Here is a 113,632-nt window from a genome sequence, read left to right as displayed (position 1 = left end):
ATCAATGACGGTGAATTTTTCACGATCTTGGGACCTTCCGGCTGCGGTAAAACCACCGTATTGCGGCTGATTGCGGGGTTTGAGCAACCGAATGAGGGGCAAATCTTGCTGAATGGTGAAGATATTGCCGGAATTCCAGCAGAAAAGCGCCCGGTGAATACTGTTTTCCAGAGTTATGCACTGTTTCCGCATCTGACGGTATTCGATAACGTGGCATTTGGTCTGAAAATGGCAGGGGTGGATGCGCAAAATATCGCAGTGCGGGTTGCCGATGCCTTAGCAATTGTGCGTTTATCCGATTTTGCCAACCGTAAGCCGCACCAGCTTTCCGGTGGGCAGAAACAACGGGTGGCGATTGCACGTGCTGTGGTGAATCGACCGAAAATTTTGTTGCTGGATGAATCACTTAGCGCACTCGATTATAAGTTGCGCCAGCAAATGCAATTGGAGCTCAAGCAATTGCAACGCCAATTGGGCATCACCTTCGTCTACGTGACTCATGATCAGGAAGAAGCCCTGTCGATGTCTGACCGGATTGTGGTGATGCACAATGGACAAGCGCAACAGGTTGGCACACCCCGTGAAATTTACGAAGCGCCCCGTAACCTGTTTGTGGCGCAATTTATCGGTGAAATCAATGTATTCGATGGCGAAATTACCCGTGAGTTGGGTGAATACCAGTACCAGGCGCTGATTAACGGCGTGGAACGCGAAATCCGCTGTAATCACCGTTTTACCGCAGGCGATAAGGTGCATGTGATGTTGCGCCCGGAAGATTTGCGTATTGATTGCCGCCCTAATGCACTGGAGCGCAAGGGGTTTCCCGGCATTGTGTTGGAGCGTAATTATACCGGGCAAACCCTGAACTCGCATATTCGTCTGGAAAACGGGCAAACGGTCATGGCGCATGAATTTTTCGACGAAGATGACCCCGATTTCGATTACAGCATTAACCAAAAAGTCGGCGTGGACTGGGTTCCGGGCTGGGAGCATGTTATCCCTGCGGAAAGGGCGGGTAAGTCATGAATCTGTTGAATTTCCGGCGTTTTGCCATTGTGCTAACGCTGGTGTGGCTGGGGTTGTTTGTGCTGGTGCCGCACGTATTGGTGTTGTTGACCAGTGTGATGTCGCCTGATGCGCAGCATTTGGCGGTTTGGCCGCTGACTTTGAATTCGTGGGAACGTTTATTCGAGCCAGTGTATGCGGAAGTATTTTGGCGCAGTTTGTGGCTGTCGACCCTAACCACGGTAATTTGCTTAGTGTTGGGGTATCCGTTTGCTTATATTGTGGCGAAATTACCTAATGTTTGGCGTGGGGTATTGCTGTTTTTAATGATTGTGCCGTTTTGGACGAATAGTTTGATTCGTACTTATGCGATTAAGCTGATTCTGGGGAATAAGGGATTGGTGAATGCCGCGTTGTTGGGGACTGGAGTGGTGGATGAGCCACTGCAATTATTGTATACGCCGTTTGCGGTGGTGTTTGGTTTAGTATACGTGTTACTGCCGTTTATGGTGCTGCCGTTGGTATCGAGTTTCGATAAATTAGACAGTACGTTGCTGGAAGCTGCACAGGATTTAGGCGCGAGTTTTTGGGCGCGGTTTCGGCTGATTATTGTGCCGCTGACCATGCCGGGGATTATTGCGGGGAGTTTGATGGTGTTTTTGCCTGCCATGGGGATGTTTTACGTGGCAGATTTGTTGGGTGGGGCGAAGAATCTGCTGCTGGGTAATATTATTAAAAACCAGTTTTTGGTGGTGCGCGATTGGCCGTTTGGGGCGGCGTTTAGCGTGGCGTTGATTGTGATCATGGCGGGTTTGTTATGGTTATATTTCTTGGCTAACCGTCGAATTAATCGACAAGGGGGGTTGGATGATGAAAGCCTTTAAATGGAGCTTTATAATCGCCATCTTCGCTTACCTGTATTTACCCATCGGTATCTTGGTGATCAACTCCTTCAACGCCTCCAAATACGGCTACGAATGGAAAGGTTTTACTTTCGAGTGGTACGCCAAGCTCTGGGAAAATGAGGCACTTACCCAAGCTTTTTTGAATTCTTTACTAGTGGCAAGTCTGGCAGCAACCGCTGCAACACTCATTGGGACGCTGATGGCATTGGCCTTGCACCGCTACCGTTTTCCGCTGAAAGCCACCGCCAGTAGCTTACTGTTTATTGTGATGATGTCCCCCGACATCGTACTGGCAATCACGTTTCTGGTGATTTTTATCGCGCTTGGTATTCAATTGGGTTTTTGGTCATTGCTGATTGCACACATTACGTTTTGTCTACCCTTTGTGGTGATCACGGTGTATGCCCAACTCAAAGGTTTCGATAAATATTTACTGGAGGCGGCGCAAGATTTGGGGGCAAGCGAAAGTCGCATCTTCCGCCTGATTATTTTGCCGCTAGTATTTCCAGCGATTGTGGCTGGGTGGTTATTAAGCTTTACCCTGTCGCTTGATGATGTAATTATCAGTTCGTTTGTCACCGGCCCCAGCTTTGAAATTTTGCCGATTCGGGTGTTTTCAATGGTCAAGGTCGGTGTCTCGCCCGAAGTGAATGTGTTGGCAACGCTGTTGCTGGCGATTTCGCTGTTTTTGGTTACGCTTTCAACGTTACTGCTCAGGAGAAAACACTGACATGATCAAACTTCCTGCTTTGCTGGCTGCTGTATTAATGGCAATGTCCACGGCATTACACGCCGAAGAAAAACTCGTGGTGTACAACTGGGCAGAATATATCCCTGAAAGTACAGTTGCTGATTTTGAAAAGGAAACTGGCATCAAAGTCGAATATTCCACCTACGAAAATAACGAGGTGATGTATTCTAAAATCAAGCTGCAGAAGGGTAAGGGGTATGACATCGTAGTGCCTTCCGCCTATTTAGTGTCGAAAATGCGCCAAGAAGGTTTATTGCAGAAAATCGACAAAACCAAGCTCACGAACCTGAAAAACTTGTCGCCGGATTTGCTGGATAAGCCTTATGACCCCGGTAATGGATATAGCTTGCCGTATTTGTGGGGTAGCACAGGTATTGGCGTAAATAGCAAAGAAATTGACCCAAGTACGATCACTTCATGGGCAGATTTGTGGGATGAGAAGTGGCAAGGTAAGTTGCTGTTGACCGATGATGTGCGTGAAGTGTTTCACATGGCGCTGAAAAAGAACGGTTTTTCTACTAATTCCACCAACCCTGATGAAGTTAAGGTGGCTTATGAAGACTTGCAAAAGCTCATGCCGAATGTGTTGGTGTTTAATGCGGATGCGCCACGTGAGCCGTTTATGGCCGGTGATGTTAACCTTGGCATGATTTGGAGTGGTGAGGTAATTATGGCGCAGGCAGACAATCCCGATATCCATTACGTGTTTCCTAAAGAAGGTGCTGGTTTTTGGGTAGATAGCTTTGTGATTCCGGTTGGTGCGGAAAATGTGGAAAGTGCGCATAAATTCATCGACTACATGTTGCGCCCCGAAGTCGGGCAAAAAGTGGTAGAAGAGTTGGGTTACAGCACACCGAATGCTGCTGCTAAAGCCTTGCTGAGTGAGGAGCTGCAAAATAATCCTGTGATTTTCCCCTCGGCGGAGATCATGAAAACAGCCGAATTCCAGAACGACATTGGCGATGCCATGAAGCTGTATGACGGCTATTGGGAAAAACTGAAGACAGGTGAGTGATGATTTTGTAGGGTGGGTGGAGCGGGGCGCGATACCCACCTACATTTAATTCTCGACTGCTTTAAACGCTGCATCCAGTGTTTGCCAAGTGTTCACGAAATGGCAAAATAAATCTGCTGTCTTTTCAGCATCATACACGGCTGAATGCGCACAATCCGCATCCCAGCCCATACCGGCTGCTTGTGCAAGACGAGCTAAAACTGTCTGTCCATACATTACCGCGCCTAATGAAACGGTATCCAACGTACTGAATGGGTGAAACGGGTTGCGGGTCGCTTTAATCCGGTCAGAAGCAGCATGAACAAAGTTCAAATCAAACGGTGCGTTATGCCCGACCAAAATGGCACGGTTGCAACGGTTAATCTTCACTTCTTTACGGATCACCTTGAAGAATTCCTCCATTGCTTTTGGCTCTGGGACTGCCATGCGCAATGGGCTAAACGGCTTGATGCCATTCACTTCCAACGATTTGGGATCCATATTGGCATTGGGGAAAGGTTCGATATGCCAATTAAAGGTACGGTGGCGGGATAGTTCACCTTTTTCGTCGATGCGCAATACCACGGCTGCTAATTCTAGCAACGCATCCTTGCGGCAATCAAAGCCACCCGTTTCTACATCCACGACTACAGGGAGGAAGCCCCGGAAACGTCCGGCAATGGGGATTATATCTATATCATCTGTCATAACGAGAGCTTAACGGAACTGATCGAAAATGAATAGGAAAGATTTAAAAAAGTATTTGATACTTATAATTTGTTGAAAAATAAATTAATTATTTTTAGATAATATTTTTCTTCAAAAAAAAACCGTAGCATGTTATTGTTTGTGTCCATCTGGTAGCCGAATCCGCTCGGATGAGCCAGACTTACCGCTGGAAGAAAGAGGATTTACAATGGATAATTCCATACAAGACATTGATTCACAAGAAACTAAAGAATGGATTGAATCACTAGAGGCAGTTATTGAGGCCGAAGGTGTAGAGCGTGCGCACTTCCTGCTTGAAGAGTTAATCGCTAGTGCGCGGCAAAACGGTGCTAACCTGCCTTACTCCGCCAACACTGCCTACATCAACACCATCCCCCCCCATCAAGAGCACCACACCCCCGGAAAACCAGCGATTGAGGCGCGGTTACGCTCTTACATCCGTTGGAATGCGGCGGCAATGGTAGTGCGTGCTAATCGCGCAAGCCCGGAGTTAGGTGGGCATATTGCGACGTTCGCCTCCGCTGCCACGTTGTATGACGTAGGTATGAATCACTTTTGGCATGCACCCTCCCCGCAACACGGCGGTGATTTGCTATATATCCAAGGTCATGCTGCTCCGGGGATGTACGCCCGTTCCTTCCTCGAAGGCCGTTTTACTGAAGCCGATCTTGATGGTTTTCGGCAGGAAGTTGATGGCGGTGGCTTGTCATCGTATCCGCACCCGTGGTTGATGCCGGATTATTGGCAGTTCCCCACCGTTTCAATGGGTTTAGGGCCGATCAAGTCGATCTACCAAGCACGTTTCATGAAGTACCTGCAAGACCGTAAGTTGGCTGAAACTGCGAACCGTAAAGTCTGGGCATTCGTGGGTGACGGCGAAACCGACGAGCCAGAAACCCTTGGCGCAATCTCCTTAGGGGGACGTGAAAAACTCGATAATCTTGTTTGGGTAGTTAACTGCAACTTGCAACGTCTTGATGGCCCAGTACGCGGCAATGGCAAGATTGTGCAAGAACTGGAAGCGGTATTCCGTGGCGCAGGCTGGAACGTCATCAAAGTGCTGTGGGGTTCGTATTGGGATCCGCTGCTTGCCAAAGATAAGGACGGTTTGCTCAAAGCCCGCATGATGGAAGCAGTTGATGGCGAATATCAGAATTACAAATCCAAAGATGGTGCATACATTCGCGAACACTTCTTTGGCAAGTACCCCGAATTGAAAGAAATGGTTGCCAAGATGAGTGATGCTGACATCTGGAGATTGAACCGTGGCGGTCATGACCCGCACAAGGTTTACGCGGCTTACCATGCTGCGGTGAACCACACTGAGCAACCCACCGTCATTTTGGCTCATACTGTTAAAGGCTACGGTATGGGTTCAGCGGGCGAAGGCCAGAACCGTACCCACTCGCAGAAGAAGCTGAGTGGCGAAGAAATGATTGCTTACAAAAATCGTTTCAATATCCCCCTGAGCGATGCAGACGCGGCAGAAGCAAAATATTACCGCCCTGACCCAAATGGCGAAGAAATGCAGTACATGCTGGAGCGTCGCAAAGCCTTGGGTGGTTTCTTGCCGCAGCGCCAAACGCACGCAACCCCGCTGAAAGTGCCGGATATTTCGATTTTCCAAGCGCTGCTGGAAAGTACAGGCGAGCGTGAAATGTCTACCACAATGGTGTTTGTGCGCTTGCTGACTTTGTTGGCACGCGACAAAAACATGGGCAAAAACGTCGTACCCATTGTGCCGGACGAGGCGCGTACTTTCGGGATGGAAGGGATGTTCCGCCAGATGGGGATTTACTCTTCGGTGGGGCAGTTGTACGAGCCGCAGGATAAAGATCAGGTCATGTTCTACAAAGAGGACAAGACTGGGCAGATTCTGGAAGAGGGTATTAATGAAGCCGGTGCGTTTTCGTCATGGATTGCCGCAGCAACGGCATACAGCACCCACGGCGTAAACATGGTGCCGTTCTACATTTACTATTCGATGTTTGGTTTCCAACGCATTGGGGATTTGGCGTGGGCAGCAGGCGATTGCCGCGCACGTGGCTTTTTGATTGGTGGTACAGCGGGGCGTACTACTCTGGCGGGCGAAGGCTTGCAACATCAGGATGGGCATGGCTTGATTCAGGCGGCATTGATTCCAAATTGCATTTCTTACGACCCGACGTTCTCGTATGAATTGGCGGTTATCGTGCAAAACGGCTTGAAACGCATGTATCAGGATCAGGAGGATGTATACTACTACATCACTACCATGAACGAGAACTATACCCATCCTGCGATGCCTGCCGGTTGTGAAGATGGCATTGTCAAAGGCATGTACTTGTTCAGCGGTGGCGGCAAAAAGCGTAAAAAAGTGCAACTCATGGGTTCAGGCACAATCTTGCGCGAAGTGATTGCGGCAGCGGAGTTACTGGATAAGGATTGGGGCGTGGACGCGAATGTGTGGAGTGTGACCAGTTTCAACGAACTGGCGCGGGAAGCACGTGATTGTGACCGCTGGAATATGTTGCACCCGCTGGATGACGCGAAAGTGCCGTATATCACCCAAGCCTTGAAAGGCCAACGCGGCCCCGCGATTGCTGCCACCGACTACATCCGCCAATACCCTGACCAGATTCGTGCATGGCTGCCAATGCCGTTCACGGTGCTGGGGACAGACGGTTTTGGGCGTAGCGATACCCGTGCGCAATTGCGTAAACATTTTGAGGTGAACCGTCATTACATCGTGATTGCTGCATTGAAAGCGTTGGTGGATGAAAAATCCCTGCCCGCCGCTGATTTGGTGAAAGCGATGGAAAAATACGGCATCAACCCTGAAAAACCTAACCCACGTCTGGCATAAGGAGAGCAATCATGGCAATCCAGGAAGTTTTAGTGCCAGACATTGGCAGCTTTAAAGATGTTGAAATCATTGAAGTATTGGTGAGCGTTGGCGACACCATCGCGGTGGAAGACTCGTTGATCACAATTGAATCCGACAAATCGTCGATGGAAATTCCGTCGCCGGTTGCGGGGGTCATTAAAGAGCTGAAGGTGAAGGTGGGGGATCGGATTTCGGAAGGGAGTTTGATGGTGGTGGTGGAAGTTGGGGATGCGGTCGCTGCTGTTGCTGCACCCGTTATTGCTGCATCTGTCACGAAACCTGAAATCGCAGCACCTGCACCTGTTGTTGAATCTAAACCCGCAGCACCCGCACCTGCCACCCCAAAACTCGACTTCAGCAAAGCCTACGCCACGCCATCCGTGCGCAAGTTTGCCCGCGAACTCGGTGCAGACTTGAACAAGGTCAAAGGCTCTGGGCGCAAAGGACGCATTACCCAAGATGACGTGAAAGGCTTCATCAAGGATGTGATGAGCTTTGGCGGGATGCCATCAGCGGCAGCTTCCGGCAATACCTTGGGCGTTGCACCCATGCCGGACATTGATTTCAGCCAATGGGGTGCAGTCGAAACCGTACCGTTGTCGCGCATTAATAAGCTGACTGGCGAGTTCTTGCACCGTAACTGGGTACACATTCCGCACGTCACGCAGTTTGATCAAGCGGACATCACCGATCTGGAAGCGTTCCGCAAGCAGTTGAATGAGGAAAACGCCAAGTCGGGGATGAAAATTACCCCGCTAGTGTTCATTATGAAAGCGGTGGTAGCTGGCTTGAAGGCTTACCCACGCTTCAATTCCTCGCTGGATGCGAAGGGTGAAAACCTGATCCGTAAAAGCTATTACAACATTGGCGTGGCGGTGGATACGCCGGATGGCTTGGTTGTGCCGGTATTCCGTGATGTGGACAAAAAGTCGATCATGCAACTTTCCGAAGAGTTGAAAGAAATGTCGGCGAAAGCGCGTGATAAAAAGCTCAAACCCGCAGATATGCAGGGCGGTTGCTTCTCGATTTCCAGCCTCGGCGGGATTGGCGGCACGAAATTTACCCCAATTGTGAATGCGCCAGAAGTGGCGATTTTGGGGGTTTCCAAGTCCGATATTCAGCCGATTTGGAACGGTACGGAATTCGCGCCGCGCTTAATGTTGCCGCTGTCGCTGTCGTATGACCATCGCGTGATTGATGGCGCGGATGGCGCACGTTTCACCACTTACCTTGCCAAAATGCTGGGTGATATTCGGAGGTTGCTGGTATGAGCAAGATTATCGAAGTCAAAGTCCCCGACATTGGCAGCTTCAAAGACGTTGAAATCATTGAAGTCTTGGTCGATGCCGGTTTCCAGATTGAGGCGGAAGATTCGTTGATTACGATTGAGTCTGATAAATCGTCGATGGAAATTCCTAGTCCGCTGGCTGGCACGATTAAGCAGATGCTGGTGAAGGTGGGGGATCGGGTGTCGGAAGGGTCGGCGTTGCTGATGTTGGAAATTGAAGAGACCCTCACCCCAACCCCTCTCCCAGAGGTAGAGGGGCTAAAGAATGAAGAACCTTCTTTCTCTCCCTCTACCACCGATCTTGAAACCGAACTCGTTGTCCTAGGCTCTGGCCCCGGCGGGTACACCGCTGCGTTCCGCGCCGCTGATCTTGGCAAAAAAGTGGTGCTGATCGAGCGTTATCCCAACATTGGTGGCGTATGCCTCAACGTCGGTTGCATCCCCTCCAAAGCGTTGTTACACACAGCAGAAGTGATCAATGAGGCGAAAGAGTTTGCCAAGCATGGCGTGAAATTCGGCGAGCCGGACATCGACCTTGATGCCGTGCGAGCGCATAAAAGCGATGTGGTCGGCAAGCTGACGACGGGTCTGAAAGGCTTGGCGAAGCAGCGCAAAGTGCAAATCGTGCAAGGCTACGGACGTTTCACTTCACCCAATACTATCGAAGTGGAAGCAGCGGATGGCAGCAAGCAGATCGTGAAGTTTGCGAATTGCATCATTGCCGCCGGTTCGCGGGTCACGAAATTGCCGTTTATTCCGTGGGACGATCCACGGGTGATGGATTCCACCGACGCGCTGGAATTGCCGGAAATCCCCAAGCGGATGCTGGTGGTCGGTGGCGGGATTATCGGGTTGGAAATGGCGACGGTTTACCACGCGCTCGGTGCAAAAATTACCGTGGTGGAACTCTCACCCGGTCTGATGCCCGGTGCGGATCGTGACATTGTGAAACCCTTGCACAACCAGATTAAGGGGATGTACGAGAATATCTACCTGAATACCAAAGTCACGGCGATTACGCCGACGGCAGAGGGTTTGGTGTGTGCGTTTGAGGGCAAAGGTGCGCCTGCGACGGATACGTTTGACCGGGTGTTGGTGGCGATTGGGCGTTCGCCGAATGGTGGGCTGATTGACGCGGGTAAGGCGGGTGTGTTTGCGGATACACGCGGCTTTATTCCGGTGGATAATCAGATGCGTACCAATGTACCGCACATTTTTGCGATTGGCGACATTGTGGGGCAGCCGATGCTGGCGCACAAAGCCACGCACGAGGGCAAGGTCGCGGCGGAAGTGATTGCAGGGCATAAAGCCTATTTTGATGCGAAAACCATTCCGTCAGTCGCCTACACCAGCCCGGAAGTGGCGTGGATGGGCAAGACCGAAGAGCAGTGCAAGGCGGAAGGGATTGCGTATGAGAAAGGCGCGTTCCCCTGGGCGGCGAGTGGGCGGGCGTTGTCGATGGATGCCAGCAATGGGATTACCAAGGTGCTGTTTGATAAGGCAACCGGGCAACTGATTGGCGCGGGCATTGCGGGCAAGAATGCCGGTGAGCTGATTGCCGAGGCGGTGCTGGCGTTGGAAATGGGGGCGGATGCGCATGACATCGGCTTGACGATCCACCCGCATCCGACGCTTTCCGAGACGCTGAACTTTGCGGCGGAAGTGGCCGAGGGGACTTGCACGGATATTTACGCGCCGAAGAAGTAGGAAGACCCGTATCCCCCGCCCGAAAACAGTTTGACTCCTCACGTTAAGTGAGAAACTGGTTGGCGGCTCGTGTGAACAGCGAGCCGCTTTTTTTGTTAGTTGCTGTTCACGTCTGAACCAAAAAATAACTTGCCATCCTCGCTGAGTTCGCTATAATCTGCCTCCTTCGACGACAGGCGTATAGCTCAGTTGGTTAGAGCACCACCTTGACATGGTGGGGGTCGTTGGTTCGAGTCCAATTACGCCTACCAATTATACATAACGATTATAACCAAGTGACCCCTCGTATAGGCCACCACTGGAGTACAATATGCCTATTATTACTCTCCCTGACGCAAGTCAACGTTCTTACGATGCTCCCATTTCTGTACTTGCCGTTGCTGCCGATATTGGCGCAGGTTTGGCTAAAGCTACGCTTGCGGGCAAAGTAAACGATCAATTGGTTGATGCCAGCTATGTCATTGATCACGATGTTTCCCTGAGTATCATTACTGCGAAAGATGCTGAAGGTATGGATATTATCCGCCATTCTGCCGCGCATTTGATGGCTCAAGCGGTCAAACAATTATTCCCTGAAGTACAAGTTACCATCGGCCCCACGGTCGAAAATGGCTTTTACTACGATTTTGCCTCCCCACGCCCTTTCACGCCCGAAGATTTACAGGCGATTGATGCGCGGATGCAAGATTTAATCAAGCAAGACATCCCCGTTGAGCGCAGCACCCTGTCACGCGATGAGGCAGTGAGCTTCTTCCTGAACATGGGTGAAAAATACAAAGCGGAAATTATTGAAAGCATTCCTGCTGAACAAACGCTCTCCCTCTACCGCCAAGGCGATTTTATCGACTTGTGCCGTGGTCCTCACGTTCCTAGTACGGGCAAAATCCCCTCTGTCAAAGTGATGAAGGTGGCAGGTGCTTACTGGCGTGGCAATTCCAACAATGAAATGCTGCAACGCGTTTACGGCACGGCATGGGCAAACAAAAAAGATTTGCAAGCCTACCTGACGATGTTGGAAGAGGCTGAAAAGCGTGACCACCGTAAACTCGGTCGCCAATTGGATTTGTTCCATTTCGACGAACAAGCTCCCGGTGCAGTATTTTGGCATCCCAAAGGTTGGACAGTGTTCCAAGCTCTAATCGGTTATATGCGTCAACGCCAGCAACGCGCTGGCTACGTGGAAGTGAATACCCCGGATGTGATGGATCGCAGCCTGTGGGAAACCTCCGGTCACTGGTTCAATTACCGTGACAATATGTTCACTACCACGACTGAAGACGAGCGTGTTTTCGCCCTGAAGCCGATGAACTGCCCCGGTGGTATGTTGATGTTTTCACAGGGTTTGAAAAGCTACCGCGACCTGCCGTTGCGGATGGCGGAATTTGGGAAGGTGCACCGTTACGAACCGTCTGGTGCTTTGCACGGCTTGATGCGTGTGCGCCACTTCACGCAGGATGATGCCCATATCTTCTGTACCGAAGACCAAATGGCGCAAGAGTGCAAAGACGTGGTGGCGTTGGTGCTCGACATTTACAAAGAATTTGGCTTTGAAAATGTGCACATTAAACTCTCGACTCGCCCAGAAAACCGCATTGGTTCGGATGAAAGTTGGGATTTGCTGGAACACGCCCTCGGCAATGCACTCGATAGCATGAATTTGCCGTATACGCTGTTCCCCGGCGAAGGTGCATTTTACGGCCCTAAACTGGAATTCGTGTTGCGTGATGCTATCGGTCGTGATTGGCAGTGCGGCACTTTGCAAGTGGATATGAGCTTGCCAGAACGTTTTGACCTGACTTACGTGGCGGAAGACAATACCCGCAAACGTCCGGTCATGTTGCACCGTGCGCTGTTCGGTTCATTGGAACGCTTCACCGGCATTCTGATTGAGCATTACGAAGGGCGTTTCCCACTTTGGTTAGCACCAACGCAAGCTGTCGTGATGAATATCACGGACAAACAAGCCGATTTCGTGCAAGATGCTACCAAGCAATTGCTTGACGCAGGTATTCGCGCCGTATCAGACTTGAGAAATGAAAAAATTGGCTTTAAAATCCGTGAGCACACTATGCAGCGTGTCCCGTACCTGTTAGTAGTCGGGGATCGCGAAGTGGAAACACAATCTATGGCTATGCGCACACGTTCCGGTAAAGACTTAGGAACCTTCCCACTGGCGGAAGTCCAACGACGTCTGTCAGAGGAAATTGCGTCACGTCGCTTATCACTATCTGAGGATTAAACTTATCGCTCTCGAAAAAGAACACCGTATTAATGACGATATTAACGTTCCGAAAATTCGTCTGATTGATGCGGAAGGTGAAAATCAAGGTGTTGTCTCCCTGCGGGACGCTCTGGAAATGGCTTACGACGCCGAACTCGATCTGGTGGAAATCGTACCCAATGCGAAACCGCCGGTTTGCCGGATCATGGATTACGGTAAATTCCGTTTCGATGAAAGTAAGAAAGCGGCGATAGCCCGTAAAAACCAGAAACAGGTGCAGGTCAAGGAAATCAAAATGCGTCCGGCGACGGATGAAGGCGATTACCAGATCAAATTGCGTAAACTTAAAGAGTTTCTGGAAGAGGGCGATAAGGTTAAAGTCACCCTGCGCTTCAAAGGCCGTGAAATGGCTCACAAAGAGCTGGGGATGGATGTTCTCAAGCGTGTTGAGAAAGAGCTGGAAGAACTGGCGGTTGTCGAGCAATTCCCGCGTCTGGAAGGCCGTCAAATGGTCATGATGTTGGGCGCGAAGAAAAAAGCCTAAGCATAAAAATTGGGGGTATTCCCCAACACCATCCTGTTAAGGCAAGGCACTCTTGCAGGATGTTTTATCTACCTGATCGAAAAGGAGACCAAGATGCCTAAGATGAAAAGTAGCCGTGCTGCGGCTAAGCGTTTCAAGAAAACCGGCAGTGGCTTGTTTAAACGCAAGCAGTCACACCTGCGTCATATCTTGACTAAGAAATCCACCAAGCGTAAGCGTCATTTGCGTTCAGGCGACAACTTCGTTGTTGCAGCCGATCACGGCAATGTGCAAAAAATGCTGCCCTACGCATAATCAGGAGGATTTAAAACATGGCAAGAGTTAAACGTGGTGTAACGGCACATGCCCGTCACAAGAAAGTCCTCAAGCTGGCTAAAGGTTACTACGGTGCCCGCAGCCGGGTCTACCGGGTTGCGCATCAGGCGGTCATCAAGGCTGGTCAATACGCATTCCGCGACCGCCGTCAGAAAAAACGCCAGTTCCGCGCTTTGTGGATCGTGCGTATCAATGCTGGTGCACGGATGTTCGGTCTGTCTTACAGCCGTATGATGAATGGTTTGAAGAAAGCTAACATTAGTCTTGACCGTAAGGTTCTGGCTGATTTGGCAGTTCACGACATCACGGCGTTTGGTGCAGTCGCAGAAAAGGCAAAAGCTGCCCTAGCTGCTTAAGCTGCATTAAGATGCGCTGAAAAATACCCGTAAACGGGTGAGCAAGGCGGGGGAAGGTTGTTGCCTCTCCCCGCCTTTTGCTTTCTAATTCTCCCAAATACCGATAACCCCATACATTAAGGAAATCGTCGTGCAAAGTTTGCTGGAACTGATGGGCGAAGCCCACGAGCAGATTTCGCAAGCCGTCAGCCTCGCCGCGTTGGATCAGGTGCGTGTGCAGTATCTAGGCAAGACAGGTTTGTTGACTGAGCAACTCAAGCAATTGGGCAAGTTACCGCATGAAGAGCGTAAAACAGCGGGTGCGGAAATCAATACCGCCAAGCAAGCCTTGACCATTGCAATTGAAGACCGCAAGCAAAGCCTGCAAGCTGAAGCCTTGAGTGCGCGTTTGCAAGCGGAAAAGGTCGATGTCACTTTACCGGGGCGGCGCATGGATACCGGTAGCCTGCACCCTGTTACCCAGACTATTCAACGCATTAGCGAGATCTTCGCACAGTTGGGTTTCAGTTTGGCAGAAGGCCCTGAGATTGAAGACGATTTTCACAATTTTACTGCATTGAATATCCCGGAATCACATCCGGCGCGTGCCATGCACGACACATTTTATATGGATAGCGGCTTGCTGCTGCGTACCCATACCTCCTCCGTGCAAGTGCGTCACATGGAAAATAACCCGCCACCGCTGCGTATCATTTCGCCGGGTCGGGTGTACCGTTGTGACTCGGACATGACCCACAGCCCGATGTTCCACCAAGTGGAAGGTTTGATGGTGGATGAAGATGTCACTTTCGCGGATTTGAAAGGCATTCTCGAAGCCTTCTTTAAAGCCTTTTTTGAAGTGGATGAATTGCCGACGCGCTTCCGTGCCACGTTCTTCCCGTTTACTGAGCCATCCGCCGAAACCGATATTCAGTGTGTGCATTGCGGTGGTGACGGTTGCCGGGTGTGCAAAGGCACTGGCTGGCTGGAAGTCATGGGCTGTGGCATGGTGCATCCGAATGTGCTGAAAAACGTCGGCATCGACAGCGAAAAATATACCGGCTTTGCGTTTGGTTTCGGGGTCGAACGTTTGGCGATGTTACGCTATCAAATCAATGATTTGCGCGTGATGTTTGATAACGACGTGCGTTTCTTGAAACAGTTTAGCTAAGCGGAGTAACCTTATGAAAGTCAGTGAAAAATGGCTGCGTGAGTGGATTGATACCCCGCTGGCGCTGGATGCAATTGCCGACAAACTCACTATGTCTGGCTGTGAAGTGGAAGCGCGTGACCCAGTAGCTACCGCGTTCACCAATATCGTGGTGGGGCATGTTGTTGAACGTGAAAAACACCCTGATGCCGATAAACTCAGCGTCTGCAAAGTCGACAATGGGCGTGGCGAAATCCTGCAAATCGTTTGCGGTGCAAGCAATGTGCGTGCAGGCATTAAAGTGCCATTGGCGTTGATTGGCGCGGTATTGCCACTACCTGATGGTGCAGATTTAAAGATCAAAAAAGGCAAGCTGCGCGGTGTGGAATCGTTCGGCATGTTGTGTTCATCGACCGAGTTGGGCATGTCCGACAAGTCCGATGGCTTGTTGGAATTACCGGATGATGCGCCTGTGGGCATGGACATTCGCGAGTATTTGAAACTCGACGACGAAGTGATTGAGCTGGCAATTACTGCAAACCGTGGCGATTGCATGAGCATGATTGGTGTGGCACGTGAAACCTCCTTGGTGATGGATGTGCCACTCAACGTACCGGAAATTCCTGAGCAAACTGCCCAGCATACCGATACATTCCCAGTTGCACTACAAGCGACGGATGCTTGCCCACGTTATGTCGGACGTATCATCCGCAATATCAACCCGCAAGCCGCTACGCCGGTGTGGATGCAGGAAAAATTACGCAGGGCGGGTGTGCGCAGCATTTCTGCCACAGTTGACGTGACCAATTACGTATTGCTGGAACTCGGTCAGCCAATGCACGCTTTCGACCTTGATACGCTGCAAGGCGGCATTGTGGTGCGTTACGCCAATGCAGGCGAAACCCTGAAGCTGCTGGATGGGCAAACCGCGACATTGCGTAACGACACATTGGTGATTGCCGATGCCGCACAGCCGGTGGCGATGGCGGGCATTATGGGTGGTGAACCCACGTCGGTAACGTATGCTACCCGCAACGTGTTTCTGGAAAGTGCGCATTTCCGCCCTGCCAACATCATGGGTAAGGCGCGTAGTTACGGTTTGCAAACCGATTCTTCGGCACGTTTTGAGCGCGGTGTTGACCCCGATATGCCGGTTAAGGCAATGGAACGCGCAACACAGTTGATCGTGAGCATTTGCGGTGGCGAAGTCGGCACATTGGTGGATACGCTGGCTGATGCTAGTGTCTTGCAACGCAAGGCGATTTTGTTGCGTCCTGAACGTATTCGCCGTGTGTTGGGCGTGACGATGGATGCGGCAACGGTTGAAGGTGTGTTGGCACGTTTGAGTTGCACTTTTACCAGTAATGATGCAGGTTGGCAGGTGCAAGCACCGTTGGCGCGTTTCGATTTAAACATCGAAGAAGATTTAATCGAAGAGCTGGCGCGGGTACGGGGTTACGATTCGATTCCAGCCGAATTGCGTCCGCGTGCACCGCGTATTACCCAGCCGAGTGAAACCGCAGTTAGGCGGGAAACGTTGCGTCACACACTGGTGGCACGTGGCTATCAGGAAGCGGTTACTTTCAGCTTTGTTGACCCAAAAATGGAGCAAATCTTAGCACCTGCAACCGATAGCATTGCGTTAGCGAACCCGATTTCTGCCGATTTAGGTGTGATGCGCAGCACTTTGTGGTCAGGTTTATTGCGTGCGGTAACTTATAATGTGAATCGTCAGCAAAGTCGGGTACGTTTGTTCGAGATTGGTCCTGCGTTTGCACAAAGCGAAGATGGCAAGCCCGTGCAAAAAAATATGCTATCAGGAGTGTTAACCGGAAATCTTTACCCAGAACAGTGGGGGCAGGTGAACCGACCTGTCGATTTTTACGACTTGAAAGGGGATGTGGAAACATTGCTGGAGCAAGTTACCGGAACACGTTTCCATTTTGCACCTGTGGCTCATGCGGCATTGCACCCCGGTCAATCTGCCCAAATTATGACGGATACTGCTGTCGTAGGGTGGATGGGGATGTTACACCCGCAATTGGAGGAAAACTTGGGGCTTGGGCAACCTGTTTATCTCTTTGAGTTGGATATGAGTGTGTTGATGCAGCGCACTTTGCCAAAGTATCAAGCAATTTCCAAATTCCCAGCCATTCACCGTGATCTGGCATTGTTAGTTCGTGAAGATACATTAGCTGTAGCATTGGAAAATGCAGTTAAAAAGGCTGCGATTCCGCAATTAATATCTTATTATTTATTCGATATTTATGCAGGAAAAGGTATACCAGACGGTCAAAAAAGCGTTGCTTTAAGCTTGATTTTACAGGACTTTTCACGCACTCTTGAGGATGCGGAAATTAATCGAATCATCGATGCAGTGGTTGCTTCGCTTCAGAAAGATGTCGGTGCAGTATTGCGTTAAACAGGGAGAAAATGCATGACAATAACATTAACTAAAGCAGACATGGTTGAACACCTGTTTGATGAGTTGGGTTTGAATAAGCGTGAAGCCAAGGATTTGGTGGAGATGTTTTTTGAAGAAATCCGTGATGCGTTGGAAACAGGCAATCATGTGAAGCTATCAGGTTTTGGTAATTTCATGTTGCGTGATAAAACACAACGTCCTGGACGCAATCCGAAAACTGGGGAAGAAATTCCGGTAACAGCACGTCGTGTAGTAACTTTCCGTCCGGGGCAGAAGCTCAAGCAGCGGGTAGAGGAATATGGAAGTAGCGGCGCTTAGTGGTCAATTACCACCTATTCCAGGCAAGCGTTATTTCACGATTGGTGAGGTAAGTGATTTGTGTGGGGTAAAAACTCATGTGCTGCGCTATTGGGAGGGGGAGTTTCCTTCTCTTAAGCCGATGAAGCGACGGGGAAACCGCCGTTATTACCAGCGCGAAGACGTTTTACTAATTCGCCAAATTCGCACCTTATTGTATGAGCAAGGTTATACGATCAGCGGTGCACGTCAGAAATTATTGGAGGAGGCGCACACGCCACCACCTCCGTCACAACCGCTGGAGCCAATTGTTGTGAATGGCAATGATATTGCACCTTTGGTGGAAGAGTTGGAACGTATTCTGTTTCTCCTCAAGTATTGATTTTAGCTTGAGCTTATCCAACTATTACGGTAAGCTCACATCCCTTCAAGTCGGGGCGTAGCGCAGCCTGGTAGCGCACCACACTGGGGGTGTGGGGGTCGTAGGTTCAAATCCTATCGTCCCGACCAATACATTTCATGTTTATCATGATGACTCAAAAGCCCTTACAGGCGGCAATCTGTGAGGGCTTTTGTTGTGTTAGGTTGTATCACATTGGCAGGCGGGTTTACGTGGCAAAATTTCTTGTCGGAAAGCCACACTGTACGAGCCGTTAGTTTCTATTTGATTTGGGATAGCGACAACATGCCAGCCGTGCTATGTTCGACAGTGGTGATTTAAGGAAATATACCATGCCTGCGCAACCTGCTTATCTATTGAGCGAAGCGGAATACCTTCAGCACGAACGCCAAGCCGAGTTCAAAAGCGAATATTTGAACGGTGAAATGTACGCAATGGCGGGGGCAAGCCGTGAACATAACCAGATTTCTACCAATCTGGTGGTTTCATTGGGAGCGCAATTGCTGGAAAAACCTTGTGGGGTGTACTCCAGCGATATGAAAGTCAGGACACGCACCGACAAAACCAACAAATTCAGCTACCCCGATGTGGTCGTGACTTGCGGCGATGAGCAATTTGAGGATGAAAACAGCGATGTGTTGCTGAATCCGCTGGTGATTATCGAAGTCCTGTCTGCATCTACCGAAGCCTATGATCGTGGGTTGAAATTCTTCCATTACCAACTGATCCCGTCCTTGCAGGAATACTTATTGGTCGCGCAGGACTATTGCCGTGTGGAAAAATACCAGCGGCAGGCGGATAAGCAATGGGTCTATTCCGAGTTTCACGAGATGCCGGATGTGGTGGAAATCAGTACGCTGGAATGTCGGGTGAGGGTGGCGGATATTTATCGGCGGGTGTTGTAGGAGAATATTATGCCTTTAGCGCGTCAAATGTCGGGGCAATACCTTAGCGAGGCTGAGTATCTGGAGGGTGAAAAACTTGCCGCTGAACGTCACGAATACGTGGATGGGCAAACTTACCTGATGGCAGGTGCAAGCAAGAGGCACAATCGTATTGCTAGAAACTTCATTAATCGCATGGAGGACGCGGCAAACCGCAAAGGCTGCGAGGTGTTTTTCTCTGACGTAAAAGTACGGGTGGCCAAATACAAAACCTATTATTACCCTGATGTGGTGGTGAGTTGTTCGGCAGATGATGAGGCTGATGAATACTACTTGGAAAAGCCGTGTTTGATTGTAGAGGTTGCTTCTGATTCCACGATTCGTAAGGATTATATGGAAAAATCCTTAGCTTATCAGAGTCTTGCTTCCTTGCAAGCCTATCTGGTGGTTGCGCAGGATAAAGCGCAGGTGGATATGCTGGTGCGCTTGGCAGACGGTAGTTGGGGATTGCGGCAGTTCGATCGGTTGGATGATGAAATTACGCTGCCTTGTTTGGATATGGTGTTGAGTGTGGCGGATATTTATCGTCAGGTATTGGCAGAATGAAGCGGGTGATTGTTTATTCGGCTGCAAGCTGCTGGGGGTCAAGAGCCATCCGGCGCGGTTTCCTGCCAAGTTGCCGGAGTTTTTCATCAAGTTCCTGACCGAACCGGGGGATTTGGTGGTGGATATTTTCGGCGGGTCGAATACCACGGGGTCGGTGGCGGAAACGCTGGATCGGCAATGGCTCAGTTTCGAGTTGGAGCGGGAATACGTCGCCGCTTCGGTGCTGCGGTTTATGGATAGCCCTGCGGAGCAGGAGGTTCGTCGTGCCTACAATGCGATTTTGAACGGCAAAAGTGTTGATTTGGCGGGGTTGGCGGCGGAGCGGGTGGGGCAGCAGTTGTTGTTTGCGTGAATGTCTGTCTGTGCTATGTTCAGTACCATAATGGTTGCAGCAAAGGATAGTCATGCCCCGCTTGGATATTTACCACGAGACTGTCAAACATGCCTTGGTCAAGGATGGCTGGACGATCACGCATGATCCATACAAACTGACCATTGGCAAAAAACGCCTGTTTGCTGATCTTGGCGCGGAAATGCTCCTCAGTGCAGAAAAAGGTACGCGCCGGATTGTGGTTGAGATCAAGAGCTTTACGGGTGTATCCGATGTTAACGATTTGGAACAGGCTATTGGTCAATACGTCCTGTATAAACAAATCATGTTACAAACCGAACCTGATCGAGAATTGTTTCTGGCTGTCACCAAAAAAGTAGCGAATACCATTTTCTCTGTTGAAATTGGTCAGATATTACTGGATGGTAATATTGTTAAAGTTCTGGTATTTGATCCTGAAAGCGAGGTCATTACGCAATGGCTACCGAATTGAATTACCCTGAAATCATCAAAAAAATCCTGCTGGAATACCTCAAATACGATTCCGCAGATGATGTCATCAAATCCAGTGTTAGTTTTGATGATGAGCACGGCAATTACGTTTTATTGCAAGCGGGTTGGCGTGGGGATGATTATCTGCAAGGGGCAATTATCCATATCCAGTTGATTGATAGTAAAGTTTGGGTACAGTACGATGGTACGGAATATGGGATTGCCAATGAGTTGGTGGACGCGGGAATTTCTAAAGCGGATATTGTGTTGGGATTTCGGCATCCTTCGGTAAGGCAATATACGGGATTTGCTAGCATATGAATTTCTCAAAATTTAAGGCGGTCTTGTGTCATTAACTAGTCAACTAAAAGATAAAAATAGTCCCGTTCGCAGATTTTTTTCGGAGTTTGAGGATATTAATGGTGCAAAAGAGTGTCTCTCTTTATTACAGAGTGCATTGCCTATAAATCCATCATTACTTCCCGTGTCAGCATCTGTGTCGTCTTACGCTTATGTCGGAACAACAATGGATTATTTGATTCGCTATATGGGGTGTAATAATAGTCTGGATTTTGATAAAGCCATTGCTGGTAATATATTACATCGTAGAGGTTATGATCATCTGCATGAGGATTATTATGATAATCTGGATAACCTTTCTCTGTCGCAATACTTGAGAGGTTTATTTCGAATCGGGAAAAAGTATTTGGATGGTAGAGCGGCTACTGATTGCAAGGTGGTATATGCTGCAACAGCATTGTCAGTTATGGATGGTGTTTTGCGATCGGGTTTTCTGCCAAAATTATTTGCCACTTTCTACTTTGATGATAATAAAGATTTATTTTTTAAAGATAACCATATGGTTGAAGATCAAGTTGAGATAATGACAGGGTTAGTGCTTGATCAATATATTGAAAGTTTAGGTGGAGAAGCATATATACAAGACGTTTTATCTTTGGTTGATATTTTTTTTACGTTATAGAGATGATGTAAATGGTGATTTCTTTGGTGCAGAGTTAACTGTTGGTAATACGGTTCTTCGTAATTCTAGATTGGTTGGTGGTGCTGATTTTGATTGTATTTTTAAATGTAAAGGAAAATTAATTTTAACAGATGTAAAAACAACAATAAAACCATTAAAGCTGGAATATTTGCGACAAATTATTGGTTATGCTCTTCTTTATAATGAAGATCTAGATAGTTTTAAATTCACTGATATAGGTATTTATCATTCGCGATCTGGTTCGTTCCGATACTTATCTCTAGATGGTGTGGTTAAAAAAGCTCTGCCAAGTCTTAATTCAATTGTACAAGCAAGACAAGAATTTATTGGGTTTATTGAGAAAGATCGTCTAAAGAAATTAGAGGAGTTGAAGAAGGTTCAGGCTGAACAGGAAGCTTTGCGTGCAATAGAATTGGCAAAGAAAGAATCCTTGAAAGAAAAAAGAAAGATTGCACGACTTGCTAAAGCAGAAGCAATAAAAAATGGCACATATGAAATTGGAGAGCAAAAGCTAATAAGATTGAAAAAAGCAGAAGAAAAAAGAAAGATTGAGATTATAAAGCAAGAAAGAAAATTAGCTTCAAATGAAAAAAGAAAGATTGCACGACTTGCTAAAGCAGAGGTAATAAAAAATGGCACATATGAAATTGGAGAGCAAGAACTGATTTTGGCTAAAGAAAAATTACGTGTAATGGAGCAAGAACGAGCTTTGGCTAAATAAAAATTACGTCTTGGGCGTGAAAAAGCAAGTATTGCTCGAGCAAATAAGCGTCGTGAAAGTGAGAGACGCAGAAGAGAAAAAGCTGCTGCTATACGTTTAGCTCGTCGATTGAATCAGGATGCGGAAAATAGTAAATAGTTAAATTTGCCGAGTCTACATACTTATTGTTCTTGTGGAAGCGGGGGTAAACACGCATGTTTACCCCATGATAGATGTCAATCACAAGGCCCGAATCTTCTCCAACTGCCCCACCAACTGCCCCAACGCTGCCCGCTGTTCATCCGCCTGCTTGCGCGTCTGTTCCAGCACGGCTGCCGGAGCTTTGTCCGCAAACGCTGGATTATTCAGCCGACCTTCCAGCCCGCCGAGGTTCTTTTGCAGCTTCTCGATTTCCTTGCTCAGACGCGCAATTTCCGCGTCCTTGTCGATCAGCCCCGCCAGTGGGATGAGGATTTGCATCTCGCCGACCAGTGCCGTAGCCGATTCCGGCGCATCCGCTCCAGCTTCCAGCCACGTCACGTTGCCGACTTTCGCCAGCGTCCGCGCAAACGCTTCGCTGGTGGTGAACAGTGCCTTGTCGGTGTCGCTCCAGTTTTGCAGCAGCACATCCAGCACTTGCCCCGGCTTGATGTCCATCTCGGAACGGATGCGGCGGATGCCCATGATGAAGGCTTTCACCCATTCGATTTCCGCCAGTGCTGCCTGATCAACCAGTGCAGTATCGGCGACGGGGTAGGGTTGCAGCATGATGGAATCGCCGGACACGCCCGCCAAGCCCTTGATGTTCTGCCAGATTTCTTCGGTAATGAACGGCATGATCGGGTGCATCAGACGCAACGCCGCTTCCAGCACGCGCACCAAGGTACGGCGTGTGCCACGTTTGGCGGCTTGGTTGTCGTTGGCTTTGCCCAAAATCGGCTTGGTCAGCTCCAGATACCAGTCGCAGTATTCGTGCCAGGCAAATTCGTACATCGCTTTGGCGGCAAGGTCGAAGCGGTAGTTGTCGATGTGGTCGGCAACTTCAGCCTCGGTCTGTTGCAGCAAGGAAATGATCCAGCGATCCGCCGCCGACAATTCCACCGGCAAAGTATCATCCAGCCCGGTATCCTGCTCTTCGCACTGCATCAGCACGTAACGCGCCGCGTTCCACAGCTTGTTGCAGAAATTGCGGTAGCCTTCCAGCCGTTGCATGTCGAAACGGATGTCGCGCCCGGCGGTGGCGAACGAGGCAAACGTCATCCGCAGCGCATCCGTGCCGTGCGGGGTAATGCCGTCGGGGAATTGCTTGCGGGTGGCTTTGTCGATTTTCGCGGCGAGTTGCGGTTGCATCATGCCGCTGGTGCGTTTGGCAACCAGTGCTTCGAGGTCGATGCCGTCGATAATGTCGAGCGGGTCAAGCACGTTACCCTTGGATTTGGACATTTTCTGCCCGTCCGCATCCTTCACCAGCCCGTGGATGTACACGTCGCGGAACGGCACGTCGCCCATGAATTTCTTGCCGAACATGATCATCCGCGCCACCCAGAAGAAGATGATGTCGAAGCCGGTCATCAGCATCTGCGTGGGGTAGAAGGCTTTCAGGGCTTCGTCGTCCACATTCGGCCAGCCGAGCGTAGAAAACGGCCACAGCGCGGAGGAGAACCACGTATCCAACACGTCCTCATCCTGACGCAACGCGAGGTCGGCAGGCAGGTTGTATTTGCTGCGCACCTCAGCTTCGGAACGCGCCACGTAGACATTGCCCGCGTCGTCGTACCACGCTGGAATGCGATGCCCCCACCACAACTGGCGTGAAATGCACCAGTCGTCGAGGTTGTTCATCCAGTGATTGTAGGTGTTCACCCAGTTGCCCGGAATGAAGCGCACTTCGCCGCTCGCTACCACGTCAATCGCCGGTTGCGCAATCGCGGTTTTGCCGCCGGGTCGCCCGTCGTCCAGCGTTTCACGGGTCAAATCCACGTACCACTGATCCGTCAGGTACGGTTCAATGACTGTGCCAGAACGGTCGCCACGCGGCACCATCAGCTTGTGGTCTTCGATTTTATCCAGCAAGCCGAGCGCATCCATGTCCGCAACGATTTGCTTACGCGCCGCAAAGCGTTCCAGCCCTTGATACTTTTCCGGCGAAACCTCGTTGATGCAGGCATCAATGGTGAAAATATTGATCAGCGGCAGGTTGTGACGCTTGCCCACCTGATAGTCGTTGAAATCGTGCGCAGGGGTAATCTTCACGCAACCCGTGCCTTTTTCCGGGTCAGCGTAATCGTCGCCCACCACCGGAATCAAGCGGCCTACCAGCGGCAACACCACGTTTTTGCCGATCAAATGCTGGTAACGCTCGTCTTTCGGGTTTACTGCCACGGCGGAGTCACCCAGCATGGTTTCCGGGCGCGTGGTCGCAACAATCAGGAATTCGTCAGTGGCATTGCCCGCCGCATCCGCCAGCGGGTAGCGGAAGTGCCACATATTGCCGTTTTCTTCTTCGGACACGACTTCAAGGTCGGAAACAGCGGTGTGCAGCACGGTATCCCAGTTCACCAAGCGTTTGCCGCGATAGATCAAACCTTCTTCATGCAGGCGCACGAACACTTCACGCACGGCTTCCGACAAGCCTTCGTCCATCGTAAAGCGTTCGCGTGACCAGTCAGGGGTTGTGCCTAAACGGCGCAATTGGCGGTTGATGGTGTCGCCGGATTGCCCTTTCCACTCCCAGACTTTTTCGAGGAACTTCTCACGCCCCAGATCGTGGCGGGTCACACCTTGCGCCAGCAATTGGCGTTCCACCACCATTTGTGTAGCAATGCCTGCGTGGTCAGTGCCGGGTTGGTAGAGGGTTTTGTCGCCCTTCATGCGGTGGTAGCGGATCAGGGTGTCGATCACCATCTGGTTGAAACCGTGCCCCATGTGCAGCGTGCCGGTGACGTTCGGCGGCGGGATCATGATGCAATACGGCTTGCCCTCGCCTTTGGGGGCGAAATAGCCGCTTTGTTCCCAATGCTGATACCAGCGTTGTTCGATGTCTTGAGGTTGGTAGGTCTTGTCCATGTGCCGCTGCTTTTTTGAAGTCGGAAAAGAGCGGCATTATAGCGGGTTTTTACGGCGGCAACATCCCGGAGAGTTCGCGGATGAGGTCGTCGCGGGCTTTATCAATGTGTTTTTCTACCGAAGGGTCAATGCGGGAGCCGTGGGTTGGCGTCGCTGCTTGTTGATTGCCTTCTGAGCGGATGGCGTGCGCCCGTGCTAGACCGGAATATTCGTCTTGTCCGGTGGCGGATTTGAGTTCGTCGATGCGTTCTTTGAGGCGTTGCTCAAATACTTGACGGCGTTGCTGGCGAGCGTAGGGGTTTTTTACTTGCTCGACAATGGCGGCGTCGCCTGCGCGTACCAGATCAGTAACGACGGGAATACGAATGGTTTTGTCGAAGTCTTCGCGCATCATTATTCCGGGTTATTAAATCTTAAGTTGATGGTAGTCCAGATTATAGCCCCGGTCACGGTAAAACTGGTAGCGTTTACGACCAGCGTGTATTACGGGTTCTTCCTGATCTAAAATTTCGGCTAATCGCTCAAAACGTGAGAAAAATGCTGGTATTTCATTGGAAAGGTTGATAAGCAACCCACAATTTTCCATCGGCTCATGGTCATGACCGATCAAAATGCGCATATTTTGCTCTTTCGTCGGTGCAAGTGCATGGGGAATGAAGGCAAGTTCGTTAAATGTCCACAGTAATTCATCCAGTTTGCTACTGGTAGTCGGCGCATCGGTGTGAATGTAGGTGTGCAATTGTTGCTGGTGCGCTTTCATCACCACCTTGCAGGCGAGTAATAACCGCGCCTGCAAGCTGTTGGTTTTTCCGACGTAAAAATCTATCTTGGTCATGCGTTGGCGCGATTAATCAGCAATTGGCACAGCAACGGCACAGGGCGACCCGTTGCGCCTTTGGCTGCACCGCTTTTCCATGCTGTCCCTGCAATGTCGAGATGCGCCCATGGGTAACTTTCGGTGAAACGTGACAGGAAACAGGCTGCGGTGATTGTGCCGCCTGGTGGCCCGCCGATATTGGCGAGATCGGCAAAGTTGCTTTTGAGTTGGTCGTGGTATTTTTCACCCATCGGCAAGCGCCAAGCTTCGTCATTGGCTTGTTTGCCCGCTGCGAGCACTTCTTCAGCAAGTGCGTCGTTATTGCTTAATAAACCGCAGATGTGATGCCCCAATGCCGTGATACATGCGCCGGTTAGGGTGGCAATATCAACCACGGCAACGGGGTTGAAGCGTTCCACATACGTCAGTGCATCGCACAGCACCAAGCGACCTTCCGCGTCGGTGTTGAGGATTTCGATGGTTTTGCCTGACATGCTGGTTACGATGTCACCGGGTTTGCTGGCTTTGCTACCGGGCATGTTTTCGGCGGCGGCAATCACGCCAATGATGTTCATGGGCAATTGCATGGCGATACAGGCGGTTAATGTGCCGATTACACTGGCAGCACCGGTCATGTCGAATTTCATTTCATCCATCGCATTGCCGGGTTTGAGCGAAATACCGCCGGTGTCGAAAGTGATACCTTTGCCGACCAGTACGAATGGTGCATCACCCGAATTACCACCGTGGTATTGCAGGATGATCATTTTGCCGTCTTCTACACTGCCTTTGGATACTGATAGGAAGGAACCCATGCCAAGGGCTTCCATGTCGGCTTCTTCGAGCACGTTAATGTCGACTTTGTTGGAGGAGTTAGCCAATTCCTGTGCAATATCAGCGAGGTATGTGGGGGTGCACACATTGCCGGGGTTATTGGCGAGGTCACGGCTGATGCACATCCCTTCGGCGATGGCGTTGCCTTGCAACAGCGCAGTGGTGAATTCACCGGCAATCGTGTGCGCGACTGTCCAACCTTCTAACGTGGTGCGCGGGGCATCGTCTTTTTTGCTTTTGTAAGTATCGAAGGTGTATAGCGAGTCAGCAACCGCGATGACGGATTGGCGCACAGCGGCTTCAATGTATTCGCTGGCGATTTCGTCGGTTAGAAAGGAGACGGCATTATGAACTTTGGAATTTTTGAGCAGGTTGACAGCGGCTTGTGTCATTTGGGTTAAGGCTTCCGGCGTGAGTTTGTCTTTTTCGCCCATGCCGATGAGCAGCACCCGTTTGGCGGTGACGCCGGGCAGGTTGTAAAGCATACTGGTGCGGTTTTTATCGCCGGTAAAGTCGCCGAAATCCAAGTGTTGGCTGATCGCACCCGCGCTGGCAGCATCAATTTGCGCCGCCGCCGCCGAGAGTTTGGCGTGTTTATAAACACCTACCACGACGCAATCGGTGTGCAGTTCGGCGGCATTGGCGGAAGAATCAAAATGGTAGTTCATGCGTTATCCTTGTCATGGTGTTGCCTTTCATCGCAGTTTACACGACGTCTCCCAAATCACAATAAAGCGCGGGTATTGAGCGGTTTGCGCAACACATCGAAACGGGCAGGGTTAGCAAAGCGTGCACCGTCTGCACCTACGTGCGCGTTAAAACGGGCTTTGACGGTTTGGTACAGCGCATCATCCAATTGATGGTTGGTGTGAGTGACTTGAATAATGCGTTGATCGAATTCGTTGAAATCGGCGAAACGCGATTCGGTGTTGCAGAAAATTTGTTCCACCAGTTCCAACGTACCGGCAGTGACGGCATCACTCACGGCTTGGAAGGCGAGTTCGCGCACCACTTTTTCGTCATGGAACAGGCGTAAAATCTCATTGAAATCGCCCGCATACACGGGTTCGGAAATCCATGCCATGCCACCTGGCTTGAGCACACGGGCAATTTCTTGCAGGGCTTGCGCCATTAGCGTGGGGGGAACGTGGTGAAGCGATTTGAACATGAATACCAGGTCAATGCTGTTGTCGGGTGCATCAATGGCTTGTGCGCTGCCTGCCTTGAATTCGATATTGTGTATCCCTTCGACTTCGCTCAGGTAGCGTTGCTGTGCAAGGTTATGGGCGTGTTGGATTTGGTCGACCTCGGTGGCAATGATACGTGCCGTGGGGAAGCGTTCGGCAATGCGGCGTGTCATTTGGGCTTTGCCGCAACCGAGTTCCAGCACCCTGGCATTTTCCAGTGGCAGGTGTTGGGCGATTAAGTCGAGTTCGTTGCAATAGGTGGTAGCAGTCGGATTCTGGAGTTGCATGGTATTGTGTGGGTGGTTATTCATATGTGTATTTTGGCACGAATGCCTAGCGGTATGGCAAGATTCCTTAATTATCTATTTAGTCGCTCGTTATCATTAAAACAATCTTTTTTATAAAATAATGAGAACTGTTATTCTTAACACCAAGCAGCAAATGACAACAACGGAGGATCAGGCCATGGCTAAGACATTCACTTTCGCAATTTTGCACTTCAGCGTGGCTTTCACTGTGGCGTATGTATTAACCGGCAGCATAGTGATTGGTGGGGTGATGGCTTTAATTGAACCGGCGATTAATACGGTGGTTTTTTATTTTCACGAACGGGCTTGGCAAACGGTGGCGGCGCGTAAGGCAGCCTTGGCAGCATCAGCACCTCATGGGCATTACATGGCATGTTGAATGCAGCCGCGCTAACATGCGGGTTTTAGCCTAAAACATCACAGGAACACGATGAGTCATTGCCCTTGCGGATCAGCGCAAACCTATAACCAATGTTGCCGGATGTATCACGATGGCAAAACCGCACCCACGGCAGAAGCGTTGATGCGTTCGCGTTACAGTGCGTATGTGCTGCGTAATGGCGCGTATTTACATCGCAGTTGGCACAGCAGCACTCGCCCCAACAAAAAGAGTTTGTTGCAACTGCCGTCGACGGATTGGTTAGGGTTGGAAATTGTGCGCACCGAGCAGGGCGGGGAACAGGATACGCAGGGTATCGTTGAATTCATCGCCCGCTACCGTGAGGGAGAACAAGTCGGCGAGTTACATGAAACCAGCCGGTTTGTGAAGGAAGGCGGGAAGTGGTTTTACGTGGATGGGCTGGCTCCTCCATGAAAGGTTTGATGTTGGCTATTGAGTATTAGCTGTATGTGATATAAATTTGAGAATCATTTTCATATTTAGGTAGCCACAGCATGAGCTTAGCCCATACCTTGCCGCTTTCGCAGCTTGCGGAACAGACATCCGCTCATATTCATTCGGTTCAGACTGACAATCAGACGCGTATTCGTTTGTTAGGGATGGGGATTGGTACGGGGTCTCGCATTGAGGTTTTACGCAACCGCAAAGGGGATATGGTACTAGGCAACGGTAATAATCGTATTAGTTTAGGGCGTAGCATTACCCATAATATTCGCGTGCATGTAGAGGTTTCCTGTCATGTCTAAAGAATGCTGCAATGCACACGAACCACGCTGCCCAAAAGCAATGCTGCATCGCAAAATTGCGTTATTAGGCAATCCGAATGCAGGCAAAACCACGCTGTTTAATCTATTGACGGGGGCGCGTCAGCGCACGGGTAACTGGCCCGGCGTGACGGTTGAACGCAAAGAAGGTCAATGCCGTTTGCAGAATGAAGACTTGCAAGTGGTGGATTTGCCCGGTACGTACTCGCTGGATTTCAGTGATACTACGGCAGATGAGCAAGTTGCCCGCGAATTTGTGCAGCATAACCCCGATTACCTGTACCTCAATATCGTGGATGCGAGTACGTTAGAACGTGGTCTGTACTTGACCTTGCAGATGCGTGAATTGAACGTGCCGATGATCGTGTTGCTGAACATGATGGATGTGGCAGAACGGCGCGGCATGAAAATTGACCCGCAAGCCTTGCACGCACGTTTGGGTTGTCCGGTGATTCCGGTATCCTTGCGGCAGGATAAAGACTTGCATCCTATCCACCATGCTATTTGCCATTACCTGCCTAGCACTTCCAGCCTGCATTTTGAAATTCCTTACCACAGTAGTGTGGAAAACGTTCTGCAAGTCTTGCAGGATCAGCAGCCAGAACACGATCGGGTGAACGCTTTACTTGCCTTGCAAACTCAAAAGACCGATAGCACGATTCAGATGCTAACCCAGCAACTTGAAGCGGATACCCACGAAGATCTCGACTTTTTGCTGGCGGATGCGCGGTTTGATCTGGCGACGCGGATTGCACGCGATGTGGTGCATGAACGCGGTAAAATCAGCCGCACCCTGTCCGATAAGGTGGATCGCTGGGTGTTGGGCAGTTGGACGGGTATCCCGATTTTTTTGGCGATGATGTATTTGTTGTTCCTGTTCAGTATTAACTTGGGCGGGGCATTCATCGACTTTTTCGACCTTGGGGTGCAAGCCTTGGCGGTGGATGGGGTGCAGCATGTCCTCGGTAGTGTCAATACGCCGGAATGGTTGATTACCTTGCTTGCCGATGGGTTGGGTGGTGGTTTGCAAGTGGTGGCAACGTTTATCCCGATTATTGCGGCATTGTATTTGTTCCTGACCTTATTGGAAGAGTCGGGTTATATGGCGCGGGCAGCGTTTGTCATGGATCAGTTTATGCGCAACCTGGGTGTATCCGGCAAGGCGTTTGTGCCGCTGATTGTGGGGTTCGGTTGTAATGTTCCGGCGATCATGGCGACCCGTACCTTGGATAGCCAACGGGAACGAATTTTAACGGTGTTAATGGCTCCCTTTATGTCCTGTGGGGCGCGGTTAGCCGTTTATGCGCTGTTTGCAGCGGCTTTTTTCCAGAGTGGTGGGCAAAATATTGTATTTCTGCTGTATTTGGTGGGGATTGCGTTTGCCATTCTGACTGGCGTGATCATGCGTAAAACCCTGCTGCAAGGCGGGGCTGACCATTTTGTGATGGAAATGCCAACCTATCAGCTTCCCGGCTTGCGCAATATTCTGATTAATACTTGGAACAAGTTGAAAGGTTTCATCGTCGGGGCTGGCAAGTTGATCGTAATGGTGGTCATGGTGATCAACGTGATCAATAGCTTGGGTACGGATGGCAGTTTTGGCAATCAGAATACCGAAAAATCGGTGTTGAGTGTAGCCGCAAAAACCATCACGCCAGTATTTGCCCCGATGGGGATTCCGCAGGATAACTGGCCTGCTACGGTTGGTATTGTCAGTGGTTTGCTGGCGAAGGAAGTGGTGGTTGGTACGCTGGATTCGTTGTATGGGCAGATGGGTGAGGGAGAATCGCTTGCGGGGCAAGCGCCTACAGGGGATGAACCCACCGCGTTTGATTTGGGTGCGGGGTTGCTGGAGGCAGTGGCAACTATTCCGGCGAATTTGCGGGATGCATTGAGTAATTTGGGTGATCCGTTGGGTTTTGGTGCAGTGGGTGAGGAGCAAGATGTAGCTAATGCGACGTTTAGTGCCATGCAGCAGCATTTTGATGGCAAGGTGGGGGCTTTTGCTTACTTGTTATTTATTTTGATGTATTTTCCGTGTGTGGCGGCAACGGGGGCGATGTACCGTGAAGTGGGTTCGCGCTGGGCTGCATTGGGCGTGGCGTGGAGTACTGGGCTGGGGTATGGCGCGGCTGTGGTATTTTACCAAGTGGCAACACTTGGGCAGCATCCGTTGCAATCGTTGCTGTGGGTAGGGGCTATTTCGGGTGCGTTTGCGGTGGCAGTGTACACGTTTTATCGGGCAGGGAGGAATACTTATGTTGCTGGGGGAAATCCGCGACTACCTACAACAGCGGGGTAGTGCCAGTTTACAAGATGTAGCGACACATTTTGATATAGCACCGGATACGGCACAATTTGCGCTCGGCTATTGGCAAAAGAAAGGGAAAGTGCTGGAACAAGCAGCAGGGTGCGCTTCTGGTGGATGCGACGGTAACAATTGCGGTAGTAGTGGGGGCGGTCGGGTGTACACGTGGGCGAAGCGGGAAATCCCGCTCCGCTGGGTATCTCGCCCCGCTTAGGAGCAGCTAAAGGGTAATCAGTGTAGCGAGTTCTGTCATGGAATCAATGACGGCATCCGGGTGATAGTGGCGAATATCTTCGCCGTGATTGTAGCCGTAAGTCATGCAAATAATCTTGAAACCCGCCGCCCGTGCTGCTTTTACATCAGACTTGGAGTCGCCGATCATTACCGAATCTTCCGGCTTCACACCCAGTTTTTCGGCGGCGTGTAACAAGGGCATTGGGTGCGGCTTCTTTTCCGGCAAAGAATCACCGCTGACAATAATTTCAAAGCGGTCAACAATACCCAAATCGGTTAACAAGGGCAGAGTGAATTGTTCCGCTTTGTTGGTGACGCAGCCAATTTTCAAACCTTCACAGCTTTGCAGGAAATCCAGCCCTTCAACCACACCATCGTACAAACGGCTGCGCTTCGAGGTGTTTTCCGCATATAGTTCCATGAAAATCGGCATGGCGCGTGCAAACAATTCAGCGTCTGGGTAGCCATCGAGGTCATTGGTCAGGGCGCGTTCGGTCAAACGTTGCACGCCATTGCCCACCCACTGGCGCACGGCTGCTTCACCGCGTACTGGCATCTCCAGTTGTTTCATCATTTCATCGACGCAAAACGTCAGGTCGGGAACGCTGTCAACCAGCGTCCCGTCCACGTCGATCAATACCATTTTCGGTTTGAACATGTGGATTTAAACCTTTGCCGCTGCCAATTCTTTACGGAATTCAGCCAGAACAGTGTTGTAATGGTTCGGGTCAGCTTTATTCGCTACATTGAAAATCGCAGAACCGGCAACGAACGCATCCGCACCCGCTTCCTTGATTTCGCGGATATTGCCCGGTTTGACACCGCCGTCAATTTCCAGACGAATATCCAGACCGGAATCATCAATCATCTTGCGTGCCTGACGCAATTTACCCAGTGTAGCGGGGATGAAGCTCTGACCACCAAAACCTGGGTTGACCGACATCAGCAGGATCATGTCTACCTTGTCCATCACGTATTCCAGAATGGAAAGTGGAGTCGCAGGGTTGAATACCAAGCCCGCTTTGCAACCTTCGTTACGGATCAGTTGCAAAGTACGATCAACGTGTTCAGACGCTTCCGGGTGGAAGGTGATGTAAGACGCGCCAGCTTTGGCGAAGTCAGGAATGATGCGGTCAACCGGCTTAACCATCAAATGCACATCAATCGGTGCAGTTACGCCGTGCTTGCGTAGGGCTTCACACACCAAGGGGCCAATGGTCAGGTTGGGAACATAATGGTTATCCATTACGTCGAAATGCACAATGTCCGCACCAGAGGCTAAGACGTTAACGACTTCTTCACCCAGACGGGCAAAGTCAGCAGATAGGATGGATGGTGCAATGAAATCAGCTTGACGTGCCATAACTATTCTCCTCAAAACGTGGCGATCAAAAGGCAAAAGTGCCGCCACTTTACCGGAAAGGCTGTACTAATACAGCCCTTCCGAGGGAGATAGGTTCAGAGGGTGGAATAACTCATGCCGAGGGAATACACGTCAGCATCAGTTTCGTAAGCGGAGTCAGCACCGATGTTAGAAATATGTTCCCATTCACCGCGTAAGTGCAGGTTGCTGTTCATTTGGAACTGAGCCCCACCACCGAGTAAGATGCTCGTGCCGCTTTCATCAAAGTGGGATGTGTTAGTGCCAGAGGTTTTGCTGGTTTTGCTGTCCCACGCCATTGCCCCTGCTTTGCCGAATGCCTCAATTTGCGAGGTTAGCGGTACATAGCCAACACCGGCAATGGCAGTGCCAGTTGTACTGCTTTCGAGCTTGGCGGTGCTGCCACCTGTTGTACCTTCCATGCTGCGATCGCCCAAATCGTAATAACTGAGTTCTGCCCCTAGCATTGGGTTAATACGTGCGCCACCAAAGGCTTTCCATGCAAAATCCTGATCATTGCATTGCCCTGAAAAAAAAGGTTCGTTGCAGGTATCACTTTGTTTGGTGCTGCCAGCGCTAGCACCTGCGTACAGTTTGGGGCCATTAGTGAAACCACTTCCCATCATCATGACATCTTCTGCTGAGGCATGACTACTGACCGCAATGAGCAGGCACAAAATCAGTTGGTTCTTCATGTTACTGCCCTGTGTCTAGAAGGTGGAAAAGACCGCGCCAATGCTGAGCATTCCCGCATCTGCTTCGTACTCGCTATCTTCCGCCGTGCCAAAGAGGTGTTCATATTCACCCCGTATCGCGAAGTTGGGATTAATTTGCACTTGTACCCCCGTACCTAATAACATACCCACACCACTGTTGCGGGTATTCAAGTCGTCATCGGGGTTTTCAGGCACTGCACGGCTGCCTTTTTGCTTCCAGTAAGCAGCACCGACTTTACCGACTAATTCAGTACGCGGCATTACCGGTACATGAGCAACGCCTGCCACATAATTTGCAGATAATTCACTGCGCAACTCACTGTCAAATCCACCAGGTGCAGGCCGACCGACGTGCCCTTTGGCTGTACTTTCGCCTAAATCAATATGACCAATTTCTGCGCCCAAGGTTGGGAGTGATTTGGTTGGGATAGTGCCCGTCGGTGTTCTGACAAAACCATTGCTCAGTGGTGTGGCACGTAGACCTGTGAATACTTTGTAACCTGTGTCGCTGTCTTCACAATCGGTCGTGGCACTGTCAGCGACACAGGCTCCCTCATGATTGCTAATGCCGCCACCCACACCACCATACAGTGAGATGTTCGATGGAATGCCATAACCTTCTAGACCGCCAGCCGATACGGTATTTGCCAATAGCGTGAAGCCTGCTAATGAGCAGGAAATAAACGTTTTCATACAAAGCCCCTTTCTGTATGTTCCCTCAAGCGGGAATGTTGTTATAAAGATGAAAAAATAAACCCAAGGCTCATCATGTCGATGTCACCTGAATGGTCAGCCGTGCTGCCCACGTCTTTAAAGCGTTCCCACTCGGCACGTACACCCATATTGTCGCCAAGGTTATAATCGGCACCGACACCGACTAACACATCCGTACCAGTGTTTTCTGTTGTGCCGCTACTGTCCGTTTTTTCCAGTGTCCAACGGGCAATACCGGCTTTACCAAAGATTTCAATTTGCTCATTCATGGGGATACCGGCGACGGCGGCGGTTGTGAAAGCGGTCGCTTGTTGGCTAATGTCACCGCTCGTGTGGCTACCGGTTTGTTTGCCAAAGTCAACATAGCCGCCTTCCACCACGATATTGTCGTTCACACGCACTCCGGCGAAGGCTTTCCAGCTTTTATCGCTGTTATCACAAGCTCTGAAGCCATCACAAAAACCATCCGTCGTGGTGGAACCCATGCTCGCGCCAAGGTAATTGGGTGCTTTGGCATTAGCGGTTGCGCCAATGGGTGACATCGGTTTGATTTTGGAAAACGGTGAGCTGGTTTCTGCCATGACTGCGCCGCTAAGTACACTGAATAGGCATACGGCAAGTACAGAAGTCTTGGAAGTCGTCATGTGTGTAGCCCCGGTTATTATTATTTTGCTGGATAGCTTTTATCACGACTTTAAATAACTGGCAGGGATCCTGCCAGTATTAACCGATAAACGGGCGAAGGGGGATTAACGCAATGCTGCTTTGAGTGCTGCTGCGCGTTCGGGGAAGTTCAATTCTAGGACGCGCAAGTTGTCAGCCGCCAAATCGGGTTTGCCCAGATTGTGTGCTGCTTTGACTTTGATTTCCAACGCATCCACCACAACCGGTGAGCCTTGGTAATGTTTCACGGCGTATTCAGCACGGTTAAAAGCTGCCAACCATGCACCGCGTGTCATGTAATATTCGGCTACATTTAACTCAGACTGTGCCAAGCTGTTACGCAAATGTTGGATACGCTCTTTAGCATCTGGCGCGTATTTGCTGTCGGGGTGGCGGGTCAATAGGTGGGAAAAGTCTTGGAAGGACTCTTTCTGACGCACTGTATCCAAATCGGCAATGCTACGTGGGAATAGCTTATCCACGATGCTATGCCCACGGTTAAAGTTAACCAAACCGCGTAGGTAGATCGCATAATCCGCGTCTTCGCTGGTCGGGTTCATCCGTAAGAAACGGTCAATCGCATCCAGCGCGGAATCTGGCTCATCGAATTTGTAATACGCATACGCGGTTTCCAATTGCGCTTGTTGGGCAAATCGCCCTAAAGGATAGCGAGCTTCGAGGGATTCGTAGAGGCCAATAGCGCGTTCGTAATCGCCCGCATTCATCGCTTCCCGTGCGGTTGTGTAAATTTTATTGGCTGACCAGCCTTCGGTTAGGTCTTTTTCCGTCTGGGAAAAGATGGAACAGCCGCTGAAACCAGCAGAAATTGCCAGTATGCCCGCCAGATACACACTGGCTTTGAGTCTTTTTGTGCTTATCGACATTTGCTTAACAACACATGATGATAGAATGAGTTTGCAAGTATAGCCTATTCAACCGGATTAAGAATGTCTCTAAACCAACAGATCGTCAGCAGAGTCCCACTCAATATGGAAGGTCAGCGCCTGGATCAGGCTGTTGCCAACCTGTACCCGCAATATTCCCGCAGCCAGATTCAGAAGTGGATCAAGGCGGGATGCGTGTTAGTGGATGATAAAATCCTCAAACCTAAGGAACGCTTAATCGGCGGTGAGGAATTAACCCTAAATGCGGTACATGAGCCGCAAACCGAATTTGAGCCGGAAGATATTCCGCTCAATATTATCTACGAAGATGACGCGATCATCATTATTAACAAACCGGTTGGGCTGGTTGTCCACCCCGGTGCTGGCAACTGGTCTGGCACTTTGGTCAACGGTTTGTTGCACCATGACCGCTCGCTGGAAATGTTACCGCGAGCGGGGATTGTGCACCGCCTCGACAAAGATACCACGGGCTTAATGGTCGTCGCTAAAACCTTGGACGCGCACAGCAAACTGGTCGAGCAGTTGCAAGAACGCGATGTTAGCCGCGAATACCTCGCACTGGTATCCGCGCAAGTGGTTGCCGGTGCAACGGTTGAAGGCAATATCGGGCGACATCACATCGACCGCAAGCGCCAAGCTGTCCACGATGGTGGTAAAGAAGCGATTACCCATTACCGCGTGGAAGAGCGTTTCCCGCACCACACATTATTGCGAGTGTCGCTGGAAACGGGGCGTACCCACCAAATCCGCGTGCATCTGAGCTGGAAGCATATGCCGATTGTGGGGGACCAGACTTACGGCGGGCGTCCACGTGTGCCTGCGGGAGTGAATGAGGCATTGCGCACAGCGATTCAAACCTTCCCGCGTCAGGCGTTGCACGCGACCCGCTTGGGGCTGACGCATCCGGCTACGGGCGAAGCGATGGCGTGGGAAGTGCCTGTGCCGGAGGATATGGAGGCGTTGTTGGAATTGTTCAGAGAGGCTATACGTAGTGAACCCTAACCGTACCCTGAGCGCAGCCGAAGGGTGGCTTACCCCCGCATGGCCTGCCCCCGCCAACATTCACGCCGTATGCACCACCCGTCACGGCGGCGTCAGCGCAGCACCGTTTGACAGCCTCAACCTCGGCGATCACGTCGGTGACAACCCCTACGCCGTTGCCCGCAACCGCATGATTGTCGGCGATACCCTGCAACTGCCTTCCGAACCCTTGTGGCTTAAGCAAGTCCACGGTGTCGATGTCTGCGGTATGGATGTGGGTGAATGCTACCCAACCGGCGATGCCTCCACCGCTTTCGGCAAAGGGCAAGTGTGCGTCATTATGACCGCCGATTGCTTACCCGTGCTGTTCTGCGACAAAGCAGGGACGCGGGTAGCCGCTGCCCATGCCGGATGGCGTGGGCTGGAAGCCGGTGTATTGGAACGCACCGTCGAATCCTTGCAATGCCCGCCCGCCGATGTGTTGGCATGGCTAGGGCCTGCGATTGGGCCGACGGCGTTTGAAGTTGGCGCAGAAGTGCGTGAGGCTTTCATGCAGCATGACCCTGCTGCCGCCAACGCTTTCCAGCCTTCCGGCAATGACGGCAAGTGGTTGGCAGACATCTACCTGCTGGCACGACAACGTTTGAATGCTGTCGGGGTTCAAGCCATTTACGGCGGCGACCTATGCACGTACACCGATGCGGAACGCTTTTTCTCCTACCGTCGCGACGGGCAAACCGGGCGCATGGCCTCCCTGATCTGGATGGCTGACTGAATGACCGCGCCACAACTGGCAGTGCGCAACCTCAGTGTGAGTTTCCGGCTCAAAACGGGGCAGGCGTTGCAGGCGCTCACCGATGTTTCGTTTACTGTGCAAGCAGGCGAAACCTTGGGGATTGTCGGCGAATCAGGCTGCGGCAAATCCACGCTTGCCCGCGCTATCTTGCAACTGGTGACACCCACGCAAGGCACGGTCGAATGGCAAGGTAAAGCACTGAATCCGCACGATAGGGTAGCGATGAAAGCCTATCGCCGCGCTGTGCAATGCATTTTTCAAGACCCGCTGGATGCGCTGAATCCGCGCATGACGGTGAGTGATATTCTGCAAGAACCGCTTTTCGCCTTGCGCTCGGAGTTGGGTAAGGCAGCGATTCGCCAGCGTGCTGCTGATTTGCTGCAAGCTGTGGGCTTGGCGGCGGAAATGGGCAATCGTTACCCACACGAATTTTCCGGCGGGCAATGCCAACGTATTGGTATTGCACGAGCGTTAAGTGTAGAACCGCAACTGATCGTGTGCGATGAGCCGGTGAGTGCGTTGGATGTGTCAATTCAGGGGCAGATTGTGAAATTGCTGGCGGATTTGCAGCGCGGTCACGACCTGACGTTGCTGTTTATTTCGCATGATTTGAGTGTGGTGAAGTCACTCAGTAACCGTGTGTTGGTGTTGTATTTGGGCAGAATCATGGAAATCGCGGATACGGCGAGTTTGTATGCGGAGCCGCTGCACCCTTACACGCGCATGTTGTTGGCAGCGATTCCACTGTCTGATCCGCAACAGGAACGGACGCGTTTGGCAAACATAGTGGTTGGGGCAGGGGAGTTGCCTTCGCCCTTAAATCCACCAGCAGGCTGTGTGTTTCATACACGCTGTCCACAGGTGCAGCCGGTATGCCGGACGCAGGTACCCGTATGCCGAGAGGTGATGGGCAGACAAGTGGCGTGCCATTTAGTGAAGGATGTTAATTGATGCTAAGTAAACCGTTTTCCGAAGCGTGTGAAGAAAATAAAGCGCCGATTTTGGCAGTACTTGCGCCGTTGTTGCGGGATTGCCGTGCAGTACTGGAAATCGGTAGCGGCACGGGACAGCATGCGGTGCATTTCGCCGCTGCGTTGCCGCAGTTAGTGTGGCACACCAGCGATGTGGTGGCACATCATGTGGGGATTCAATTGTGGTTGGATGAGGCAGGTTTGCCGAATACGCGTGCGCCGCTGGCTTTGGATGTGGTCAGCGATGTGTGGCCTGAGTTGGCGGTAGATGCGGTGTATTCTGCCAACACGGTGCACATTATGGGGTGGTCGGAAGTAGAAGCGTTTTTCGCCGGTGTTGGCAAGTTGTTGCCAGTCGGTGGCTTATTTGTGTTGTATGGCCCGTTCAACTATGACGGGCAATACACCAGTGCTAGCAATGAGCGGTTTGATCAGTGGTTGAAGCAGCGCGATCCGCGTAGTGGAATTCGGGATTTCGCCGACCTGAACCGGCTGGCGGAACAGGCGGGGATGCAGTTTCAGCACGATTACGTTATGCCGGTGAATAATCGGTTGCTGGTGTGGTGCAAAGTGTAGGGTTTTTATTGGACGTTGACCGCCGTGCCGCTAACCGTGACCATCAACATGCCACCGCTGTTACCCATCGTGATGTTTTCGTAGTCAATGTCGATGCCGACGACGGCATTTGCACCTAGGCTTTGCGCTTGGGCTTCCATTTCAGCAAAGGCGATTTCACGGGCTTTGCGCAATTCCTTCTCGTAGGCGGCGGAGCGTCCGCCGATAATGTCGCGGATTCCGGCAAAAAAGTCTTTGAAGATGTTTGCCCCTAGAATGGCTTCGCCTGTGACTACACCGTGGTATTGGGTGATGCGTTTGCCTTCAATCGTGGGGGTAGTGGATTGGATCATGGGGCACTCCTGTTTTGCTGTGATTGCTTGGTGTTGATCATATAACAAGGGCTGGGAATGGCTGGTTCAGCCCTATCTGGATAGGGTTTATGGTTGCGCTGGCTTGGCAGCATCGGTGTTTTTTGTGCCTTGCTGTGCTTTTTCCCATTTCTGTAATTCTGTGCGGTAAATGTCCCACACACAGGGGTCACAGCCGCTTTCGCAGCATTCGTTGGGGGCGGGTGGTTGGGGTTTTTCGGTGATGGGCGATGGTTGCATAGCGGTTGCTCCTGATTTTATGGGCGCAACATAGCAAGTTGAGGCTAGTGGGGCTAGTGTTTTGCAATATGCGATACTTTGCGTACATAACGGATTTGAGGAATACGCCATGCAAGCAGTTGAAGTCTTTAGCGCCCGTGACTTGCGTAACCATTCGGGGGAGCTGTTGCGGCAAGCCGAACTGGGGAACATGAGCATTATCACCAAACACGGCAAGCCTTCTTTTTTGACCATTCCGTTTGATGAAAACTTGTTGCGGTATGGTGTGCAACGTACCTTGGCAGTGCTGTTTGTGCAAACCCAGCAGATGACGTTGGCACAGGCTGCGCGTTTTGCGGGGTTGGATTTAGAGGCATTTATCGACTTGCTGGGTAAAAGCGGGGTAGATGCCGTGAATTATCCGGCGGATGAGGTGGATGCTGAATTGGAGCATGTGCTAAAACCATGAAGCACTCAGATTTCCAAATTGGCACGGAGTTTTTTACAGCCGCCGGACGCTGGCGGTGTTCTGACGTGGGCACTCGTGTGATTGTGGCGATTTCGCTAGAGCCAAGAGAAACAGTGCGTCTGTGGACGGATGCGGCAGGGGAGCGGGTGCAAGAAACCTTCATCAGTGATGACCCGCGTGACCTTATCGAGCCGCCGTATAGTGTGGCAGAGTTGGTGTTTGACGAATACGATCTGGATGGGTGTTCCACTGACCCCGATGATTTTGTTGACGAAGAAATTGAAGCTGACGTACTGGCGGCTAAAGCCCGTTTTCAAGAAAGAGCTGAACGTGGACATGGTAAGACTGAGCGCGGGCTGGAGTTGCTACGCAAGGAGATGCATGAGTAGAATGAAACATCCTATTTTCTTGTGCAAAGGTGAAACACCATGATCCCTAACGCCGTACTACAAGACTTTGAAACACTACCCTTAGATGCGCAACAGCAGGTTATTGATTTCATCGCTTTTATCAAGGCACGTTAGTTACCAAGCAAGGGTAACAAAACAACCCCAGAGTACACGGGAAGGCTCTTTCGGTAGCATCAAGGTAAAGAAAAAAGTGACCTTGGAACAAATGGATGAAGCTATCCGCCAACGTGGGGCAACACTTTGATTGCGGTCGATACCAACATACTGGTTCGTGTTCTGACAAATGATGAGGAATCACCAGCACAAACAGAGCAAGCCCGCGCTTTGGTAAAAGCTGTTAAACGTGTTTTTGTGCCACAAGTGGTACAGGTTGAATTTGTTTGGGTCTTGGAGCAGGCTTAGAGTTGCAGCATCCTGAGCACTTCATGCAAGCCTTAATGCGTTTTCGCCAAAGCAATGCAGGGTTTGCGGATTCGATTATTGCGGTAGAAAGCCAGCAGGCTAACATGACGTTGTGGACGTTTGATCGCAAGTTAAGCAAGCAAGATGGTGTACAGCGTTTACTACTGGCATCACTAGCAGAGTTTGAGAAACAGAACACTATTGTGGCGAAAACAGGGTATGTCCCAGATTTTCCCAGAAAAGAGATATAGGTATTTTTTAATAATTTTTAAATGGTATTCATGGATTAATGAGTAAATTAGAATTTAACCCAATATCTCAAAGTTCCTACTTTGTGACCGCGCGATTTAATGAGATTGAGTTATCTACGGCTACTGCATTCTTTGTTGTTAGGAATAACAAGCGTTTCTTAATTACAAATTGGCATGTGGTAAGTGGTCGAAATTCAGAAACAGGGAAATGCTTAGCAGAGAAAACCGCCGCAATTCCAAATAATTTAGTTATTAGAGTTCATAAAAATAAAGAACATATTGAGTTTGAGGATTTTGCAATAAATCTATTAAATTCAGAAACAGATGAACCATTATGGCTACAGCATCCTCACTATGGAAAAAGTGTTGATGTGGCTGCATTAGAGATTGATATTCCAGCACATTTATTGGCAATGACTGTAGAGGAGTTTATCGAGCCATTTAATGAGGAAACTACTGAATCAGTAGCTGATGATGTATTTATTTTAGGCTATCCTTTTGGTATCAGTGTTGGAAACATATTTCCAATTTGGAAACGCGCTAGTATTGCAAGTGAACCTATAATCGACATAGATGAATTACCTAAAATTTTAGTAGATACGGCCTCTAGACAGGGCATGTCAGGTTCTCCGGTTATCCTTTTCCAAAAACGACCTGTCGGCATTATGGATAAACATCCAGAACCAACAAAGATTTCAAATTACTTTATGAAACTTATAGGTATTTATTCAGGAAGAATTGGTGCAAGTGATGATAATCATCAAATTAAAGCACAATTAGGCGTTGTATGGAAGGCTAAAGTAATTGACGAGATAATTACGCAAAAAATCTTTACTTCTGATGAGTAGATTTTCCATGTTTTTAATTTACGTATCACCCCGTCAACGTAACAAACACCTGCGTCATTTTCTCCGGCAACCGCTGCACATTATCCACGACGGTAACGCGCTTGCCGAAAATATCCCGCACGTATTCATCCGCTCGTGGATCAAGGCTAATGCAATAGCTGTAAATGCCTTTCTGATCCAGTTCTTTCACCGCTTGGCGCGTATCTTGCGTCAATAATTGCGGGTCATCCACGTCAATATCTGACGGTTCACCATCGGTCAAAATCAGCAGCAGCTTTTTATCCGCCTGTTGATGCTCCAGATAATGCGCCGCATGACGCACCGCCGCGCCCATCCGCGTCGAATACCCCGCCTGCATCGCCGCCAGCCGCCCCTTCACCTCGTCGTTCCAATGTTCCTTGAAACCCTTGATGTGCTGGTAACGCACCTCGTGCCGCGTATTGGAGGCAAACCCTGCAATCGCAAACGGGTCGCCCAACGCCTCAATCGCATACGCCAGCAACGACACCGCTTCCTGACTCAGTTCCAGAATGCTTTGGGTCGCGCCTTCCGGCACTTCGCTGATAGAAGCCGACAAATCCAGTAATAGCATCACCGCGATATTGCGCCCGTCATGCTTGTGGCTCATATTGATGCGCGGATCAGGGTTCGCCCCGCCCTTGAAATCAATCAGGGAACGGATCGCCACATCCAAATCCAGTTCGCTGCCTTCTTCCTGATAGCGTACCCGCGTGTAATTTTGCGGCTTCAACAAATCCACAATCTGCTTCAAGCGTTTCGCCAACGCCGCGTGTTTCTGCAACAGCGCATCAATCACTGCCGGATTACCCGCCGGATGCAAACTTTCATACACGCTCGTCCAGTCCGGTCGATACGTCTGGGTGCTGTAATCCCACTCAGGGTAATGGCGCGGTGGCAAGCCCGATTGCTCGTTTTGTTGCTGGGTTTGCTTGTGTTCGTCGAAGAATTCTTCGTCGTCGCTTTCCTCGATGTACTGCCACAAATGGCGGTTATCATCGCGGTAAGGAATGGCGGTATTGGCAAAATACACGCTCGGCAACTGGTCAGTTTGCAAGCGCGTTTGCGCCACAAACGAAATCGCCAGTTGCACCATATCCGCCGTCGTCGCGTTGCCTTGCAGCATTTTCGCGTGGAACTTGCCCGCAAACTCATTGATCTTCGCGTTCTGATAGCCATGCGCCGGATTCAAAATTGCCCACGACAACATCGCCAGCCGATGCCGGAAACACGATTCGGTCTTGGCATCGCACTCGTTTTCCAGCGGGGCAGGGTGCAACGCAGTGAATATCCGCCGCAAACCGGGGTATTCCTGCATCGCCAGATATTCCACCCGGCTGTCTTCCAGCCGCTCAATCGCAATGCGCTGTTGCGGGCTGAAATTATCCGCCACCACTTTATGCGTCCAGCGTTGATGCGCCACCATGTGCGCCAATACCGCACGGTAACGGTCAATCCCCGTCACGCCATACGCATCGTCGAACACGTCAGGAATGCGCATCCCGAACTCGTCAAAATACGGCTGTTGCTCACGCATATCGCGGAAATCCACCGAATACGGTACAAGGTATTCGTGACTTTCCCAGCAGGCTTGCAAATACAAATTCAGCTTGCGCTCGTTATGTGTAAACAGCGTGCCGTGGCGTTCGTGCTGCAACATTGCTTTGGCATCGGCGGATTGCAGGCTGAAATATTCTTCCTGCCGATGCGGGTGTTTGCCGTAGTTGCGGATGCCGTATTCGATCCAGTTTTTCAAGCCACCCAAGGCTAACTGGCTCATTAAATAAGGCATTTGTTCCAGCAACTTGGGCAAACCGGGGCTGGGAATGGTGGTGTGGAAACCGTGGATCGAACCCGTGGTACGATCCATCATCTCGAACAACAGGGTGATGTAATGCCCAACCAGTTCCTCGCTTTCGAGGCGACGGCACACGTCGGGCAAAGTCTGCAAAAAAATGGGAATAATGCGCCCGTTCGGGGTACGCGATATTTTCCACACCGCTTGGCTGACGCGGGTCAACATCCCTTCGCCGAGCTTGTGGGCGATAACCGGCATTTCTTCCAGATAGGTCAGCACGGGGTCGAAACCGCGCCCGATTTTGCACACCAACGACGCACCGTCTAGGTAATCCTTGATGCCTTCCTCGCTCAATAGCGCGAGCGCGTCCTGCATACAGGCGGCGAAGGCTTCATCAAGCTGCTTGAAGTTGCAGCTTAGTTGGGCGCGGTAACGGGCGATGACTTCATTTGGTTCTGACATGGTGACTCCGAGATTTACCTGCATCCTCCGAACCTCCCCCCTCCCTAACCCTCCCCCCGCAAGGGGTGGAGGGGACAAGAAACTTTCTCTTCTTCTATCTTGCTCCCTTCACCCCTTGCGGGGGAAGGGCTGGGGATGGGGGGAATGTTCGGAGTGTTTACCCAAAAATCGCGTCAATCGCGTGGTTCAGCGTGCTGCGAATATCCGCATCATCGGTAATCGGGCTAACCAGTGCCATGCGGCAAGCGTCACCCGCTGCAATCCCGTCGCGCATCAGGTTGGCGGCGTACACCAGCAAACGGGTGGAAATGCCTTCATCCAGCCCATGCCCTTTCAGGTTACGGGCGGTATGGGCAATTTTCACCAACTTATCCGCCATTGCCGCGTCCACGTTTGCTTCTTGTTGCAAAATGGTGGATTCGACATCAGCGGCAGGGTAGTCAAAATCGAAGGCCACAAAGCGTTGCTTGGTGGACTGTTTCAAATCTTTCATCAGGCTTTGATAGCCCGGATTGTAGGAAATCACCAACTGAAAATCGGGGTGCGCGTTCACCAATTCGCCTTTTTTATCCAGTGGCAAAGTGCGGCGGTGATCCGTCAGCGGGTGAATGACTACGGTAGTATCTTGGCGTGCCTCAACGATTTCATCGAGGTAGCAAATCGCGCCAATGCGGGCGGCGGTGGTCAACGGGCCATCCAGCCAGCGTGTGCCATTGGCTTCGAGTAAATAGCGTCCGACCAGATCGGAGGCGGTCATGTCTTCGTTACAAGCGACTGTGATCAGTGGCTTGCCGAGTTTCCATGCCATGTGTTCGACGAAACGCGATTTACCGCAACCCGTCGGGTCTTTCACCATTACCGGTAAGCGGGAACGGTACGCAGCTTGGTACAGTTCGACTTCGCGTCCGGTGGCTTGGTAGAAGGGTTCGTGTTGGATGGTGTATTGGGAAGCGTCGGTCATGGGTGGGATTCCTGACAGAGAGATGGGGAGAAGTGGGCAGTGCGAATGCACCACCCACCTTTACTGTGGTAGCTTGCGGCTTACTTGTGTACGCCCAGCTTTTCGCGCCAGCCTGGGAACAGCTTGTCAGCATCGCCAGGGAATGACTCGAATGCGCGAGCAAATTCTTTGTGCTCTTTCGCAAATTCAATCGGGTCAGCACCGGATTTCCAGCACTCATAGGATTGACGCAGGGAAATCGCGCCAGCCGCTGGGCTGTCAATGTGACCGTAAGAACCACCACCGGACGTGTTGATAACGTTACCGTGACCCAGGTTCTGGAAGAAGCCCGGCAGGCGCAGAGCGTTCATACCGCCAGAGATGATTGGGGTAGTTGGCTTCATGCCATACCACTTCTGGAAGTAGACAGGGCCTTGGCACTCGTCACGTTCGATCATGTACGCGATGATTTTGTCATCGGAACCGCCTTCCATTTTGCCGAAGCCCATGGTGCCGACGTGGATACCGGAAGCACCTTGCAGACGTGACATTTTCGCCAATACAAACGCAGTGTAACCACGCTTGGAAGACGGGGAAGTGATCGCGCCGTGACCAGCACGATGGTAGTGCAGGTACTGGTTAGGGTACTGGCGACGTGCGGTAGTAATCATGCCAGGGCCACCAACGTAACCGTCGACCAGGAACGCAACCTTGTCTGCATCAGGCCCGAAGGTTTCGAGGATGAAATCAGCACGGGCGCACATTTCGTAATGGTCGTCAGCGGTGATGTTCGCAGAGAACAGTTTCGCTTGACCGGTTTCGTCTTGTGCACGCTTCATGGCGTCGTATACGAGTGGGTAAACTTTTTTCGCTGGGCAGAAAACCTGGTTGCCTTGCGGTTCATCGTTCTTGATGAAGTCGCCGCCGAGCCAGAATTGGTAAGCCGCGTGAGCGAATGGCTCAGGGCGCAGACCCAGCTTAGGCTTGATGATAGTACCGGCGATGTAACCACCGTTGTTCACATCACGACCGAGGATACGCCACATGTCAGAAATGTCTTTCGCAGGGCCGTCGAACAACTGGATAGCGCGTGGCGGCATGTAGAAGTCGATCATTTGAGCGTGTTCGATGTCGCCCATGCCCTGGTTGTTACCGATAACCAGTGTCAGGAAAGACACCAGCATCATGCGCCCGTCGGTGATGTTGCGGTCGAACAAGTCAATCGGGTACGCGATACGCATGTCTTCGGTTGCTTCGTCGATGTGGTACACCAGCGCATCAACGCCCTTGGTGAAATCATCGGTGGTGCAAACTTCAACGTTAGTACCGGTGGAAGATTCTGCTGCCAAATGCGCAGCCGCTTCCAGATAGCCATAGCCAGCTTTTGGCTTCATTTTGTAGGCAACCAGAATGTGCCCACCACCTGCGATCAGGTCTTCTTCTTTCAGACTAAGATCCGCGTAACGTCCAGATTGGTCCATGACTCTCTCCTCAATTGAGTAAAAAATGGTTCAATAACTCTCGATGGGCGCAAGTATAAGTGATGCTTAACATAATTGAAACTCATTTATTCTTACTTAAACATCAGGCTTGATTATGTTATGCTGATAGCAAGAAACCCTGAATTTCCGAGTTAATTAGTCAACATGCACATTTCGTTCCGCCAGATCCAGATCTTCCAGACCGTTGCCCAAACGGAAAACTTTACTCGCGCCGCTGAATTGTTGCACATGACGCAGCCTGCAATATCCATGCAGGTCAAGCAATTGGAAGAAAACGTGGGTTTGTCGTTATTTGAACGCCAAGGCAAGCGCATTGTGCTGACGGCGGCGGGGCGGGCAATGCACACCTATACCTGCGAGATTTCCGCGAAATATCAGGGCATGGTGGAAACGCTGGAAGAGTTGAAGGATGTGCATCAGGGCGTTATCAATGTATCGGCGGCGAACACCTCGATTTATTTCATTACGCGGATGTTGGCGGGATTTTCGCAGCAGAATGAAGGAATTACGGTGTCATTGAATATCACCAACCGTAAGACGCTGGTGGAACAGTTACAGAATTACGAGGCAGATTTGGTGGTGATGGGTGAGCCGCCGTCGAATCTGGATTTGCATTCGCAACGTTTGATGTGCAATCCGCTGGTGTTGATTGCACCTGCGAATCATCCGCTGGCGGGGCAGAAGGCTATTTCGGTATCCGCAATTATTGGCGAAAAGTTTGTAGTGCGTGAACCGGGGTCGGGGACACGCGCGGCGATTGAGCGGTTCTTTGCCGAACACGGGCATACGTTTACCAGTACGCTGGAAATGGGTAGCAATGAGTCGATCAAGTATTCGGTGATTGCGGGGCTGGGGTTGGGGATTGTGTCGTTGCACAGTATCCGGCTGGAACTGGAAACGCATTCGTTGGCGATTCTGGATGTGCAGAATTTCCCGATCCAGCGTTATTGGCATATCGTGACGCGGGAGGGGAAATGGCTTTCCCCTGCGGCGCAGGCGTTTAAGGAGTATGTGATTGCGGAGGCAGCGACGTATTCGCAGGATTATCAGCAGTTGTTGTTGGCTTAAAGCCTACTTCGTCAAACTCGCAAACAACACCGGCAATTGCTCCGGCAACCGATCCACATGGTCAATCACCGTGTAATTATTCTGCCCGAAAATCCGTTTCACATAATCATCGGCGTGCGGGTCAAGCGTTAAACAATACGTTTGCACCCCTTGGCTATACAACTCCTCCACCGCCTTTTTCGCATCGAAGCGCAAATGCTGCGGGTCGCGCTCGTCAATATCTGCCGGTTCGCCATCCGTCACTAGCAATACCAGCTTGCGGCGTTCCGGTTGCTTGTGCAAATGGTGCGCCGCATGACGTAACGCTGCCCCCATGCGGGTGGAAAGCCCCCCCTTCATCCCCGCCAGCCGTGACTTTGCTTCATCATCGAAATGCTGGTTGAAATCCTTCAAGCGGAAATACTGCACATCATGCCGCCCATCCGACGCAAAGCCGTGAATCGCATACGGGTCGCCAATCCCCTCAATCGCCGTTGCCACCAGCGTCGAGGCTTCGCGGGTCAATTGCAGCACCGTTTTGTCTGAACCCTTCATCGCCTCATTGGTGGATTGCGACAAATCCAGCAACACCACCACCGCCAAGTCACGGTTTTTAATCACGTTACGCATGGTAATGCGCGGGTTCGGCTGTTCACCCATGCGGATCGAAATCATCGCATCCACCGCCGCATTAATGTCGATTTCGTCGCCATCTTCCAGCCCGCGTTGGCGTTGCACCCCATCGGGAGTCAGCAAGTCGATAATCTGCTTAATGCGATGCGCCACCGGGCGGTAAGCATCAATAATCGCCCGAATATCATCAGGATCACCGCGTTGCTGGCGACGTTCATACACCGTCACCCAATCGGGGCGGTGCAACTGAATGTGGTAATCCCATTCGTGATAATGAAACGGTTCAGAAACCGGCTCTTTGCCCCACATCTCATTGAAAGTCTTGGTGTTGTCGGTCAAATCGTCTTCATACGGGCGCATTTCGGTGGAACACGTCCAGATTTCCTGCGCGTCATCGCCCGCGAGTTCGCAATCGACCTCGTTCGCCATCATCATCACATTGACCTGACGGCGCACTTGCCGTTGGCTGGCGGGGACGTATTCAAACCCAACATCCCACGTCATTTCTTCCATCGTCCAGACATAACGGTTGTCATCGCGGTAAGGGATGCGGATGCGCTCCAGAATCCGCAAGCTCGGCACTTCACGTCGCCCCGCAAACAGATTGTAAAGCTCCACGCCCATCAGCCATGAGAACTGCCCATCATCCTGCTTTTCCGCAATATTCGCATGGAATTTCGCCACGAACGCACTAATCGCCTCATCACCCTTACCCGTGACCTGCTCATCCAGCAACATCAGCGCGATGTTTTCCAGCAAACGCATGGTCGGATGTTCAACCGCGCCGTCATAATTCGCGGTCAGCAGCCGACTCCACAAGGTTTTCAGCCCCGGAAAGGCTTGCGTGGCTTTGTATTCGACCCGCGCATCTTCCATAAAGCCGATGAAAAACAATTGCGCAGGACTAAGTTGTTCCGCCGACAACGCCTTACGGGTATACATCAGGTGTGCTGCCATGTGCGCAGCGGTAGCGCGGTACAATTCCAGCCCCGGAATATCGCCAAGATCATCCACCGCATCTGGCATATGGAAAATACGGTGCTCGATGTAAGGGCGGAAATCGGTGTAATCCGCACCCGTCGGACGCAGGAAAAAGTCACGCGCCCACAACGCCCGCAAGTAAAAATTCAGCTTACGCTGGGTTTTGACAAACAACACCCCGCGCCGTTCTTTCTGCAAAGTAGCGCGACTATCCGCTGATTCCAGATCAAAATATTTGGTTAAATTATTGAAATCACGGCGGTAGGCTTGCGCCCCAAAATTCGCCCAACGCCGCAAGCCGCTCAGGGTGAGTTTGGAGAGTAACTCATCCATGTGATTCAGCATCGGGCGCAAACCGCGTGCCGCTGTCGAGGAAAACTGGTGAATAAACGTCAGGTAGCCGCGCACCAATTCTGCATCCCCCAAATGCCGCGATGCAGTAGGTAGGCTTGATAGCATCAGGGTAATAACTTCGCCTGACACCATCGACGCCAGTTTCATTGCCGCTGTGACCACATCGGGGATAATGTCTTCGCCGCATTCTTTGGCAACCAGCGGCATTTCCTGCAAATAGGTGATGAGCAGGTCTTCGCCGCGCCCTAGTTTCTGAATGGCTTTTGCACCATCCAAGTAATCTTGCAACCCGCCGGGCGACATCACCCGCGTGGCTTCTTGGTAGGAACCATCGAGGACATCACGCACACGTGGCGTTATTTTTTCGAGGAACTCCCGATATTCTTCAAGATGGATTGCCATAGTTGCCTACCGTTTGGTTTACCCAAAGAACGTTTGTACCGCTGCGTTCAATGTATCCCGCATATCAGGGTCGTCGGTCAACGGTGTCACCATTGTCATTGAACACGCCGCCAACGGTGTAACCCCTTTGTTGATCAATTGTCCTGCGTAAACCAATAAGCGGGTGGAAATACCTTCATCCAGCCCGTGACCTTTGAGGTTACGCGCACGGTGGGCAATCTGAACCAGTTTTGCCGCCGTCTTTTCATCCACGCCGGATTCTTTGGAAACGATGGCGATTTCAATCGCTTCACGCGGATAGTCAAAATCCAATGCCCCAAACCGTTGCTTGGTGGATTGCTTCAAGTCCTTCATCAAGCTTTGGTAGCCGGGGTTGTAGGAAATGACCAACTGAAAATCAGGGTGGGCTTCAATCAACTCACCTTTTTTGTCCAGCGGTAAGGTGCGGCGGTGGTCGGTTAGTGGGTGGATGACGACTGTGGTATCTTGGCGGGCTTCCACGATTTCATCCAAATAGCAAATTGCGCCCATTCGTGCCGCAGTTGCTAAAGGGCCGTCTTGCCATTTCGTGCCGTCTTTGTCGAGCAGAAAACGCCCTACCAAGTCAGAGGCAGTCATGTCTTCATTACACGCCACGGTGATCAGTGGACGTTTCAGCCGCCATGCCATGTGTTCGACGAAACGCGATTTACCACAACCGGTCGGGCCTTTGAGCATCATCGGCATCCGTGCGCTGTAAGCAGCTTCATAAAGTGCAATTTCGTCGCCAACTGCTTCGTAATAAGGTTCGTGTTTAACGGTGTATTGGTTTGGGTCAACGGATGCAGACATGGCTAATCCTCTTGAAATTCTGTGAAGTTTTTAATCTTCGTAGTCGGTTTCGTGTTCACCCGACCAACCTGCCGCGCGTGCTTTGGCGATGGCGGCATCATGAATGAGTTGGTGGCGTGCTGCCAGCTCAGGGGGAAGGCGGCTGACTAAACAGCCGTATTTGTCCCACTCGGCATTAACCTTTTGCAGCAAAGTGTCAATCCCGGCTAGGTTCCAATTTTGACAAGTTTCCGTTTCGGGAATCAGACCAAAGACCCACGCATCGCGGATAATCTTACCAATAGTGGTCATGCCACCGTTGATGTCATTGTTGATGCCAATGTAACGGTCGGGTTTTGTAGCCATGAAACGGTACTCCTCTAGCGATTAATGTGGGGGTATTGTATACACCCCACACACTGTCACCTAATCAATTAGACAGTTTTACCGCGATAGATAACCATCGAAGCACCCGCACATTGTGCGTAGTTGTCCAGACCCAGCAAACGCACATGGTTGTTCGGGTGGGCTGCATGGCAGTTTTCAAGTTCTGCCAAGATGGTGTCAACGTTGGTTTCGCCGAACATCGGCAGTTTCCACATGTACCAGTAGCTGCCGGAGGCATTTTCTGGTTCAGTGTGTTCGATGGACGGGTTCCAACCTTTGTTGACGATGTATTGGATTTGCTTGCGCGTTTGATCCGCATTCATCGCTGGCAGGTAAGAGAAAGTTTCAAACTTGCGGCTCTCGGCATTGCTCAAGCTTGATTTGTAGTCTTGCATATCACTCATGTGATGTACTCCAAAATTAGGTTAAAGAATCAATTACTTGTGAGCAACGTCGAGTTTGTCAACAGTATCAAACTCAAACTTGATTTCTTTCCAAGTTTCCATCGCGATCTTCAGTTCAGGGCTGGACTTCGCGGCATTAACCAGAATGTCTTTACCTTCTTTCTCAATTTCGCGCCCCATGTTACGTGCTTCAACGCAAGCTTCAACCGCGACACGGTTAGCAGCAGCGCCCGCCGCGTTACCCCATGGGTGACCTAATGTACCGCCACCGAATTGCAGTACGGAATCATCACCGAAGATGTTAACCAGTGCTGGCATGTGCCATACGTGGATACCACCGGATGCGACCGGCAATACGCCTGGCATGGAACCCCAGTCTTGGTCGAAGAAGATACCGCGTGAACGGTCTTCTTTGATGTAGCTGTCACGCATGATGTCGATCCAGCCCAAGGTCGCTTCGCGGTCGCCTTCCAACTTACCAACAACGGTACCGGAGTGCAGGTGGTCGCCGCCGGACAGACGCAGGATCTTGGTCAGCACGCGGAAGTGGATACCGTGGTGCGGGTTGCGGTCGAGTACCGCGTGCATGGCGCGGTGAATGTGCAGCAACATGCCGTTATTTTGGCACCATTGTGCCAATTGGGTGTTGGCTGCCCAACCGCCGGTGATGTAGTCGTGCATGATGATCGGCGCACCGATTTCTTTTGCATACTCTGCACGGCGCATCATTTCGTCAGCAGTCGGTGCAGTCACGTTCAGGTAGTGACCTTTGCGTTCGCCGGTTTCGGCTTCCGCTTTGTGAATCGCTTCCATTACGAAGTCAAAACGGTGTCTCCAACGCATGAATGGCTGGCTGTTAACGTTTTCGTCGTCTTTGGTGAAGTCCAGACCGCCGCGCAGACCTTCGTAGCACGCACGACCGTAGTTCTTAGCAGACAGACCCAGTTTAGGCTTGATGGTGCAACCCAACATCGGACGACCGTATTTGTTGAGGATGTCACGTTCAACTTGGATACCTTGTGGTGGACCGTTGCACGTCATGACGTAAGCGATAGGGAAGCGGATGTCTTCCAGACGCAGCGCACGCAAGGCTTTGAAACCGAATACGTTACCAACCAAAGAGGTCATGACGTTAACGACTGAACCTTCTTCAAACAGGTCAATCGGGTAAGCCACGAAAGCGTAGAAACAAGTATCATCGCCAGGTACGTCTTCGATAGCGTAAGCGCGGCCTTTGTAGTAGTCCAGATCGGTCAACAGGTCAGTCCAAACGGTAGTCCATGTACCGGTGGAAGATTCTGCGGCTACCGCTGCGGCGACTTCTTCACGTGGAACACCTGCCTGTGGTGTAACTTTGAAGCAAGCCAGGATGTCGGTATCTTTCGGGGTGTAATCCGGCATCCAGTAGGTTTCGCGGTATTCTTTCACGCCCGCGCTGTAATTCTTAACTGCCATGAAGTGCCTCCAACGAGGTTATAAGAAAAAAGTGTTTTTGCCTAAACAACAAGCACTGCCTGCTGATGCGGAGAAGTATGCCAAACAGTAGGTATAATTGAAACTCAATAATGAAACGTGTAAATATAAGCAATACTGATGTTTTTAGGAGGAACACAATGCCGTACTCATTAAGCCAAATCCGCATTTTTGAAGCGGTGGCACAATACGAAAGTTATACCCGTGCGGCGGAAAAGCTGTTCATGACCCAGCCTGCGGTTTCCATGCAAATCAAACAGTTGGAAGACGATAGTGGGCTGGCACTGTTTGAACGCCAAGGCAAAAAGATGTGCTTAACCCCGATTGGTAAGGAAGTGCAACACTACGCCAGCCGCGTATTGCAAGCCCACAACGACATGCTGGGGGTAATGAAGGAACTCAAGGGCACTAAAGGTGGACACCTCGTTGTATCCGTGGCGACCACGGCTAATTATTTCGTCACGCAATTGCTGGCCGAGTTTTCACAACAACACGAAGGCATCAATATCACGTTGGATGTGACCAACCGCCACACCTTGCTGGATCAGTTGGAAAATCACGAGCCGGACATGGTGATCATGGGCGAACCGCCGAAAGGTCACGGTTTGCAATCCGAACGTTTGATGGAAAACCCGCTGGTGGTGATTGCCGCACCGACGCATCCGCTGGTGGGAATTGGTCGCCCGTTATTGCTGAGCGATGTACTGGCGGAACGGTTTATTGTGCGCGAAAAAGGGTCGGGTACGCGCAGCGCGATTGAGCGCCACTTGCATAAATACAGCGCCAGTTGCAAAAATTCGCTGGAAATGCGCAGCAATGAAACCATTAAGCACGCGGTGGAAGCAGGGTTGGGCTTGGGGATTGTATCGATGCACACCATTCAACCGGAACTGGATAGCGGGCGGTTAGTGATTTTACAGGTGGAAAATTTCCCGATTCACCGCCATTGGCATGTCGTAATGCGTAAGGGCAAACGCTTGTCGCCCATTGCACGCGAGTTTAAGCAGTTTGTGATGGCGGAAGCCCCGCGTTTTATTAAGAACGCGAAGGGAAAGTGAGCACCTTACGGGTTTCTGCGACAGGTTTTTCCTGTTGCCGCAACTTCCCCGCTAACAATTGCACATGCTGGAAAAACTCACTCTGCGCTCGTTTCATTGCTGCTAACGCTTCGGGCTTGTAATACTCGAAAGTATAGGGCACGGGATCAGTCAGGGATTCGCGTACTTGTGGTTGGAAATACCGCCATGCAAACTCGATTTCCACCTTGTGGTGGGATGGCACAAAAATCACTTCCTCGCGATCAATGACCGCCATGTACTGCATCGTGCGCACGGGGACGAAAACACACGATTTGCCGCTGAAGTCCAGCAAGAGACGCATGGCATTGTAGTGTAAGGCGGGTAGAGTACGTGCTTCAGAGCCGAACGTATCGCCGCGATAAAAGCTTTCGTATTGTGGCATGATTCACCTCCGTTACTGACGCTTATTGTGAAACAAGAGAGACGAGAATGCCAATAAACGAAAAATTGCTGCTGAGTGTGGTGGAGCAGGGTGGCTACCCAGATTTTACCCCATTGTATCAACGCATGGGGTATAGCGTGACGCGAGAAACCAGTATGCGCAAGGTGTTGCAGTTTTTGAAGAAAAATACCCCCGCTGTGATTGTGGCAGAATTTAACTTCCAGTCAGATTTTCGTGATCGTACCAGCAGTCTCGAATCCATGATGGCGGTGGTGCAGCGTTGGTCGAATACCCGTGTCATTGTGTTTTACGACAAAGAGCAGGCGCACCAGTTGGTACGATTGACCGAACGTTTTCCATTAACGACCTTGGCGTTTCCGATTACAGAGGCGGATGTAGAGCGGGTTTTGTAGTGTTTATGGTGATGACGTCGGCAAGGTGTAACCATCATTTAGCGTGATCAGAAACGCAACAACTGCCTCAACTTCGCTATCCGTTAACCCCAGATTGCCAACACGAGGATCAAGATTTTCAGATACTTCTGGCAATGCCCAGCGGCCTGCAACCACGTCTCGTGTGTTATGGAAGTCGACCATCTCCCGTAAGTCCTGAATCACACCGTTGTGCCCGTAGGGTGCGGTTTTAGCAATATTGCGTAAGGTTGGTACTTTAAATTTTCCTAGCTCGCTGCTAGGCATATCAGGTAGGCCACCGAGGCCATCATCGCTGATGCGCATCGAATCTTGATCTGGTGGGACGGGAATGGCTGGGTTGGCAGGCAAACCTATATTAGCATACCGAAAGTTCGTGAAGAGTGGATTTGTGCCATTGTTGGCGGCGGTGCTATGGCAGGCCGCACAATTACCTTTACTGGGGTCGTTAAACAGTTGCAAGCCATAGGCTTCTTGTGACGTGAGCGAGATTTTGCCTGCTAAATAATGGTCAAATTTTGAATCGAAGGGGTGAAACAGGGGGGTGCGCTCAAAAGCCGCCAGCGCATCGGCAATGCTGGTGTAAGCGGTAGCAACGTTATCGAAAACCTCTGCCCCGTAAATTTGTGTCATCATATTGGCATAAGCGGCGTTTTTAACTTTCGTCACCACACTGGCTGGATTGGGGTTCGCCATTTCCAGTGGGTCAAGAAAGGGATTTTGTGCTTGTATGGTTAGATTTCTGGCGCGTCCGTCGCTGAATTGTCCCCCAATATATTCGTTTAGGTTGGCATCAAAATGAAATTCGGGGCTATAGAGCGAATATGCTGAGCTTGGGGTGTGGCGTTTGTCAAAAATACCTGCATTGGCACCTTCTGATGTCGGAAATTGTGTATCAGGATCAGCGAATCCGTGTGCGGGATCGTGGCAACTGGCACAGGATTGTCCTGCGGGTGAGGAGAGATTGGTGTCGAAAAAGAGTTGCTCCCCTAAAATTTCTTTGCTGACAACGGTTGTGTTGGTTAATGATGCATTGTTGCCATCGCCACAAGCCGTGCAAAGGGTTGCAAGTACCAAACTGAAAGTGATGAGTTGAATTTTCATGGGGGATCCAATGGTTATTGCTGGTCAATTAGACTAAAAGGCATTGGCGATATAAAAAGCTTATCATTAAGTGTTGGTGGTCTCTTTGAAATAGATCAACATTCCACTAATTTAGGCTCGGCATTGACGTTGCCTAGGCTTACGCAAACGCACACATCCATACTTTTTCTGGTATAATCCCGCTCTTCATGATTTAGGTGATCGAACAAGAATATGGCCACATTTGCCAAGGAAATTATCCCGGTTAATCTCGAAGATGAAATGCGCCAGTCCTATTTGGACTACGCGATGAGTGTCATTGTTGGGCGTGCGCTACCGGATGTGCGGGATGGTTTGAAGCCCGTCCACCGCCGTGTGTTGTTTGCGATGAGCGAACTTGGCAACGAGTGGAACAAGCCCTACAAAAAATCTGCGCGTATCGTCGGTGACGTGATCGGTAAATATCACCCACACGGTGATACGGCTGTGTATGACACGATGGTACGGATGGCGCAACCGTTCTCGCTGCGCTACATGCTGGTGGATGGGCAAGGTAACTTCGGTTCAGTCGATGGCGATTCACCCGCTGCGATGCGTTACACCGAAGTGCGCATGTCCAAAATTGCCCACGAATTGCAAATGGACATCGACAAAGAAACTGTCGATTTCGTCCCCAACTACGACGGTAATGAAAAAGAACCCAGCGTGTTCCCCACACGCTTACCCAACCTGCTGATCAACGGTTCATCCGGTATCGCGGTCGGGATGGCAACGAATATTCCCCCGCATAATCTCACCGAAACCGTGAATGCGTGTTTGGCATTGTTGGCTGACCCCAACCTCGATATCAGCGATTTGATGGAATACCTGCCGGGGCCGGATTTCCCGACTGCTGGTATTATCAATGGCGCTCGTGGGATCCGTGAAGCCTATCGCACTGGCAAAGGGCGCATTTACGTCCGCGCTCGCGCCAATGTCGAAGTGGATGCACGTACCAGTCGCGAAACCATTATTGTTACCGAGTTGCCGTATCAGGTGAACAAGGCACGTTTGCTGGAAAAAATCGCTGATTTGGTCAAAGAGAAAAAGCTAGAAGGCATCTCCGAATTGCGTGACGAGTCCGACAAGGACGGGATGCGCATGGTGATTGAACTCAAGCGCGGCGAATCCGGCGAAGTCATTCTGAACAACCTCTACAAGCAAACCCAGATGCAGAGTGTGTTCGGCATCAATATGGTGGCGTTGCTGGATGGTCAGCCACGTTTGCTGAACCTCAAAGAGGTGTTAGAAGCCTTCTTACGGCATCGTCGTGAAGTTGTCACCCGCCGTACCATTTTTGAAGTACGTAAAGCGCGGGAACGTGCGCATATCCTCGAAGGTTTGGCGGTTGCACTCTCCAACATTGACGAAATCATTGCGCTGATCAAATCCGCACCTAGCCCGGCTGATGCGAAACTCGGTTTGGTGGCACGTGCTTGGAACGCAGGCATTGTCAGCGACATGCTCAGCCGTGCTGGTGCGGATACCTGTCGCCCTGATGATTTGCCCGAACAATACGGTCTGCGTCCTGATGGTTATTGGCTGTCTGACGTGCAGGCACAGGCGATTTTGGATTTACGTTTGCACCGTTTAACCGGCTTGGAAAAAGACAAAATCCTTGCCGAATACCGTGAATTGTTGGAAAAGATTGCCGATTTGCTCGAAATCCTTGCCAATCCTGACCGTTTGCTGCAAGTGATCCGCGATGAATTGCTGCTGGTACGTGATACCTATGGCGATGCACGTCGCACCGAAATCAACGTGGTCGGCGAAGACCTGTGCATGGAAGATCTGATTGCTGACGAAGAAGTCATGGTCACGTTCTCGCACGCCGGTTACGCCAAAGCGCAGACGCTGGACACTTATCGTGCACAAAAACGCGGCGGGCGTGGCAAAGCGGCGACGGCGATGAAAGACGAAGATTTCATCGAAAAGCTCTTTGTCGCCAGTATGCACGATACCTTGCTGTGCTTCTCCAGCCGTGGACGCATGTATTGGCTGAAAGTTTACCAGTTGCCAATGGGCGGACGCGGTGCTCGCGGCAAGCCAATGGTTAATTTATTGCCGCTGGAAGAAGGCGAACGCATTAACGCGGTATTGCCGATCCGTGAATACGCCGAAGACAAATACATCTTCATGGCAACCTCCGAAGGCACGGTCAAGAAAACCCCGTTGACGGAATTCTCGCGTCCGCGTACTGCCGGGATTATTGCGGTTGATTTGCGTGACGGCGACCAATTGGTTGGCGTAGCCGTGACCAATGGCGATAACGAAGTGATGTTATTTAGTACTTCCGGTAAAGCGATTCGTTTCCACGAATCCGACGTGCGAGCAATGGGACGGACAGCGGCTGGCGTGCGCGGTATCCGCATGGACGAGGGGCAGGAAGTCAACGCGCTGATCATTTTGGGCGAAGGCGAATTGCTGATTGCTACCGAAAACGGCTACGGCAAACGCACTCGTGTTGAAGAATTCTCTGCGCAGGCACGAGGTGGGCAAGGCGTGATTGCGATTCAAACTTCTGACCGCAACGGTAATGCGGTAGGGGCGGTGCAAGTTCGCGACGATTGCCAAATCATGCTCATCACCGACGGTGGTACGTTGGTACGTACCCCAGTCGCTGATGTTTCCATAGTGGGGCGCAATACGCAGGGTGTGACTCTGATCCGCCTCAACGATGGGGAAAAACTGGTGCAAATTGCGCCGATTTTGACCGATACCAGCGATACCGCTGACGATGACACTACAGACTTAACCGACGATCAGGAATAAGCACTTATGAAAAGAGTATTCAATTTCAGCGCAGGCCCTGCCATGTTGCCGCAATCTGTCCTTGAACAAGCCCAAGCCGAAATGCTGGACTGGAACGGGAGTGGCATGTCGGTGATGGAAATGAGTCACCGTGGTAAGGAATACATGTCGATCGCTGCTGAAGCCGAAGCGGATTTGCGCGAAATCATGGGGATTCCGGGTAACTACAAAGTGCTGTTTTTGCAAGGTGGCGCGAGCAGCCAATTCGCGATGATTCCGCAAAACCTGTTGCGGGGCAAAGGCACGGCGGATTACGTGGATACCGGCGATTGGTCAGCCAAAGCGATCAAGGAAGCTAAAAAATACGCTAATGTTAACGTGGTTGCATCGACCAAAGACGGCAATTACACCAGCGTTCCGGCGTTTGATACTTGGAAGTGCGATGCCAATGCTGCCTATTTGCACTACACCCCGAACGAAACCATCCGTGGGGTGGAGTTTGCGTGGGTTCCTGAAACGGGTGATGTGCCGTTAGTGGCGGATATGTCGTCTACCATCCTGTCGCGCCCGCTGGATGTCAGCAAATTCGGCTTGATTTATGCCGGTGCGCAAAAAAATATTGGCCCAGCGGGTCTGACCATTGTAATTGTGCGTGATGACTTGATTGGTGAAACCTTGCCCGATACACCAACCATGTTTGATTATAAAATCCACGCGGACAACGAATCTATGTACAACACCCCAGCGACGTATAGCTGGTATTTGGCTGGTTTGGTGTTCAAGTGGATCAAGCAGCAAGGCGGCTTGGCAGGGATGGCAGTCATCAACGAACGCAAAGCGCAAAAGCTCTACACCGCGATTGAAACCTCTGACGGTTTCTACAAGAGCCCGGTTGCCGCCGATTGCCGTTCGTGGATGAATGTGCCGTTCACGCTGGCAAATGCCGATCTCGACAAGGCGTTCCTCAGTGAAGCGGCGCAACAGGGTTTAACCACTTTGAAAGGACACCGTTCTGTGGGTGGGATGCGAGCCAGCATCTACAACGCCATGCCGGAAGTGGGCGTGGATACGCTGGTCAGCTTTATGCAAGACTTTGCGCAGAAAAACGGGTAATTCGCAGCTATTTAAAAGAACGTAAGATGTCGGGCGGAAGCCCGGCCTACAGGCATGTACATGTAGGTCGGACTTTAGTCCGACAATTCCCCACCACAGGAAAGGATACCCCCATGTACAAAATTCAAACCCTCAACGCCATCTCTCCCAAAGGCTTGAACCGCCTACCTGCTGATCGCTATATTGTTTCTGATCACTCCACTGATGCGGATGCTATTTTACTCCGTTCTTTCAAACTCCACGATTATCCATTTAGTAACAATTTGTTAGCCGTGGCACGGGCAGGTTCGGGAACGAATAATGTACCGATTCAAACTCTCTCTGAGAGTGGTGTGGTGGTGTTTAATGCCCCCGGTGCGAATGCCAATGCCGTGAAAGAGCTGGTACTGGCTGGTATGTTAATGGGTTGCCGTAATATCAGCCCTGCGATGGATTTCGTGCACAGTTTACAAGGCACGGACGCTGAAATGAGTGTGGCGGTCGAAGCAGGCAAAAAGCAGTTCGGTGGTTTTGAATTGCCCGGTCGCACCCTAGGCGTGATTGGTTTGGGTGCAATTGGTGTAAAAATTGCAAATGCGGCGCGTAGTCTTGGCATGAATGTGATCGGTTACGACCCGACCATTACCATCGAACGTGCTTGGCAACTCGATTCCGACGTGGAAGCCGCCCCGAATTTGGATGCGTTGCTGGCAGAGTCTGATTTCATTACCTTCCATGTCCCGCTGATTGATAGCACACGCAACCTGATCAATGCTGCAAGCCTGCAAAAGCTCAAAGATGGTGTGATTCTGCTTAATTTTGCCCGTAATGGCATTTTGGATGACAGCGCGGTATTGGCAGGTTTGGAAAGCGGCAAGGTGTACGCCTACGTCTGCGACTTCCCCAGCAATGCGCTGCGCACTAACCGGCGTGTGATTACCCTGCCGCACTTGGGCGCATCGACGCGTGAAGCGGAAGAAAATTGCGCCATCATGGTGGTTGATCAGATGCGCGATTATCTCGAAAACGGTAATATCTGCAATTCCGTCAATCTGCCGAACGTAAAATTGCGCCGCACAGGGCTGACTCGTATCGCGGTGGTAAACCAGAATAACCCGGATATGCTGGGTAAAATTTCTCATGTTCTGGGGCAGGCTGGCGTGAATATCGCCCACATGCTGAACGATTCCAAAGGCAATATGGCTTACACGCTAATGGACGTGGATTCGGTGGTAAGTGAAGATACACGGGTGGCTTTGTCTGCGATCCCCGGCGTTTTGAAGGTACGATTATTATGAGTGAAAGGCTTGCCGCCTTGCGTGAACAGATTGATGCGCTCGACACCCAAATGCTGGCGTTGTTGAACGAACGCGCTCGCTGTGCCGAGGAAGTCGCGCACACCAAATTGGCGGAGGATCCGAACGCGAAATTTTACCGCCCCGAACGCGAGGCACAAATCCTTACGCGGATGCAGGCGTTGAATGCTGGCCCCTTGCGCAATGAGCAAATTACGCACTTGTTCCGCGAAATCATTGCGTCGTGTTTGGCGTTGGAAGAATCCATGCGCATTGCGTATTTAGGGCCAGCGGGCACGTTTACGCAGGAGGCGACGTTTAAGCATTTTGGGATGAATGTTGGCACGTTACCAGTGGATTCGATTGCACAAGTATTCCGTGAAGTGGAAGCTGGACGGGTGCGTTATGGGGTTGTGCCGATTGAAAATTCCACTGAGGGTGTGATTACCCATACGCTTGATATGTTTACTCAGTCAGATTTGCGGATTTGTGGGGAAATTTCTTTGCGCATTCATCAAAACCTGATGTGTCGGCACGAGAATTGGCAAGGTGTGCAGAAAGTGTATGCCCATGCGCAATCATTGGCGCAATGTCGTTATTGGCTGGATAAACATTTACCTCATGCCGAACGCATTCCGGTAAGCAGTAATGCAGAAGCAGCACGGCTGGTGGCTAATGATGATGAGGCGGCAGCGTTGGGGAGTCGCCAAGCTGCTCCGATTTACGGTTTGCAAATCGTGCAGGACAGCATCGAAGACAATGCCAATAATACCACGCGTTTTTTGGTGATTGGTGATCAAATGGTGGGTGCAAGCGGCAATGACCGCACGTCATTACTGGTATCGACTCGCAACCGCCCCGGTTCGTTATACCACTTGCTGAAACCTTTGGCGGAAAATGGTGTGGATATGACGCGCATTGAGTCGCGGCCTTCACGTACCACCAATTGGGAATACTTTTTTTTCTTGGATGTGCGTGGGCATGAACAAGATAAAGCCATTCACGATGCACTGGAAAAATTGCGTCAAGATGCTGAGATTGTTCGCGTTCTTGGTTCTTACCCAATTGCGATTATGTAGCTACCTTGAGACTTTAATATTCCTGAAAACATTGATAAATCACAATGCGTCGGTACGGGCAATCACTAACACTGAAAACTAGTACTGTTAGGATGTGAAATCATGGAATCTCAGGTCGGCAATAAGCAAGCGAAAAAATGCTCTTTAGATGAATTTGCGCTCTTTGCTGAGTTAGGGAGTAAGTTCAGTGATGCCTTAAAAAGTGTCGCCAGTGAAATGTTAGAATACATGGCAGCAGAAACCATTTATGCGGCGGGTGTGAGTGCCCAGCATTTTTATATCTTGCACGATGGTTATGTTAAGCTGTTTAAAACCACTTCTAACGGTAAAGATCAGATTATTCGGATTGTCAAGGCTGGTGAAATTTTTGGCTTTGATGGTTTTGTGGATATTCGTTATAACCACAGTGCCGTACCGCTAAAGTATGCGACGGTATGCCGCGTTCCGGTGGAGCAGTTGAATGCATTGGGTGAGTCGCGTGCAGAAGTTGAACGTCTCATCATGATGCATTGTATCAAAGAGTTGCAACATGCTGATGAGCGTTTGCTGGAGTTGGGAGCAAAACGTTCCCAAGAAAAGTTAGCCTCTTTCTTGCTGGCATGGTGTAACACGACTCCAGTAGGCGAGTGGACGCCGTTGGTGTTATCCCGTTTGGATATTGCTCAGTTGTTGGGCTTAACCATTGAGACAGTCAGCCGCTTATTTGCCCAATGGAAGCGAGAAGGGGTAGTGATTGAAAGACATCAGGCACTTCAGATTGTTGATTTGCAAAAGCTCACGTTGGTTGCTCATAGTCATGAGTAAGCTATACAAGGATATTAATGCCTGTGCTACAGAATATTTCCCCCTTTTCGATTACACGCTTGCCGCGAATTGAGTTCGGTGCAGGTGCTATCCGCAAGTTGCCCGCCCTTGCTGCTCAATACGGTAAGCGTTTGTTGATTATCACGGGTGCTAATTCATTCACCAATTCCGCCGCTGCTGCTGCTTTGTTTGATGACTTACAACGCGCTGGGTTTACGTGGGAAATTTGCCGAGTGACGCAAGAACCTTCGCCTCAATGGGTTGATGCTACGGTGGCAGCATATACAGCAGGACAGTTTGAACTAGTGATCGGTATTGGCGGCGGTAGCCCATTGGATGCGGCTAAGGCTGTTGCTGGATTACTCAAGCCCGGTAATTCTGTCATGTATCATTTGGAAGGTGTTGGCCCTGAACTGCCTTATCAAGGTATATCCACTCCCTTCATTGCGGTGCCGACTACGGCTGGCACGGGGTCAGAAGCGACTAAAAATGCGGTGCTTTCGGTGCAGGGCGAACACGGTTTTAAAAAATCGTTCCGCGACGACAAGCTGGTGGCTGAATACGCCATCATTGACCCGGATTTGCTTACCACTTGTCCTCCTGAGCAAATTGCTGCTAATGGTATGGATGCTTTTACCCAGTTGATGGAAGCCTACGTTTCAACTCGCGCTAACCCACTGACGGATGCACTGGCGTTATCAGGAATGACGGCAGTACGTGATAGCTTGCTGGCTTTCTATGCTGATCCGACCGATAGTGAGGCGCGTAGCAAAATGGCTTACGCTTCGCTGTTGTCGGGTATTTGTCTGGCACAAACCGGGTTGGGTTCAGTGCATGGCGTGGTTGCCCCCTTAGGTGCTTTTCACGCTATCGGACACGGCGTGGGTTGTGGCATGTTGGTTTTAGAAGCAACCCGTCTGAATATCGACCTGATGGAGGCTCGTGAGCCAGAGAACCCAGCATTGTTAAAATACACGGCTATTGGCAAGCTATTTCGGGGGCGTAGCCATGTTGATCCTGTTGGAGCACGGGTATTTCTGCTCCATACCTTGACGGCGTGGACGCAACAACTGAAGTTGCCGCGTTTGGCAAGTTTCGGTGTTACCACCGCTGATATTCCCCACATTGTTGCTCATTCACGGGGTTCTAGCATGAAAACCAACCCGATTGAGTTGACGGATGCTGATATTGCCCACTTGATTCGCGTTTGTTTGTGATGGAGCAACCATTGTTTTCTTCCGTTGATTTGTTGCAACATCAACAGGCTCTACGACAGTGTACACTTTGCCCGCAGATGATTCGCCCTGTCATTACGGGTGAGCCAGTGTTATCACCCGTGATGTCGATCGGGCAAGCACCCGGCATTCATGAAGCCAAGGTTATGCGTCCGTTTGGATGGACTGCCGGTAAAACCCTGTTCAAATGGTTTGCTGGCATCGGTTTGGATGAAGACATGTTTCGGCAGCGTGTATACATGTCAGCCATTTGTCGTTGTTTTCCGGGTAAGCAGCCGCAGGGTGGTGATCGTGTACCTTCGAGTGAGGAGGTTGCGAATTGTTCACGTTGGTTAATGGCGGAAATGCGGTTATTGCGTCCACAACTGGTTATTTTGATTGGCAAGTTAGCAATCAGCCAGTTCATGGACGCCAAGAAACTGGATGCGGTGGTAGGGAGGTGTCATCGTACATTAATTGAGGGACGTGAGGTAGATTTGCTGCCGCTGCCGCATCCTTCTGGTTTATCTACATGGCCTCGAATGGAGCCTGGCAAAACATTATTGCAGGATGCGCTGCAAGCACTGGCAGCCCATCCTGCTTGGATTAGTTTATTGGATACTGAAAGCCGATAGCAAGCCACTTTTACCCAAGCTATAAACGACGTTACCCTCTTTTACGGGGGCAACAGTGTAACCGGCTTTATCACCTTGAGTACGTGCAGCTATCTGTCCATTGCTAGTGTTGATCCAATGTAAATAGCCTTGGTAATCACCTATTACAAGGTATTGACCGGATAGCGCAGGTGCGGTGGGTTGGCGACGTTGTAAATCATCCAGTTTCCATACTGGATTGCCAGAAAGAAGTTCTAGTTTCCACACATCGCCTGTATCGCTACTGGTGTAAAGGCCATTGGGGTCAGCCTCTACGCCTGTGTAGCTGGAATAGGGCGCAGCCCATGCAACCCTGCCATCACGCATATTGATTCCAGCTATACGCCCGTTGTAACTGGCTGCGAACAGTGCTTCACCAAGTGCTTTCATTTCGCCGTCTACATCCGTCATGCGGTCAAGGTCGCTGCTGCCTCGTGGCACAGAAAGCGTCACTTCCCATAAGCCTTTGCCACTTTGCATATCGAAAGCAGTGACTACACCGTTATCAAACCCTGCGATAACCATGCCCCCGACGACAATGGGGGTACTGGTGCCGCGTAGCGATAAGGTGGGGCTTTTACGTCCTTGTTGCCAAAGTATTTGCCCGTCTTGTGCAGATAACCCGTGCAAACCACCGTTACTAGTGCGGAATACCACAACACCGTTTTTTGCTGGTGAAACGGCAAGCACTTCACTGCCTAATGGGGATGACCAGCGTACTTTACCTGTCTGACGGTCTAGGGCGATAGCACTGCCACTGGCTGTGCCGATAAAAACGCCACCCTCACCACTGTTGACGCCGCCGGTAACATCGTTATCAAGAGTGGTTTGCCAGATACGCCCACCATTAACTTTGTTCCATGCGCTCGCTGAACGCCCACCTGCCACCAGCACGGCACTTTCATCGACATTAGGATGGATGCGCACGTAGTCTTTGCCTATCTCGCTGCCAGTGCTGACCTGCCATACAGTACGCACGGCTACTGTCGTCTTGATGTCTTTCAAGGCTTTAGGCGGGTTTTCTGTTTTGGCAGGTATGACCGCTGAAGTCATTTGCGATAAAGTACTGCAACCTGATAGGGCAGCAGCAACTAGCAGGGCGGCGGTAATTTGTTTCATGATGTCCTTTTTAAGTTCCCTCGCCGAGGTTGTCACGTTTCAGCTTGATGAGTTCGCCAGAACTGCCAGCGGCACTCAGCATCGCTTTGTCGTAAGCGGCACGTGCTTCAGCAAGTTTGTTCTGGGCAACGTAAATGTCGCCTTTTAGCTCTTCGATCAATGCCTGATAAGCCTCAGGGTAGGTCTGGTTAATCAGTGTTTGCGCTTCATCCACTTTTTTCATGGAAAGTAGCACACGGGCAAGACGAATGTTGGCAAGGTGTTTGAAATCGGCTTCTTTGCTGTTGTCGACGACCCAGCGTAATGCGGTGGCTGCCGGTTCGTATTCACCTTTTTCAGCGTATTGTTGTGCCGCTTTCATGCTGGCAATCGCGGCATACGGCGTGGATGCGTAACTGCTTTGCAAGGTTTGAATGTCGGTTTGTGCTTGCTCTAACGAGGTTTCGCTGGCTTTTTCGACTTTTGCGTACAATGCTGATGCTTCAGTCGCAGTGGTGGCTTGGTAGTCTTTCCAATACTGCCAACCAAACAGACCGCCAATGGCGAGGGCAATCCCTGCAATGACGGATGTGCCATTCTCTTTCCACCATGCTTTGAGTTCTTCGACTTTTTCATCATCGGTTTTGTAATCAGACATCAGTTTGCCCCTGAGTATGTGTCATTAAGATTAGTTTTGTTGTGTGTTTTCAAGAAAAACGGCGAGTTGTTGTGCCACTTGACTAATGGGGAGGGTAATCTGCTCACCCTCGGCACGCAAGGGTTTGAGACCGATTTCACTGCGTTCCACCTCATTTTCACCCAGAATCAGCGCAAAACGAGCATTGGATTTGTCGGCACGCTTCATTTGCGTTTTGAAACTGCCTTCACCACCATTACTGATCAGGCGTAGGTTTGGTAAAGCATCTCGCAAAGTTTCCGCTAACCCTAAACCTGTTTGGATTGCGGTTTTACCTGCCATGATCAGGTAAACATCAGGTGTTGTGACCGGTAGTTCAATGCCTTGCGTTTCCAGCAGTAAGATCAGGCGTTCTAGCCCCATGCCAAAGCCAACACCGGGAGTGGGTTTACCACCGAGTTGTTCGACTAGTCCATCGTAACGCCCGCCTGCACAAACGGTACTTTGTGCACCGAGATCATCGGTGACCCATTCAAAAACCATGTGGGTGTAGTAATCCAATCCACGCACCAAACGGGGATTGACTTCGTACGCAATACCCATGCCATCCAACAATGATTTCAGGGTAGCAAAGTGTTCACGGGAAACCTCATCTAGATGATCATGCAGGCTAGGCGCTGTGGCTACGATGTCTTTCAGGTCGGGATTTTTGGTGTCCAAAATACGCAAAGGATTGGTAAGCAAGCGGCGTTTGGAGTCTGCGTCCAGTTTATCTTGGCGGGCGGTAAAGTATTCTACCAGTAAATCACGGTAGGCATGACGGCATTCTGGTGTACCTAGCGTGTTCAATTCCAGCCGCAGATTACGTATACCAAGAGTTTTCCACAGCCGTGCAGTCATGGCAATTAGTTCGGCGTCGATGTCTGGCCCCTGCATTCCAAAAGCTTCCACGCCAATTTGATGGAACTGGCGGTAGCGGCCTTTTTGTGGACGTTCATGGCGAAACATGGGACCGATATACCATAGGCGTTGTTGCTGATTATGCAACAGGCCGTGTTGAATGCCGGCGCGTATGCAACCTGCGGTACCTTCCGGGCGTAAACTCAGGCTGTCATCATTACGGTCGGTAAAGGTGTACATTTCCTTTTCGACAATATCGGTTACCTCGCCTACAGCGCGTGAAAACAGGTCGGTTTGCTCGACGATGGGCATACGAATTTCGCTGTAGCCATAACGGTTGAGCAAGGTACGGGTAGTGCTTTCGAGGTACTGCCATGCGGGTGTGGTATCCGGGAGAATGTCATTCATGCCCCGGATAGACTGGATATTCTTACTCATGCTTACTCAACTCGGAAACGGGCAACGCTGCCTTTAGTGTGAGCAGTCAAATCGAACGGTTGACCGTTAACAAAAATTTTGACGCCCGGTGCATTACCGATTTTAACATTCAGCGGCGGTGTTGCCTTGAACTCCTTGATATTGCCAGCGGTGTTCAGAGACTCAAACAACGTTTTTTTGTCATCGCCTTTGATTTGCATCCACACTTCTTCGGCAAATTCCATTTTGATGCTGATTTCACCTGCTGTGGGTGGTGTGGCAGTAGCAGTGTCTGTTGTTGTTGCATCGGTTGGGATGGGAGGGGGTGTTGTTGAGGGTATTGTGGACGTTTCTGTCGATGCAACCGTCGTTTGATTAGCGCTAGGGGCTGGAGTAGCCGCATCAGTCGTCGCTACTGGCGTGACCGCAGTGGTATCAGCAGGAGTACTGACCGGAGTGGAGGGGGGGGTGATACTGGCTATTGGTTCAGGGATCGGTGCTGTAGCGGCTACATTGTTTTGAACAGTTTGACCCACAGGCGCAGCACTTAAGACTGTAGGTGATACTGTTTCTTGCGCGAGGACTGGTTCAGGTGTTGGGGTGACCGTTTGCTTAGCCTGTGCTTCTGCTACGGCTTTTTCACGCTCCAACGCTTCTTTTTGGGCGACGTAGGCTTCCATGGCAGAGGGGGGACGTGGGACATCAGGGGGGTTGGTTTGTGCGGAGAAAGATGACCATGTATGATTGGCCCAATCGCGTACTCCCGGAATCATGGAAAACAGCCCCAGTAATAATACTATTGCACCAAAGCCAATAAACTTCACTGTCGAGGCAGACATAACCGGTTGTGCTACTTTATTGAGTGGTCTGGCAGGTGCGAAGTGGTGGGCGATTTCATCGGGTTTTGCACCCCGTAAGGCTTCATAAATGCGTATCAGTTCTTTAGCATCCATATCCGCCAGTTTGGAGTAGCCACGTAGATAACCCCGTACATACGGAGGTTCAGGAAGATGCGCAAAATCTTCTTGTTCTAATGCTTTGAGAATATGGGGGGACAGGTGCAACTCTTCCGCTGCCTGTTCGATGTCAAGCCCTGCTTTTTCGCGGCACTTCGCAAGTTTTGCCGTTAAGTCGCCGGGTTGCACCACAGAAGATGTCCTTTCTTCGGCTGAGGGGGCTGTCTCTGTCACGTGTCCTCCAATTTAATCAATCAATTTGGCTAGCGGCATTACTGTCTGGGAATTTTTCCCGCAGTGTATTTGCGCAAGCATCGGCTTTATCAACTTCATTCAAGCGTGTTTGCACTTGATAACATAGTAATAGACTATCAGGTGTCGCTGGCGCAACTTCATTATAGCGGTAAAGAAAAGCTTCTGCTTTGGCTGGCTCACCTTTTTCATGGTGTAACTTGGTCATCTGGTAAAGTGCTTCCGAGAAACGGTTATTTTTTTCCAATGCTTGACGAAAATAGGCTTCAGCTTGTATGGCATCCCCCGCCTTTTTTATACAAATGCCTGCGTTAGTATAGGCAAATTCTGGGGTTTTATAGAGTGGGTCACGCACTGCTTTTAGAAAAGCTGTCTCCGCCTCAGCATAGCGTTGCGTTCGACACAAATGTGAGCCGTAATTATTCAGTAAGTCTGGGTTACTAGGGGTAATATTTAACGCTTGGCGAAAATGTTTATTGGCTTTCTCATCATTGCCTAAACGTTCCTGAAGAAGTGCATAATAATGATGAGTTGGAGCTGAATTATCATCTTGTGCTAAGGCTTTTTCCAAATTCAGACTAGCCAAATCCAGTCGTCCTTTTTGCAAGTAACCAATACCTAATTGCGTGTAATAACTGCCAGCTTTGTCTACATCGGACGTAGACGGTGTATTGGAACAACCAACCATCATGTTGCTAATCAACATTGCTAACAAAGCATAATTTATTGTTTTCATAGTTTTTTATGACCGTTCGATGCGTGCGAAGTGGATCTCTCGGCGGCTTTTATCATTGACTTGCCCTGCTAGTTGCCCGCATGCAGCATCAATATCATCCCCCCGTGTTTTTCTAGTTATCACAGTATAACCTGCTTCAGCTAAAATATCACGGAAACGGTGTATGCGATTGTTACTAGAACGTTTATAGCGCGTTTCGGGGAATGGGTTGAACGGAATCAGGTTGATTTTCGAGGGAATGCCCTTGAGTATTTTTGCCAGTTGGATGGCATGTTCATCACGGTCATTGATGCCATCCAGCATCACATATTCCCACGTAATGTGATTGCGTTCGGTGGTCTTTTTGTCCAAGAACTGGCGGCACATGGCGAGCAAATCCTTGATTGGGTATTTGCGGTTTAACGGAACCAATTGGTCACGCAGTTCATCATTCGGTGCGTGTAAAGAAACGGCGAGTGAAACATCCAGCGTATCGGCTAAGCGATCCAGCGCAGGCAAGACGCCAGAGGTGCTGAGCGTGACACGGCGCTTACTCAGACCGTAAGCATTATCATCCATCATCAGGCGTAACGCATTGATGACGTTATCGAAATTCAGTAAGGGTTCGCCCATGCCCATCATCACTACATTGCTGACGACGCGAGCGCCTTTGGGGTCAGCTTGCAGGGTGCGTTTGGCGATCCACAATTGCCCGATGATTTCCGCAGCCGTTAAATTACGGTTGAAACCTTGGCGGGCGGTAGAGCAGAAGGTGCAATCCAGCGCACAACCAACTTGCGAGGAAACGCACAGCGTTCCCCGATCGTCTTCGGGGATGAATACGGTTTCAATAGCATTGCCATCGTCCAGCCGCAGCAACCACTTGTGGGTGCCATCGGCAGATTGTTGATCCATCACGATTTCCGGGGCGCGAATCACGGCATTATCTGTGAGAAATTGGCGCAACGGTTTGCTGATATTGGTCATCTGGTCAACACTGTCGACATTGAGCTGGTGTAGCCATTTGATGATTTGCGTGGCACGAAACGGCTTTTCACCGATGGAAGTGAAATACGCTTTCAGCCCTTCATGGCTAAAATCCAGCAGATTGACTTTCTTAACAGTGTCAGACACAGATGACGTTTACCTTAAATTAGCGAGTGCGCGGGCACAGACCGTCTGTACCGAAGAAGTAAGCGATTTCAATCGCGGCATTTTCCAGACTGTCAGAACCGTGTACGGCATTTTCGTCAATGGAATCAGCGAAGTCTGCACGAATTGTACCAGCCTCTGCATTCTTAGGGTTAGTAGCACCCATCAATTCGCGGTTTTTAGCGACGGCATTTTCACCCTCCAGCACTTGCACCATTACCGGGCCAGAAGTCATGAATGCCACCAAATCACCAAAAAAAGGGCGCTCTTTGTGTACCGCGTAGAAACCTTCAGCACGCTCTTTGCTCAGGTGAACCATTTTTGCAGCAACGATTTTCAGGCCAGCATTTTCAAAACGGTTGTAGATTTGACCGATCACGTTTTTAGCTACTGCATCGGGTTTGATAATGGAAATGGTTTGTTCGATTGCCATGCGGAATACTCCAATAAAAGATTAAGGCGATAATGAGGGCGCAATTGTAATGGAGTGTGGCATACAGGCAAAGCATATTCGTCGCATCTAACGCAAACCCCGTGCTAGACTTCATGCGAAATGGTAAATCACAAGCTAATAATTGATGAAAGGACTAACTATGCTGGCAAAACTGACCCAACTGGTGATTATTGGTGGTCTTCTGTCACTGGGTGTGACTGGCTGCGGCACTACGGCAGGCAATCCTGCTACTTCCTCTTCAGCGAAATCTTTGTCTGCTGACCGTGCATTTTCGACAAGTAACGCGGCATCTCCCCTAGGCACAAATACGAATGAAATTTTGGAAAGTGATGCTAGTGTACCTTTCATTGATTTGATGCGAGCGGCAATGCCGTTTCAAGAAGCCAGCCCGTGGTTAACCAAAGGCAATGTAACTTATGATAGCGATGGCTGGCCTGTTAATTTGAATGGTGGACAAGCTGGAACCCGGTTCCTATCTAATTTACCTGCTGCGGTCATTCCTGAAGGTACGTATACCGTTTTGTATGATGGTGAAGGTGAGATTCAGTACTTGAACGATGCTGCTTTAATCGAACGCAAAGTGGGGTATGACACGATTACGCTTGCTGCCGGTAATGATGGGATATTCAATGCCTCGTTATTAATTCTTCGCAGTAATCCACAAAATTATGTGCGCAATATCCGCATTCTGCCGCCTGGTGGGATTTGTTCCAGCAATTCGTTTCAGCGAGTTGCCTCTGCATCAGGGTGTGGTGGCGACTTCAAGTCGTTTGTAGAACATGCTAACAGCATTGTTTTTAACCCTGACTTTATGGCATTCATGAAAGATTTCCGAGCCATTCGCTTCATGAACATGAGCGGAGTGACTCGTAGTACCGAACGTACTTGGGCAGACCGTAACCAGTTGAACAAGGCAACTTGGGGTGGTAAGGAGGGTTCACGCGGTGCACCCGTGGAAATTCAGGTGGAACTTGCCAACCGTTTGAATGCTGATCCTTGGTTCACGCTGCCACACGGTGCGGATGATAACTATGTGCGTCAATATGCGACTTACGTAAAGCAGCACCTGAATAGCAATCTCAAGCCCCATATCGAATACAGTAACGAAACATGGAATACTATTTTCACCCAAGGCAATCACATGATCGATATGGGGTTAAAGCTGGGGTTGGATACTCATGCTCAGCGAGCGGGGCATCGTTACTACTCTCAACGTTCCGTTGAAATTTTCAAAATTTGGGAGGAGGTATTTGGGGGAACGCAACGTTTGGTACGTATTTTGTCTGGTTGGACAATTAACGATAAGTTGACTGAAACAGTGTTGAGTCACAAAGATGCTTACAAACACGCGGATGCCTTTGCGGTTGGGCCGTATGTGTTTGGTGGTCATGCTGAAGTGCGTACTATTAAAAGTGTGGATGATGCACTTGGTTTGATTACAAACCCGGTATACCGTTATTCTCATGATAAGGTAATGGGCTATATTCGGATGCAAAAAGCCATTACGGATAAATACGGTATTCAATTGATGGCGTATGAGGCAGGGCAAGGATTGGTTGATTTTCATACGAAAACAGATGATGAGTTTCCGAACCCGTTGTTGTTTGCGGCGAACCGAGACCCTCGGATGAGAGGTATTTACGACCGCTTCTTGAATGGTTGGAAGGCCGAAGGTGGCACACTTATGATGCATTACACTGCACCACGCACTTTCACTAAACATGGACCATGGGGTACTAAAGAATACATCACACAGCCGCTGAGCCAAGCACCAAAGTACCAAGCTTTGCTGGACTTTATTCGTAGCACGCCGTGCTGGTGGAATGATTGTAAACGTTAAGAGTCAGGGTTAAATATATGTTTACAAATGAAAAACCACAAAGCTCGGTTGCTATTTATCCCTTAATACCCGCGACATGGGAAATGCTCAGTGCTTCTCTATCTGAAGCTGAGCGTCAATGGGCGCAACTTCACGATTTCAAAGCAAAAGCTGGGCAGTTTTGCTTGTTGCCAAATGGGAATGGTGGGATTAGTAAGGTATTGCTTGGTTATCAAGCTGATGAGGGGGTTCGTTGGGTAATTGCAGGTTTACCAAATAAATTACCTCGTGGACATTACCATTTGGAATGTGGCTGGTCAGCAGAGGAGCGTTTGCAAGCGACGATTGGCTGGGGCTTGGGTTATTACCGTTTTGAGCATTACACCAAGCCGGATAACAGAGCTCGCCCTGTATTAGTCGTCGAGAGTCAGCAAGAGCGAGCTAAGGCGTTTGTTCAAGCGGTAGCACTGGTGCGTGACTTGGTGAATCAACCTGCTAATCACATGATGCCACAGCATTTAGCCTCAGCCGTGCAGCAATTGGCGCATAGGTTTGAGGCTGATTTTAGCGAAGTTGTCGGGGATGATTTGCTGACGCAGAATTATCCGGCGATCCACGCGGTTGGGCGTGCCAGCGCTCATGCGCCCCGTTTGTTGAAGCTGCAATGGGGAAACCCTGAGCATCCAGCAGTGACGCTGGTAGGGAAGGGGGTATGTTTCGATACGGGTGGCTTGGATATTAAACCTTCGCAGTACATGCGCCTGATGAAAAAAGACATGGGTGGTGCAGCTCATGTGTTAGGGCTGGCGCAATTGATTATGCAATTGCAATTGCCAGTCCACCTGCGGGTGCTGATTCCGGCGGTGGATAATGCGATTGGTGGGGATGCTTTCCGCCCTGGTGATATTCTTGCGACCCGTGCGGGCAAGTCGGTGGAAGTGGATAATACCGATGCGGAAGGGCGTTTGGTGTTGTGTGATGCCTTGGCGGATGCGGTGAGTCATAAGCCTGCCTTGCTGCTTGATTTTGCCACTCTGACGGGGGCAGCACGTGTCGCTTTAGGAACAGAAATCCCGGTATTTTTCAGTAATAACGCAGCACTGACGGCAAAGCTGCAAGCTGTAGCAACCGAAGCTGACGAATTGATCTGGAACTTACCTTTGCATCACCCGTATTTTGACCAATTGAAAAGTGGCTGCGCTGATTTTACTAACAGTGGCGGTAGTTATGGCGGGGCAATAACTGCTGCGTTATTCCTCAACGAGTTTGTGCCGGAAACGATACCTTGGGTACATTTTGATGTGATGGCTTGGAATACTCGTGAACGAGCCGGTCGTCCGATAGGAGGAGAGGCGATGGGCTTGTTTACCGTATATCATTATTTGGAAGCCGCTTATCAGAAAATTTGAACTTTATTGCTATCTTTAATTCAGTTTCAATTCATTTTTCTTATTCTGGTCTATAATCTCAGTATTCGAGTGTTAGATAGGTAGGAATACTATGCAACGATGGTTTGCGGTACAGCATCGCACAGCCCGTCATTTTGCTTTAGGGATTGCCTTGACAGGGTTGGCGTTGACTTTTTTAGCAGCAACCCTGTTGGTGTTTCCCTATAAGCTGGCGGCTAATGCTGAAGTGCAGGGCGAGTTGCTGTATGACTTGCTGGGTAGTGTGGAATACCGTACCGATGGGCGCTTCAGTGCCATTGATGACCCCGTGGTGCAACAGCAGTTAAACGCGTTAATCGCACAAAAGCGTTTGAACGGTAATGAAGGCGCTGCTTACATCCTAAATGTGCAAAGTAATGAAGTGGTGTGGCAGGCAGCAGCAACCCCGCTGTTATTTGAGGGTATTGTTGTCGATGATGTTTACACGATGCAATTCATCCAAACCGCAACCCATCAATTGGCTGTGCAAAATTTCTGGCTAAAAGATGCGGGCAATGCCCGTCTGGAGTTCAGGATGGTGGTAGCATTGCCTATCCACTGACTTAGTTTGGGAAGCCTGCCGTTATGGTCGATTTTTACGACGAACTTGCTTACGAAACCAATCCCTTTCCCGAAACACACCCCGGTAATCTTGCGGCGTTAGGGCGATTGTTTGGGATTTCCACTGTCTCTCCCCAACAGTGTCGCGTATTGGAACTGGGTTCGGCAACAGGTGGTAACTTGATTCCGATGGCTTGGCATTTGCCACACAGCGAATTTGTGGGGGTGGAACTCTCCTCAGCACAAGTAGCGATTGGACAACGTATTGTCGGCCAATTGAATCTACAGAATATTCGCTTGGATGTGGGCGATATTTTAGAACTTAACCCCGCAGTACTGGGGCAGTTTGATTACATTATTGCTCACGGGGTGTATTCGTGGGTTCCTTCCGCAGTACGTGAAAAAATCTTAGCATTGGTGCGGGACTGTTTGTCGCCACATGGTCTGGCTTACATTAGTTACAATTTGCTGCCCGGTTGGCGAATGCGGGGCAGTTTGCGTGATTTATTGTTGCACGCTACCCGTGAAGTTTCAGGGGCAGACGCCAAATATCATGCAGCCATTTCAGCCTTGCGCCGCTTGCAACACGCTTTACAAGGTGCAGAAGCTGACAGCCAGCGTTATGTGCAAAAAGAAATTGCCTATTTGCTTGATTCACACCCCAGTTATTTACTGCATGAGTATTTAGCGGGTGAAAATAATGCTTTTCTATTCAGTGAGTTCTTGGCAGATGCGGAACGGCATGAATTGCAATACGTGTGTGAAACGGATCTGCATACCTTGTTTGACACTACCTTAAGTATGCCTGCGCAAGCTGCGTTGAGCGACATTGACGACCCGTTGCAACATGAGCAGTGGATGGATTTTGTGCGAATGCGAGCCTTCCGCAAAAGTATCCTCTGCCGCGCTGATGTGCCATTGGAGCGTGTAGTGGATGTGGATGTGTTCACCACCTTCTTCTATAGCGCTAACTTACGTCTTAAGGGTAAGGAAAATCTCAGCAATACCAAACCTGTGGTTTTTTTGACCCCGGATAATACCGAGCTGAATGTCACGCATCCGCTTAGTAAAGCCGCTTTGCTGTATTTGCAGGCAGTGCATCCTTATACCCCAGATTTCGATGAGCTGTACGCCAATGCAGCAGAACGGGTTCGCCAAGCGGGTGGTAAGCAATTTGCCAATGCCCGCAGTGAATTGGTGAGTGAATGGTTCAGTTTGTACAGTTACCGGGCAGTATACGGTCATTTATCCCCCTGTTTACTCAAACCCGAATGGTCGGAGTACCCACAAGCCAGTGCGTTGGCGCGAGTACAGGCGGCAGAAGGTTGGCAAAGTGTTGCCAGCATCCGCCATCAGGCATTGAGCCTTGATGCGTTTTCCAGGCGCTTGCTGCAAGTGCTGGATGGTACGCACACAGTGCCGGAACTCATCAGCCGCTTGTGTGAGGAAGTGGAGGCAGGGACGTTACAAATTCCCGGTGGTAAACAATCACAAACCAGCGGGAAGGGGTTAGAAAAAGAAATTAGCACCAACGTTAAGCATTTGTTGACGGTATTCGCTCAGCATGGGTTGATAGTTTGAATAGGACTTTCGGGGAATTCAATACCGAGAGAGACCCATCGAACAAGTTGGCCGACTGACTAAACCAAAGACCCCGAATGAAGCAATAACTATGGTGTACTTGCCAGTAAGCTTTTTACCAGCCATGTAGGTGGTGGAATCTCACTGATAGATTGGAAGATACCATCGAGTTTTGCTGGCATTGCTGGTATCTTCCGCCCCTCGCTCCAGTTTCTTCCCCAGTCATTGCTAGTGTATTGATACCACTGTTTTTTCTCACCGTTACCAGCAGGCACATAAGCTGCGGTAACGAGTGAGCCACGCCCTTGCGTATCCATATTGAAATCATGCAGGCCAGGGTAACGGTTATTCCAATCTGGGCGGTTTAGCTCAGCGGGGAAATGCACAGAGGTACAACCAAACTCACTCAATTGATTTTTACCGTGCAGGAGAATGTAATCATTGCTAGGTCCTCCTCGTCCCCAAGTGGCAAACAGCATCAAGCGATTAAAAGCTGGTGTGCTATAGGCCGACAGTACGGCACTTCCATCCGCAATCGGGTAAGCACGCCATGTGTTTTGGGATTTCGCAAATAAAATAGCCCCTGATTCTGCTGGGTTTTGCCCTAATAACAGTGGCAGGGATACACCGTTTAAAGCATAGCCATGCAGTGCCTTATTTTTTATAAGTGAATCTATAAAAGCGCGGCTGACCTGATTTGCCTGGCCGCATTGCCAGCCCGGTTGCCATAAAGAAGTGAATCCATTAGCAGCGTTGACAGGCGGTGCAACAGCCAAGGCGGTCTCAGCAGCACAGCCACTGACGGGTGACAGGCTGGCAACAAGCAGCAACCCAGCGGCTATGTTGTACGGTTTGGTTTGCATAATCATTCCCCTTTTTACCCCTGATCCTAGTCTAGTCTCTCAGACTACCAGAATAAAGAAATGTTCAGTGTCGGGATGCGAGGAGTAATTCGCGGGTATAAACGTGTTGCGGTTGTTGGAATAGCTTGTTTACGGTGTCAATTTCCAGGATTTGACCATGACGCATGACTGCTATCCGGTCACACAGGCCACCCGCAAGTGGCAGGTCATGGGTAATCAAGATAATTGCCATGTTTCGCACCGCCCGGATGTCACGTAGTAATGCTAAAATTTCAGATTGTACGGTCACATCCAATGCGGTGGTTGGTTCGTCCGCAATGAGTAATTCTGGTTCACACAGCAAGGCCATGGCAATCATCACCCGTTGACGCATTCCGCCAGACAGTTCGTAAGGGTAACTTTGCAAACGGCGGCTGGCATCAGGAATCCGTACTTGTTCCAGCAGGGTAAGCGCTTGTTGGCGTGCAGCTTTGGCTGCCATGCCTTGGTGCACTTCGAGCACTTCGGTGAGTTGTCGCCCAATGGTTAGCAAGGGGTTGAGTGCGGTCATCGGGTCTTGGAAAATCATCGCCATGCGTTTACCCCGGTATTGGTTCAGCAAGCGTGGCGGTTGATTTAATAATTCTGTGCCTGCAAATTGTACGTGCCCGCTGGCTTGTGCATTACGCGGCAATAAGCCCATAACTGCATGGAATAATTGGCTTTTACCTGCACCGGATTCGCCGACGACTGCGAGTGTTTCTCCGGCAGCCAAGTGCAAATCTACACCACACACAGCTTCTACTACGTTTTCGGGGGTATTGAAACGTACCTGCAAGTTTTGGATGGATAATAGAGGTTTCACGGATGCTTGGTTTCCTCTAGGCTATAATCAAAGCATCATAACCTGTAGGCAGTAACAAAATGAACCCTAATCATCGAGACGGCATGTTGGGTGGGTTGCTCAATGTCCGCCAGGAAGCTATTTCCGGCGCAGCAGAACCTGCTTTAAAACGTTTGACAGAAGCAGCCAGTGGTGATGTGAAAGAGATTGCTGCTTCACAGATTGAATTGCTGTCACGTTTTTACGATTTATCCTTGTCACAGGCGGGGCGCAGTTTTCGCTGGGCATTAATTGCCAGTGTCGTGGGGCTGTTGTTTTTCCTTGCGGCGATTGGTTTTATGTTGAGCCAAAGCATGGAAGTGGCGGTGATCAGTGTGATTGGTGGTGCAATGGTGCAGTTCATTGCTGGGGTTAACTTTTTCTTATACGGCAAAACCTTGTCGCAACTCACGTTATTTCAAGGGCGACTTGAAGTGACCCAACGCTTTTTGCTGGCGAATAGTCTGTGCGAAAGTCTGGAGGGCAAAGTGAAACACTATACCCGTGCGCGTCTGATTGGTGCGTTGGCAGGTGTGAGTGGTAGTGATGTGACGAAAGATCTGGTGGATGTTGGTGTGGAGCTGGGGCAAAGCCAGCCCACCTTTGAGCCACCGGTAGAACCTGAACCTCAGGTGGCAGTACAGCCATTGTAAAGAAATTGCGTATTACTCGGTTTCCAATGCATAAGGCAATTCCAGCATCTGAATAGCGTATTCGCCTAAGTGTAAGGGTTTGTGTGCTTCTGCAATTTTCATCACCGCTAAGGCTTCCACATAACCATCTGGATTCAACGTGGCATTCAGGATAGTGCCTGCTTCTGGGTCGGTATTGCTGGCGAAGTTTTTGCCAATCTCTGGCGTATTTACACAATGCGGGATACCAATGCGGTACATCTGGCGTTTACTTTTTCCCAGATATTTCAAGCGGGCAACGATTTCCTGACCGGGGAAACAGCCTTTAGTAAAGCTAACGCCGTTAATTAAATGCATATTCAGCATTTGTGGAACCCATGCTTCTGAGCTGGCTTGCGTGACCATCGGTACGCCCGACATGACGTTAAAATATTCCCAACTGCTGCGCCCGACACAGGCTGCGTTGACGTTCAGGCGTTCCCACAGTTTTTTAGCATCATCCAATTCGCCTAGGATTTTGAAGCGTGGAATCGGTGCAGGCTGACACATAATGGTTAAGCCATTGATTTGCAAAGTATCATAAGCATTGGCTGGTGCTTTGCCGAGAATTTCTTGTAGGCGAATATCACCATCTGGTGCGGCGAACCCGAAATGTACCAAGCTGGTGCTGGCATCTTCCAGCGCTACTTTGGAGCGCATGACATACATGCGTAAACGTTTGAGGATGGGTTCCAGCAGATCCCGTGACACACTGAGGTAGTAAACCCCTTGGCGTTTGGTAATGAAAAATGTCGCCAGTGCGCGACCTTTCGGGGTGCAATAAGCACTCAGTTGGGACTGTGTATCGGTGACTTGCTTAATGTCGTTAGTTAACTGACCTTGTAGGAAGGTAGTAGCATCTTCACCGCTAACACTGATTAGGCCGAAATGCGATAAATCACACAGAATAGCACCTTGTGGTGGGATACGGCGTTCACGTTCGGGATTGCCAAAAGACACGAGTGAGTCACCGCTGAATTCTGCGCCGTGATCAATAAGGAAAGTTTTCCATTCTGTTTTCATGACGACTCCTTTAATTGGTATGGCGTACCCTCTTATTCCTCCCCTGATAAGGGGAGGTTAGGAAGGGTTCTCCGCTTATTTCTTTTCTTCTGGTTTGTCTTCAGCCGGTTTGTCTTCTACTTTAGGTGCATCTGCTGCGGGTTTAGTTTCTGGTAGCATGACCTTGATGTCCGCTTTGGATTTCAGTTCATCCATATAGGCTAGCATCTTTTTCTGCTGGTATTCACGTTCCAGTTGTGGTTTCAGGGTGTCGAATTCCGGTGGTTTTACGTCACGACGCTCTTCCAGTTTAATAACATGCCAGCCGAATTCAGTTTGTACGGGTTCTTTAGTAATCGTACCGGGTTCCATTTTAGCGACAGCATCAGCAAAGGGTTTAACCATGGTGTTGGGTTTGAACCAACCTAAGTCGCCACCTTGGTTGGCTGAAGGACCATCAGATGATTTTTTTGCCAAATCCGCAAAGTCAACTTTGCTTTCTAGCTCCTTGATAATGCTTTGCGCTTCTTCTTTGGTTTTCATCAGGATATGGCGGGCTTTGTATTCAAGTTTTTCACCGCTAGTGCGTTCTTCATACGCTTTTTTCAGCTCATCGTCGCTGGGTTTGAAAGAAGCTGCTTTTTCCTGTGTCCAAGTGTTGAGTACCAAGCGGTCAGTTGCATCCTTGATCTTGTCCTTGATTTCCTGACGTTCAGCCAGCCCAGCCTTGTTGGCCTCTTGGCGGGCTAATTCGGTGATAATTAAGTCGTCGATAATGGCTTTGGTGTCAACTTGCGCCCCTGGCATTCCCCCGACCATGCCGACTACGGTATCCAGCGTTTCTTGAGTAATGTCAGTGCCATTGACCGTTGCGACGACTTTTTTGTCATCCGCATACAGGTTTGTCGCCATCAGTGTTAAGCCAACCAGCCCGGTTGCAATCATTTTATTAGTGTTAAAACGCATGGTGAGTGTTGTCCTCTATCGTCGTTGTTTAAGGTAAAACTTTTTTGAAGGGTTTCACGGTAACCTGTTGGTAAACACCGGCTGCCTTGTAAGGATCAGCATCTGCCCAACGTTGTGCTGCTTCTAGTGAGTCAAATTCAGCAATAATGACGCTGCCGCTGAAGCCAGCTTCGCCCGGATCATTACTGTCAATCGCGGGGTTAGGGCCGGCGACTAGCAAATGACCTGCATCACGCAAGGCATGAAGGCGCTCCAGATGTGCCGGGCGTGCCGCAAGCCGTTGTGCCAGACTGTTTTCAACATCTTCGCCAATAATGACATATAACATAGCAAGGGTATCCTTAACGTTTGGTAACTATTTAGGGGTGTTTTCAGTGGTTTCAATAGCGTGTTTTTGCAGGTAGAACACTTGCGCAATGATAAAGGCAAAGGTTAAACCGAGTACGCCAAACAGTTTGAAGTCTACCCAAACTTCTTCGCTGAAAGCATAGGCTACGATTAAATTCAGTACCCCAATAAATACAAAAAAGCCGACCCACATGAAATTGGTAGTTTGCCAAATGTGAGGGGGAACTTGAAGAGCGCTTGACATCATGCGTTCTGTCAGCGTTTTACGTGCCCCAATGTATTGACTGATCAAGAAAGCTAATGCAAAGCCCCAGTTGATAATGCTGACTTTCCATTTGATAAAAATAGGGTCTTTCAGGAAGAGGGTGAGTGTGCCAAAGACGATGAGAATGGCTAGGGTGATCAGGTGCATCCGTTCAAAGCGACGGTGCATCGCAAAATACAGGGCATTCTGTAGAATAGTCGCTAAAATGATAACCAGTGTCGCCATTAAGATGGCATCTTTCGGTTCGCTTTGGTTGAGCGCCATGAGTGGCAACTGATTAGCGGCAGCAATCCACGCTGGGGGCAGCTCGCCGAAGAATTTGTACACCAGAAAGAATAGCGCCACCGGGAAAAAGTCAAACAGGAACTTCATAGGTATTGGTATAATCGGTTAAAGTTAAACATTCTAAACGATAATTGTACAATGAGTCAGTATTTTCAAATTCACCCAGAAAACCCTCAGATACGCTTGATTCGTCAGGCAGTGACTATCATCCGTGATGGCGGTGTGGTGGTGTTTCCAACCGATTCCAGTTATGCCATTGGTTGCCATTTGGGTGACAAGGCGGCAATGGAACGTATTCAACGTATCCGCCGCGTCGACAATAAGCATAATTTCACCTTGATTTGCCGCGATTTGTCGGAAATTTCCTTGTATGGTCAAGTGGATAATATGAATTATCGCTTGATCAAATCGTTGACACCGGGGCCGTACACCTTCATTTTACAGGCGACTCGCGAAGTACCGCGCCGTTTGCAAAATCCTAAGCGTAAGACGATAGGGGTGCGCATACCGGATCATATTGTCACGCAAACCTTGTTACAGGAACTGAATGAGCCATTAATGTCGAGTACCCTGATTTTACCGGGGGATGATTTGCCGATGGTTGATCCTTACCAGATTCGTTTGTCTTTGGAGCATCAAGTGGATTTGATTATTGACGGTGGTTTCTGTGGGCATGAACCCACCACAGTGGTGGATTTGATGGAAGCCCGACCTGTCATACTGCGTGAAGGTAAAGGCAATGTTGACTGGTTGGTGGAGCACTAAGCATGGAAGGAATGGATTTAGGTTATGTTATTCGCCTGATTGTGGCGGGGGCGATTCCAGTCTTGTTCTCTATTACCCTACATGAAGTGGCACATGGATGGGTAGCAAATAAGCTTGGTGATAGTACGGCTAAAATGTTGGGCAGGTTGACCATTAACCCGCTCAAGCACATTGACCCTATTGGCACGGTCGCCTTGCCTTTGGGTATGTTGCTGATGTCGATGTTAACCATGGGACAGCCGTTCGCGTTTGGCTGGGCAAAACCCATTCCGGTCAATACGCGCAATTTACAGCAGCCGCGTCGTGACATGGCGATTGTAGCGGTTGCAGGGCCTTCTGCGAATTTGCTGATGGCCGTGTTTTGGGTGCTCATGATGCCAGTGTTTGCGAGCTTAATACCTGATGCTAATATTGCTGACGGGTTTATTACCATGGCGCAAATTGGTTTGGTGTTCAACCTGGTGTTATTGGTACTAAATTTATTACCCATTCCCCCGTTAGATGGTGGGCGGGTGTTAGCAGGCTTAGTGCCGCGAAATATGGCGGATGTCTTGGATAAGATTGAGCCTTACGGTTTTCCTATTCTGATCGTTTTGCTATTGCTAGGTGTATTGGATCAAATTATTGGTCCTATTATTGGTACACTTTACAATCTGCTTACCTCTATTATTTGATCAACAAAGGTTTGATGTGAGTACTACACCTTCGCAAAATCAGCGTGTCGTTTCTGGGATGCGCCCGACAGGCTTGTTACATCTGGGGCATTATCACGGTGTCTTGAAAAACTGGGTGGAGATGCAGCTCAATTACGAGTGTTTCTTTTTTGTGGCTGATTGGCACGCCTTGACCACACATTATGAAACTCCGGGGGGGATTTCTCAGCACGTGGAAGACATGGCGATTGATTGGCTGGCAGCAGGGATTAGCCCTAGTTCTGCCACGATTTTCACACAATCCCATGTGCCGGAACACGCTGAATTGCACCTATTGTTGTCAATGATTACCCCGCTTGGCTGGTTAGAGCGTGTGCCGACGTATAAAGATCAGCAAGAAAAGCTCAAGGAACGGGATCTGGCAACCTATGGTTTTCTAGGCTACCCCTTGCTGCAATCGGCTGACATCCTGATCTACAAAGCGGATCGTGTACCGGTTGGTGAGGATCAGGTTGCCCACATTGAATTGACCCGTGAAGTAGCACGGCGTTTTAACCATTTGTATGGGCGTGAGCCAGATTTCGAGCAGAAAGCGGAGCAAGCTGCCAATAAAATGGGCAAGAAACAGGCGAAAATGTACCGTGATTTGCGTCGTCAATACCAAGAACGAGGTGATGCTGAAGCCTTAAATGTGGGGCGTGCGTTGCTGGAATCCCAACAAAACTTGTCATTGGGTGATCGGGAGCGTTTGTTTGGCTATTTGGAAGGTTCGGGCAAGATCATTTTGCCAGAGCCGCAAGCGGCCTTGACCAAAGCCTCTAAAATGCCGGGGTTGGATGGTCAGAAAATGTCAAAGTCGTACAACAATACAATTTCACTGCGTGAATCCCCTGATAGTGTAGAAAAGAAAATTCGCACGATGCCGACTGATCCCGCCCGTGGTCGTCGTACCGATCCCGGTGATCCGGCGAAATGTCCGGTATGGCAGTTCCATGAAGTTTATTCCGACGAGACGACTAAACAATGGGTTCAAGAAGGCTGTCGCAGTGCTGGTATTGGTTGTATCGAGTGTAAACAGCCGGTGATTGCTGCGGTACAAGCGGAGTTGGCTCCGATCCAGCGACGAGCGGCTGAGTTTGAACAAGACCGTGGGCGCGTGCGTGACATTTTACGTGAAGGCTCAGAAGCAGCACGCCAAGTTGCCCGCGAAACCCTTGCGGATGTGATGGAAGCGATGAGTTTCACCCACCATCTCTGATGCATGTGATTCAAAAAGAAATGCCTCTGGCGGTGGTGCGTGGTGAGCAAGTCATCACGATGCCAGAGGATTTATACATCCCCCCTGATGCCTTGGAAGTCTTTTTAGAGGCTTTTGAAGGGCCTTTGGATTTGTTGCTGTATTTGATCCGGCGGCAGCATTTTGATGTCTGTAATATTCCGATTGCACATATTACTGAGCAATACGTGGCGTATGTCGAGTTGATGAAAGAGTTCAAACTGGATCTTGCGGCAGAGTATTTGCTGATGGCAGCCATGCTGGCGGAAATTAAGTCACGATTGTTGTTGCCACGTCACACCGAAGTGGAGGAAGAGGACGATCCGCGTGCACAATTAATGCGTCAGTTGCAGGAATATGAGCAATGCAAACAGGCAGCGGCGGATTTGGATGCTTTGCCACGTTTGGAGCGTGATCATTGCTTAGTGCAAACGGCTGCTGATTTCCCTAAAGCACCACGTCCACTACCAGAGGTTGGTTTGCGTGAGTTATTGCTAGCTTTTCAAGGTGTATTGAAACGTGCGGATATGTTTAGCCATCATGAAATCCGGCGCGAACATTTGTCGATTCGTGAACGTATGACCATGGTGTTGTCTACGGTGCAGCTTCAGCAGTTTGTACCTTTTGAGAACTTGTTCCGGCTGGAGGAAGGGCGACGTGGGGTAGTCGTAACCTTAATGGCGGTATTAGAGTTGCTTAAGGCACACTTGATTGATGTGACGCAGGGAGATGAAGCTTATGCGCCATTGTATATTCGTGCCGCTGTTGCTTCGCTGGAGGATTAAATGGAATTAGCAACTATCCTGCAAGCTATTTTGCTGACAGCGGCTAAACCGTTGTCATTAGAGCAATTGGAGAGCTATTTCCTGCCAGAGGAGGGTATCTCGCGTGGTGCTATCCGGCAGGCATTGGATGCATTACAAACAGCCAGTGCTGAGCAGAGTTTTGAGTTGAAAGAAACTGCCAGTGGTTTTCGGCTGCAAACCCGTGCCCAGTTCCAACCGTGGGTGCAACGCCATGATGAGGAACGTCCGCAAAAATACTCGCGGGCCTTTCTTGAAACCCTAGCATTGATTGCCTGGCGTCAGCCCATTACGCGTGCAGAAATTGAAGAAGTTCGGGGGGTGGCGGTCAATACGAATGTGATCAAGACCTTATTGGAACGTGATTGGGTGAAAGTTATTGGTCATAAAGAAGTACCTGGCAGGCCGGAAATGTTGGGAACTACCCGTCATTTCTTGGATTATTTCAACCTTAAATCACTGGATGACCTGCCCAGTCTGGTTGAAATGCAAGCCTTAGATGTCGATGAGTTAACCCAGAAGGCTTCCCCTCTGCTATCCTTAACCTGACTACTCGCCATACATTAACATCACAACGAGGTAGGCATGAATACTAGCAATATGGGTCTCATTGGTTTAGGCGTTATGGGTTCTAATCTGGCATTGAACCTGAGTGACAACGGTTATTCGCTTAGCGTATACAATCGCACCTACGCCCTCACGCAACAATTCATGGATAGGCACGCGCAAGGTCGCGTGATTCAAGCGGCACAAACGTTACCCGAATTCGTCGGCCAACTCGCTACCCCGCGTATCATTATGCTGATGGTAACGGCCGGACGTGCGGTGGATGCGGTGGTCGAACAATTACTGCCTTTACTTGACCCCAACGATATTATCATCGACGGCGGTAATTCCAACTACAAAGACACCACGCGCCGTTGGCAGGAACTCACCGCAAAGGGTATCCGTTTCGTCGGTATGGGTGTATCCGGTGGGGAAGAGGGCGCACGGCATGGCCCATCGTTAATGCCGGGTGGTGCTATCGAGGCATGGGCGGATATTCGCGAGATGTTCCAGGCAGTCGCGGCAAAAGTTGACGGTGAAGCCTGTTGCCAATGGCTGGGCGAAGGCGGTTCCGGGCATTACGTCAAGATGGTGCATAATGGTATTGAATACGGTGATATGCAACTGATTGCCGAAGTGTGCCACTTGATGCAACACGCACTGGGGATGGATTTCGATACCATGGCGGATACGTTTGCCGCGTGGAATCAAGGCAAGCTCGAATCTTATTTGATTGATATTACCAGCCAGATTTTGCGCCAAAAAGACACCGATGGTAGTCCATTGGTGACGAAAATCCTCGACCGTGCGGGGCAAAAAGGCACAGGGTTGTGGACAGCGCAAGATGCATTGGAACACGCCGTGCCTCTTACCCTGATTTCTGAGGCTGTCCATGCGCGAATGTTGTCGGCGCGTAAGGATGAGCGGGTTGCTGCCGCGCAAATCTTAGGTGGTTTGCAAGCACCTGTTCCTCCTGAGCAGCGTCAGGCATTTCTCGATGCTATTCACGATGCGTTATATGCCGCCAAGTTGGTGTCGTATGCACAAGGTTTCATGCTGATGCAAACGGCAGCGGCGCAATACGGCTGGAACTTACCTTATGGTGATATTGCTTTGCTGTGGCGCGCGGGTTGCATTATTCGCAGCCGTTTTCTGGGGGATATTAAAGCCAGCTTTGCCCGTGAACCCGTACCACAAAGCTTGTTGCAAGACCCGTTTTTTGCAGTGGAACTCAAGCAAGCTGATAACGGATGGCGTAAGGCCGTTGCGCTTGCAGTGATGCAAGGTGTGCCTGTTCCGGCATTGTCATCGGCTTTGTCATTTTATGACGGCTACCGGTGTGCGGATGGTTCGGCGAATATTTTGCAAGCGCAACGGGATTTCTTCGGGGCGCATGGCTACCAACGGGTAGACCGTGATCCAGCGTTGCATTTTCACACGCATTGGAGCGCTGATGGTGCCGAGGAGCAACTGCCATGAGTTGTGGTTGTGTGGGGATTTCTCATGCCTACGTCATTTTTGGTGCGACGGGCAATTTGGCGGTTACGAAACTGTTGCCTGCGTTGTACCAACTGCATTGTGCGGGTTATCTGGCAGATGATGTGGAAATTCTCGGTTGCGGGCGTACTCCCTTTACCTCTGAGACATGGCGGGCAGAAGTGCGTCAGCAGTTGCTTGCCAGAGATGAGGTGGAAACGGTCGCACTGGACAATTTTGTGCAACGTTTGGATTATTTGGCAGGCAGTTTGAAAGATGCCGCCTTCTACCAATCCTTAGGCGAGTGGATTGGGAACGATGGTGAATGTGCCAACAATGTGATTTTCTACCTTTCGATTAGCCCGGATTTGTACGTGGAAGTCACCGAAGGTTTAGCGGCGGCGCATTTGCTGGAGGAATCGCAAGGTTTTCGGCGCATGGTGATCGAAAAGCCGTTCGGTCACGATCTTGAATCCGCACGTACTTTACAACATAGCCTCAGTGAGCATCTGAAAGAAGAACAGATTTACCGTATCGACCATTACGTGGGCAAAGAGGCAGTGCAAAACTTGTTAGTACTGCGGTTTGCCAACTTGATTTTAGAACCCTTGTGGAACCGTCATCACATCGACCACATCCAAATTACCCATGCAGAAACCGTGGGTGTGGAAGGACGTGCCAACTATTACGACCATAGTGGTGGTGCGGTGCGCGACATGATTCAAAGCCATTTGTTGCAAGTCATGGCCTTGCTGGCAATGGAACCGCCGGTATCGTTGGAGGCTGAAGCCTTGCGCAATGAAAAGGTCAAGGTATTGCAGTCGATTCGACCGGTGGATTTGGAACAGCTTGAGATGTATGCCATTCGTGGGCAATATGCCGCCGGTGAGGTGAAAGGGCAGCCTGTGCCGGGTTATTTGCAGGAGGAGGGTGTGGCAGCCGGTAGCCATACCGAATCTTATGCCGCCATGAAGCTCTACATCGACAACTGGCGCTGGAAGGATGTGCCGTTTTATTTGCGTACTGGCAAGCGTTTGCAGGAACGGCGTTCGTTGGTGGCGGTGCGCTTCAAACAGCCACCGATGCAGTTGTTTCAGGGCAGTGGGATTTATCAGCCACATCCTAACTGGTTGCTGATTGGGATTCAGCCAGAAGATGCAGTACGTATGGAGATTTCTGCCAAAGTACCGGGCTTGGAAATGCGTACCCGGCAGATTGTGATGGATGCTTCGGTGAGTACGCCGGGTGAGCGCAAGGCAGAAGCTTATGAGGAGTTGTTGCTGGATGTGATCAAAGGTGATCGCTCACTGTTCTTGCGTTATGACGAGGTGAAAGCGGCGTGGGTGGTGGTTGATCCGGTGATGCAACGTTGGGCGCAAGATGAGCAATTACCCTTGCAATACCCAGCAGGTGGTTGGGGGCCGAAGGCGGCGGAAAAGATTTTCGGTGATTCGGGGCGAGCTTGGCGACACACGTTGTCCTGCAATGGGGGCGAGTAATGCTCCCTAACAATACACAGGTTTTGCTGGACGCAGAGGCGGTGGCTCAATATGCCTGTGAGCTGCTTATAGCCGCAGCACAGGCAGCGATTCGAGAGCGAGGCGTTTTTCGTTTGGTATTAGCAGGCGGTGGTACGCCGCAACGGGCGTATGACTTGTTGGCAAAAACTGCGCAAGATTGGGATAAATGGGAAATTTTCTGGGGGGATGAGCGTTGTTTGCCTGTTGTGCATGTTGAGCGAAACTCGCGGCTGAGCTTGCCGACACAACGACAGTTTCCGATTCCGGCAGAACTGGGTGCAGAGGTGGCAGCAGCGGCATATGCACAAACCATCAGCGATAAATTGCCGTTTGATGTAGTGATGTTGGGGATGGGGGAAGATGGGCATACGGCGAGTTTGTTTCCGGGGTTTGTGGATGATCCAACAGCGTTAACACAGGCCGTGTTTGATGCGCCGAAGCCGCCGCCAGAGCGGGTGAGTTTGAATGTGGCGGCGTTGCAGGCGTGTCGGCAGCAGTTGGTGTTGGTGACGGGGGCAAGTAAGGCTGAGGCACTTGAGCAATGGCGTAACGGTAAGCCGTTACCGATTGCACAGGTGGTGCGTGCAGATGCTTGCTTGTTGGTGGATACTACCGCCAATAGTTGGCATTCCCTCGGCAAACGGGCAAAATAAGCGATCTTTTATTCATAGACAGGGCTTGCAATGGCTATTTACCCCGGAATGTACCCTTACACCCGTATGCGCAGGATGCGCCGTGATGATTTTTCACGCCGTTTAATGCGCGAAAATGTGCTGACTGCCAATGATTTAATCTGGCCGGTGTTCGTGATGGAAGGTGATAATCAGCGTGAAGCGATTGCCTCGATGCCGGGTGTGGAGCGGGTTAGTATCGACCTGTTGGTAAAAGAAGCGGAAGCAGCCTTTAAGCTGGGGATTCCGGCAATGGCGATTTTCCCCGTGACCCCGCAAGCAGCTAAAACTGATAAAGCGGAAGAGGCGTGGAATCCTGATGGTTTGGCACAACGTGCAGTACGGGCAATCAAAGCGGCGGTGCCGGAGTTGGGGGTGATTACCGATGTGGCACTCGACCCGTTTACTTCGCACGGACAAGACGGTTTAATGGATGTGAATGGCTACATCCTTAACGATGAAACGGTGTCTGCACTGGTGAAACAGGCACTTTCCCATGCCGAAGCGGGGGCAGATGTGGTTGCGCCTTCCGATATGATGGATGGGCGCATCGGTGAAATCCGTGACGTGTTGGAACAGCACGGGCATTTGAATGTACGGATTCTGGCGTATTCTGCGAAATACGCTTCCAGCTTTTATGGTCCGTTCAGGGATGCCGTTGGTTCAGCAGCAAACTTGAAAGGTGGCAATAAATACAGTTACCAGATGGATCCTGCCAATTCCGACGAAGCCTTGTGGGAAGTCGCGCTCGACCTGCAAGAGGGCGCGGATATGGTGATGATTAAGCCGGGGATGCCCTACCTCGACATCGTGCGCCGCATCAAAGAAGAGTTCAAAGCCCCTACCTACGTTTACCATGTCAGCGGGGAATACGCGATGCTGAAAGCGGCGGGCATGAATGGCTGGATCAATGAAAAGGCATGTGTGCTGGAAGCCTTGCTGGGGATGAAACGGGCCGGTGCGGATGGGATTTTGACGTATTACGCTAAGCAAGTAGCGGAGTGGTTGAAAAATCCATAAATTACTTTGCCCAATATAACTTTAGGAAAAAATCATGCCACAACTTACTGCACTGTTATTCGATGTAGACGGTACGCTTGCTGATACCGAACGTGATGGGCATCGCCCCGCCTTCAACAAAGCTTTTGCCGAAGCAGGCTTAGATTGGGATTGGACAGTAGATCTGTATGCTGATCTGCTGACCGTAACGGGTGGTAAAGAGCGCATTCGCTATTTCGTCGAAAAATACCTGCCAAGTTTTACTCCCGATGAAGGGCTTGCCGGGTTTGCAGCACGGATGCATAAACGCAAAACCCATTTTTATTTGGAGATGTTGCAAGCGGGTGAAATTCCTTTGCGTGTAGGGGCAGAACGCCTGATTAGGGAAGCGCGTGCGGCTGGCTTACGTTTAGGAATTGCTACCACGACGACGCCTGAAAATGTTACTTATTTGCTGAAAGCTACTTTGGGTGAGGAATCTATTGGCTGGTTTGAGTGCATTGCGGCGGGCGATATAGTACCCAAGAAGAAACCAGCGCCCGATATTTATGTGTATGCCATGCAGCAAATGGGCTTACAACCGGAAGAATGCTTGGTGTTTGAAGATTCTGATAACGGTATTCGCTCTTCTACAGCGGCTAATTTACAAACCATTGTGACAGTGAATGACTACACCCGCGATCACAATTTCAGCAATGCAGTACTGGTGGTTGATCAGTTTGGCGAGGCGGATACGCCTTTTACGGTGTTGCAAGGTGACGCAGGTACAGAGTCCTACGCCACCCTTGCGCTATTGCAGCACGTGTTTAACCAAGGAAACCGTTCCTAAGTGATTGCATGAAGTCACGGACTTGCTGCGGTGTCAGCGGTTGGCCTGATTGCATCATTTGCTGAAGCATCGTGCTCATCTGTGAGCGGCTATTGTTGCTGGTATCCACCCCCAGTGAGCGGGTGACGCTGTAACTTTGCGTCACAGGCGATTGCTGTGCTGGCGTGGTGGGTTGCGGTTGTTCGCTCAAATGGCTATTGGATGCAACAAACGCATTTTTCTGCACATTATCGAAGTCGGTATTGCGCTCGATAATGTCAGACAGTTTGGTGTTTTTAATAGTTTGCAGTTCTTTGCCGGAGAACTGATTTTCATACCAGAAACGGTCGCCATCACGCAAACGGGTGAATTGATCACTCATGATTTTGGTGAAGGTTTGCCCGAATAAGGAATCACCGACCGGCTTTTCTGCTAAACCGGCTACCCACAGGTCAACATCGGCGGGGCTGTCGTACACACTTGCCAGTTTTTCGCCAAAGCCTTCGCGCCAGACATTCGAGTCAAAGCTGTTGACAGGGCGTAATCCCAAGGCTTCACGAGTATCGCCATAGCCTGCTAAGCCGTGGTCACGTCCTCGCTGGATATTGACGGCTGCTAGATCTAAACCACCTTGTGGGAACAGAAAGTTACGCACGTCATCAACAATCATTGGGTCAACCGCTTGTGCGGTTTGTGAAGCTGCACCACGCAGAATTGGGTCAATGCCCGCTTCAAGGACTTTGTCGGGGCGGAAAAATGCGTCGCGTAATGCTACGTTGCCTTGTGCAATGGTTTCCCCGTTTTCATCCAAACGTAGCAAATTAGGGGAAAGCATGGTATGACCCATACGGAATGCCGCTGTGGCGAAGGCGTTATCAATTGATGGATCAACGTTGGCCTTGTAGCCGGTGTACTGTGGGATGGCATTTTTACCGATCAGATTAGGTAGGAATTCGTTGTAAGTAATCGCTTGCATTTGTGCAACGTTGATTTTTCGCGCTTCTTGATAGATTTGCTCATCAGTCATTTTGGGATTCTTTTGCGCAATCTCATCCGCCAGACGATTGTGCTCGCGCACCCATAAGGTATGCATCGACGCTAAGCCGATGTTTTCGTTAGAACGTACATCCCCAGCGATAAATTGCCCGTTTTCCATGGGCATCATATCACCCGCTGACGTCTGCAATTTGCCGCCTTCATGGGTGCGTAGTTTGCTGGCATATTCAGCATCTGAACCATATACGTTAGAGCCGTCGATAAATGCAGTAATGTTATTGCTTTGTTGGCGTTGACCATTGGCATCTAAAGTGGCAGTGCTGCGCGATAGTTGGATAGAGACTGTGCCTGTACCTTCAGGGTCAAATTGTGGATCACCGGCTGGAATGGCAATGGGTGCTTTTTCGGCAGTATTTGTGGGTGTTTCGGTCATGTCGTGATCAAGGAATTGTCCCCACATCCAAAACAAATCGCTTAAGCCTTTTTGATTGACGGTATTTGCGCCATCTTGTGCCGCAACAGCATTACTGATGGTGCGTGGGTTAGGCAGGCGTTGTTCTGTTGTGCCGCCGGGTTCACGGCTGCTGTCTTGGGGAATGCGGCGTTGATGTTGTATGCCAGCAGAACCCCATGTCGTGTTTTTCTTGTTATTGCCAGTGCCATCTATGCTGCGGTATTCAGTGGGTTGAGGTTTGGGATTGTGCTTATTTTCGATTTGAGCCAGCAGTTGTTTAATCAAATTTGCTAAGTTTTGTAGAATGTTCTTGTTACCACCGTTGTAGCCGGGCAATTGAAGCAAAGCACTAATGGCTTGCGGCGTAGTTGCCAGAGTGTTGCTGGCGTTTCCTGAGGTGGAAGTTTGTCCGTATCCTTGGGATAAAGAACGGGCGTTATTGTTAATGGTTTGCATCTCATGAATCCTTGTGTTGGTCAATCCTTTGAAAAAAATCCATTCGTGAATTTTGCACAAAAAATACGCCAGACAATGCTGGCGTAACAAGGATGACATTTCTGACCGCTAAGATTTTAAAGATAAGCGGTTATGCATCAGTAAACTCAGTAAGCGCTTAACAGTGATTGTGCGCGGTAGGTATTTAAGCGCGAGCGCCAACCGGGGAGCCATTTGGCTTCGCCGCGTTCTGGTGATGAGTTGGCGATACGGCGCACGAGCACTTCTTCTGCTGCACGCGCAAATTCATCGAGTGCTTGTGGACCTGGTTCCACAGGGCGCATCGTGAGCAACACTTGCAATAGCCCCCAGCCTTGACCGTTGTAGCGTTCTGTTGGGCTAGTGCCTTCTCCTTTGAAGTTGACGTAATCCAATAGTGGGTATAATCCACGCTGAGTCTTTTCAATCGCTTGATAGTTTTTCAGAACACGGTCACGATCTTGCGGTGCAACTTGATTCAGCATGGTGGGTAGCGCACGAGTGAGGCGTTCTGCCATGTAATTGGCTTGAATATTCATGGTTTGTTGCAGGAATGTGCGTAATTGCTGCATTTCCGGGTCATTGCGAGCGCGTTCAAACGCTGCTTTGTTTGCCCACGGTGCGGTACGTATTGTGCGATTAGTTAGCCATTGTGGTACGGGGACACCTTGTGCTTTGGTGTAGTCGATTAGACCGGGGAAAGTTTCGGTATAAGGGCCGCGATGCCCCGCAGGATACCAGATGAAGTGTCCGATACCGAGTGAGGCGAATTCTTCGCGGTCATTCCAGACCACCAGTAACGCGGGGTTACCACTGGTTTCATTGCGATAAACCTTGTCGGCAATCCAATTCAAATCTTTGGCGGGAACCACGGTTGGTGTAGGAGATGTCTGTTGGCTCATTGGTGCACAGGCAGATAACCCTAAACCAGCAATAACAACCAGTGACAATGCTATTTTTTTCATGACAAGCCCTTGTGTCCTTGTAAAATAAAAAAGGTATTCACGCCCGAATACCTGTATGGATTCAAGTTGATAGAGCCTCGTTGATATTGAAAAGTTCCATTCTTTGAGCAATGCCAGTGCTTAATTTGGCTAAAAGCGTATAGTTATTAATGTAAATAACACAGGAGGTTGATGTCATGAAAGAGAAATTGCAGCAGCTTATGCAAGCACTGACTAGTGAGCGTGAAGAGTTGCGCGTGCGTTTGCATTTATTGGGTTTGGAAGCAAAGGAAGAATTAGAACAAGCAGAAGAGAAATGGCAAAACATGCAGTTGCGCTTACGTGATGCGGGTTGGGAGCTGAACTTGAAAGCTAAGGAAGAAATTCATGATCTAGGGGAAGATGTCGATAAATTGCAACATAAAATCAGTGATAAAGTGGAAGATATTCGTCTAGAAGTGGTGGAGGAATTGCATGAACTGGGCGAAGAACTTGCTGAGCTGTATCGGAAAATCCGTAGTCATTTTTAAGTAGTATGCGCTTAGTTCATATTCGGCGGTGGTTATATCTGGCGTTGGAAGAACAAAAAGGCAGCGATTTGGCAAAATGCTTGAATCGTTGCCTGTTGCTATTAATCGTCATTAATGTATGCGTGGTGGTAGCAGAATCTGAATACCGTATCTATCAAGCCTATGCGCTTTCTTTTCAGTGGTTTGAAATCTTTTCAGTTGGCGTTTTTACGTTAGAGTACCTTGTTCGAGCTTGGGTGTGTGTGGAGTCTAATCACAGGAATCTCCAGTATCCAATCAGAAGTCGCGGGCGTTATTTGCTGTCACCAATGGCTGTAGTCGACTTAATAGCGATTTTACCTTTTTATCTCAGTTTTTTCGTGGTTGGGTTAGATTTACGGGTATTACGTAGTTTGCGCTTATTGCGCTTATTGAAATTGACACGTTACTCTCAGTCTCTAGGGTTGTTGGTGGCGGTACTGCGTCAAGAGGCTGATAATTTGGTGTCAGCACTGTTTATTTTATGTATGTTGATCTTATTGTCGGCTACCGGGATTTACTTAGCGGAAGGGCATATCCAACCTGATGAGTTTGGCAGTATTCCACGGGCATTATGGTGGTCAGCCGTTACAGTAGCGACAGTGGGTTACGGTGATGTTGTGCCGCAGACTTTAGTGGGCAAAGTATTCAGTGGAACTATTATCGTAACCGGGATTGCAGTGGCGGCACTGCCTGCTGCTATTTTAGCTTCTGGCATGATTAATGAACTAAAACGTCGCCGTGAAAACTTCCGTTTCGAGCTAGTACGTGCGATGGAAAATGGTAAGCTGGATTTTGGCGGCTTACGTTATCTGGAAAAAATGCGGGTGAAAATCGGTATTAGCCGTGCAGATGCCCGTTTGGTATTTGAGGAGGTTAAGCAAGAAACCCGTTTACAGACTTACACACATTGCCCCTATTGTTCTCAACCTATTATGGTCAAGCACCCGCCGGGACATATTCATGTGAGTCCCACGAAACAGTCACCCAAGTCTTAGTCTGTTATTGCTAACGATCATGGGCAATGGGTATATTGTTAAAACCTTAAATGTTAAGAGCTGTGTGATTTTATGGAAAAAGTGAAGGTTCTTTTTGTATGCATGGGCAATATCTGTCGTTCGCCCACGGCGCAAGGTGTGTTTGCACATTTAGTGCAGTCGCAAGGTTTGGCAGATCGTATTTTGATTGATTCAGCAGGAACTCATGCTTATCACATCGGTAAGCCACCCGATTCTCGTTCGCAGGCAGCAGCAAAAGATCGTGGGTTGGATTTGTCAGAACAACGCGCCCGCAAAGTGGATATGCTAGATTTTGAACGTTTTGACTACATTTTGGCGATGGATCGTGCCAATTTGCAAGATTTGCAGCAGTTGGCTTTTCCGCCACAGCAAGAGCGAATTTATCTATTTATGAGGTTTGCGACGCGCTGGAATACCGACGAGGTACCAGATCCTTATTACGGTGGCAGCAGCGGCTTTGAGAGGGTATTGGATATGATAGAGGATGCAGCGGAAGGCTTGTTAGAGCACATCCGCCGCACTCATTTGTAGTCTCGTAGCTTAGGTAAGCTACCCTGAGAGTTACTCTGGCTCAGTGTGCATCCATGATGGGCGCTTTTTCACAACGGGGGAAGTAGCACTTTTTTCAGTTTCATTGTCTGTAGTTGAAGTAGCGGCAATTGCAGGTACTTCCTCTATAGGAGGTACAATAGGTTTTACTGTATCCGTTTCAACTAAGGGAGTAGTGCTTGTCGAGGGGGCTGGTTCCACCAACGTGTGAATAGGTTCGGTTACGGATATTTTCTGTGCGACTACTGCTACTGGTTCAGGTGTAGCAGCTTGTCGTTCATAACGTGGCTGATGTGTAGGCTGAGCTGCGGTTAGGTCAATGATGAACGGTTCCATATTTTCAGCCGCAAGCTGAGGATCCTGTTCCGTAGATGTGGGGCGCGGTGGGCGCTGTTGACGGTTTTGATTACCGCGTGGACGGCGAGTGCGTCCTCTGCGCTCACGTGGTCCACGTGGTTGGGTTTCTGTGGTTTCGGTGATATTGTCGCTGTCGACATCCGTTTCTGTGACGGTGTCGTCAACATTATCGTCCATTTCAAGTGTTGGTAAATCAGGTTGTTGGGGGATATCTTTGTTACTCTGACTATCGTTGGAAGATGCCGATTCAGCTTGCGCTACATCCTTCATGGCGGCTTCAGCTTCGGCAACTGCGTTGTCAGCATCATTGCCAGTTTGCAGATGCTGTCGCGGTGGTTGTTCTATTGAAGCCTCGCTTACAGGCGCGGCTGAGGGGGTTTGAGTGTCAAGTTCGTTGCCCGCAGAACGGCTGCGTGATTCACGGCGGGAACGGTCACGACGGGGTTGTTGCTGTTGCCCGTAATCACGGTTGTTCTCGCGTGTTTCGCGAGGTGCTGATAATACGATTTCAACAGGTGCTTGTTCATTTAGGGAGGTTGTTGTTACTGCTTCCTGTTCCTGTATTTTAGGCGGCCGTGGTTCGCGAGGTGGGCGACGGTTATCACCGACATTGCCGGTGTTGCTTTCCTCTCGCTCATTACGATTACGGGTATTGCGGCGTTCGTTGTTTCGCTCATTGCTGTTGTTGCGTTCCGTATTGCCAGCATTACGTTCATTTGCTTGACGCTCGTTGCGGCGTTGTTCGTCTTGACGATTCTGGCGAGGCTGCTGGTTTTCCTGACTATTATTTGTATTGCGGTTGCGTGAGTCATCGTTGATTGTGCGTTCAGCATCGGGCGCTGCGTCACTTCTGCCATTGTTGCGGTTACGGTTACGTTGTTCGTTACGTTCGCCATTCCGTTCACCACGTCGATCATTACGTTGCTGCTGATCGTTGCGCTTGGATATTGCTGGTGTTGCCGTTTCTGCTTTGCTTTCAGCGACTTCCGCCGCTCTGTCTACATTGGGGCTGCTGCCAAATAAGCTATTAAAAATACGCCGCATGAGTCCAGGTCCTTTGATCTGGGTAACTGTTGGCATGGTCGAGATTGCGGCACTGGTGGGTTCAGTGTGAGAGCCGCGTACATTTTGAGGCGCAGGTGTGCTAGGCATGACATTAGTGACAGCTGCTTCAGTTGGTGCTTGAAGTTTGCTGGTATCTTGCTGGATAGTTTCTTCTGTCGCAGGTGGAGCAGGAATGTATTGATAACTGCTGTGACCTTCCTCGTCCTCAAGATTATCGTTGCGGATACGGCTGATGTCGTAATGCGGCGTTTCCATGTACGGGTTGGGAATAATGGTCAAATCGACATTGCGGCGCTGTTGGATGTCGGTGATCGCTTGGCGCTTTTCGTTCAGCAGGAAGGTGGCAACGGAAACCGGCAGGCGGGCAATGACTTTGCCGGTCATTTCCTTCATGGCTTCTTCTTCGACCAAGCGCAGGATGGACAGAGCCATCGAGTCGGTGCTACGGATGTGGCCTTGACCGGTGCAACGCGGGCAGACGATTTGGCTGGATTCGCCAAGCGACGGGCGTAAGCGTTGACGTGACATTTCCAGCAAGCCAAAGCGGGAAATGCGCCCGACTTGTACCCGTGCACGGTCAAGTTTCATGGCATCACGTAGGCGTTTTTCGACTTCGCGCTGGTGTTTGCTGGGTAACATGTCGATAAAGTCGATCACCACTAAGCCGCCAAGGTCGCGTAAGCGCAATTGACGCGCAATTTCATCAGCCGCTTCAAGGTTGGTGTTGAGCGCGGTTTCTTCGATGTCATGCCCTTTGGTGGCACGCGCCGAGTTGATGTCGATGGAAATCAGCGCTTCGGTATGGTCAATGACAATCGCGCCGCCAGAGGGCAGGGCAACGGTGCGCTGATATGCCGTTTCGATCTGATTTTCAACCTGAAAGCGGCTAAATAGCGGCGTGCCATCGGTGTAGAGCTTGAGCTTGCGGATATTGTGTGGCATGACTGCCTGCATGAAATCACGCGCTTGGTTGAATACCTTATCATTGTCGATGACAATTTCACCGATGTCGCGGCGGAAATAGTCACGCAGGGCGCGGATAATGACATTGCTTTCCTGATATAGCAGCGTCGGGCCTTTGTGCTGGCTGTAGGCTTGTTGGATAGCATTCCACAGGGTTTTGAGGTAGTCCAAATCCCATGAGAGTTCTTCGGCATCGCGCTCGATACCGGCGGTGCGCACGATCACACCCATGCTGTCGGGGATGTCTAACTCGCTCAGGGTTTGCTTGATTTGCTGGCGGTCATCACCTTCAATACGCCGAGAAACCCCACCAGCCTTAGGGTTATTGGGCATCAACACCAAATAACGCCCGGCAAGGCTGAGGTAGGTGGTCAGAGCTGCGCCCTTGTTGCCGCGTTCTTCTTTATCGACTTGTACCAGAATTTCCATGCCTTCACGCATCACGTCTTTGACGTTAGGACGCCCGGTGTACTTGGCATTCGGATTGTAAAATTCGGGCGCAACTTCGCGGAAGGAGAGGAAGCCGTGGCGTTGTGCGCCATAGTTGACGAAAACTGCTTCTAAGCTGGGTTCGACGCGGGTAATTACCCCTTTGTAAATATTGGCCTTTTTCTGAGCGCGTAGGGAATGTTCAATATCGAGGTCGTATAGGCGTTGCCCATCAACCATGGCAACGCGAATTTCTTCGGGTTGGGTTGCATTAATTAAAATACGTTTCATGTACTACATAAGCCTTGGTTATGCAGCACCTGTTACCTGTTTGTTTCAGGTGGAGTCGATTAGTTTATTTCGTTTAATATCAAAGCGTTAGAAATGTTCTCTTCGCCAAGCTATGGATTAACCTTAATCGGGCCTACCTTCAGAAAGAATCGTTCGGTTGTTACGGGTCATGGAACTGCCTCATAAGGGCGCATGAAAATTGTAAACCGCTGGCGCATTCTTGCAACAGACATCAGCAACAAGTTCTGCTGTTAATGCCACACCTGTTTGCTTACTTTTTAAACTGCATAACAGGCGTTGAGTTATCGGGGTCAGGATGCTTCATCCTGTTTACCCCAGCACAAATTCTGGGGGAATGTTCTGACCGCTAGAATTTGTGATTGAATCAATCAGGCATGGGTCATATCATCGTGTTCTGATTTGATCGAACCCATTGTGTCAGGTTTGCACCTTAACGTTTGCCTGTTGCGAATATATCAATTCGGTTAATTATATTCAATTTGCATTTAAATTTAGTTGGTATGTTTTTTCATTATGGCCGTCGAATATTACACAGTTACTGAAAACGAAGTCGGGCAGCGCATCGACAATTTCTTGCTGCGGCATTTGAAGCAACTGCCCAAAAGTGCTTTATACCGAATTGTGCGCAAGGGCGAAGTGCGTGTTGATAAAAAAAGGGTGAAGCCGGAAAAAAAGCTGGAATTAGGTGAAATTATTCGGATTCCCCCGATCAAGTTAGAAACCGAAGTGAACCCGCCGGATAAGCCAGCATTGGCATCTGAATCCTTATTGGTAACATTAGAAGCAGCGGTATTGCATGAAGATGAACAACTGATTTTTATCAATAAGCCATCTGGTTTGCCGGTACACGGTGGTAGCGGTTACAAATTGGGCTTGATTGAGGCATTTCGTCAGTTACGCGAAAATTTACCATATGTGGAATTGGCGCATCGCATTGACCGCGACACCAGCGGTGTGGTGATTCTGGCGAAATCACGTCAAGCCTTGACCGAATTGCACGGTTTGTTTCGCGACGGCAAGATCGACAAACGTTACAAAGCCTTGGTTGCAGGGCGTTGGAAGCACGGTCGTCAACACGTGACGATGGACTTGAGTCAGGAAGAAGGCACGCGCCAGAAAGTGCAGCGCGTGGAAGAGGGCGAAGGCAAAGTGTCCGAAACCATTTTCTCGTCGCTGAAAAATTTACATGGTGCATCGTTGCTGGAAGCCCAAATTCTCACCGGGCGGATGCATCAAATCCGGGTGCAATTGCAAAACCTGGGGCATCCGATTTTGGGCGATGACCGTTATGGCGATTTCGCGTTGAATCGCAAGTTTCGTGAGATGGGCTTAAAACGTTTGTTTTTGCATTCTGCCAGCGTGGATTTTACCCTGCGAGCCACCGGGCGGCGTTATGTGATCGAAGCACCGTTACCCGACGATTTAAAAGATGTATTAATTAATATAAAAATTAATGCGGTTGAGCGTACCGAATGAAACCTTATTCCTTGTTGATTTTTGATTGGGATGGCACGTTGATGGATTCAGCGGCGCACATTACCCAATGTATGCGCGATGCGATTCAGTTAGTGGGGGCAGAATCACGCACTGATCAGGAAATTCGCTATATTATCGGGTTGGGCTTGGATGAAGCGATTCGCGCCTTGTACCCTCAAGCGCCCACGAGCTTGATTCGGGCGATTGCGGATGAATATCGCCAGGAATTTTTGGTGCGTACTACACACGGTAGCGAATTGTTCGCCGGGGCGCGTGAAACCTTGCATATACTCGCCGCACAAGGCTACGACTTGGCGGTAGCGACGGGCAAATCTCGCCGTGGTTTGAATAAGGTATTGGACGAAACTGGGCTGCGTGAGTTGTTTCCGATCACACGCTGTGCAGATGAAACCCGTTCCAAGCCTCATCCACAAATGCTGGAAGAGATTTTGACAGACTATGATGCAGCGCCGCATGATGCATTGATGATCGGTGACAGCGAATACGATTTACACATGGCATTAGCCATTGGGATGGATTCATTGGCGGTTAGTTATGGTGTACATGATTTGGCGCGTTTACAGCAAGCGCAACCGCGTGGTTACGTGGATGATGTGGCACATATTCCTGATTGGCTAGAAAAACAAAAGGTTATAGAATGAACGAAGAAAATACACAAGCATTACAAGCCCTCAAAGATGTGGCAATGGAGTCTGTCAAAGAGCAGCGGCGGGCGCGGCGTTGGGGGATCTTTTTCAAGCTGTTTTTTGTAGCGTATTTGCTGGTTGGCTTGATTGCGCTGATTGGTAGTGGCGCATCGGATACTAAATTAACGGCTGCTGACAAAATTACGGCGGTGGTCGACATTAACGGCGTGATTATGGATGGCGCAGAAGCCAGCGGCGAGATGCTAGTCCCTGCGCTGAAAGAAGCATTTGAGCACGAAAAAACCAAGGGCGTGATTTTGCGCATTAATAGCCCAGGTGGTAGCCCGGTGCAGTCAGGCATTATTAATGATGAAATCAATCGCTTAAAGGCGAAATATAAGGAAATTCCTGTCTACGCGGTCGTGTCTGATTTGTGCGCTTCCGGCGGCTACTACATTGCCGTGGCTGCTGATGAGATTTATGCGGATAAAGCTAGCATTGTTGGTTCCATTGGCGTGCGTATGGATAACTTTGGTGCGGTTGAGTTGCTGGAAAAGCTGGGGGTTGAACGCCGTTTGTACACTGCGGGGGCAAATAAAGGTATGCTTGATCCGTTTTTGCCTGAAAATGAAACGCAGGTGGCACACGTCAATAATATGTTGAACACGACCCACCAGCAGTTCATCAAGGTGGTGAAGGAGGGGCGTGGTGAACGTTTGCCAAACAACCCCGATATTTTCTCTGGTCTGTTTTGGACGGGCGAAGATGCAGTGAAACTGGGGTTGATTGATGGCTTGGGCAGCGATGCTTATGTGGCCCGTGAATTGATCAAAGCTGAAGAGATGGTGAATTTCACTACGGAAAAAGACTTAATTCAGCGTTTGAGTGAGCGCGTCGAAACCTCCGTACAGTCGCTGATTTCATTAGATGCTACCCCGCGCACGGTATTGCGTTAATGGAAGCTTTGCTTGCACAGGTGGCAGCCGCATTGCAAGCCAAGGGTTGGATGCTCACAACGGCGGAATCTTGCACAGGCGGCTGGATTGCCAAGCTGTGTACCGACCTATCGGGCAGTTCAGCTTGGTTTGAACGTGGGTTTGTGACCTATAGCAATGAAGCCAAGCAGGATATGCTGAGTGTGCCAACGTCAACGTTGGCTGAGTACGGCGCTGTGAGCGAAGCTGTGACTGCTGCAATGGCAACAGGTGCATTACTGCATTCGCGGGCGCAAGTCGCGGTATCTGTCAGTGGAATCGCGGGGCCGGGTGGTGGCACAACCACCAAGCCTGTAGGCATGGTTTGTTTCGGCTGGGCGGCGCAGGATGGTAAAGTACGTACCGCAACCCAATACTTTCAAGGTGATCGGGAAGCGGTACGTTATCAGGCGGTGCAGTACGCGCTACAAGGCGTATTGCAGATGTTCGCGGATTAGACTTTCTGGCGCACGTAAGTGCCGGGGGCATCACCCAGTATGTCCAGTTTGCTTGCGCCGGGAATACGCGCATCGACTTCTTCGCTGGAGAACGTTGCTACCCAACGATTCCAGTCATGCCACCAGGATAGATCCACTTTGGTGGCATCAAACAGCCAATCATCCGCATTGTCGCTGAGCGTTTCATTGACCCAGTGGCCGTATTTGTTGGCGGCTGCGGGGTTGACAATGCCTGCAATGTGACCGGATTGCCCTAATACAAAGCGTACTGGGCCTGCGAACAGCTTCGCGCCTGCATATGTACTGCGCCAAGGCGCAATATGGTCGTCGTGAGTGGAAACAAAGTAAGCCGGAGTATCAATGGTGCGCAAATCAATTGGCGTACCGGAGAGCGTGAGGCAATTCGCTTGGCTCAGGCAGTTGTTCAGGTACATATTGCGCAGGTAGTAGCTGTGCATTGCCGCAGGCATCCGCGTGCTGTCTGAGTTCCAGTACAACAGGTCGAAAGGCATCGGGTCATTGCCGAGCAAATACAAGTTCACAAAAAACGACCAGATTAGGTCATTAGCGCGGAGCATATTGAAAGCCGTGCCCATGTCCTTGCCATCGAGGTAGCCAGTTTTGTCCATGCGTTTTTCCAGCGAACCGACTTGTTGTTCACTCAGGAATACGCCGATTTCACCGGGTTCGGCAAAGTCCAGCAGGGTGGTGAAGAAGGTGGCACTTTTTACCCGGTCATCACCTTTGGCTTTCAGGTGTGCGAGAGTCGCTGCTGTCAACGTACCGCCTAGGCAGTAACCGATCAGGTTTAAGTCACGTTCGCCGGTCGCCGCTTCGACCGCATCCATCGCCGCAATCGCTGCCTGCATGTAGTCTTCAAAGTTTAAATCGCGGTGCTGGCTGTCAGGGTTGACCCACGAAATCATGAAGACAGTGTTGCCTTGGTCGACCGCCCACTTCACAAACGAGTTCTTTTCGCGCAGGTCGAGGATGTAATACTTGTTGATCCAAGGCGGTACGATCAAGACCGGACGTTGACGGACTTTGGCGGTAGTTGGTGTATATTGGAGCAGTTCCAGCAGTTCATTCTTGAACACCACTTTGCCGGGCGTGGTGGCAATATCGCGCCCCAGTTCAAACGCTTTCATGTCAGTCATGCGGATACGCAATTGACCATCTTGGAAATCATCCAGCAGGTTACGCATCCCTTTGACGAGATTTTCGCCATTGGTGTCGAGAATGGTTTGCCAAACTTGGGGGTTGGTGTGCGAGTAATTGTTCGGTGCGAGTGCATCAATCATGCTGTTGATGAAGAACTCGGCTTTTTTCGCATCCTCTTCTGACAAGCCGTTGGCGGTTTGTGCCAATGTCCGCCAATATGTCGACAGATTGAGGTAAGACTGAAGCAATACTTCGGTGACTCGGTGTTCCTGCCACGCGGGGTGTTTAAAGCGTTTGTCGGTGATGGCGGGCATGTCGGGTGACAGATGACCGAGTCCGAACCAGCGGGCAGTGGTGTGTTGCCATAACTTTGTTTGGGTTTGGAAGAGTTCCATATTGGCTTGCATGACAGCATTGGGATGCAGGAACAGGTTCATGCCCCATTTGGTCAATGCTGTACTGAAACTGTTGTCACTGTGCTGGGCATCCTGCGAGTTTTGGCTGGTTGCTACCAGAAACCGGGCGATGAATTGTTGCCACAGCAGCAGTGCCGTCGTGACGTTGGTTTGCAGCAGCACAGGGTCAGTTGAGTGTGTTTGTTTTTGCGCCAGATTTTGCATGGTTCAGGGATTCCGCTTATGTGGGCTAGGGTTATTCATAGGGGTGTCACAATAACCAGTTTATGAGGGGATTGTCGACAATTTTTTGTTAACAAGCATCTCGTGGCATGACCTGCATAACTGAAAATTTTTGCTTTTATCGTTCGGCATTGGCTTGCAGCGACCCGTTATGAAATAATCCCCGCTTTCATACCACCTACACAGAATTTACCTTTAATAAGGAGTGTCCGCATGGACGAGAACAAAAAGAAAGCCCTCGCCGCTGCCCTAGGCCAGATTGAACGTCAGTTTGGTAAAGGCGCGGTGATGCGCATGGGCGACTCCAGCGCTGCCCGTGATATCGAAGTGATTTCCACCGGTTCATTAGGGCTGGATATTGCTTTGGGTATCGGCGGTCTGCCCAAGGGGCGTGTTGTCGAAATTTATGGCCCGGAATCTTCCGGTAAAACCACCCTGACGCTGCAAGTGATTGCCGAATGCCAAAAAATGGGCGGCACCGCAGCATTCGTTGATGCGGAACACGCACTCGACCCGATTTATGCGCAAAAACTTGGCGTTAACGTTGATGATTTGCTGGTTTCCCAGCCAGATAACGGCGAGCAAGCCTTGGAAATCGCCGATATGCTGGTGCGCTCCAATGCGGTCGACATCGTGGTGGTCGACTCGGTAGCAGCGTTAACCCCGAAAGCGGAAATCGAAGGCGATATGGGCGATTCCCACGTCGGTTTGCAAGCACGGTTAATGTCACAAGCCCTGCGTAAACTCACGGGTAATATCAAGCGTTCCAACACCTTGGTGATTTTCATTAACCAGATTCGGATGAAAATCGGTGTCATGTTCGGCAACCCGGAAACCACCACAGGCGGTAACGCGCTGAAATTCTACGCTTCCGTGCGTCTCGATATTCGCCGCATCGGTGCGATCAAAAAGGGCGAGGAAATTACTGGCTCTGAAACCCGCGTTAAAGTAGTGAAGAACAAAGTTGCACCACCGTTTAAACAAGCTGAATTTGAGATTCTGTACGGCGAAGGCATTTCCCGTGAAGGCGAATTGGTTGATCTCGGTGTCAAGCAAGGGTTGATTGGCAAAGCCGGTGCTTGGTACAGCTACAAAGGCGACAAAATCGGTCAAGGCAAGGATAATGCCCGCAATTACCTGAAAGAGCATCCGGTCGCAGCGGCTGAAATTGAAAAAGCTATCCGCGAAGCTTGCATGAATGCGCCCGGTTTTGCTGCCGCTGTTACCGATGAAGCCGACAGCGATGCCGGTCTTGATGACGTGGTGTAATTGTTAACAATGGCTAATGGGCGGGAATGCGAAACGGTAGCGGTGCGGTTGTTGGCGCAACGTGAGCATTCCCGCCAAGAACTCGCGCAAAAAGTGCGTCAGCGTTGCGAGTGCGATACTATCAGCCTGAATGCACTCTTGGATAAATTGCAGTCGCTGGGTTATCTGGATGATGCCCGTTACGCGGCTGCTTTTGTCCGTTCGTCAATCTCGCGGGGGCGTGGCCCGCAGCGGATTAACTATGAATTACGCGAGCATGGCGTGGATGACGCCACGGCTGCTCAGGCATTGGCAGAGGCCGATGTCGACTGGCACGATCTGGCCTGTGAACAACGGATCAAAAAATTTGGCGGGGAAATCCCGGCTGATTACAAGGAACGCGCCCGGCAATCTCGATTTCTTGCCGGGCGCGGTTTTTATACTGATGCGATTAAAGCTGCTTTCCAATGAATACTGCTGAACTCAGACAACATTTTCTCGATTTTTTCGCCAGCAAAGGCCATGAAATCCTCCCATCCAGCTCGCTGATCCCGGGTAATGACCCGACCTTACTGTTCACCAACGCAGGCATGGTGCAATTCAAGGACGTGTTTTTGGGCGAGGATAAACGCGCCTACAGCCGTGCGACGACTTCGCAGCGTTGCGTGCGGGCGGGCGGCAAGCACAATGACTTGGAAAACGTTGGTTACACCGCCCGTCACCACACCTTTTTTGAAATGCTCGGCAACTTCAGTTTTGGCGATTATTTCAAACACGATGCGATTCAGTATGCGTGGGAATTCCTCACCGAAGTGCTGAAATTGCCCAAAGGTAAGCTGTGGGTGACGGTTTACGCGGACGACGACGAAGCCTATAACATTTGGGCGCAGCAAATTGGTGTGCCAACCGAACGCATTACCCGTATCGGCGATAATAAGGGAGCACGTTACGCTTCTGACAATTTCTGGCAGATGGGTGATACCGGGCCGTGTGGGCCTTGCACCGAAATTTTCTATGATCACGGCGAACATATCTGGGGTGGGCCGCCGGGAACACCGGAAGAAGACGGCGACCGCTACATCGAGATTTGGAACTTGGTGTTCATGCAATACGAGCGCACCAAGGATGGCGAAATGCGCCCACTGCCGAAACCTTCCGTCGATACCGGTATGGGGATGGAGCGTCTGGCGGCGGTGATGCAAGGCGTTCACAGCAACTACGAAATCGACTTGTTCCAAACGCTGCTTAAAAAAGGCACGGAGCTGGCGAAAAATGCCGACCCGAATAGCCCGTCATTGAAGGTCATTGCTGATCATATTCGTTCTTGCTCCTTCCTGATTGTGGATGGGGTATTGCCGTCGAACGAAGGTCGTGGTTATGTATTGCGCCGCATTATTCGCCGCGCTATCCGTCACGGCTACAAACTGGGCATGGAAGCACCGTTTTTCCACAAGCTGGTTCAACCCTTGGTGGATGAGATGGGCGCAGCTTACCCTGAACTTGCCGCTGCCCAGCCTTTGGTCGAACAGGCGTTGGAAAAAGAAGAACGTCGCTTTGCCGAAACCCTTGAACAGGGTATGAAGATTCTGGAAGAGGCGATTGCAGGCATGTCCGGCGATACCATTGACGGCGAAACCGTGTTCAAGTTGTATGACACTTACGGTTTCCCGGTGGATTTGACGGGCGATATTGCCCGCGAACGCAATCTCAAGCTGGACGAAGCCGGGTTTGAAGCGGCAATGAATGCGCAACGCGAACGCGCCCGTGCTGCCGGTAAATTCGGCGCGGATTACGGCGACAAGCTGGATGTGAGTGGCGCAACGGCATTCCACGGTTACGAGCAATTGGCGGAAACGTCCACCATTACCGCGCTGTTCCGTGGTAGCGACGCGGTAACGAGCCTGCAAGCCGGTGATGAAGGGCGTATCGTGCTGGATCACACGCCATTCTATGCCGAATCCGGTGGTCAGGTGGGCGATACTGGTGTGTTGCGCACGGGGGATGCGGTATTCCGCGTTACCGATACCCGCAAGCAGGGCGCAACCTTTATCCATATTGGTACGCTGGAGTCTGGCACCTTGTCCGTCGGTGCAACCGTTGCCGCCGAAGTGGATGCCGAACGCCGCCAAGCCATCATTCTCAACCATTCCGCCACGCATTTGATGCACGCCGCACTGCGCCAAGTATTGGGTACGCACGTTGAGCAAAAAGGCTCCTTGGTGACACCCGACCGTTTGCGCTTTGACTTCTCGCAACCTGACCCGGTTTCCGCCGAGCAAATCGCCGAGGTGGAAGCCATCGTCAACCGCGAAATCCGTGCCAATGCCGCCACTTCTGCGCAAGTTATGAACATGGAAGCCGCCAAGCAAGCCGGTGCAATGGCATTGTTCGGCGAAAAATACGGCGACGAAGTGCGTGTTTTGAAAATCGGTTTCTCCACGGAATTGTGCGGCGGTTGCCACGTTAACCGTACTGGCGACATTGGCTTGTTCAAAATCGTCAGCGAAGGTGGGGTTGCCGCCGGTGTGCGCCGTATCGAAGCTGTGACGGGTGCAAACGCCCTGACATGGCTTGCGGAAGTCACTAGCCGTTTGGATAATGTGGCACGTTTGCTTAAATCCAATCCGCTGGAAGTGACGGACAAGCTCGATGCGATGCTACAAAAAAGCCGCGCTCTCGAAAAGGAACTGGAACAGCTTAAAGGCAAAATGGCTTCCCAAGCCGGTTCCAACCTTGCCGATCAAGCGGTGGAAGTAGGCGGAATGCGCGTCCTTGCGGCGCATCTGGAAGGGGCTGATCCCAAATCCTTGCGCGACACCGTTGACCAGTTGAAAAACAAACTGGGCAAAGCGGTGGTGATTCTCGCCACAGTAGCCGATGGTAAAGTCAGTTTGGTGGCAGGTGTCACCAAAGACGAAACCGCCAAAGTCAAAGCCGGTGATTTGCTGGGCTTTGTTGCCGCGCAACTGGGTGGCAAAGGCGGCGGTCGCCCGGACATGGCACAAGGCGGCGGCACGGATGTGGCAGCATTGCCAGCCGCGTTAGCTAGCGTACAGGGCTGGGTTGCCGAACGGGTTTAATTTAGAAGTGTTTTGAAGGTAAACAGTAAACAATGGCACTGATCGTACAGAAATACGGCGGTACATCGGTTGGCACACCTGAGCGTATCGAGGCTGTGGCTGACCGGGTAATCCGTTGGAAACAACAGGGCAATGATGTCATCGTGGTGGTTTCCGCGATGTCGGGTGAAACCAATAAATTGGTCGCGCTCATCAACGCCATTAACCCACAAGGTTCGGGGCGCGAAAAAGACGCGATTCTGTCCACCGGCGAACAAGTCACGATTGGCTTGCTGGCAATGGCGTTGGAAAAGAAAGGTCAACCGGCGCGTTCTTACACCGGGGCGCAAGTTCGCATTTTGACCGATGATGCGCACACCAAAGCGCGTATCCGTGACATTGATGCTGAACCGATCCGCAAGGATTTGGCTGACGGCAAAGTGGTGGTGGTAGCAGGTTTCCAAGGCGTGACCGAATCCGGTAGCATTACCACCTTAGGGCGCGGCGGTTCGGATACCACGGGCGTGGCGTTGGCAGTGGCGTTAAAAGCCGACGAATGCCAGATTTACACCGACGTGGATGGCGTTTACACCACCGACCCGCGTGTCGAACCCAAAGCGCGTCACATTCCGCGCCTGACCTTGGAAGAAATGCTGGAAATGGCCAGCCAAGGCTCCAAGGTGCTGCAAATTCGTTCGGTTGAATTTGCCTACAAATATGATATGCCTATCCGTGTGCTCTCCAGCTTTGACGAATTTGGTCAGGGCAAAAGCACGCTGGTCACTCGTGAGGAAGAAGTAATGGAAGAAGTCTCAGTCCGTGGGATTGCGTTCAATCGTGATGAAGCTCAATTGACGGTAACAGGTGTGCCGGATCGCCCCGGCGTTGCTTACCAGATTCTGGGGCCGATTTCGGATGCCAATATCGAAGTTGACATGATCGTGCAAAACATTGGCTCCGATAGTTCGACCGATTTTACCTTCACGGTACACAAAAATGATTACGCGAAAGCGCGTGATATTTTGTGTAAAACCGGCGAAACCTTGGGAGCCAAGCAATGCACTGGCGATGAAAATATTGCCAAGGTAGCGATTGTCGGCGCAGGAATGCGTTCTCATGCCGGGGTTGCCAGCAAGATGTTCAAAACACTGGCAGACGAGGGCATTAATATCCGCATGATTTCCACTTCTGAAATCAAAGTCGCGGTCGTTGTCGATGAAAAATATTTGGAACTCGCAGTACGTGTGTTGCACCAAGCGTTTGGTTTAGCGCAAACAGCCGTTTGATTTCTGAATAAATTGTTGAAAAAACCCACTGGGCAGAGCCTGCCGCAGTGGGTTTTTTTTGCCTATAGATGAAGCTTTTAGGTGATTTATTTAATGTTTGTTGTATAAATAAGACATTGGTAAAAATGCAACTTTCATGCAAATAGTTAAGCCTCAGTTAAGTGCTAATATGGGATGGTTGACCCTACCAACGACTGTGATGATGCTTTAGGAGTATCACGGGGCTTTTGGGATACATAAATGCAGCAATATGGAGATTATGCGATATGTTGATTCTAACACGGAGGGTAGGGGAAACCCTCATGATTGGGGATAATATCAGCGTTACGGTCTTAGGGGTAAAGGGTAATCAAGTTCGCTTGGGGATCAATGCACCCAAAGATGTTGCCGTACACCGCGAAGAAATCTTTGAACGCATTCGGCACGAACACCTTGAGCCGTTGGCGATTGAAGAAAATGCAAATTAGGGCTTTACGTTAATCACATTTGAAGGTATCCTTGCCGCCTTCAATCAGTACCGGAGAGGTGGCCGAGAGGCCGAAGGCGCTCCCCTGCTAAGGGAGTATGGGTCAAAAGCCCATCGCGGGTTCGAATCCCGCCCTCTCCGCCATTTTTATACCAAGTCTCATGATACGTATCACCGAATTACGCTTGCCGCTGGAAGCCCCCGCCGATGCTTTGCCTGTGGCTGTTGCCGAACGTTTAAGCATTACGCTGGCTAATTTGTTAAGTTTTACCGTTTTCAAACGCGGTTACGATGCTCGTAAGCGTGATGCGATTGTGTTGGTTTACACAATAGATGCAACGCTATCGGATGAGTCTGCGATACTGGCTAAGTTTGCGGATGATCCTCATGTTAAAATTGCCCCTGATACCACTTACCGTTTTGTGACGCAGGTGCACGAAGTACCCGATATTCGCCCCGTTGTCGTCGGTTTTGGCCCGTGTGGTTTGATGGCAGGCTTGGTGCTGGCGCAAATGGGCTTACGTCCGATTATTCTGGAGCGTGGCAAAAAAGTCCGCGAACGTACCAAAGATACTTGGGCGTTATGGCGTAAAAATCAGCTTAATCCCGAGTCGAATGTGCAATTTGGTGAAGGCGGCGCGGGTACATTTTCCGATGGCAAGCTTTACAGCCAGATCAAAGACCCCAAACACTACGGGCGCAAAGTTTTGACGGAATTCGTCAAGGCGGGCGCTCCCGAAGAAATTCTCTACGTCAGCAAACCGCACATTGGCACATTCCGCCTCGTGAAAATGGTGGAAAATATGCGGGCGCAGATTGAGGCTTTGGGCGGTGAAATCCGTTTTCAGCAGCAAGTGACTGATATTTTGATCGAAGCCGGTCAGGTGCGCTGCTTGACGTTGGCAAGTGGGGAGCAACTGCGTGCTGATCAGGTGATTATGGCATTGGGGCACAGTGCGCGGGATACGTTTGCGATGTTGCACGAGCGCGGTGTATTTATGGAACAGAAGCCGTTTTCCCTCGGTTTTCGGATTGAACACCCGCAAACGCTGATTGATCAGGCACGGTTTGGTAAATATGCAGGCAATGAATTGCTGGGTGCAGCGGATTATAAGCTGGTGCATCATGCCAAAAATGGGCGCTCGGTGTACAGTTTTTGCATGTGTCCGGGCGGGCAAGTGGTGGCGGCAACGTCGGAAGTCGGGCGCGTTGTCACTAATGGCATGAGCCAATATTCGCGGGCAGAACGCAATGCCAATGCGGGGATTGTGGTCGGCATTACGCCTAGCGATTACCCCGGCAATCCGCTGGCGGGGATGGAATTCCAGCGTCAATGGGAATCCCGTGCCTACGAATTAGGTGGCGGGGATTATTCTGCACCGGGGCAATTGGTGGGCGATTTCCTTAAAGGCAGAGCATCGACGCAATTGGGTTCTGTCGAGCCATCGTATCAGCCGGGTGTGCATTTGACCGATTTGGCGACCAGTTTACCGGGTTACGCGATTGAGGCAATTCGGGAAGCCTTGCCAGCGTTTGAACGGCAAATCAAAGGCTTTTCAATGTATGACGCGGTATTGACTGGGGTAGAGACGCGCACGTCTTCGCCACTGCGCATGACGCGCGGTGAAGATTTGCAAAGCCTAAACGTTAAAGGGCTTTTTCCGGCTGGCGAAGGTGCGGGTTATGCTGGGGGAATTCTCTCGGCAGGCGTGGATGGTATCCGCGTCGCG

The 113,632-nt window shown here is 50.4% G+C and carries 115 protein-coding genes and 3 tRNA genes (2 of these 118 cut by a window edge); 77 read left to right on the top strand and 41 right to left on the bottom strand.

From position 1 onward, the window contains the following. The 4 genes in view from potA to BLV87_RS04975 are tightly spaced (at most 1 nt apart) and all read left to right on the top strand, a layout consistent with a single transcriptional unit that may run on beyond the window. Positions 1 to 1,026: the 3' portion of a spermidine/putrescine ABC transporter ATP-binding protein PotA gene (potA, locus tag BLV87_RS04990; RefSeq protein ID WP_093066009.1), read on the top strand. The gene continues 84 nt to the left of window position 1, outside the view; the window shows 1,026 of its 1,110 coding nt (coding positions 85-1,110); the start codon falls outside the window, past its left edge; it ends in the stop codon at positions 1,024 to 1,026. Next, positions 1,023 to 1,889 (top strand): spermidine/putrescine ABC transporter permease PotB, encoded by an 867-nt coding sequence (gene potB / locus BLV87_RS04985; RefSeq protein WP_093066007.1) that lies wholly within the window; start codon positions 1,023 to 1,025, stop codon positions 1,887 to 1,889. Before potA ends, potB begins: the two co-directional genes overlap by 4 nt. After that, positions 1,873 to 2,640 (top strand): spermidine/putrescine ABC transporter permease PotC, encoded by a 768-nt coding sequence (gene potC, locus BLV87_RS04980; protein ID WP_093066005.1) that lies wholly within the window; start codon positions 1,873 to 1,875, stop codon positions 2,638 to 2,640. The genes potB and potC overlap by 17 nt, the downstream gene beginning before the upstream one ends. A gap of 1 nt (position 2,641) precedes the next feature. Next, positions 2,642 to 3,676 (top strand): extracellular solute-binding protein, encoded by a 1,035-nt coding sequence (locus BLV87_RS04975; protein ID WP_093066003.1) that lies wholly within the window; start codon positions 2,642 to 2,644, stop codon positions 3,674 to 3,676. Between the two features lie 45 nt (positions 3,677 to 3,721). Here BLV87_RS04975 and rnt read toward each other — a convergent pair whose 3' ends face one another. Next, complete coding sequence (gene rnt / locus BLV87_RS04970; RefSeq protein WP_093066001.1) at positions 3,722 to 4,363, bottom strand: ribonuclease T; 642 nt, start codon at positions 4,361 to 4,363, stop codon at positions 3,722 to 3,724. A 208-nt stretch (positions 4,364 to 4,571) separates the two neighbouring features. Here rnt and aceE point away from each other — a divergent pair, with 208 nt between their 5' ends. The 20 genes from aceE to BLV87_RS04870 all read left to right on the top strand — a co-directional run bounded on the left by aceE (position 4,572) and on the right by BLV87_RS04870 (position 21,969). After that, positions 4,572 to 7,229, top strand: coding sequence for a pyruvate dehydrogenase (acetyl-transferring), homodimeric type (gene aceE, locus BLV87_RS04965; protein ID WP_093065999.1), 2,658 nt, complete (start codon positions 4,572 to 4,574; stop codon positions 7,227 to 7,229). Positions 7,230 to 7,240: 11 nt separating this feature from the next. After that, a complete protein-coding gene (gene aceF, locus BLV87_RS04960; RefSeq protein WP_093065997.1) occupies positions 7,241 to 8,521 on the top strand; it encodes a dihydrolipoyllysine-residue acetyltransferase in 1,281 nt (426 codons plus the stop codon). Beyond that, positions 8,518 to 10,245, top strand: coding sequence for a dihydrolipoyl dehydrogenase (lpdA, locus tag BLV87_RS04955; RefSeq protein ID WP_093065995.1), 1,728 nt, complete (start codon positions 8,518 to 8,520; stop codon positions 10,243 to 10,245). The genes aceF and lpdA overlap by 4 nt, the downstream gene beginning before the upstream one ends. A 174-nt stretch (positions 10,246 to 10,419) precedes the next feature. Next, a tRNA-Val gene (locus BLV87_RS04950) sits at positions 10,420 to 10,496 on the top strand. 59 nt (positions 10,497 to 10,555) lie between these two features. After that, positions 10,556 to 12,484, top strand: coding sequence for a threonine--tRNA ligase (gene thrS / locus BLV87_RS04945; RefSeq protein ID WP_093065993.1), 1,929 nt, complete (start codon positions 10,556 to 10,558; stop codon positions 12,482 to 12,484). Continuing rightward, positions 12,450 to 13,010, top strand: coding sequence for a translation initiation factor IF-3 (infC, locus tag BLV87_RS04940; protein ID WP_245706919.1), 561 nt, complete (start codon positions 12,450 to 12,452; stop codon positions 13,008 to 13,010). Before thrS ends, infC begins: the two co-directional genes overlap by 35 nt. Before the next feature lie 93 nt (positions 13,011 to 13,103). Next, positions 13,104 to 13,304, top strand: a complete 201-nt coding sequence (rpmI, locus tag BLV87_RS04935) for a 50S ribosomal protein L35 (protein WP_093065991.1) — start codon at positions 13,104 to 13,106, stop codon at positions 13,302 to 13,304. A gap of 17 nt (positions 13,305 to 13,321) precedes the next feature. Next, positions 13,322 to 13,681 (top strand): 50S ribosomal protein L20, encoded by a 360-nt coding sequence (rplT, locus tag BLV87_RS04930; protein WP_093065989.1) that lies wholly within the window; start codon positions 13,322 to 13,324, stop codon positions 13,679 to 13,681. A 130-nt stretch (positions 13,682 to 13,811) separates the two neighbouring features. Next, the gene (gene pheS, locus BLV87_RS04925) at positions 13,812 to 14,831 is read left to right on the top strand and encodes a phenylalanine--tRNA ligase subunit alpha (protein ID WP_093065987.1); all 1,020 of its coding nucleotides are present in this window, start codon (positions 13,812 to 13,814) and stop codon (positions 14,829 to 14,831) included. A 13-nt stretch (positions 14,832 to 14,844) separates the two neighbouring features. Beyond that, positions 14,845 to 17,232 carry a phenylalanine--tRNA ligase subunit beta gene (gene pheT, locus BLV87_RS04920; protein ID WP_093065985.1) on the top strand — a complete coding sequence of 796 codons (2,388 nt, stop codon included), beginning with the start codon at positions 14,845 to 14,847 and terminating at the stop codon, positions 17,230 to 17,232. A gap of 21 nt (positions 17,233 to 17,253) precedes the next feature. After that, complete coding sequence (gene ihfA / locus BLV87_RS04915; RefSeq protein ID WP_093066049.1) at positions 17,254 to 17,553, top strand: integration host factor subunit alpha; 300 nt, start codon at positions 17,254 to 17,256, stop codon at positions 17,551 to 17,553. Then, positions 17,534 to 17,914, top strand: coding sequence for a MerR family transcriptional regulator (locus BLV87_RS04910; RefSeq protein ID WP_093065983.1), 381 nt, complete (start codon positions 17,534 to 17,536; stop codon positions 17,912 to 17,914). The genes ihfA and BLV87_RS04910 overlap by 20 nt, the downstream gene beginning before the upstream one ends. A 51-nt stretch (positions 17,915 to 17,965) precedes the next feature. Beyond that, positions 17,966 to 18,042: transfer RNA gene (locus BLV87_RS04905), tRNA-Pro, on the top strand. Between the two features lie 222 nt (positions 18,043 to 18,264). Next, positions 18,265 to 18,837, top strand: a complete 573-nt coding sequence (locus tag BLV87_RS04900) for a Uma2 family endonuclease (protein ID WP_093065981.1) — start codon at positions 18,265 to 18,267, stop codon at positions 18,835 to 18,837. A 9-nt stretch (positions 18,838 to 18,846) separates the two neighbouring features. Further along, positions 18,847 to 19,422, top strand: a complete 576-nt coding sequence (locus BLV87_RS04895) for a Uma2 family endonuclease (protein ID WP_093065979.1) — start codon at positions 18,847 to 18,849, stop codon at positions 19,420 to 19,422. Continuing rightward, positions 19,385 to 19,774 (top strand): DNA methyltransferase, encoded by a 390-nt coding sequence (locus BLV87_RS04890; protein WP_093065977.1) that lies wholly within the window; start codon positions 19,385 to 19,387, stop codon positions 19,772 to 19,774. Before BLV87_RS04895 ends, BLV87_RS04890 begins: the two co-directional genes overlap by 38 nt. 52 nt (positions 19,775 to 19,826) lie before the next feature. Next, positions 19,827 to 20,246, top strand: coding sequence for an element excision factor XisH family protein (locus BLV87_RS04885; RefSeq protein WP_093065975.1), 420 nt, complete (start codon positions 19,827 to 19,829; stop codon positions 20,244 to 20,246). Then, a complete protein-coding gene (locus tag BLV87_RS04880) occupies positions 20,231 to 20,566 on the top strand; it encodes a XisI protein (RefSeq protein WP_093065973.1) in 336 nt (111 codons plus the stop codon). Before BLV87_RS04885 ends, BLV87_RS04880 begins: the two co-directional genes overlap by 16 nt. Before the next feature lie 25 nt (positions 20,567 to 20,591). Beyond that, positions 20,592 to 21,227 (top strand): hypothetical protein, encoded by a 636-nt coding sequence (locus BLV87_RS04875; protein ID WP_139282122.1) that lies wholly within the window; start codon positions 20,592 to 20,594, stop codon positions 21,225 to 21,227. Then, positions 21,169 to 21,969, top strand: a complete 801-nt coding sequence (locus BLV87_RS04870) for a hypothetical protein (protein ID WP_175517842.1) — start codon at positions 21,169 to 21,171, stop codon at positions 21,967 to 21,969. Before BLV87_RS04875 ends, BLV87_RS04870 begins: the two co-directional genes overlap by 59 nt. A gap of 219 nt (positions 21,970 to 22,188) precedes the next feature. On the opposite strand, the gene BLV87_RS04865 is transcribed toward BLV87_RS04870, so the two are convergent. Genes BLV87_RS04865 through BLV87_RS04845 form a run of 5 tightly spaced genes read right to left on the bottom strand, consistent with a single transcriptional unit; the run spans position 22,189 to position 28,163 of the window. Beyond that, entirely contained in the window at positions 22,189 to 25,014 is a 2,826-nt protein-coding gene (locus BLV87_RS04865; RefSeq protein ID WP_093065967.1) for a valine--tRNA ligase, read from the bottom strand. Between the two features lie 49 nt (positions 25,015 to 25,063). Then, positions 25,064 to 25,405 carry a hypothetical protein gene (locus BLV87_RS04860; protein WP_093065965.1) on the bottom strand — a complete coding sequence of 114 codons (342 nt, stop codon included), beginning with the start codon at positions 25,403 to 25,405 and terminating at the stop codon, positions 25,064 to 25,066. Positions 25,406 to 25,420: 15 nt separating this feature from the next. Beyond that, the gene (locus BLV87_RS04855) at positions 25,421 to 25,849 is read right to left on the bottom strand and encodes a DNA polymerase III subunit chi (protein WP_093065963.1); all 429 of its coding nucleotides are present in this window, start codon (positions 25,847 to 25,849) and stop codon (positions 25,421 to 25,423) included. Beyond that, positions 25,846 to 27,333: a leucyl aminopeptidase gene (locus tag BLV87_RS04850; protein WP_093065961.1), complete on the bottom strand. Its 1,488-nt coding sequence runs from the start codon at positions 27,331 to 27,333 to the stop codon at positions 25,846 to 25,848. Before BLV87_RS04850 ends, BLV87_RS04855 begins: the two co-directional genes overlap by 4 nt. A 56-nt stretch (positions 27,334 to 27,389) precedes the next feature. Next, a complete protein-coding gene (locus BLV87_RS04845; RefSeq protein WP_245706918.1) occupies positions 27,390 to 28,163 on the bottom strand; it encodes a class I SAM-dependent methyltransferase in 774 nt (257 codons plus the stop codon). Between the two features lie 154 nt (positions 28,164 to 28,317). Between BLV87_RS04845 and BLV87_RS04840 the strand changes: the two genes are divergently transcribed. The 5 genes from BLV87_RS04840 to BLV87_RS04820 all read left to right on the top strand — a co-directional run bounded on the left by BLV87_RS04840 (position 28,318) and on the right by BLV87_RS04820 (position 31,846). Continuing rightward, entirely contained in the window at positions 28,318 to 28,539 is a 222-nt protein-coding gene (locus tag BLV87_RS04840; protein ID WP_093065959.1) for a DUF2061 domain-containing protein, read from the top strand. Between the two features lie 51 nt (positions 28,540 to 28,590). Then, a complete protein-coding gene (locus tag BLV87_RS04835) occupies positions 28,591 to 28,974 on the top strand; it encodes a YchJ family protein (RefSeq protein WP_093065957.1) in 384 nt (127 codons plus the stop codon). A gap of 80 nt (positions 28,975 to 29,054) precedes the next feature. Continuing rightward, the gene (locus BLV87_RS04830) at positions 29,055 to 29,306 is read left to right on the top strand and encodes a FeoA family protein (RefSeq protein WP_093065955.1); all 252 of its coding nucleotides are present in this window, start codon (positions 29,055 to 29,057) and stop codon (positions 29,304 to 29,306) included. Beyond that, entirely contained in the window at positions 29,299 to 31,626 is a 2,328-nt protein-coding gene (gene feoB / locus BLV87_RS04825; protein WP_093065953.1) for a Fe(2+) transporter permease subunit FeoB, read from the top strand. The genes BLV87_RS04830 and feoB overlap by 8 nt, the downstream gene beginning before the upstream one ends. Beyond that, complete coding sequence (locus BLV87_RS04820; RefSeq protein ID WP_093065951.1) at positions 31,583 to 31,846, top strand: FeoC-like transcriptional regulator; 264 nt, start codon at positions 31,583 to 31,585, stop codon at positions 31,844 to 31,846. Before feoB ends, BLV87_RS04820 begins: the two co-directional genes overlap by 44 nt. Before the next feature lie 6 nt (positions 31,847 to 31,852). Here the strand turns inward: BLV87_RS04820 and BLV87_RS04815 are convergent, their stop codons facing one another. The 6 genes from BLV87_RS04815 to BLV87_RS04790 all read right to left on the bottom strand — a co-directional run bounded on the left by BLV87_RS04815 (position 31,853) and on the right by BLV87_RS04790 (position 36,224). Beyond that, complete coding sequence (locus tag BLV87_RS04815) at positions 31,853 to 32,524, bottom strand: phosphoglycolate phosphatase (RefSeq protein ID WP_175517841.1); 672 nt, start codon at positions 32,522 to 32,524, stop codon at positions 31,853 to 31,855. Between the two features lie 6 nt (positions 32,525 to 32,530). After that, complete coding sequence (gene rpe / locus BLV87_RS04810) at positions 32,531 to 33,229, bottom strand: ribulose-phosphate 3-epimerase (RefSeq protein ID WP_093065947.1); 699 nt, start codon at positions 33,227 to 33,229, stop codon at positions 32,531 to 32,533. Positions 33,230 to 33,324: 95 nt separating this feature from the next. Continuing rightward, positions 33,325 to 33,942: an outer membrane beta-barrel protein gene (locus tag BLV87_RS04805; protein WP_093065945.1), complete on the bottom strand. Its 618-nt coding sequence runs from the start codon at positions 33,940 to 33,942 to the stop codon at positions 33,325 to 33,327. Between the two features lie 15 nt (positions 33,943 to 33,957). Further along, positions 33,958 to 34,656, bottom strand: coding sequence for an autotransporter outer membrane beta-barrel domain-containing protein (locus BLV87_RS04800; protein WP_093065943.1), 699 nt, complete (start codon positions 34,654 to 34,656; stop codon positions 33,958 to 33,960). A 41-nt stretch (positions 34,657 to 34,697) separates the two neighbouring features. Next, positions 34,698 to 35,321, bottom strand: coding sequence for an outer membrane beta-barrel protein (locus BLV87_RS04795; RefSeq protein WP_093065941.1), 624 nt, complete (start codon positions 35,319 to 35,321; stop codon positions 34,698 to 34,700). Between the two features lie 105 nt (positions 35,322 to 35,426). Next, complete coding sequence (locus tag BLV87_RS04790) at positions 35,427 to 36,224, bottom strand: outer membrane protein assembly factor BamD (protein WP_093065939.1); 798 nt, start codon at positions 36,222 to 36,224, stop codon at positions 35,427 to 35,429. A 63-nt stretch (positions 36,225 to 36,287) separates the two neighbouring features. Here BLV87_RS04790 and rluD point away from each other — a divergent pair, with 63 nt between their 5' ends. Genes rluD through BLV87_RS04770 form a run of 4 tightly spaced genes read left to right on the top strand, consistent with a single transcriptional unit; the run spans position 36,288 to position 39,569 of the window. Then, the gene (rluD, locus tag BLV87_RS04785) at positions 36,288 to 37,247 is read left to right on the top strand and encodes a 23S rRNA pseudouridine(1911/1915/1917) synthase RluD (RefSeq protein WP_093065937.1); all 960 of its coding nucleotides are present in this window, start codon (positions 36,288 to 36,290) and stop codon (positions 37,245 to 37,247) included. After that, on the top strand, positions 37,237 to 38,001 hold the full coding sequence (gene pgeF, locus BLV87_RS04780; protein ID WP_093065935.1) for a peptidoglycan editing factor PgeF: 765 nt from the start codon (positions 37,237 to 37,239) through the stop codon (positions 37,999 to 38,001). Before rluD ends, pgeF begins: the two co-directional genes overlap by 11 nt. Continuing rightward, positions 38,002 to 38,973, top strand: a complete 972-nt coding sequence (locus BLV87_RS04775; RefSeq protein ID WP_093065933.1) for an ABC transporter ATP-binding protein — start codon at positions 38,002 to 38,004, stop codon at positions 38,971 to 38,973. Then, positions 38,973 to 39,569, top strand: a complete 597-nt coding sequence (locus BLV87_RS04770) for a DUF938 domain-containing protein (protein ID WP_093065931.1) — start codon at positions 38,973 to 38,975, stop codon at positions 39,567 to 39,569. Before BLV87_RS04775 ends, BLV87_RS04770 begins: the two co-directional genes overlap by 1 nt. A 5-nt stretch (positions 39,570 to 39,574) precedes the next feature. Here the strand turns inward: BLV87_RS04770 and BLV87_RS04765 are convergent, their stop codons facing one another. Then, complete coding sequence (locus tag BLV87_RS04765) at positions 39,575 to 39,901, bottom strand: heavy metal-binding domain-containing protein (RefSeq protein WP_093065929.1); 327 nt, start codon at positions 39,899 to 39,901, stop codon at positions 39,575 to 39,577. Positions 39,902 to 39,988: 87 nt separating this feature from the next. Then, complete coding sequence (locus BLV87_RS04760) at positions 39,989 to 40,159, bottom strand: oxidoreductase-like domain-containing protein (protein WP_093065927.1); 171 nt, start codon at positions 40,157 to 40,159, stop codon at positions 39,989 to 39,991. 109 nt (positions 40,160 to 40,268) lie between these two features. On the opposite strand from BLV87_RS04760, the gene BLV87_RS04755 reads away from it, so the two are divergent. The 5 genes from BLV87_RS04755 to BLV87_RS04735 all read left to right on the top strand — a co-directional run bounded on the left by BLV87_RS04755 (position 40,269) and on the right by BLV87_RS04735 (position 42,518). Beyond that, on the top strand, positions 40,269 to 40,607 hold the full coding sequence (locus BLV87_RS04755; RefSeq protein WP_093065925.1) for a type II toxin-antitoxin system prevent-host-death family antitoxin: 339 nt from the start codon (positions 40,269 to 40,271) through the stop codon (positions 40,605 to 40,607). Next, complete coding sequence (locus BLV87_RS04750; RefSeq protein WP_175517840.1) at positions 40,604 to 40,996, top strand: hypothetical protein; 393 nt, start codon at positions 40,604 to 40,606, stop codon at positions 40,994 to 40,996. The genes BLV87_RS04755 and BLV87_RS04750 overlap by 4 nt, the downstream gene beginning before the upstream one ends. A 261-nt stretch (positions 40,997 to 41,257) precedes the next feature. Continuing rightward, complete coding sequence (locus BLV87_RS20045) at positions 41,258 to 41,419, top strand: PIN domain-containing protein (protein ID WP_093065922.1); 162 nt, start codon at positions 41,258 to 41,260, stop codon at positions 41,417 to 41,419. A 23-nt stretch (positions 41,420 to 41,442) separates the two neighbouring features. Then, positions 41,443 to 41,670 (top strand): PIN domain-containing protein, encoded by a 228-nt coding sequence (locus BLV87_RS04740; protein ID WP_217629935.1) that lies wholly within the window; start codon positions 41,443 to 41,445, stop codon positions 41,668 to 41,670. A 38-nt stretch (positions 41,671 to 41,708) separates the two neighbouring features. Then, complete coding sequence (locus tag BLV87_RS04735) at positions 41,709 to 42,518, top strand: S1 family peptidase (protein WP_093065918.1); 810 nt, start codon at positions 41,709 to 41,711, stop codon at positions 42,516 to 42,518. A gap of 25 nt (positions 42,519 to 42,543) precedes the next feature. Here BLV87_RS04735 and BLV87_RS04730 read toward each other — a convergent pair whose 3' ends face one another. The 3 genes from BLV87_RS04730 to BLV87_RS04720 form a co-directional block, all read right to left on the bottom strand. Beyond that, positions 42,544 to 44,796: a nitric oxide reductase activation protein NorD gene (locus BLV87_RS04730; protein WP_093065916.1), complete on the bottom strand. Its 2,253-nt coding sequence runs from the start codon at positions 44,794 to 44,796 to the stop codon at positions 42,544 to 42,546. Positions 44,797 to 44,953: 157 nt separating this feature from the next. After that, the gene (locus BLV87_RS04725) at positions 44,954 to 45,757 is read right to left on the bottom strand and encodes a CbbQ/NirQ/NorQ/GpvN family protein (protein WP_093065913.1); all 804 of its coding nucleotides are present in this window, start codon (positions 45,755 to 45,757) and stop codon (positions 44,954 to 44,956) included. An 80-nt stretch (positions 45,758 to 45,837) separates the two neighbouring features. Beyond that, complete coding sequence (locus tag BLV87_RS04720; protein ID WP_093065911.1) at positions 45,838 to 47,217, bottom strand: ribulose-bisphosphate carboxylase; 1,380 nt, start codon at positions 47,215 to 47,217, stop codon at positions 45,838 to 45,840. A gap of 165 nt (positions 47,218 to 47,382) precedes the next feature. On the opposite strand from BLV87_RS04720, the gene BLV87_RS04715 reads away from it, so the two are divergent. Continuing rightward, positions 47,383 to 48,306: a LysR family transcriptional regulator gene (locus tag BLV87_RS04715; RefSeq protein ID WP_093065909.1), complete on the top strand. Its 924-nt coding sequence runs from the start codon at positions 47,383 to 47,385 to the stop codon at positions 48,304 to 48,306. Positions 48,307 to 48,309: 3 nt separating this feature from the next. On the opposite strand, the gene BLV87_RS04710 is transcribed toward BLV87_RS04715, so the two are convergent. The 5 genes from BLV87_RS04710 to BLV87_RS04690 form a co-directional block, all read right to left on the bottom strand. Continuing rightward, positions 48,310 to 50,655: a nitric oxide reductase activation protein NorD gene (locus tag BLV87_RS04710; RefSeq protein WP_093065907.1), complete on the bottom strand. Its 2,346-nt coding sequence runs from the start codon at positions 50,653 to 50,655 to the stop codon at positions 48,310 to 48,312. Positions 50,656 to 50,673: 18 nt separating this feature from the next. Further along, positions 50,674 to 51,486: a CbbQ/NirQ/NorQ/GpvN family protein gene (locus tag BLV87_RS04705; protein ID WP_093065905.1), complete on the bottom strand. Its 813-nt coding sequence runs from the start codon at positions 51,484 to 51,486 to the stop codon at positions 50,674 to 50,676. A gap of 30 nt (positions 51,487 to 51,516) precedes the next feature. Continuing rightward, positions 51,517 to 51,831, bottom strand: coding sequence for a hypothetical protein (locus BLV87_RS04700; RefSeq protein ID WP_093065903.1), 315 nt, complete (start codon positions 51,829 to 51,831; stop codon positions 51,517 to 51,519). A 68-nt stretch (positions 51,832 to 51,899) separates the two neighbouring features. Continuing rightward, entirely contained in the window at positions 51,900 to 52,256 is a 357-nt protein-coding gene (locus BLV87_RS04695; protein WP_093065901.1) for a ribulose bisphosphate carboxylase small subunit, read from the bottom strand. Positions 52,257 to 52,289: 33 nt separating this feature from the next. Continuing rightward, positions 52,290 to 53,711, bottom strand: a complete 1,422-nt coding sequence (locus BLV87_RS04690) for a form I ribulose bisphosphate carboxylase large subunit (protein ID WP_093065899.1) — start codon at positions 53,709 to 53,711, stop codon at positions 52,290 to 52,292. A gap of 158 nt (positions 53,712 to 53,869) precedes the next feature. Between BLV87_RS04690 and BLV87_RS04685 the strand changes: the two genes are divergently transcribed. Next, entirely contained in the window at positions 53,870 to 54,787 is a 918-nt protein-coding gene (locus BLV87_RS04685; protein ID WP_093065897.1) for a LysR family transcriptional regulator, read from the top strand. Here BLV87_RS04685 and BLV87_RS04680 read toward each other — a convergent pair. Continuing rightward, positions 54,765 to 55,190, bottom strand: coding sequence for a hypothetical protein (locus BLV87_RS04680; protein ID WP_093065895.1), 426 nt, complete (start codon positions 55,188 to 55,190; stop codon positions 54,765 to 54,767). The two genes, BLV87_RS04685 and BLV87_RS04680, sit on opposite strands and share 23 nt — an antisense overlap. A gap of 47 nt (positions 55,191 to 55,237) precedes the next feature. Here BLV87_RS04680 and BLV87_RS04675 point away from each other — a divergent pair, with 47 nt between their 5' ends. After that, positions 55,238 to 55,603, top strand: a complete 366-nt coding sequence (locus BLV87_RS04675) for a hypothetical protein (RefSeq protein ID WP_093065893.1) — start codon at positions 55,238 to 55,240, stop codon at positions 55,601 to 55,603. A 3-nt stretch (positions 55,604 to 55,606) separates the two neighbouring features. On the opposite strand, the gene BLV87_RS04670 is transcribed toward BLV87_RS04675, so the two are convergent. Beyond that, positions 55,607 to 56,725 (bottom strand): cytochrome-c peroxidase, encoded by a 1,119-nt coding sequence (locus tag BLV87_RS04670; RefSeq protein WP_093065891.1) that lies wholly within the window; start codon positions 56,723 to 56,725, stop codon positions 55,607 to 55,609. 213 nt (positions 56,726 to 56,938) lie between these two features. Between BLV87_RS04670 and gyrA the strand changes: the two genes are divergently transcribed. From gyrA to BLV87_RS04635, 7 genes are all read left to right on the top strand, one after another. Continuing rightward, positions 56,939 to 59,515 (top strand): DNA gyrase subunit A, encoded by a 2,577-nt coding sequence (gene gyrA / locus BLV87_RS04665; protein ID WP_093065889.1) that lies wholly within the window; start codon positions 56,939 to 56,941, stop codon positions 59,513 to 59,515. 6 nt (positions 59,516 to 59,521) lie between these two features. Continuing rightward, entirely contained in the window at positions 59,522 to 60,607 is a 1,086-nt protein-coding gene (serC, locus tag BLV87_RS04660; RefSeq protein WP_093065887.1) for a 3-phosphoserine/phosphohydroxythreonine transaminase, read from the top strand. A gap of 113 nt (positions 60,608 to 60,720) precedes the next feature. Further along, positions 60,721 to 61,884: a phosphoglycerate dehydrogenase gene (locus tag BLV87_RS04655; protein WP_093065885.1), complete on the top strand. Its 1,164-nt coding sequence runs from the start codon at positions 60,721 to 60,723 to the stop codon at positions 61,882 to 61,884. After that, a complete protein-coding gene (pheA, locus tag BLV87_RS04650; RefSeq protein ID WP_093065883.1) occupies positions 61,881 to 62,960 on the top strand; it encodes a prephenate dehydratase in 1,080 nt (359 codons plus the stop codon). The genes BLV87_RS04655 and pheA overlap by 4 nt, the downstream gene beginning before the upstream one ends. A 102-nt stretch (positions 62,961 to 63,062) precedes the next feature. Next, entirely contained in the window at positions 63,063 to 63,764 is a 702-nt protein-coding gene (locus tag BLV87_RS04645) for a Crp/Fnr family transcriptional regulator (protein WP_093065881.1), read from the top strand. Positions 63,765 to 63,787: 23 nt separating this feature from the next. Beyond that, positions 63,788 to 64,981: an iron-containing alcohol dehydrogenase gene (locus tag BLV87_RS04640; protein ID WP_425441523.1), complete on the top strand. Its 1,194-nt coding sequence runs from the start codon at positions 63,788 to 63,790 to the stop codon at positions 64,979 to 64,981. Between the two features lie 11 nt (positions 64,982 to 64,992). Next, positions 64,993 to 65,613 carry a uracil-DNA glycosylase family protein gene (locus BLV87_RS04635; protein ID WP_245706917.1) on the top strand — a complete coding sequence of 207 codons (621 nt, stop codon included), beginning with the start codon at positions 64,993 to 64,995 and terminating at the stop codon, positions 65,611 to 65,613. Here the strand turns inward: BLV87_RS04635 and bamB are convergent. Genes bamB through ndk form a run of 7 tightly spaced genes read right to left on the bottom strand, consistent with a single transcriptional unit; the run spans position 65,590 to position 72,191 of the window. Then, complete coding sequence (gene bamB, locus BLV87_RS04630; RefSeq protein ID WP_093065875.1) at positions 65,590 to 66,750, bottom strand: outer membrane protein assembly factor BamB; 1,161 nt, start codon at positions 66,748 to 66,750, stop codon at positions 65,590 to 65,592. The genes BLV87_RS04635 and bamB overlap by 24 nt on opposite strands. 10 nt (positions 66,751 to 66,760) lie before the next feature. Further along, complete coding sequence (locus BLV87_RS04625) at positions 66,761 to 67,387, bottom strand: YfgM family protein (protein ID WP_093065873.1); 627 nt, start codon at positions 67,385 to 67,387, stop codon at positions 66,761 to 66,763. A gap of 30 nt (positions 67,388 to 67,417) precedes the next feature. Further along, on the bottom strand, positions 67,418 to 68,704 hold the full coding sequence (gene hisS, locus BLV87_RS04620) for a histidine--tRNA ligase (RefSeq protein WP_093065871.1): 1,287 nt from the start codon (positions 68,702 to 68,704) through the stop codon (positions 67,418 to 67,420). A gap of 2 nt (positions 68,705 to 68,706) precedes the next feature. Further along, complete coding sequence (locus tag BLV87_RS04615; protein WP_093065869.1) at positions 68,707 to 69,873, bottom strand: RodZ domain-containing protein; 1,167 nt, start codon at positions 69,871 to 69,873, stop codon at positions 68,707 to 68,709. 16 nt (positions 69,874 to 69,889) lie between these two features. After that, entirely contained in the window at positions 69,890 to 70,627 is a 738-nt protein-coding gene (pilW, locus tag BLV87_RS04610; protein ID WP_093065867.1) for a type IV pilus biogenesis/stability protein PilW, read from the bottom strand. Positions 70,628 to 70,633: 6 nt separating this feature from the next. Further along, positions 70,634 to 71,740, bottom strand: coding sequence for a dual-specificity RNA methyltransferase RlmN (rlmN, locus tag BLV87_RS04605; RefSeq protein WP_093065865.1), 1,107 nt, complete (start codon positions 71,738 to 71,740; stop codon positions 70,634 to 70,636). A gap of 19 nt (positions 71,741 to 71,759) precedes the next feature. Further along, on the bottom strand, positions 71,760 to 72,191 hold the full coding sequence (ndk, locus tag BLV87_RS04600; RefSeq protein ID WP_175517839.1) for a nucleoside-diphosphate kinase: 432 nt from the start codon (positions 72,189 to 72,191) through the stop codon (positions 71,760 to 71,762). Positions 72,192 to 72,336: 145 nt separating this feature from the next. On the opposite strand from ndk, the gene BLV87_RS04595 reads away from it, so the two are divergent. The 4 genes from BLV87_RS04595 (at position 72,337) to BLV87_RS04580 (ending at position 77,600) form a co-directional block, all read left to right on the top strand. Further along, the gene (locus BLV87_RS04595) at positions 72,337 to 74,052 is read left to right on the top strand and encodes a hypothetical protein (protein ID WP_245706916.1); all 1,716 of its coding nucleotides are present in this window, start codon (positions 72,337 to 72,339) and stop codon (positions 74,050 to 74,052) included. 17 nt (positions 74,053 to 74,069) lie between these two features. Further along, complete coding sequence (locus tag BLV87_RS04590; protein ID WP_093065861.1) at positions 74,070 to 75,440, top strand: leucyl aminopeptidase family protein; 1,371 nt, start codon at positions 74,070 to 74,072, stop codon at positions 75,438 to 75,440. A 91-nt stretch (positions 75,441 to 75,531) separates the two neighbouring features. Then, positions 75,532 to 76,020, top strand: a complete 489-nt coding sequence (locus BLV87_RS04585) for a hypothetical protein (RefSeq protein WP_093065859.1) — start codon at positions 75,532 to 75,534, stop codon at positions 76,018 to 76,020. 23 nt (positions 76,021 to 76,043) lie between these two features. Next, positions 76,044 to 77,600, top strand: a complete 1,557-nt coding sequence (locus BLV87_RS04580; RefSeq protein WP_093065857.1) for a methyltransferase regulatory domain-containing protein — start codon at positions 76,044 to 76,046, stop codon at positions 77,598 to 77,600. 89 nt (positions 77,601 to 77,689) lie between these two features. Here BLV87_RS04580 and BLV87_RS04575 read toward each other — a convergent pair whose 3' ends face one another. Next, positions 77,690 to 78,463 carry a hypothetical protein gene (locus BLV87_RS04575; protein ID WP_093065855.1) on the bottom strand — a complete coding sequence of 258 codons (774 nt, stop codon included), beginning with the start codon at positions 78,461 to 78,463 and terminating at the stop codon, positions 77,690 to 77,692. Positions 78,464 to 78,527: 64 nt separating this feature from the next. Beyond that, entirely contained in the window at positions 78,528 to 79,307 is a 780-nt protein-coding gene (locus BLV87_RS04570) for an ATP-binding cassette domain-containing protein (RefSeq protein ID WP_093065853.1), read from the bottom strand. Between the two features lie 59 nt (positions 79,308 to 79,366). Here BLV87_RS04570 and BLV87_RS04565 point away from each other — a divergent pair, with 59 nt between their 5' ends. Next, complete coding sequence (locus BLV87_RS04565) at positions 79,367 to 79,978, top strand: TRADD-N-associated membrane domain-containing protein (protein WP_139282121.1); 612 nt, start codon at positions 79,367 to 79,369, stop codon at positions 79,976 to 79,978. Positions 79,979 to 79,990: 12 nt separating this feature from the next. Here BLV87_RS04565 and ygfZ read toward each other — a convergent pair whose 3' ends face one another. The 4 genes from ygfZ to BLV87_RS04545 all read right to left on the bottom strand — a co-directional run bounded on the left by ygfZ (position 79,991) and on the right by BLV87_RS04545 (position 82,949). Further along, entirely contained in the window at positions 79,991 to 81,019 is a 1,029-nt protein-coding gene (gene ygfZ / locus BLV87_RS04560; protein ID WP_093065849.1) for a CAF17-like 4Fe-4S cluster assembly/insertion protein YgfZ, read from the bottom strand. 75 nt (positions 81,020 to 81,094) lie between these two features. Beyond that, positions 81,095 to 81,964, bottom strand: coding sequence for a peptidylprolyl isomerase (locus BLV87_RS04555; protein ID WP_093065847.1), 870 nt, complete (start codon positions 81,962 to 81,964; stop codon positions 81,095 to 81,097). 28 nt (positions 81,965 to 81,992) lie between these two features. Next, complete coding sequence (locus BLV87_RS04550) at positions 81,993 to 82,292, bottom strand: YciI family protein (RefSeq protein WP_093065845.1); 300 nt, start codon at positions 82,290 to 82,292, stop codon at positions 81,993 to 81,995. 27 nt (positions 82,293 to 82,319) lie between these two features. Continuing rightward, entirely contained in the window at positions 82,320 to 82,949 is a 630-nt protein-coding gene (locus BLV87_RS04545) for a septation protein A (RefSeq protein WP_093065843.1), read from the bottom strand. Positions 82,950 to 83,000: 51 nt separating this feature from the next. Between BLV87_RS04545 and BLV87_RS04540 the strand changes: the two genes are divergently transcribed. The 10 genes from BLV87_RS04540 to BLV87_RS04495 are packed head-to-tail and all read left to right on the top strand — an operon-like array spanning position 83,001 to position 92,400. Then, a complete protein-coding gene (locus tag BLV87_RS04540; RefSeq protein ID WP_093065841.1) occupies positions 83,001 to 83,627 on the top strand; it encodes an L-threonylcarbamoyladenylate synthase in 627 nt (208 codons plus the stop codon). A 2-nt stretch (positions 83,628 to 83,629) separates the two neighbouring features. Next, entirely contained in the window at positions 83,630 to 84,301 is a 672-nt protein-coding gene (locus BLV87_RS04535; RefSeq protein WP_245706915.1) for a site-2 protease family protein, read from the top strand. A 16-nt stretch (positions 84,302 to 84,317) separates the two neighbouring features. Then, positions 84,318 to 85,538 (top strand): tryptophan--tRNA ligase, encoded by a 1,221-nt coding sequence (locus BLV87_RS04530; RefSeq protein ID WP_093065839.1) that lies wholly within the window; start codon positions 84,318 to 84,320, stop codon positions 85,536 to 85,538. Continuing rightward, on the top strand, positions 85,538 to 86,341 hold the full coding sequence (locus tag BLV87_RS04525; RefSeq protein ID WP_093065837.1) for a segregation and condensation protein A: 804 nt from the start codon (positions 85,538 to 85,540) through the stop codon (positions 86,339 to 86,341). Before BLV87_RS04530 ends, BLV87_RS04525 begins: the two co-directional genes overlap by 1 nt. Further along, positions 86,342 to 86,908, top strand: a complete 567-nt coding sequence (gene scpB, locus BLV87_RS04520; protein ID WP_093065835.1) for an SMC-Scp complex subunit ScpB — start codon at positions 86,342 to 86,344, stop codon at positions 86,906 to 86,908. A gap of 36 nt (positions 86,909 to 86,944) precedes the next feature. Then, complete coding sequence (gene gnd / locus BLV87_RS04515) at positions 86,945 to 88,384, top strand: decarboxylating NADP(+)-dependent phosphogluconate dehydrogenase (RefSeq protein WP_093065833.1); 1,440 nt, start codon at positions 86,945 to 86,947, stop codon at positions 88,382 to 88,384. Then, positions 88,381 to 89,880, top strand: a complete 1,500-nt coding sequence (gene zwf, locus BLV87_RS04510) for a glucose-6-phosphate dehydrogenase (RefSeq protein WP_093065831.1) — start codon at positions 88,381 to 88,383, stop codon at positions 89,878 to 89,880. The genes gnd and zwf overlap by 4 nt, the downstream gene beginning before the upstream one ends. Then, the gene (gene pgl, locus BLV87_RS04505; protein WP_093065829.1) at positions 89,880 to 90,554 is read left to right on the top strand and encodes a 6-phosphogluconolactonase; all 675 of its coding nucleotides are present in this window, start codon (positions 89,880 to 89,882) and stop codon (positions 90,552 to 90,554) included. Before zwf ends, pgl begins: the two co-directional genes overlap by 1 nt. A gap of 30 nt (positions 90,555 to 90,584) precedes the next feature. After that, positions 90,585 to 91,592: a porphobilinogen synthase gene (gene hemB / locus BLV87_RS04500; RefSeq protein ID WP_093065827.1), complete on the top strand. Its 1,008-nt coding sequence runs from the start codon at positions 90,585 to 90,587 to the stop codon at positions 91,590 to 91,592. A 34-nt stretch (positions 91,593 to 91,626) separates the two neighbouring features. Further along, positions 91,627 to 92,400 (top strand): HAD family hydrolase, encoded by a 774-nt coding sequence (locus tag BLV87_RS04495; protein WP_093065825.1) that lies wholly within the window; start codon positions 91,627 to 91,629, stop codon positions 92,398 to 92,400. Here BLV87_RS04495 and BLV87_RS04490 read toward each other — a convergent pair. Next, the gene (locus BLV87_RS04490; protein ID WP_175517838.1) at positions 92,378 to 94,285 is read right to left on the bottom strand and encodes a peroxidase family protein; all 1,908 of its coding nucleotides are present in this window, start codon (positions 94,283 to 94,285) and stop codon (positions 92,378 to 92,380) included. The two genes, BLV87_RS04495 and BLV87_RS04490, sit on opposite strands and share 23 nt — an antisense overlap. Positions 94,286 to 94,431: 146 nt before the next feature. Further along, on the bottom strand, positions 94,432 to 95,268 hold the full coding sequence (locus tag BLV87_RS04485; protein ID WP_093065821.1) for a hypothetical protein: 837 nt from the start codon (positions 95,266 to 95,268) through the stop codon (positions 94,432 to 94,434). A 176-nt stretch (positions 95,269 to 95,444) separates the two neighbouring features. Here BLV87_RS04485 and BLV87_RS04480 point away from each other — a divergent pair, with 176 nt between their 5' ends. The 3 genes from BLV87_RS04480 (at position 95,445) to BLV87_RS04470 (ending at position 97,345) form a co-directional block, all read left to right on the top strand. Beyond that, positions 95,445 to 95,777, top strand: coding sequence for a hypothetical protein (locus BLV87_RS04480; RefSeq protein WP_093065819.1), 333 nt, complete (start codon positions 95,445 to 95,447; stop codon positions 95,775 to 95,777). A 5-nt stretch (positions 95,778 to 95,782) separates the two neighbouring features. Then, positions 95,783 to 96,793, top strand: coding sequence for an ion transporter (locus BLV87_RS04475; protein WP_093065817.1), 1,011 nt, complete (start codon positions 95,783 to 95,785; stop codon positions 96,791 to 96,793). Positions 96,794 to 96,865: 72 nt separating this feature from the next. After that, entirely contained in the window at positions 96,866 to 97,345 is a 480-nt protein-coding gene (locus tag BLV87_RS04470) for a low molecular weight protein-tyrosine-phosphatase (RefSeq protein WP_093065815.1), read from the top strand. Between the two features lie 30 nt (positions 97,346 to 97,375). Here the strand turns inward: BLV87_RS04470 and BLV87_RS04465 are convergent, their stop codons facing one another. Continuing rightward, positions 97,376 to 100,468 (bottom strand): Rne/Rng family ribonuclease, encoded by a 3,093-nt coding sequence (locus BLV87_RS04465; protein WP_093065813.1) that lies wholly within the window; start codon positions 100,466 to 100,468, stop codon positions 97,376 to 97,378. A gap of 534 nt (positions 100,469 to 101,002) precedes the next feature. On the opposite strand from BLV87_RS04465, the gene BLV87_RS04460 reads away from it, so the two are divergent. Genes BLV87_RS04460 through pncC form a run of 4 tightly spaced genes read left to right on the top strand, consistent with a single transcriptional unit; the run spans position 101,003 to position 104,044 of the window. Beyond that, positions 101,003 to 101,965 (top strand): RluA family pseudouridine synthase, encoded by a 963-nt coding sequence (locus tag BLV87_RS04460; RefSeq protein WP_093065811.1) that lies wholly within the window; start codon positions 101,003 to 101,005, stop codon positions 101,963 to 101,965. After that, positions 101,962 to 102,627, top strand: a complete 666-nt coding sequence (locus BLV87_RS04455) for an HAD family hydrolase (RefSeq protein WP_093065809.1) — start codon at positions 101,962 to 101,964, stop codon at positions 102,625 to 102,627. The genes BLV87_RS04460 and BLV87_RS04455 overlap by 4 nt, the downstream gene beginning before the upstream one ends. Further along, on the top strand, positions 102,624 to 103,568 hold the full coding sequence (locus BLV87_RS04450) for a S49 family peptidase (protein ID WP_093065807.1): 945 nt from the start codon (positions 102,624 to 102,626) through the stop codon (positions 103,566 to 103,568). Before BLV87_RS04455 ends, BLV87_RS04450 begins: the two co-directional genes overlap by 4 nt. Then, positions 103,568 to 104,044 (top strand): nicotinamide-nucleotide amidase, encoded by a 477-nt coding sequence (gene pncC / locus BLV87_RS04445; protein ID WP_093065805.1) that lies wholly within the window; start codon positions 103,568 to 103,570, stop codon positions 104,042 to 104,044. The genes BLV87_RS04450 and pncC overlap by 1 nt, the downstream gene beginning before the upstream one ends. On the opposite strand, the gene BLV87_RS04440 is transcribed toward pncC, so the two are convergent. Then, positions 104,041 to 105,825, bottom strand: coding sequence for a PHA/PHB synthase family protein (locus BLV87_RS04440; RefSeq protein WP_093065803.1), 1,785 nt, complete (start codon positions 105,823 to 105,825; stop codon positions 104,041 to 104,043). The two genes, pncC and BLV87_RS04440, sit on opposite strands and share 4 nt — an antisense overlap. A gap of 231 nt (positions 105,826 to 106,056) precedes the next feature. Here BLV87_RS04440 and recA point away from each other — a divergent pair, with 231 nt between their 5' ends. The 7 genes from recA to BLV87_RS04405 form a co-directional block, all read left to right on the top strand. Then, entirely contained in the window at positions 106,057 to 107,112 is a 1,056-nt protein-coding gene (recA, locus tag BLV87_RS04435) for a recombinase RecA (protein WP_093065801.1), read from the top strand. 9 nt (positions 107,113 to 107,121) lie between these two features. Beyond that, positions 107,122 to 107,562 carry a regulatory protein RecX gene (locus BLV87_RS04430; RefSeq protein ID WP_093065799.1) on the top strand — a complete coding sequence of 147 codons (441 nt, stop codon included), beginning with the start codon at positions 107,122 to 107,124 and terminating at the stop codon, positions 107,560 to 107,562. After that, on the top strand, positions 107,559 to 110,171 hold the full coding sequence (gene alaS / locus BLV87_RS04425; protein ID WP_093065797.1) for an alanine--tRNA ligase: 2,613 nt from the start codon (positions 107,559 to 107,561) through the stop codon (positions 110,169 to 110,171). The genes BLV87_RS04430 and alaS overlap by 4 nt, the downstream gene beginning before the upstream one ends. 32 nt (positions 110,172 to 110,203) lie before the next feature. Continuing rightward, the gene (locus BLV87_RS04420; RefSeq protein ID WP_093065795.1) at positions 110,204 to 111,436 is read left to right on the top strand and encodes an aspartate kinase; all 1,233 of its coding nucleotides are present in this window, start codon (positions 110,204 to 110,206) and stop codon (positions 111,434 to 111,436) included. A gap of 266 nt (positions 111,437 to 111,702) precedes the next feature. Beyond that, positions 111,703 to 111,903, top strand: coding sequence for a carbon storage regulator CsrA (csrA, locus tag BLV87_RS04415; RefSeq protein WP_093065793.1), 201 nt, complete (start codon positions 111,703 to 111,705; stop codon positions 111,901 to 111,903). 52 nt (positions 111,904 to 111,955) lie between these two features. Next, positions 111,956 to 112,046 (top strand) — tRNA-Ser (locus BLV87_RS04410). Between the two features lie 17 nt (positions 112,047 to 112,063). Then, positions 112,064 to 113,632, top strand: the 5' portion of a protein-coding gene (locus BLV87_RS04405; protein WP_093065789.1) for an NAD(P)/FAD-dependent oxidoreductase. The gene runs 72 nt beyond the window's last position; only the first 1,569 of its 1,641 coding nucleotides appear in the window; its start codon is at positions 112,064 to 112,066; its stop codon lies beyond the right edge, outside the window.

The sequence above is a fragment of the Thiothrix caldifontis genome (assembly GCF_900107695.1).
GTDB classification, from domain to species: Bacteria; Pseudomonadota; Gammaproteobacteria; order Thiotrichales; family Thiotrichaceae; genus Thiothrix; species Thiothrix caldifontis.
The sequence above is the reverse complement of the archived record's forward strand: the minus strand, read 5'-3'. Positions and strand labels throughout refer to the sequence as shown.

Excerpts from the sequence above, each read along its gene's own strand:
- rplT (WP_093065989.1), top strand. The coding sequence starts at position 13,322 with ATGGCAAGAGTTAAACGTGGTGTAACGGCACATGCCCGTCACAAGAAA.
- bamB (WP_093065875.1), bottom strand. The coding sequence starts at position 66,750 with ATGAAACAAATTACCGCCGCCCTGCTAGTTGCTGCTGCCCTATCAGGT.
- BLV87_RS04830 (WP_093065955.1), top strand. The coding sequence starts at position 29,055 with ATGAGCTTAGCCCATACCTTGCCGCTTTCGCAGCTTGCGGAACAGACA.
- BLV87_RS04590 (WP_093065861.1), top strand. The coding sequence starts at position 74,070 with ATGTTTACAAATGAAAAACCACAAAGCTCGGTTGCTATTTATCCCTTA.
- BLV87_RS04475 (WP_093065817.1), top strand. The coding sequence starts at position 95,783 with ATGCGCTTAGTTCATATTCGGCGGTGGTTATATCTGGCGTTGGAAGAA.
- BLV87_RS04835 (WP_093065957.1), top strand. The coding sequence starts at position 28,591 with ATGAGTCATTGCCCTTGCGGATCAGCGCAAACCTATAACCAATGTTGC.
- gnd (WP_093065833.1), top strand. The coding sequence starts at position 86,945 with ATGAATACTAGCAATATGGGTCTCATTGGTTTAGGCGTTATGGGTTCT.
- BLV87_RS04465 (WP_093065813.1), bottom strand. The coding sequence starts at position 100,468 with ATGAAACGTATTTTAATTAATGCAACCCAACCCGAAGAAATTCGCGTT.
- BLV87_RS04565 (WP_139282121.1), top strand. The coding sequence starts at position 79,367 with ATGAACCCTAATCATCGAGACGGCATGTTGGGTGGGTTGCTCAATGTC.
- BLV87_RS04705 (WP_093065905.1), bottom strand. The coding sequence starts at position 51,486 with ATGTCTGCATCCGTTGACCCAAACCAATACACCGTTAAACACGAACCT.
- hemB (WP_093065827.1), top strand. The coding sequence starts at position 90,585 with ATGGCTATTTACCCCGGAATGTACCCTTACACCCGTATGCGCAGGATG.
- BLV87_RS04670 (WP_093065891.1), bottom strand. The coding sequence starts at position 56,725 with ATGAAAATTCAACTCATCACTTTCAGTTTGGTACTTGCAACCCTTTGC.
- BLV87_RS04755 (WP_093065925.1), top strand. The coding sequence starts at position 40,269 with ATGCAAGCAGTTGAAGTCTTTAGCGCCCGTGACTTGCGTAACCATTCG.
- BLV87_RS04490 (WP_175517838.1), bottom strand. The coding sequence starts at position 94,285 with ATGCAAACCATTAACAATAACGCCCGTTCTTTATCCCAAGGATACGGA.
- BLV87_RS04485 (WP_093065821.1), bottom strand. The coding sequence starts at position 95,268 with ATGAAAAAAATAGCATTGTCACTGGTTGTTATTGCTGGTTTAGGGTTA.
- BLV87_RS04625 (WP_093065873.1), bottom strand. The coding sequence starts at position 67,387 with ATGTCTGATTACAAAACCGATGATGAAAAAGTCGAAGAACTCAAAGCA.
- BLV87_RS04695 (WP_093065901.1), bottom strand. The coding sequence starts at position 52,256 with ATGAGTGATATGCAAGACTACAAATCAAGCTTGAGCAATGCCGAGAGC.
- BLV87_RS04680 (WP_093065895.1), bottom strand. The coding sequence starts at position 55,190 with ATGCCACAATACGAAAGCTTTTATCGCGGCGATACGTTCGGCTCTGAA.
- BLV87_RS04895 (WP_093065979.1), top strand. The coding sequence starts at position 18,847 with ATGCCTTTAGCGCGTCAAATGTCGGGGCAATACCTTAGCGAGGCTGAG.
- BLV87_RS04480 (WP_093065819.1), top strand. The coding sequence starts at position 95,445 with ATGAAAGAGAAATTGCAGCAGCTTATGCAAGCACTGACTAGTGAGCGT.
- potB (WP_093066007.1), top strand. The coding sequence starts at position 1,023 with ATGAATCTGTTGAATTTCCGGCGTTTTGCCATTGTGCTAACGCTGGTG.
- ygfZ (WP_093065849.1), bottom strand. The coding sequence starts at position 81,019 with ATGAAAACAGAATGGAAAACTTTCCTTATTGATCACGGCGCAGAATTC.
- aceF (WP_093065997.1), top strand. The coding sequence starts at position 7,241 with ATGGCAATCCAGGAAGTTTTAGTGCCAGACATTGGCAGCTTTAAAGAT.
- BLV87_RS04580 (WP_093065857.1), top strand. The coding sequence starts at position 76,044 with ATGGTCGATTTTTACGACGAACTTGCTTACGAAACCAATCCCTTTCCC.
- lpdA (WP_093065995.1), top strand. The coding sequence starts at position 8,518 with ATGAGCAAGATTATCGAAGTCAAAGTCCCCGACATTGGCAGCTTCAAA.
- BLV87_RS04740 (WP_217629935.1), top strand. The coding sequence starts at position 41,443 with ATGCAAGCCTTAATGCGTTTTCGCCAAAGCAATGCAGGGTTTGCGGAT.
- BLV87_RS04850 (WP_093065961.1), bottom strand. The coding sequence starts at position 27,333 with ATGAACTACCATTTTGATTCTTCCGCCAATGCCGCCGAACTGCACACC.
- BLV87_RS04470 (WP_093065815.1), top strand. The coding sequence starts at position 96,866 with ATGGAAAAAGTGAAGGTTCTTTTTGTATGCATGGGCAATATCTGTCGT.
- BLV87_RS04690 (WP_093065899.1), bottom strand. The coding sequence starts at position 53,711 with ATGGCAGTTAAGAATTACAGCGCGGGCGTGAAAGAATACCGCGAAACC.
- BLV87_RS04865 (WP_093065967.1), bottom strand. The coding sequence starts at position 25,014 with ATGGACAAGACCTACCAACCTCAAGACATCGAACAACGCTGGTATCAG.
- BLV87_RS04540 (WP_093065841.1), top strand. The coding sequence starts at position 83,001 with ATGAGTCAGTATTTTCAAATTCACCCAGAAAACCCTCAGATACGCTTG.
- BLV87_RS04910 (WP_093065983.1), top strand. The coding sequence starts at position 17,534 with ATGGAAGTAGCGGCGCTTAGTGGTCAATTACCACCTATTCCAGGCAAG.
- BLV87_RS04790 (WP_093065939.1), bottom strand. The coding sequence starts at position 36,224 with ATGTCGATAAGCACAAAAAGACTCAAAGCCAGTGTGTATCTGGCGGGC.
- BLV87_RS04820 (WP_093065951.1), top strand. The coding sequence starts at position 31,583 with ATGTTGCTGGGGGAAATCCGCGACTACCTACAACAGCGGGGTAGTGCC.
- scpB (WP_093065835.1), top strand. The coding sequence starts at position 86,342 with ATGGAATTAGCAACTATCCTGCAAGCTATTTTGCTGACAGCGGCTAAA.
- recA (WP_093065801.1), top strand. The coding sequence starts at position 106,057 with ATGGACGAGAACAAAAAGAAAGCCCTCGCCGCTGCCCTAGGCCAGATT.
- BLV87_RS04440 (WP_093065803.1), bottom strand. The coding sequence starts at position 105,825 with ATGCAAAATCTGGCGCAAAAACAAACACACTCAACTGACCCTGTGCTG.
- BLV87_RS04700 (WP_093065903.1), bottom strand. The coding sequence starts at position 51,831 with ATGGCTACAAAACCCGACCGTTACATTGGCATCAACAATGACATCAAC.
- BLV87_RS04840 (WP_093065959.1), top strand. The coding sequence starts at position 28,318 with ATGGCTAAGACATTCACTTTCGCAATTTTGCACTTCAGCGTGGCTTTC.
- BLV87_RS04750 (WP_175517840.1), top strand. The coding sequence starts at position 40,604 with ATGAAGCACTCAGATTTCCAAATTGGCACGGAGTTTTTTACAGCCGCC.
- BLV87_RS04900 (WP_093065981.1), top strand. The coding sequence starts at position 18,265 with ATGCCTGCGCAACCTGCTTATCTATTGAGCGAAGCGGAATACCTTCAG.
- BLV87_RS04430 (WP_093065799.1), top strand. The coding sequence starts at position 107,122 with ATGGCTAATGGGCGGGAATGCGAAACGGTAGCGGTGCGGTTGTTGGCG.
- BLV87_RS04765 (WP_093065929.1), bottom strand. The coding sequence starts at position 39,901 with ATGATCCAATCCACTACCCCCACGATTGAAGGCAAACGCATCACCCAA.
- BLV87_RS04595 (WP_245706916.1), top strand. The coding sequence starts at position 72,337 with ATGAAAGGACTAACTATGCTGGCAAAACTGACCCAACTGGTGATTATT.
- BLV87_RS04975 (WP_093066003.1), top strand. The coding sequence starts at position 2,642 with ATGATCAAACTTCCTGCTTTGCTGGCTGCTGTATTAATGGCAATGTCC.
- BLV87_RS04555 (WP_093065847.1), bottom strand. The coding sequence starts at position 81,964 with ATGCGTTTTAACACTAATAAAATGATTGCAACCGGGCTGGTTGGCTTA.
- BLV87_RS04770 (WP_093065931.1), top strand. The coding sequence starts at position 38,973 with ATGCTAAGTAAACCGTTTTCCGAAGCGTGTGAAGAAAATAAAGCGCCG.
- potC (WP_093066005.1), top strand. The coding sequence starts at position 1,873 with ATGATGAAAGCCTTTAAATGGAGCTTTATAATCGCCATCTTCGCTTAC.
- rpe (WP_093065947.1), bottom strand. The coding sequence starts at position 33,229 with ATGGCACGTCAAGCTGATTTCATTGCACCATCCATCCTATCTGCTGAC.
- BLV87_RS04805 (WP_093065945.1), bottom strand. The coding sequence starts at position 33,942 with ATGAAGAACCAACTGATTTTGTGCCTGCTCATTGCGGTCAGTAGTCAT.
- BLV87_RS04450 (WP_093065807.1), top strand. The coding sequence starts at position 102,624 with ATGAACGAAGAAAATACACAAGCATTACAAGCCCTCAAAGATGTGGCA.
- BLV87_RS04710 (WP_093065907.1), bottom strand. The coding sequence starts at position 50,655 with ATGGCAATCCATCTTGAAGAATATCGGGAGTTCCTCGAAAAAATAACG.
- BLV87_RS04795 (WP_093065941.1), bottom strand. The coding sequence starts at position 35,321 with ATGACGACTTCCAAGACTTCTGTACTTGCCGTATGCCTATTCAGTGTA.
- BLV87_RS04655 (WP_093065885.1), top strand. The coding sequence starts at position 60,721 with ATGTACAAAATTCAAACCCTCAACGCCATCTCTCCCAAAGGCTTGAAC.
- BLV87_RS04725 (WP_093065913.1), bottom strand. The coding sequence starts at position 45,757 with ATGACCGACGCTTCCCAATACACCATCCAACACGAACCCTTCTACCAA.
- BLV87_RS04545 (WP_093065843.1), bottom strand. The coding sequence starts at position 82,949 with ATGAAGTTCCTGTTTGACTTTTTCCCGGTGGCGCTATTCTTTCTGGTG.
- BLV87_RS04860 (WP_093065965.1), bottom strand. The coding sequence starts at position 25,405 with ATGCGCGAAGACTTCGACAAAACCATTCGTATTCCCGTCGTTACTGAT.
- BLV87_RS04815 (WP_175517841.1), bottom strand. The coding sequence starts at position 32,524 with ATGTTCAAACCGAAAATGGTATTGATCGACGTGGACGGGACGCTGGTT.
- BLV87_RS04495 (WP_093065825.1), top strand. The coding sequence starts at position 91,627 with ATGCCACAACTTACTGCACTGTTATTCGATGTAGACGGTACGCTTGCT.
- feoB (WP_093065953.1), top strand. The coding sequence starts at position 29,299 with ATGTCTAAAGAATGCTGCAATGCACACGAACCACGCTGCCCAAAAGCA.
- pheA (WP_093065883.1), top strand. The coding sequence starts at position 61,881 with ATGAGTGAAAGGCTTGCCGCCTTGCGTGAACAGATTGATGCGCTCGAC.
- pilW (WP_093065867.1), bottom strand. The coding sequence starts at position 70,627 with ATGAAAACAATAAATTATGCTTTGTTAGCAATGTTGATTAGCAACATG.
- BLV87_RS04645 (WP_093065881.1), top strand. The coding sequence starts at position 63,063 with ATGGAATCTCAGGTCGGCAATAAGCAAGCGAAAAAATGCTCTTTAGAT.
- thrS (WP_093065993.1), top strand. The coding sequence starts at position 10,556 with ATGCCTATTATTACTCTCCCTGACGCAAGTCAACGTTCTTACGATGCT.
- BLV87_RS04685 (WP_093065897.1), top strand. The coding sequence starts at position 53,870 with ATGCCGTACTCATTAAGCCAAATCCGCATTTTTGAAGCGGTGGCACAA.
- BLV87_RS04845 (WP_245706918.1), bottom strand. The coding sequence starts at position 28,163 with ATGAATAACCACCCACACAATACCATGCAACTCCAGAATCCGACTGCT.
- alaS (WP_093065797.1), top strand. The coding sequence starts at position 107,559 with ATGAATACTGCTGAACTCAGACAACATTTTCTCGATTTTTTCGCCAGC.
- BLV87_RS04775 (WP_093065933.1), top strand. The coding sequence starts at position 38,002 with ATGACCGCGCCACAACTGGCAGTGCGCAACCTCAGTGTGAGTTTCCGG.
- BLV87_RS04460 (WP_093065811.1), top strand. The coding sequence starts at position 101,003 with ATGGCCGTCGAATATTACACAGTTACTGAAAACGAAGTCGGGCAGCGC.
- pgl (WP_093065829.1), top strand. The coding sequence starts at position 89,880 with ATGCTCCCTAACAATACACAGGTTTTGCTGGACGCAGAGGCGGTGGCT.
- rpmI (WP_093065991.1), top strand. The coding sequence starts at position 13,104 with ATGCCTAAGATGAAAAGTAGCCGTGCTGCGGCTAAGCGTTTCAAGAAA.
- BLV87_RS04675 (WP_093065893.1), top strand. The coding sequence starts at position 55,238 with ATGCCAATAAACGAAAAATTGCTGCTGAGTGTGGTGGAGCAGGGTGGC.
- BLV87_RS04880 (WP_093065973.1), top strand. The coding sequence starts at position 20,231 with ATGGCTACCGAATTGAATTACCCTGAAATCATCAAAAAAATCCTGCTG.
- rluD (WP_093065937.1), top strand. The coding sequence starts at position 36,288 with ATGTCTCTAAACCAACAGATCGTCAGCAGAGTCCCACTCAATATGGAA.
- zwf (WP_093065831.1), top strand. The coding sequence starts at position 88,381 with ATGAGTTGTGGTTGTGTGGGGATTTCTCATGCCTACGTCATTTTTGGT.
- BLV87_RS04535 (WP_245706915.1), top strand. The coding sequence starts at position 83,630 with ATGGAAGGAATGGATTTAGGTTATGTTATTCGCCTGATTGTGGCGGGG.
- aceE (WP_093065999.1), top strand. The coding sequence starts at position 4,572 with ATGGATAATTCCATACAAGACATTGATTCACAAGAAACTAAAGAATGG.
- BLV87_RS04550 (WP_093065845.1), bottom strand. The coding sequence starts at position 82,292 with ATGTTATATGTCATTATTGGCGAAGATGTTGAAAACAGTCTGGCACAA.
- hisS (WP_093065871.1), bottom strand. The coding sequence starts at position 68,704 with ATGAGTAAGAATATCCAGTCTATCCGGGGCATGAATGACATTCTCCCG.
- BLV87_RS04575 (WP_093065855.1), bottom strand. The coding sequence starts at position 78,463 with ATGCAAACCAAACCGTACAACATAGCCGCTGGGTTGCTGCTTGTTGCC.
- BLV87_RS04760 (WP_093065927.1), bottom strand. The coding sequence starts at position 40,159 with ATGCAACCATCGCCCATCACCGAAAAACCCCAACCACCCGCCCCCAAC.
- BLV87_RS04720 (WP_093065911.1), bottom strand. The coding sequence starts at position 47,217 with ATGGACCAATCTGGACGTTACGCGGATCTTAGTCTGAAAGAAGAAGAC.
- serC (WP_093065887.1), top strand. The coding sequence starts at position 59,522 with ATGAAAAGAGTATTCAATTTCAGCGCAGGCCCTGCCATGTTGCCGCAA.
- pheT (WP_093065985.1), top strand. The coding sequence starts at position 14,845 with ATGAAAGTCAGTGAAAAATGGCTGCGTGAGTGGATTGATACCCCGCTG.
- csrA (WP_093065793.1), top strand. The coding sequence starts at position 111,703 with ATGTTGATTCTAACACGGAGGGTAGGGGAAACCCTCATGATTGGGGAT.
- gyrA (WP_093065889.1), top strand. The coding sequence starts at position 56,939 with ATGGCCACATTTGCCAAGGAAATTATCCCGGTTAATCTCGAAGATGAA.
- BLV87_RS04855 (WP_093065963.1), bottom strand. The coding sequence starts at position 25,849 with ATGACCAAGATAGATTTTTACGTCGGAAAAACCAACAGCTTGCAGGCG.
- BLV87_RS04420 (WP_093065795.1), top strand. The coding sequence starts at position 110,204 with ATGGCACTGATCGTACAGAAATACGGCGGTACATCGGTTGGCACACCT.
- BLV87_RS04885 (WP_093065975.1), top strand. The coding sequence starts at position 19,827 with ATGCCCCGCTTGGATATTTACCACGAGACTGTCAAACATGCCTTGGTC.
- BLV87_RS04800 (WP_093065943.1), bottom strand. The coding sequence starts at position 34,656 with ATGAAAACGTTTATTTCCTGCTCATTAGCAGGCTTCACGCTATTGGCA.
- BLV87_RS04730 (WP_093065916.1), bottom strand. The coding sequence starts at position 44,796 with ATGTCAGAACCAAATGAAGTCATCGCCCGTTACCGCGCCCAACTAAGC.
- BLV87_RS04735 (WP_093065918.1), top strand. The coding sequence starts at position 41,709 with ATGAGTAAATTAGAATTTAACCCAATATCTCAAAGTTCCTACTTTGTG.
- ndk (WP_175517839.1), bottom strand. The coding sequence starts at position 72,191 with ATGGCAATCGAACAAACCATTTCCATTATCAAACCCGATGCAGTAGCT.
- rnt (WP_093066001.1), bottom strand. The coding sequence starts at position 4,363 with ATGACAGATGATATAGATATAATCCCCATTGCCGGACGTTTCCGGGGC.
- BLV87_RS04585 (WP_093065859.1), top strand. The coding sequence starts at position 75,532 with ATGCAACGATGGTTTGCGGTACAGCATCGCACAGCCCGTCATTTTGCT.
- BLV87_RS04525 (WP_093065837.1), top strand. The coding sequence starts at position 85,538 with ATGCATGTGATTCAAAAAGAAATGCCTCTGGCGGTGGTGCGTGGTGAG.
- BLV87_RS04455 (WP_093065809.1), top strand. The coding sequence starts at position 101,962 with ATGAAACCTTATTCCTTGTTGATTTTTGATTGGGATGGCACGTTGATG.
- pncC (WP_093065805.1), top strand. The coding sequence starts at position 103,568 with ATGGAAGCTTTGCTTGCACAGGTGGCAGCCGCATTGCAAGCCAAGGGT.
- BLV87_RS04715 (WP_093065909.1), top strand. The coding sequence starts at position 47,383 with ATGCACATTTCGTTCCGCCAGATCCAGATCTTCCAGACCGTTGCCCAA.